Source organism: Streptomyces sp. GL_140 (assembly GCF_057834465.1).
Genome location: NZ_JBYQMJ010000002.1, coordinates 57,672 through 172,684 on the forward strand (window position 1 = coordinate 57,672; position 115,013 = coordinate 172,684).

At 66.8% G+C, this 115,013-nt stretch carries 93 protein-coding genes, 1 tRNA gene and 9 pseudogenes; 47 read left to right on the forward strand and 56 right to left on the reverse strand.

Annotation, left to right across the window (positions count from 1 at the left end):
- The first annotated feature begins 439 nt into the window (after positions 1-439).
- Positions 440-1,546: a winged helix-turn-helix domain-containing protein gene (locus AC3IYJ_RS39925; protein WP_489403119.1), complete on the forward strand. Its 1,107-nt coding sequence runs from the start codon at positions 440-442 to the stop codon at positions 1,544-1,546.
- A 1,257-nt stretch (positions 1,547-2,803) separates the two neighbouring features.
- On the opposite strand, the gene AC3IYJ_RS39930 is transcribed toward AC3IYJ_RS39925, so the two are convergent.
- Positions 2,804-3,253, reverse strand: coding sequence for a hypothetical protein (locus AC3IYJ_RS39930; protein ID WP_489403120.1), 450 nt, complete (start codon positions 3,251-3,253; stop codon positions 2,804-2,806).
- Between the two features lie 299 nt (positions 3,254-3,552).
- Here AC3IYJ_RS39930 and AC3IYJ_RS39935 point away from each other — a divergent pair, with 299 nt between their 5' ends.
- Positions 3,553-4,701, forward strand: a complete 1,149-nt coding sequence (locus AC3IYJ_RS39935; RefSeq protein ID WP_489403121.1) for a glycoside hydrolase family 26 protein — start codon at positions 3,553-3,555, stop codon at positions 4,699-4,701.
- A 443-nt stretch (positions 4,702-5,144) separates the two neighbouring features.
- Here the strand turns inward: AC3IYJ_RS39935 and AC3IYJ_RS39940 are convergent.
- Positions 5,145-6,728: pseudogene (locus AC3IYJ_RS39940) on the reverse strand (ISL3 family transposase).
- A 122-nt stretch (positions 6,729-6,850) separates the two neighbouring features.
- Between AC3IYJ_RS39940 and AC3IYJ_RS39945 the strand changes: the two are divergent.
- The 5 genes and pseudogenes from AC3IYJ_RS39945 to AC3IYJ_RS39965 all read left to right on the forward strand — a co-directional run.
- Positions 6,851-7,060, forward strand: a pseudogene (locus AC3IYJ_RS39945) (IS701 family transposase); the annotation flags it as partial.
- 19 nt (positions 7,061-7,079) lie between these two features.
- A pseudogene (locus tag AC3IYJ_RS39950) lies at positions 7,080-7,229 on the forward strand (IS701 family transposase); the annotation flags it as partial.
- A 16-nt stretch (positions 7,230-7,245) separates the two neighbouring features.
- Entirely contained in the window at positions 7,246-7,386 is a 141-nt protein-coding gene (locus AC3IYJ_RS39955) for a hypothetical protein (RefSeq protein WP_489403359.1), read from the forward strand.
- A gap of 1,066 nt (positions 7,387-8,452) precedes the next feature.
- Positions 8,453-9,173, forward strand: a pseudogene (locus AC3IYJ_RS39960) (IS6 family transposase).
- An 81-nt stretch (positions 9,174-9,254) separates the two neighbouring features.
- Positions 9,255-9,973: pseudogene (locus tag AC3IYJ_RS39965) on the forward strand (IS6 family transposase).
- 74 nt (positions 9,974-10,047) lie between these two features.
- Here the strand turns inward: AC3IYJ_RS39965 and AC3IYJ_RS39970 are convergent.
- Positions 10,048-12,588, reverse strand: coding sequence for a YfhO family protein (locus AC3IYJ_RS39970; RefSeq protein ID WP_489403122.1), 2,541 nt, complete (start codon positions 12,586-12,588; stop codon positions 10,048-10,050).
- A gap of 614 nt (positions 12,589-13,202) precedes the next feature.
- Here AC3IYJ_RS39970 and AC3IYJ_RS39975 point away from each other — a divergent pair.
- The 3 genes and pseudogenes from AC3IYJ_RS39975 (at position 13,203) to AC3IYJ_RS39985 (ending at position 14,373) form a co-directional block, all read left to right on the forward strand.
- Entirely contained in the window at positions 13,203-13,502 is a 300-nt protein-coding gene (locus AC3IYJ_RS39975; protein WP_489403123.1) for a transposase, read from the forward strand.
- 57 nt (positions 13,503-13,559) lie between these two features.
- Positions 13,560-14,087 (forward strand): annotated as a pseudogene (locus AC3IYJ_RS39980) (IS3 family transposase); the annotation flags it as partial.
- Positions 14,088-14,151: 64 nt separating this feature from the next.
- On the forward strand, positions 14,152-14,373 hold the full coding sequence (locus AC3IYJ_RS39985; protein WP_489403349.1) for an integrase core domain-containing protein: 222 nt from the start codon (positions 14,152-14,154) through the stop codon (positions 14,371-14,373).
- 215 nt (positions 14,374-14,588) lie between these two features.
- Here the strand turns inward: AC3IYJ_RS39985 and AC3IYJ_RS39990 are convergent, their stop codons facing one another.
- The 10 genes from AC3IYJ_RS39990 to AC3IYJ_RS40035 all read right to left on the reverse strand — a co-directional run bounded on the left by AC3IYJ_RS39990 (position 14,589) and on the right by AC3IYJ_RS40035 (position 23,791).
- A complete protein-coding gene (locus tag AC3IYJ_RS39990; protein WP_489403124.1) occupies positions 14,589-15,008 on the reverse strand; it encodes an ImmA/IrrE family metallo-endopeptidase in 420 nt (139 codons plus the stop codon).
- A gap of 261 nt (positions 15,009-15,269) precedes the next feature.
- The gene (locus AC3IYJ_RS39995) at positions 15,270-15,671 is read right to left on the reverse strand and encodes a deaminase (protein ID WP_489403125.1); all 402 of its coding nucleotides are present in this window, start codon (positions 15,669-15,671) and stop codon (positions 15,270-15,272) included.
- 20 nt (positions 15,672-15,691) lie between these two features.
- Positions 15,692-16,459, reverse strand: a complete 768-nt coding sequence (locus AC3IYJ_RS40000) for a DUF2637 domain-containing protein (RefSeq protein ID WP_489403126.1) — start codon at positions 16,457-16,459, stop codon at positions 15,692-15,694.
- Positions 16,460-16,648: 189 nt separating this feature from the next.
- Positions 16,649-17,689, reverse strand: a complete 1,041-nt coding sequence (locus AC3IYJ_RS40005) for an LCP family protein (protein ID WP_489403127.1) — start codon at positions 17,687-17,689, stop codon at positions 16,649-16,651.
- 104 nt (positions 17,690-17,793) lie between these two features.
- Positions 17,794-18,975 carry a glycosyltransferase family 4 protein gene (locus tag AC3IYJ_RS40010; protein ID WP_489403128.1) on the reverse strand — a complete coding sequence of 394 codons (1,182 nt, stop codon included), beginning with the start codon at positions 18,973-18,975 and terminating at the stop codon, positions 17,794-17,796.
- Complete coding sequence (locus AC3IYJ_RS40015; protein ID WP_489403129.1) at positions 18,972-20,099, reverse strand: glycosyltransferase family 4 protein; 1,128 nt, start codon at positions 20,097-20,099, stop codon at positions 18,972-18,974. Before AC3IYJ_RS40015 ends, AC3IYJ_RS40010 begins: the two co-directional genes overlap by 4 nt.
- An 11-nt stretch (positions 20,100-20,110) precedes the next feature.
- Positions 20,111-20,887: an FkbM family methyltransferase gene (locus AC3IYJ_RS40020; RefSeq protein ID WP_489403130.1), complete on the reverse strand. Its 777-nt coding sequence runs from the start codon at positions 20,885-20,887 to the stop codon at positions 20,111-20,113.
- Complete coding sequence (locus AC3IYJ_RS40025) at positions 20,884-21,654, reverse strand: WecB/TagA/CpsF family glycosyltransferase (protein WP_489403131.1); 771 nt, start codon at positions 21,652-21,654, stop codon at positions 20,884-20,886. The genes AC3IYJ_RS40020 and AC3IYJ_RS40025 overlap by 4 nt, the downstream gene beginning before the upstream one ends.
- Positions 21,651-22,685, reverse strand: coding sequence for an MraY family glycosyltransferase (locus AC3IYJ_RS40030; RefSeq protein WP_489403132.1), 1,035 nt, complete (start codon positions 22,683-22,685; stop codon positions 21,651-21,653). Before AC3IYJ_RS40030 ends, AC3IYJ_RS40025 begins: the two co-directional genes overlap by 4 nt.
- Before the next feature lie 26 nt (positions 22,686-22,711).
- Positions 22,712-23,791 carry an NAD-dependent epimerase/dehydratase family protein gene (locus tag AC3IYJ_RS40035; protein ID WP_489403133.1) on the reverse strand — a complete coding sequence of 360 codons (1,080 nt, stop codon included), beginning with the start codon at positions 23,789-23,791 and terminating at the stop codon, positions 22,712-22,714.
- 134 nt (positions 23,792-23,925) lie between these two features.
- On the opposite strand from AC3IYJ_RS40035, the gene AC3IYJ_RS40040 reads away from it, so the two are divergent.
- Positions 23,926-25,200, forward strand: a complete 1,275-nt coding sequence (locus tag AC3IYJ_RS40040; RefSeq protein ID WP_489403134.1) for a nucleotide sugar dehydrogenase — start codon at positions 23,926-23,928, stop codon at positions 25,198-25,200.
- A 1,376-nt stretch (positions 25,201-26,576) separates the two neighbouring features.
- On the opposite strand, the gene AC3IYJ_RS40045 is transcribed toward AC3IYJ_RS40040, so the two are convergent.
- Positions 26,577-27,272: a GNAT family N-acetyltransferase gene (locus AC3IYJ_RS40045; protein ID WP_489403135.1), complete on the reverse strand. Its 696-nt coding sequence runs from the start codon at positions 27,270-27,272 to the stop codon at positions 26,577-26,579.
- A 651-nt stretch (positions 27,273-27,923) separates the two neighbouring features.
- On the opposite strand from AC3IYJ_RS40045, the gene AC3IYJ_RS40050 reads away from it, so the two are divergent.
- A complete protein-coding gene (locus AC3IYJ_RS40050; protein WP_489403136.1) occupies positions 27,924-28,397 on the forward strand; it encodes a C40 family peptidase in 474 nt (157 codons plus the stop codon).
- A gap of 203 nt (positions 28,398-28,600) precedes the next feature.
- Positions 28,601-28,684: transfer RNA gene (locus tag AC3IYJ_RS40055), tRNA-Leu, on the forward strand.
- Positions 28,685-28,769: 85 nt separating this feature from the next.
- Here the strand turns inward: AC3IYJ_RS40055 and AC3IYJ_RS40060 are convergent.
- The 5 genes from AC3IYJ_RS40060 to AC3IYJ_RS40080 form a co-directional block, all read right to left on the reverse strand.
- A complete protein-coding gene (locus AC3IYJ_RS40060) occupies positions 28,770-29,600 on the reverse strand; it encodes a VOC family protein (RefSeq protein WP_489403137.1) in 831 nt (276 codons plus the stop codon).
- 237 nt (positions 29,601-29,837) lie between these two features.
- The gene (locus AC3IYJ_RS40065) at positions 29,838-31,283 is read right to left on the reverse strand and encodes an oligosaccharide flippase family protein (RefSeq protein WP_489403138.1); all 1,446 of its coding nucleotides are present in this window, start codon (positions 31,281-31,283) and stop codon (positions 29,838-29,840) included.
- A 93-nt stretch (positions 31,284-31,376) separates the two neighbouring features.
- Positions 31,377-32,438: a GDP-mannose 4,6-dehydratase gene (gene gmd, locus AC3IYJ_RS40070; RefSeq protein WP_489403139.1), complete on the reverse strand. Its 1,062-nt coding sequence runs from the start codon at positions 32,436-32,438 to the stop codon at positions 31,377-31,379.
- Entirely contained in the window at positions 32,431-33,777 is a 1,347-nt protein-coding gene (locus tag AC3IYJ_RS40075; RefSeq protein WP_489403140.1) for an O-antigen ligase family protein, read from the reverse strand. The genes gmd and AC3IYJ_RS40075 overlap by 8 nt, the downstream gene beginning before the upstream one ends.
- On the reverse strand, positions 33,774-34,586 hold the full coding sequence (locus tag AC3IYJ_RS40080) for a glycosyltransferase (protein ID WP_489403350.1): 813 nt from the start codon (positions 34,584-34,586) through the stop codon (positions 33,774-33,776). The genes AC3IYJ_RS40075 and AC3IYJ_RS40080 overlap by 4 nt, the downstream gene beginning before the upstream one ends.
- Positions 34,587-34,727: 141 nt before the next feature.
- Here AC3IYJ_RS40080 and AC3IYJ_RS40085 point away from each other — a divergent pair, with 141 nt between their 5' ends.
- From AC3IYJ_RS40085 to AC3IYJ_RS40115, 7 genes and pseudogenes are all read left to right on the forward strand, one after another.
- Positions 34,728-36,128: a tyrosine-protein kinase domain-containing protein gene (locus AC3IYJ_RS40085; RefSeq protein ID WP_489403141.1), complete on the forward strand. Its 1,401-nt coding sequence runs from the start codon at positions 34,728-34,730 to the stop codon at positions 36,126-36,128.
- The gene (locus AC3IYJ_RS40090; RefSeq protein WP_489403142.1) at positions 36,125-37,063 is read left to right on the forward strand and encodes a GDP-L-fucose synthase family protein; all 939 of its coding nucleotides are present in this window, start codon (positions 36,125-36,127) and stop codon (positions 37,061-37,063) included. The genes AC3IYJ_RS40085 and AC3IYJ_RS40090 overlap by 4 nt, the downstream gene beginning before the upstream one ends.
- Positions 37,042-37,632, forward strand: coding sequence for an arsenate reductase/protein-tyrosine-phosphatase family protein (locus tag AC3IYJ_RS40095; protein ID WP_489403143.1), 591 nt, complete (start codon positions 37,042-37,044; stop codon positions 37,630-37,632). The genes AC3IYJ_RS40090 and AC3IYJ_RS40095 overlap by 22 nt, the downstream gene beginning before the upstream one ends.
- A gap of 55 nt (positions 37,633-37,687) precedes the next feature.
- Positions 37,688-38,770, forward strand: a complete 1,083-nt coding sequence (locus AC3IYJ_RS40100) for a glycosyltransferase (protein WP_489403144.1) — start codon at positions 37,688-37,690, stop codon at positions 38,768-38,770.
- A gap of 108 nt (positions 38,771-38,878) precedes the next feature.
- Entirely contained in the window at positions 38,879-40,036 is a 1,158-nt protein-coding gene (locus tag AC3IYJ_RS40105; protein WP_489403145.1) for a glycosyltransferase family 4 protein, read from the forward strand.
- 131 nt (positions 40,037-40,167) lie between these two features.
- Positions 40,168-40,362, forward strand: coding sequence for a hypothetical protein (locus AC3IYJ_RS40110; protein ID WP_489403146.1), 195 nt, complete (start codon positions 40,168-40,170; stop codon positions 40,360-40,362).
- A 135-nt stretch (positions 40,363-40,497) separates the two neighbouring features.
- Positions 40,498-40,825: pseudogene (locus tag AC3IYJ_RS40115) on the forward strand (IS1182 family transposase); the annotation flags it as partial.
- Here the strand turns inward: AC3IYJ_RS40115 and AC3IYJ_RS40120 are convergent.
- Together AC3IYJ_RS40120 and AC3IYJ_RS40125 are read right to left on the reverse strand one after the other, a co-directional pair.
- A pseudogene (locus AC3IYJ_RS40120) lies at positions 40,823-41,594 on the reverse strand (transposase). The pseudogenes AC3IYJ_RS40115 and AC3IYJ_RS40120 overlap by 3 nt on opposite strands.
- Before the next feature lie 1,297 nt (positions 41,595-42,891).
- Positions 42,892-44,067 carry an IS30 family transposase gene (locus AC3IYJ_RS40125; RefSeq protein WP_489403147.1) on the reverse strand — a complete coding sequence of 392 codons (1,176 nt, stop codon included), beginning with the start codon at positions 44,065-44,067 and terminating at the stop codon, positions 42,892-42,894.
- A gap of 25 nt (positions 44,068-44,092) precedes the next feature.
- On the opposite strand from AC3IYJ_RS40125, the pseudogene AC3IYJ_RS40130 reads away from it, so the two are divergent.
- The 3 genes and pseudogenes from AC3IYJ_RS40130 to AC3IYJ_RS40140 form a co-directional block, all read left to right on the forward strand.
- A pseudogene (locus AC3IYJ_RS40130) lies at positions 44,093-44,431 on the forward strand (winged helix-turn-helix domain-containing protein); the annotation flags it as partial.
- 481 nt (positions 44,432-44,912) lie between these two features.
- A complete protein-coding gene (locus AC3IYJ_RS40135) occupies positions 44,913-45,185 on the forward strand; it encodes a hypothetical protein (protein ID WP_489403148.1) in 273 nt (90 codons plus the stop codon).
- 282 nt (positions 45,186-45,467) lie between these two features.
- A complete protein-coding gene (locus AC3IYJ_RS40140) occupies positions 45,468-46,718 on the forward strand; it encodes a polysaccharide deacetylase family protein (RefSeq protein ID WP_489403149.1) in 1,251 nt (416 codons plus the stop codon).
- A gap of 32 nt (positions 46,719-46,750) precedes the next feature.
- On the opposite strand, the gene AC3IYJ_RS40145 is transcribed toward AC3IYJ_RS40140, so the two are convergent.
- Positions 46,751-47,455, reverse strand: a complete 705-nt coding sequence (locus AC3IYJ_RS40145; RefSeq protein WP_489403150.1) for a peptidoglycan-binding protein — start codon at positions 47,453-47,455, stop codon at positions 46,751-46,753.
- Between the two features lie 1,185 nt (positions 47,456-48,640).
- A complete protein-coding gene (locus AC3IYJ_RS40150; RefSeq protein WP_489403151.1) occupies positions 48,641-49,171 on the reverse strand; it encodes a hypothetical protein in 531 nt (176 codons plus the stop codon).
- Between the two features lie 462 nt (positions 49,172-49,633).
- On the opposite strand from AC3IYJ_RS40150, the gene AC3IYJ_RS40155 reads away from it, so the two are divergent.
- A complete protein-coding gene (locus AC3IYJ_RS40155; protein WP_489403152.1) occupies positions 49,634-50,200 on the forward strand; it encodes a hypothetical protein in 567 nt (188 codons plus the stop codon).
- Positions 50,201-50,312: 112 nt separating this feature from the next.
- Here AC3IYJ_RS40155 and AC3IYJ_RS40160 read toward each other — a convergent pair whose 3' ends face one another.
- From AC3IYJ_RS40160 to AC3IYJ_RS40175, 4 genes are all read right to left on the reverse strand, one after another.
- A complete protein-coding gene (locus tag AC3IYJ_RS40160) occupies positions 50,313-52,124 on the reverse strand; it encodes a S8 family serine peptidase (RefSeq protein WP_489403153.1) in 1,812 nt (603 codons plus the stop codon).
- Between the two features lie 156 nt (positions 52,125-52,280).
- On the reverse strand, positions 52,281-52,778 hold the full coding sequence (locus tag AC3IYJ_RS40165) for a hypothetical protein (RefSeq protein ID WP_489403154.1): 498 nt from the start codon (positions 52,776-52,778) through the stop codon (positions 52,281-52,283).
- A 150-nt stretch (positions 52,779-52,928) separates the two neighbouring features.
- The gene (locus AC3IYJ_RS40170) at positions 52,929-54,860 is read right to left on the reverse strand and encodes an SUKH-4 family immunity protein (protein ID WP_489403155.1); all 1,932 of its coding nucleotides are present in this window, start codon (positions 54,858-54,860) and stop codon (positions 52,929-52,931) included.
- 50 nt (positions 54,861-54,910) lie between these two features.
- Positions 54,911-56,056: a ParA family protein gene (locus AC3IYJ_RS40175; RefSeq protein WP_489403156.1), complete on the reverse strand. Its 1,146-nt coding sequence runs from the start codon at positions 56,054-56,056 to the stop codon at positions 54,911-54,913.
- A gap of 3,185 nt (positions 56,057-59,241) precedes the next feature.
- On the opposite strand from AC3IYJ_RS40175, the gene AC3IYJ_RS40180 reads away from it, so the two are divergent.
- The 5 genes from AC3IYJ_RS40180 to AC3IYJ_RS40200 all read left to right on the forward strand — a co-directional run bounded on the left by AC3IYJ_RS40180 (position 59,242) and on the right by AC3IYJ_RS40200 (position 65,074).
- Positions 59,242-59,475, forward strand: coding sequence for a hypothetical protein (locus AC3IYJ_RS40180; protein ID WP_489403157.1), 234 nt, complete (start codon positions 59,242-59,244; stop codon positions 59,473-59,475).
- 102 nt (positions 59,476-59,577) lie between these two features.
- A complete protein-coding gene (locus AC3IYJ_RS40185) occupies positions 59,578-60,039 on the forward strand; it encodes a hypothetical protein (RefSeq protein ID WP_489403158.1) in 462 nt (153 codons plus the stop codon).
- Positions 60,040-60,325: 286 nt separating this feature from the next.
- On the forward strand, positions 60,326-62,431 hold the full coding sequence (locus AC3IYJ_RS40190) for a hypothetical protein (RefSeq protein ID WP_489403159.1): 2,106 nt from the start codon (positions 60,326-60,328) through the stop codon (positions 62,429-62,431).
- A gap of 1,112 nt (positions 62,432-63,543) precedes the next feature.
- A complete protein-coding gene (locus AC3IYJ_RS40195; protein WP_489403160.1) occupies positions 63,544-64,083 on the forward strand; it encodes a hypothetical protein in 540 nt (179 codons plus the stop codon).
- Positions 64,084-64,105: 22 nt separating this feature from the next.
- Positions 64,106-65,074, forward strand: a complete 969-nt coding sequence (locus AC3IYJ_RS40200) for a COG1361 family protein (protein ID WP_489403161.1) — start codon at positions 64,106-64,108, stop codon at positions 65,072-65,074.
- Positions 65,075-65,203: 129 nt separating this feature from the next.
- Here AC3IYJ_RS40200 and AC3IYJ_RS40205 read toward each other — a convergent pair whose 3' ends face one another.
- Positions 65,204-65,719: an ATP-binding protein gene (locus AC3IYJ_RS40205; RefSeq protein ID WP_489403162.1), complete on the reverse strand. Its 516-nt coding sequence runs from the start codon at positions 65,717-65,719 to the stop codon at positions 65,204-65,206.
- A gap of 345 nt (positions 65,720-66,064) precedes the next feature.
- Positions 66,065-68,008: a molecular chaperone HtpG gene (gene htpG / locus AC3IYJ_RS40210; protein ID WP_489403163.1), complete on the reverse strand. Its 1,944-nt coding sequence runs from the start codon at positions 68,006-68,008 to the stop codon at positions 66,065-66,067.
- Between the two features lie 457 nt (positions 68,009-68,465).
- On the opposite strand from htpG, the gene AC3IYJ_RS40215 reads away from it, so the two are divergent.
- Positions 68,466-68,753 (forward strand): hypothetical protein, encoded by a 288-nt coding sequence (locus AC3IYJ_RS40215; RefSeq protein ID WP_489403164.1) that lies wholly within the window; start codon positions 68,466-68,468, stop codon positions 68,751-68,753.
- A 968-nt stretch (positions 68,754-69,721) separates the two neighbouring features.
- Positions 69,722-70,927 carry an LCP family protein gene (locus AC3IYJ_RS40220; protein WP_489403165.1) on the forward strand — a complete coding sequence of 402 codons (1,206 nt, stop codon included), beginning with the start codon at positions 69,722-69,724 and terminating at the stop codon, positions 70,925-70,927.
- 67 nt (positions 70,928-70,994) lie between these two features.
- Here AC3IYJ_RS40220 and AC3IYJ_RS40225 read toward each other — a convergent pair whose 3' ends face one another.
- On the reverse strand, positions 70,995-72,029 hold the full coding sequence (locus tag AC3IYJ_RS40225; protein WP_489403166.1) for a cysteine synthase family protein: 1,035 nt from the start codon (positions 72,027-72,029) through the stop codon (positions 70,995-70,997).
- A 223-nt stretch (positions 72,030-72,252) separates the two neighbouring features.
- On the opposite strand from AC3IYJ_RS40225, the gene AC3IYJ_RS40230 reads away from it, so the two are divergent.
- The 4 genes from AC3IYJ_RS40230 to AC3IYJ_RS40245 all read left to right on the forward strand — a co-directional run bounded on the left by AC3IYJ_RS40230 (position 72,253) and on the right by AC3IYJ_RS40245 (position 75,788).
- Complete coding sequence (locus tag AC3IYJ_RS40230; protein ID WP_489403167.1) at positions 72,253-73,584, forward strand: NsdA family TPR-like regulatory protein; 1,332 nt, start codon at positions 72,253-72,255, stop codon at positions 73,582-73,584.
- A gap of 442 nt (positions 73,585-74,026) precedes the next feature.
- Positions 74,027-74,350 (forward strand): hypothetical protein, encoded by a 324-nt coding sequence (locus tag AC3IYJ_RS40235; RefSeq protein ID WP_489403168.1) that lies wholly within the window; start codon positions 74,027-74,029, stop codon positions 74,348-74,350.
- Between the two features lie 12 nt (positions 74,351-74,362).
- Positions 74,363-75,163, forward strand: coding sequence for a DUF4097 family beta strand repeat-containing protein (locus AC3IYJ_RS40240; RefSeq protein ID WP_489403169.1), 801 nt, complete (start codon positions 74,363-74,365; stop codon positions 75,161-75,163).
- 238 nt (positions 75,164-75,401) lie between these two features.
- Entirely contained in the window at positions 75,402-75,788 is a 387-nt protein-coding gene (locus AC3IYJ_RS40245) for a response regulator (RefSeq protein ID WP_489403170.1), read from the forward strand.
- 205 nt (positions 75,789-75,993) lie between these two features.
- Here AC3IYJ_RS40245 and AC3IYJ_RS40250 read toward each other — a convergent pair whose 3' ends face one another.
- Positions 75,994-76,248 (reverse strand): hypothetical protein, encoded by a 255-nt coding sequence (locus tag AC3IYJ_RS40250; protein ID WP_489403171.1) that lies wholly within the window; start codon positions 76,246-76,248, stop codon positions 75,994-75,996.
- A 703-nt stretch (positions 76,249-76,951) separates the two neighbouring features.
- Between AC3IYJ_RS40250 and AC3IYJ_RS40255 the strand changes: the two genes are divergently transcribed.
- On the forward strand, positions 76,952-77,572 hold the full coding sequence (locus tag AC3IYJ_RS40255) for a BlaI/MecI/CopY family transcriptional regulator (RefSeq protein ID WP_489403172.1): 621 nt from the start codon (positions 76,952-76,954) through the stop codon (positions 77,570-77,572).
- Positions 77,573-77,599: 27 nt separating this feature from the next.
- Here AC3IYJ_RS40255 and AC3IYJ_RS40260 read toward each other — a convergent pair whose 3' ends face one another.
- Both AC3IYJ_RS40260 and AC3IYJ_RS40265 read right to left on the reverse strand, forming a co-directional pair.
- Positions 77,600-78,961, reverse strand: coding sequence for an NsdA family TPR-like regulatory protein (locus AC3IYJ_RS40260; protein WP_489403173.1), 1,362 nt, complete (start codon positions 78,959-78,961; stop codon positions 77,600-77,602).
- A gap of 127 nt (positions 78,962-79,088) precedes the next feature.
- On the reverse strand, positions 79,089-79,271 hold the full coding sequence (locus AC3IYJ_RS40265) for a hypothetical protein (RefSeq protein ID WP_489403174.1): 183 nt from the start codon (positions 79,269-79,271) through the stop codon (positions 79,089-79,091).
- Positions 79,272-79,909: 638 nt separating this feature from the next.
- Here AC3IYJ_RS40265 and AC3IYJ_RS40270 point away from each other — a divergent pair.
- From AC3IYJ_RS40270 to AC3IYJ_RS40295, 6 genes are all read left to right on the forward strand, one after another.
- On the forward strand, positions 79,910-80,347 hold the full coding sequence (locus AC3IYJ_RS40270) for a 6-pyruvoyl trahydropterin synthase family protein (RefSeq protein ID WP_489403175.1): 438 nt from the start codon (positions 79,910-79,912) through the stop codon (positions 80,345-80,347).
- Positions 80,344-81,069, forward strand: coding sequence for a 7-carboxy-7-deazaguanine synthase QueE (locus tag AC3IYJ_RS40275; RefSeq protein ID WP_489403176.1), 726 nt, complete (start codon positions 80,344-80,346; stop codon positions 81,067-81,069). Before AC3IYJ_RS40270 ends, AC3IYJ_RS40275 begins: the two co-directional genes overlap by 4 nt.
- Positions 81,066-81,674: a GTP cyclohydrolase I gene (gene folE, locus AC3IYJ_RS40280; protein ID WP_489403177.1), complete on the forward strand. Its 609-nt coding sequence runs from the start codon at positions 81,066-81,068 to the stop codon at positions 81,672-81,674. Before AC3IYJ_RS40275 ends, folE begins: the two co-directional genes overlap by 4 nt.
- A 45-nt stretch (positions 81,675-81,719) precedes the next feature.
- Positions 81,720-82,121: a preQ(1) synthase gene (queF, locus tag AC3IYJ_RS40285; protein WP_489403178.1), complete on the forward strand. Its 402-nt coding sequence runs from the start codon at positions 81,720-81,722 to the stop codon at positions 82,119-82,121.
- Complete coding sequence (queC, locus tag AC3IYJ_RS40290; protein WP_489403179.1) at positions 82,118-82,852, forward strand: 7-cyano-7-deazaguanine synthase QueC; 735 nt, start codon at positions 82,118-82,120, stop codon at positions 82,850-82,852. Before queF ends, queC begins: the two co-directional genes overlap by 4 nt.
- 115 nt (positions 82,853-82,967) lie before the next feature.
- A complete protein-coding gene (locus AC3IYJ_RS40295; protein WP_489403180.1) occupies positions 82,968-84,146 on the forward strand; it encodes an MFS transporter in 1,179 nt (392 codons plus the stop codon).
- Positions 84,147-84,162: 16 nt separating this feature from the next.
- Here AC3IYJ_RS40295 and AC3IYJ_RS40300 read toward each other — a convergent pair whose 3' ends face one another.
- Together AC3IYJ_RS40300 and AC3IYJ_RS40305 are read right to left on the reverse strand one after the other, a co-directional pair.
- The gene (locus tag AC3IYJ_RS40300; RefSeq protein ID WP_489403181.1) at positions 84,163-84,483 is read right to left on the reverse strand and encodes a cupin domain-containing protein; all 321 of its coding nucleotides are present in this window, start codon (positions 84,481-84,483) and stop codon (positions 84,163-84,165) included.
- 268 nt (positions 84,484-84,751) lie between these two features.
- Positions 84,752-86,749, reverse strand: a complete 1,998-nt coding sequence (locus AC3IYJ_RS40305) for a glycoside hydrolase (protein ID WP_489403182.1) — start codon at positions 86,747-86,749, stop codon at positions 84,752-84,754.
- A 564-nt stretch (positions 86,750-87,313) separates the two neighbouring features.
- Here AC3IYJ_RS40305 and AC3IYJ_RS40310 point away from each other — a divergent pair.
- Positions 87,314-88,327 (forward strand): CinY protein, encoded by a 1,014-nt coding sequence (locus AC3IYJ_RS40310; RefSeq protein WP_489403183.1) that lies wholly within the window; start codon positions 87,314-87,316, stop codon positions 88,325-88,327.
- A 58-nt stretch (positions 88,328-88,385) separates the two neighbouring features.
- Here the strand turns inward: AC3IYJ_RS40310 and AC3IYJ_RS40315 are convergent, their stop codons facing one another.
- From AC3IYJ_RS40315 to AC3IYJ_RS40345, 7 genes are all read right to left on the reverse strand, one after another.
- Entirely contained in the window at positions 88,386-89,399 is a 1,014-nt protein-coding gene (locus tag AC3IYJ_RS40315) for a hypothetical protein (RefSeq protein ID WP_489403184.1), read from the reverse strand.
- Positions 89,400-89,535: 136 nt separating this feature from the next.
- Positions 89,536-90,219, reverse strand: a complete 684-nt coding sequence (locus AC3IYJ_RS40320) for a response regulator transcription factor (protein WP_489403185.1) — start codon at positions 90,217-90,219, stop codon at positions 89,536-89,538.
- The gene (locus AC3IYJ_RS40325) at positions 90,216-91,433 is read right to left on the reverse strand and encodes a sensor histidine kinase (RefSeq protein WP_489403186.1); all 1,218 of its coding nucleotides are present in this window, start codon (positions 91,431-91,433) and stop codon (positions 90,216-90,218) included. The genes AC3IYJ_RS40320 and AC3IYJ_RS40325 overlap by 4 nt, the downstream gene beginning before the upstream one ends.
- 154 nt (positions 91,434-91,587) lie before the next feature.
- Entirely contained in the window at positions 91,588-92,028 is a 441-nt protein-coding gene (locus AC3IYJ_RS40330; RefSeq protein WP_489403187.1) for a roadblock/LC7 domain-containing protein, read from the reverse strand.
- 13 nt (positions 92,029-92,041) lie between these two features.
- The gene (locus AC3IYJ_RS40335; protein ID WP_489403188.1) at positions 92,042-92,407 is read right to left on the reverse strand and encodes a DUF742 domain-containing protein; all 366 of its coding nucleotides are present in this window, start codon (positions 92,405-92,407) and stop codon (positions 92,042-92,044) included.
- Positions 92,388-92,858 carry a roadblock/LC7 domain-containing protein gene (locus AC3IYJ_RS40340; protein WP_489403189.1) on the reverse strand — a complete coding sequence of 157 codons (471 nt, stop codon included), beginning with the start codon at positions 92,856-92,858 and terminating at the stop codon, positions 92,388-92,390. Before AC3IYJ_RS40340 ends, AC3IYJ_RS40335 begins: the two co-directional genes overlap by 20 nt.
- Entirely contained in the window at positions 92,855-95,104 is a 2,250-nt protein-coding gene (locus AC3IYJ_RS40345; protein WP_489403190.1) for a sensor histidine kinase, read from the reverse strand. The genes AC3IYJ_RS40340 and AC3IYJ_RS40345 overlap by 4 nt, the downstream gene beginning before the upstream one ends.
- 596 nt (positions 95,105-95,700) lie before the next feature.
- Here AC3IYJ_RS40345 and AC3IYJ_RS40350 point away from each other — a divergent pair.
- Positions 95,701-96,438 (forward strand): LuxR C-terminal-related transcriptional regulator, encoded by a 738-nt coding sequence (locus tag AC3IYJ_RS40350; RefSeq protein WP_489403191.1) that lies wholly within the window; start codon positions 95,701-95,703, stop codon positions 96,436-96,438.
- Positions 96,439-96,440: 2 nt separating this feature from the next.
- Here the strand turns inward: AC3IYJ_RS40350 and AC3IYJ_RS40355 are convergent, their stop codons facing one another.
- Positions 96,441-97,103, reverse strand: coding sequence for a response regulator (locus AC3IYJ_RS40355; RefSeq protein ID WP_489403192.1), 663 nt, complete (start codon positions 97,101-97,103; stop codon positions 96,441-96,443).
- A 322-nt stretch (positions 97,104-97,425) separates the two neighbouring features.
- Here AC3IYJ_RS40355 and AC3IYJ_RS40360 point away from each other — a divergent pair, with 322 nt between their 5' ends.
- The 3 genes from AC3IYJ_RS40360 (at position 97,426) to AC3IYJ_RS40370 (ending at position 101,577) form a co-directional block, all read left to right on the forward strand.
- Positions 97,426-99,345: an ATP-binding protein gene (locus AC3IYJ_RS40360; protein ID WP_489403193.1), complete on the forward strand. Its 1,920-nt coding sequence runs from the start codon at positions 97,426-97,428 to the stop codon at positions 99,343-99,345.
- 131 nt (positions 99,346-99,476) lie between these two features.
- Positions 99,477-100,391: a class A beta-lactamase gene (gene bla / locus AC3IYJ_RS40365; protein WP_489403194.1), complete on the forward strand. Its 915-nt coding sequence runs from the start codon at positions 99,477-99,479 to the stop codon at positions 100,389-100,391.
- A gap of 127 nt (positions 100,392-100,518) precedes the next feature.
- Positions 100,519-101,577: a hypothetical protein gene (locus AC3IYJ_RS40370; RefSeq protein ID WP_489403195.1), complete on the forward strand. Its 1,059-nt coding sequence runs from the start codon at positions 100,519-100,521 to the stop codon at positions 101,575-101,577.
- A 47-nt stretch (positions 101,578-101,624) separates the two neighbouring features.
- Here the strand turns inward: AC3IYJ_RS40370 and AC3IYJ_RS40375 are convergent, their stop codons facing one another.
- The 13 genes from AC3IYJ_RS40375 to AC3IYJ_RS40435 form a co-directional block, all read right to left on the reverse strand.
- Positions 101,625-102,293, reverse strand: a complete 669-nt coding sequence (locus AC3IYJ_RS40375) for a DUF4360 domain-containing protein (protein ID WP_489403196.1) — start codon at positions 102,291-102,293, stop codon at positions 101,625-101,627.
- Between the two features lie 58 nt (positions 102,294-102,351).
- Positions 102,352-102,996 (reverse strand): DUF4360 domain-containing protein, encoded by a 645-nt coding sequence (locus AC3IYJ_RS40380; RefSeq protein WP_489403197.1) that lies wholly within the window; start codon positions 102,994-102,996, stop codon positions 102,352-102,354.
- Positions 102,997-103,160: 164 nt separating this feature from the next.
- Entirely contained in the window at positions 103,161-103,808 is a 648-nt protein-coding gene (locus tag AC3IYJ_RS40385) for a Pvc16 family protein (RefSeq protein ID WP_489403198.1), read from the reverse strand.
- The gene (locus AC3IYJ_RS40390) at positions 103,805-105,130 is read right to left on the reverse strand and encodes a COG1470 family protein (protein ID WP_489403199.1); all 1,326 of its coding nucleotides are present in this window, start codon (positions 105,128-105,130) and stop codon (positions 103,805-103,807) included. Before AC3IYJ_RS40390 ends, AC3IYJ_RS40385 begins: the two co-directional genes overlap by 4 nt.
- Entirely contained in the window at positions 105,127-106,356 is a 1,230-nt protein-coding gene (locus AC3IYJ_RS40395) for a discoidin domain-containing protein (protein ID WP_489403200.1), read from the reverse strand. Before AC3IYJ_RS40395 ends, AC3IYJ_RS40390 begins: the two co-directional genes overlap by 4 nt.
- 35 nt (positions 106,357-106,391) lie before the next feature.
- Positions 106,392-107,075, reverse strand: a complete 684-nt coding sequence (locus AC3IYJ_RS40400; protein ID WP_489403201.1) for a hypothetical protein — start codon at positions 107,073-107,075, stop codon at positions 106,392-106,394.
- Positions 107,076-107,157: 82 nt separating this feature from the next.
- A complete protein-coding gene (locus AC3IYJ_RS40405) occupies positions 107,158-109,131 on the reverse strand; it encodes a putative baseplate assembly protein (RefSeq protein WP_489403202.1) in 1,974 nt (657 codons plus the stop codon).
- Complete coding sequence (locus AC3IYJ_RS40410; RefSeq protein WP_489403203.1) at positions 109,118-109,582, reverse strand: GPW/gp25 family protein; 465 nt, start codon at positions 109,580-109,582, stop codon at positions 109,118-109,120. Before AC3IYJ_RS40410 ends, AC3IYJ_RS40405 begins: the two co-directional genes overlap by 14 nt.
- Before the next feature lie 5 nt (positions 109,583-109,587).
- Positions 109,588-109,881 carry a PAAR domain-containing protein gene (locus AC3IYJ_RS40415; RefSeq protein ID WP_489403204.1) on the reverse strand — a complete coding sequence of 98 codons (294 nt, stop codon included), beginning with the start codon at positions 109,879-109,881 and terminating at the stop codon, positions 109,588-109,590.
- A gap of 107 nt (positions 109,882-109,988) precedes the next feature.
- Entirely contained in the window at positions 109,989-111,797 is a 1,809-nt protein-coding gene (locus AC3IYJ_RS40420; protein WP_489403205.1) for a VgrG-related protein, read from the reverse strand.
- Positions 111,798-111,880: 83 nt separating this feature from the next.
- Positions 111,881-112,573, reverse strand: coding sequence for a CIS tube protein (locus AC3IYJ_RS40425; protein WP_489403206.1), 693 nt, complete (start codon positions 112,571-112,573; stop codon positions 111,881-111,883).
- Between the two features lie 119 nt (positions 112,574-112,692).
- Positions 112,693-113,133, reverse strand: a complete 441-nt coding sequence (locus tag AC3IYJ_RS40430; RefSeq protein WP_489403207.1) for a phage tail protein — start codon at positions 113,131-113,133, stop codon at positions 112,693-112,695.
- 2 nt (positions 113,134-113,135) lie between these two features.
- The gene (locus AC3IYJ_RS40435) at positions 113,136-113,492 is read right to left on the reverse strand and encodes a hypothetical protein (protein WP_489403208.1); all 357 of its coding nucleotides are present in this window, start codon (positions 113,490-113,492) and stop codon (positions 113,136-113,138) included.
- Between the last annotated feature and the right edge of the window lie 1,521 nt (positions 113,493-115,013).

Below are 115,013 nucleotides of genomic sequence, written 5' to 3' on the forward strand. Positions count from 1 at the left end.
CGCCCAAGAAGACTGTGCCTATGCCGTCCTCCCCAGAGCCCGATTCCTTTCCATCGATCTTGATGTCGAAGGTGTGAGCCCTGAGGATGTTCAGCGGCGCCGTGCCGCTTTTGAGAGTCTCAGAAATGCAGCGGCAGAGGCCTGCATCGGAACAGTACTGGTGCAATCGGGACGTCCCGGACATAAGCACTTAATCCTGGCACTCGGTACGGCGGCCCCCTCTTTGCGTGAAGGAATCGAGTCGCTCTGCCGGCGGGTAGGACTCGACGTCCGCTCGCGAGGATTGCGCCCTCCCTTCGTACGCCACCGGGCGGGCATGCGCAGCACTGTCGCCGGATGCCCCAAGCGTGCCCTCGAGATCCTGTCAGGGCCCGCCGCCAGCCGCGACCAGGTGCGCCACATGGCTCGACTCCTGGGCGTAGGAGGCCTGTCGTCCCGAATGGAGCGCGTCCTGCGGGAGGGGCACGCAGCCGGCGGGTACGAGTCTCCTTCGCATGCACGGCTGGCCTTTGCCATTGCGGCAGTAGGCGCCGGCAGGGGGCAGGAGTACATTGCCTCCGCCCTCAGCGATCCTGAGAACCTCCTCGGGGAGACCTTTCGACGGCGCAGTTCCCGCTGGCAGTTGGCAGAAGTTGAACGTATTTGGTCGTTTGCGCTTACACGGCAAGGCCATTGGAGAACGCCGAAAATCCGCAACCGTGTGGAGGCTCTCCAACAGGTCGTCGGCTGGATCGCAGCTCTCGACCACGACGTATGGCATCGCACGGCAGGTACGACAGATCGTGCGGTGTGTGAAGCAGTCGGCAGGATCTCCTACGCTCAAGGAGGTGTCGATTTTTCGGCCAGCCTGGCAGTGATCGCCGTCGCAGCAGGTGTTTGCGACTCCACGGCCAGGAATTCGCTGCACCGTCTCATCAAAAAGGGCTGGCTCAAGGTACTTGAAGCGCCTACTGCCACGACCTCGACACGCTACCGGCTGACGCTGCCCGAGCAGCTTGAATTAAGTCATGTCGCCTCGGAAGCGCGCGGAGCCCAAGGTGGCGTTGATCCCCTCACGGGTGCGCCCGTTGGCCTCCAGCTCGGGGACGATCTGGGAATCGACGCTGCTCGGTGGGGTGCCCTGGGCAAGGCGGCCATGTTGGCATGGCGCGAGTTGTCCTCCGGCGCACCCATGTTGACGCAGGAGGTCGCAGACCGGCTGAGGATCTCGCACAACGCAGCCAGGCTCCGCCTCCGCAAGTTGTCCCGCCATGGTCTCGCGCGTTACGCCAACGGGCGCTGGCAGCGTCTGATGCACGATTTTGTCGAGATCGCACGGTGCTTGGGCACCGAAGGCAAGCGTCAGTCCCAGGTGACGGAGCTGCTGCGACGTCGCTCTCAGCGCATGGATCTTCGCGAGAGCTGGCGTAGGGCCTTCCGTGAACTGAAGAACTTGGTGGCCGAAGACGACGCGCAGTGCCCGAGGTGGATTGCTGAGGCAGTCCCTGCAAGGGTTCTGACGAACTGGCTGCAGCGGTTCGGCCGCTCGAAACCACTGAGCTCATAGCCGGCCCTTTCCAAGACTCACCACGTTGTGACCAATCAGCCTGCTCGGATTCCGGGTGGGCTAGAGGCATGCGCGCGATAGGCAACTATGGACCTTCGGCTGACCTGCTGTGTCTCGTCGCTCTCTCCCCATGTGTCCATAGTCGTCATCCGTCGCCGAATACCCGAGGATGCAGCCACCTGACCTGGAGAAAATCTCTGCCAAGTGCCGAGGCCTCGGGTCTGATCGCTACCCCACCAGTAGCCCCGCTCGGCGGGGGGCGTGAAATAGGCCGCAAGTCAGAACTTTGCTGCTTGTCACATAAGCCCGATCTTCATGAGGGATGTCGGCATGTGATTGATAATTGAACGGGATGCGCCCTTGTAGGAGGATCTCAGACACCGTGCCGAGTGGTGCCTGGAGCGACTTGGAGGGCCGTCGGCAGGCGGCCGGTGAGACGGTGTGTGATGGTGTGTGAGCCGCCTGCGGAGCAGTGCTGCTCTGGCGCTGCTCCAAGTCCTGGCGGAGAGCGTCGGCATCGACTCGGGTGCACCCGAACGGACAGCCCCGACGGGCAGGATCGCACCTCTCGTGCCTACCGTGTCCCCATGGCTTACCCAGACGCAGTCGGATCGCGAATAGGAGTGCGACGTCGCGACGAGATTGAATTATGGAACAATCATTGGGTTCATCTCATGAGCGAGGGATTGAGGTGTACATTCTCGCACGGGGTGTTGGTTGGATTTAGATGGATACTGGGATATTCCACGATCGGGCCGGTCACCATGACCGAAAGAATGGGTTCGGATCACCCCTGCGCAGCTCAGCTCAATGCAGAGGAGCAGGCGGCGTCCGTCCAGTTGAGGCGCTGGGATGCGGGGGATCGGCCGGGGTGTTCACTTGTCCATGGCACGCACAGCGTTCTGGCCTGGGTTTGCGGGCGTGTTGACGATCCGCCGTCCGAAACCACGCATCTTCGGCTGGGGGAAGAGATCCATTCCTACGGCAGTCGCGAATGGTAGGGCGGGCGGCCTGCCGGGTATCCGATCGCCGGCGTGAGTGGGGCCGTTCGTCAGCGCCGTTGCGGCCCAGTACTGGAGACCGCCAGCACGGTTCCCGATGTTCCGGTTGTTCCCGGAGCCATGTTCGACGGGCCGAGTCCTCGGCGCTCCGGCAACGCGGGGGCAGCCGGAGGCCCCGACAACCCCACGACTGTCAAGTCGACGAGCTGAACGGGGCCAAGGGGCGATGCCGGATACAAGGTGACTGAGTGGCGACTCAGGCGTCGTAGGACGGAAGGCTGAGCTCGGTCCTGTGTACAGGCAGGCTTCTCTGAAGCCATTCCGGCTTCTCTCGGTGGTGGATCTGGAGCATCCTGGGGGAGAGGGGGATCCGGACTCCCGGTTCGGAAAGCTGCTCTGCAGGGCCACCGACGATGATCAACATCAGGGCGTAGACGACTGTCGCCGCGGCCCCCAACTCCATGAGCGACCGCTTGGCGGGCAAGCGGCTGACAGTGCCGCCTCGTGGCGACTTAGTCGGTGTGGAACCGCTCTCCTGTGGCTGGGAGTGAACGGGGAACTCCTCAAGTCGAGTGGTGTCTTGAGCCTGAACCAGTTGCACACACCACTCGCAGTCATCTCTGTTCAGGAGGGTCGAGTCCAGCCAGTAGGCCCCATCGAGCTGGGCATACGGGACTCCGCCCTTGTCATCGTCAAGAGTCGTCATGCCCAACCCAACGATGCTGGTTGACGGCGGCAACGCAGGCTCAAGCGTCAAAGCCCCTTCGTCATCCAGTTGTTACTGGCCTACTTGTGCAGTAATCGGCTCATATGAATAGCTGTGCGACGGTACTGTCTTACGCGTATATCCGTAAAATGGTGTCGAAATCCAGAGTCGGGCTCTCCGGCGGCGAAGAGCAGGCCAATAGAGGGATTGGATACCGGCGGAGTGTTTCCCTGCGGATCAGTCCAACACGAGTCATCTCTAATGGTGAGGGGGTGATACGCGACTGTGATGAGGAGACCATGCGTCAGAGAATCCGTCGAGCGAACGTCGTCTTAAGCGCGATCGTTGCCGCAGTTGCCACGGCCTCCTGTCTTGCCGTCCCGGCCAGTGGCCATCCAGGGGCGCTTGAAAGCGGTCCTGCCGTCGGGCCGCCTCCAACCACGAAGTCGGCATTCGGCGCCTTTCTCGAGTCCGATGGGCGGGGAGTCCGTCAGATCCTGTCGCTGGAGAAATGGCTCGGTGGCGCAGAAGTGCGTGTGGGGCACACGTATTTGCCGGGCGGAAGCTGGGAAGACATTGAGGGCAAGGTCGACTTCATCCAGGACTGGGCTGAATGGCGGCAGGCACGTGCAGACCGCATCCTGGTCCTGAACGTGCCCATGCAGGAAGACAACGAAGCGGACGTGTCGGACGAGCAAGTCCGCAAACTGTTGAAGCGTGGCGCCGCCGGATCCTTTGATGGACATTTCAAGGCTTTGGCCGAACGGCTGGTCAGACTTCGAATCCCGGACACAGTGATCGTTCTGGGCTGGGAGATGAACGGCACCACCTATACGCACCGCTGTGGGCCGGACCCGACGAGCTGGATGGCCTACTGGAGAAGTGCTGTCTCCGCCATGCGTTCCGTGCCGGGCCAGCGGCTTCGCTTCGACTTCGCCCCCAGCCGAGGACGGGATGCGGTGGCATGGACCAGCTGCTATCCCGGAAACGACTTCGTGGACATCATTGGCATGGACTCCTACGACCAGCCTTCCGGGGTGAGTTTCGATGAGCAAGTCAACGAGCCATTGGGACTTCAGGATCACGTCGAATTCGCTGCCGCTCACCAAAAACCCATCTCCTACCCCGAGTGGGGCCTGTTCAGGAATGGTGACAATGCCGACTACATGAGGCGCATGCTCAAATGGATCGACCTCCACAAACCGATCTACAATACTATTACCGACTACTGCCCGCATGGGGTGTGGCGGTGCACTGAGAATCCCACTGCATCCAAGGTGTACCGGTCTGCGATCGCAGCCTGTACAGGGTCCACGTCCAAGCCTGTTGGTTGGCCGGCGGCTGTGGAGAGTTCATCGTTGTGGGAAGATGTGATTCTGAACCCGGATTGGAACCGCTTCCTGCTCACGGATCCGCAGCCGGCTCTGGAGCCAAATTGCCACCCCTAGAGGCGTTCAGGTGGTGACCAATTCAGAATCCCCTCAGTGCCTTGTGTGAATTGTAGGGTCAAAATGTGTGACACCCCAATGAAGGCTGCCTGCTCGGGAGTTCTGCGCGTCGAGGTATGGCCGGCCCTCAGCTCCGATTCTCCACTCGTTCCAAATTTACGTGCAGCCACGTGTGTGATCTGTGGTTCCCGGATGGCCGCCAGAGCAGGATGGGTGCTGCGGGAGCTTGCTGCATGGGATGCCTACTGTGCTCGGCACTTCACAGCTGCCTCGGTTCCTTAGAATCCGATCGAAGCTGTGGGGGGCCAGGCCTCTGTCCCTGACCCCCCACTCGCGTCTCCGAAGGGGATTCGGACAGGCATGACGCGATGCTTGATCTAACGACGTGCCCGGCTGGAGGGTTACGGTGTGGCAGCCGTGGTGGGTGACATCCCCGATGAAGGCTATCCATGGGGGATGTGGCCGAACCTCAGCTTCATGGCCGCGACCGTGCCGGGTGTCAAGCGTCCGGATGGCTGGGCTTTGACCCACGTGCGTAAATGGTCAACCGGGGACGAAATCGTTTCAGGAGTAGACCCATGAAGATCGTGAATCGTGCGTCTGCGCGTGACCGCGGCGGTTACGGCATCGTGGTCTCGTTCGAGGCCGCGGGTGAAGGCGTGTAGGTGTGGCAGGTCGGCTTCGCGGGCCTGGGTGATCCAGTGGTCGAGCGTGTCGACGTTCTCGGGCCGGGGCTTCAGGAGCTGGGCGAAGGTCCGGACGGCGCTGGCCAGGTCGGTCATCTCGGGGCAGGCGGTGGTCAGCTGGTCCAGGAGATCGCGGTGTCCGGTCTTGAGGTTCTCGGGCCTGGTCAGGAGCATCCGGGCGAGCCTGCGCGGGGAGATGTGGCTGCGGTCGGCGTCCGCGCGGCCTTGGTTGATGTACTTGTGCAGGAGGTTGAGGCAGCCGGTGAACCCGAGAGCCTTGATCTCTTCGAAGAGGTGCTGGACGGGAACAGCAGGGTCCTCGAACCGACGTCTGCGCAGGTGGTCGCGGTAGGGATCGACGAGGCTGGCTCGGTACTTGGGGACGCGGAGCATGCGCTCGGGTCGGTCGGCGCGGGCATAGCGTTTGACGGTGTTCAGGGACAGCTGGAGTCGGCGGGCGCATTCGAGCAGGCTCACATGCTGCCGGAGAAGGCCATGGACCTGATGCCAACGCTCGAGCGTCGTCTCGGCTCGTGGTCCTTCATGGATTGGGGTGTCCAGCACGGCGGCCCAGCAGGTGCTGTGTGCCTTGACCTCGCTCAGGGCGGTTTCGCAGAGGTTGTGCCACAAGTGTCATCGGTCGCTGACCTGCACCGCGTCGGGCAGGGCACGGCGGATGGCCTCGGCGTAGGTCGTGGAGCCGTCCCGGCACACGACCTCGACGCCCGGATGCTCGCGCAGCCATGCTTCCAGCGTGTCGGCCGTACGGTCGGGCAGCACGTCGATCCGCTCATGAGTTTCCGCGTCGATCACCACGGTCGCATATCGGTGCCGCCGGCGCAGGGCGAAATCGTCGACACCGATCACGCGGGGCACTCGCCCGGTGGGCAGCGCAATGCGAAGCAGGGAGCGCAGGGCTGTGTGACGCGACAGGCCCATCGTGAGTATCACCAGCAGACGCGATCCCGCACGCCGCTAACTCTTTGACGACGGCCTTGATCTGCCTGGTCAGACGGGTTGTGCGCCGCTGGTATCGCTCCAGTACCCCCGGCAACTGCTCGCGAAAGGTGTGGCGGCAGCCGCGGGTCGGACACACCAGACGTCGAACCCGGACACGGACCACGACCCGCCGGCCGTCGATCGGCAGGTCAGCAACCGTCCGCCAGTGATAGCCGTGCACCCGCCCCGACAAGGCCCCGCACACCGGGCAGACCGCGGTCGAACCCGGAGTCCGTGCCCTCACGACACGCGCTCGCCCTCGTCGACCACATCCTCGATGACCAGCGGGGATATCCCCGAAAACACCGTCGCCACCAGCTTGTTGAGACTCTTCACGCTCAGATCAACGACCCGTGCCACTCTGTGTCACCACCGAATGTGAGACAGGGCCGTTCATTGAACACTCCCCCAAGACCCGCACCGGGCACAGCCGTGAGTGACTGTTGGGTGGGTGTCGCGTTGTTCTGTTCGTGGAAACAGAGCGTGCGGTGCGGGTGTGGTCGGACTGGTTCGAGGAGTTCTTCGGTTCGCTGGCCGGGGTGTTCGGCAGGGTGGACCGGAGCCGGTTGGCGATGGTGTATCTGAGGGCGTTGATCGCGCCGGTGGAGCGGAAGAACGGATGGCAGATCGCGGAGTATGCCGGGCATGCGTCGCCGGACCGGGTGCAGTGGCTGCAGGCGGGCCGGGGTGCCCTTTGGCTGGGTCGCAGCCGACAGCCTCTACGGCCACGACCGCAAGCTCCGCGCCGCGCTGGAGCGCCGCCGTATCCCTTACGTCATGGCGGTGCCAGTGAACGAGAGCGTGGTCACGCCCGGCACCGGACCACTCCGCGTGGAGGCACCGCCACATCACCCTCGCCATGGCCGCCCTCGCCTTCCTGACCGTCACCGCCACCCGCACCGACACCACCGAGGAGCCACCGCTACCGGCCCCGGCCGGACAGGACAAGGAGCCCCAGACGCCCGAAAAGGGGGCGGTGACCCGCTCACCGGCGAGCTGATCCGCTACAGCGCCGAAGAAATCCGCCGCCTCCTCAACCGCCTCGCCTGGCCCCCGCCACCAGTCTCCGCCGCCCTCGTCACCGCCCAGTCACTCTGGCGCCGAACACATCAAACCCGCGCCCGCCGAAGCCACCACGCCACCCACGACCGAAGAGACCGCCAACACGACGCACGGCTGTAGTACAGGGAACACCCAAATCGAACATAATTATTTATAATACCGATTCGAGAATGCGACCTTTCTAGCGCTCTGGAATTACACATGACGCCACCATGTCGATTCCCAGGAAGGCGATGAGGGTGATCGCCATTATGTTCGCTTTGACTATATCCGGCTCCACTGCTCTGAGAAAATGTGATCAAGGGCTGGCGAGTTCCCACGATAGTGCGATTAACTCACTTTGCCGGGCGAAGGTAAATCGCCTCGAAAAGGTAGCGCACTTGCATCTGGGCAGGTTCTAGACTAGAAGTTTCTGGATGACGGGCATATTGGTGCGCTCAATGTGCTGAGCAAAATCACAGAGCGACGCGCCGCTGCCGCGAGTGAAGCCGTCGCGCGCACGATCGAAATTACCATCCCATGGAACAAGCCGACGCGGCAGAGATCGCCACGTACGGACAGGTCTTTGAGGAGCTGGGGGAGTTCGCGTCAACCCGCCGCCAGATAATTGCTTCTCGCCAGCATGAAATCCATTGTGCGCCAGATGTAGGCTCGAGCGTCTCCCGGATCGGTTCAAATACCTCGTATGTCGGGCGGATCTAAATTTGTGCACTCTGCGGCATCGGCACGGGTAAATGCGTGTCACGGTTGGAGGTTGTGAATGGATAGTGTGGCACTGATCGTTGCGGCGGGAGCGCTCGCCGTTTTAATCGTCGCGTTTATTTGCGATCGCCTGATCGCATGGATTCAAAAGGAATAATGGACCCTTCCAGGCTGACTTGTGGGGCTCGGAAAGGGCATTGTCACGTTGTCGGGGCGGGGGTGGGATGATCTTCGGGTTGTCCGTCTGGGAGGGAAGCCCGTCGTGGGCCTTGTCAGGTTGATCGGGGCTGGTGAGAGGCGGGATCGTGGACTTGGTGCAGGCGCCTTCCTATCGGGGTTACCGCTTTCCTCCGGAGGTCATCGGTCACTGTGTGGCTGTACCACCGCTTCTCCCTGTCGTTGCGGGACGTCCAGGAGCTGATGCTGGAGCGCGGGATCGACGTCACCTACGAGACCATCCACCAGTGGTCGAGGACGTTCGGCCCCACGTACGCGGCCGCGCTGCGGCACCGCCGCCCCAAACCAGGTGATAAGTGGCACCTGGACGAGGTCTTCGTCAAGATCCGCGGCGTCCGGAAGTACCTGTGGCGGGCCGTCGACGGGGACGGCAACGTCCTGGACATCCTGGTCCAGCCCCGGCGGGACACCGCCGCGGCCAGGCGTTTCTTCAAGAAACTCCGCAAGAAGACCGCGTCCGTGCCCCGGGTGGTGATCACCGACAAGCTGCGCTCCTACGGGGCCGCACTGCGGACCCTGAGCATGCCCTCCATCGACCACCGCTCTCATAAAGGGCTCAACAACCGGGCGGAGAACTCACATCAGCCGACCCGGGAGCGAGAACGGGCGATGAAGGGCTTCCGCTCGGCCGGCACGGCCCAACGGTTCCTGGGAGCCTTCAGCCTCATCTCCCCGCACTTCAGGCCACGCCGCCACCTACTCACCGCCAGCGACTACCGAAGCAAGATGATGACCGAGCGCTTCGCCGTATGGAACGAGGCCACCGGTGTGCCCGCGCCGGCCTGAACCACCGCGAACACCACACCCCGCCACACCCCAATCCGGAACCCACTTTCCAACGACTCCCCAACCTGACAACGCCCCGTCGTGTCGTCTGTGGTGCCGTCGTACGCGAATCACCGCTACCCGGTGGAGATCATTTCGCACTGTGTGTGGCTGTACTTCCGCTTACCCCTCAGCTTCCGTGAAGTGGAGGAGCTGATGCTGGAGCGCGGCGTCGTTGTCTCCTACGAGACTGTCCGCTGCTGGTGTCTGAAGTTCGGTCAGGCTTATGCCAGCGCTTTGCGCCGGCGGCGCCCGCAGCCCGGCGGCAAATGGCATCTCGACGAGGTCTTCATCAAGATCAACGGGGTGCAGAAGTACTTGTGGCGGGCCGTCGACACCGACGGCAACGTCCTGGACATCCTCGTCACCAACCGGCGTGACAAGGCTGCGGCCAGGCATTTCTTCCGCCGGCTCCTCACCACCACCGGCCAGGTGCCGACGGTGATCGTCACGGACAAGCTCCGTTCCTATGGGGCTGCGCACCGTGAGGTGATGCCCTCGGTCGAGCACCGTTCCCACAAGGGACTGAACAACCGGGCGGAGAACTCGCACCAGCCCACCCGGCAACGCGAACGCGCGATGAAAGGCTTCCGCAGCCCAGGCTCGCGCAGCGGTTCCTGTCCGCGTTCACCGGGATCTCACCCCACTTCCGGCCCCACCGGCACCTCATGACCGCCCGCCGCCACCGCTTCGAAATGACCCTCCGCTTCACCATCTGGAACCAGATCACCGGAGCCACCGTCATGCCCGCCACAGCCTGAACCAGGCCGACCCCGGGCCCTCACACGCCCTCAGCCGTCCACACCCCCGACAACGTGACAGCGCCCTCATAACGTCACACACGTCTCATTTGACTTGACACGCTCCGCAGGCCCGTGACCGTTGCCGAGGTCAGGGCCAGGAGGGCGAGGGTGGCGGTGGCCAGGCCCGGGGTGAAGCCTTCGGGGGTGAAGGTGCAGGACAGGCGGGTGGTGCCGGCGGGGATGTCCATGGAGACGAGGCCGTGGAAGCTCTTCACCGGGGCCGTGCACCGCCAGCCGGGCACGTTGGTCATCGCGAAGACGGCGGTGCCGGCGGTGCCCTTCGGGAGGGTGGCCGCGATGGTGTGGCCGCCCGCGGTGACCTCGGTGGCCCCGGTGGCGGTGAGCCGGGCGACCACCCGGTCGAGCTCGGCGCGGTCGAGGCAGCCGATGGGGTGCCGGCCGGCGTCGGCGCGCAGGTTACGGGTCTTCACGGTGACCTCGCCCCGGCCGTTCGCGGGGATCCGGCCGAGCGGCAGGACCCCGGCCGTGTGGCCTCCCAGGCGCCACCGGACGCGGCCGGATGCGACGGTGCCGTAGAGCGCGGGGGAGTACCAGAAGGCCTCGGAGCCGGGGGCGCACCGGGCGGCGTACGTCCGCTCGGTGGCGGTGCCGCCGCGGGTGACGGGCGGGACCCGGTAGACGGTGGCTCCGAGCAGGTTCTCCTGGCGGGCGTAGACGCTGCCCGCCGGGTTGGGGGAGGAGTAGGCGGCGCTGCGGACGGTGACCAGGGGCGGGGCGGGGAACCTGGAGCCGGTCCAGGTGTCCGGAGCGGCGGCGGGGCGGACCCGGGCGCCGATCGAGAAGATGGCGTCGAGGACGGGGTTGTCGGCGCCGAAGAAGGTCCGGCCGTCGTTCTTGTAGCCGAAGCCGAGGGGTTCGAGGGCCTTGTACGTGGCTTCGGGCAGGTAGCTGCTGTAGTACTGCGGGCCCTCCCCGCGCAGCGCGAGGGCGTCGTTGTACGAGCTCTGCGGGGAGCCCGAGTCGGTCCGGTAGGCGGGCCACCCGTGCACGCCCCGGGCGGCTTCGAGACGCCGGGCGATCGAGGGGCCCGAGGTGACCGCGGGCGCCGCCCAGCGCTCGCGGCCCCGGCGCACGTCGGCGTTGGCCGCGGCGGCCGCCGACTCGGCGAAGACCACCCCGATCATCAGGGCGGCGGCCACGGGGATCAGCACCGGGCGCTCGTCGCCCAGCGCCAGCAGGAGCAGGGCCAGCAGGGAGAGCGCCCCGCCGCCCAGGACCGCCGGCCAGGTGGTGCCGCCGAAGTCGGCGGTGCGGCTGAGGACGAGGGTGGCGGCGACCAGGACGCCGAAGCTCAGTACCAGCTGCCGGGGGAGCGGGCGGGCGGCCAGCGACAGCCAGCCGAGGATCACGAGCATCCCGCTGAAGACGAAGGCCTCGCGGTAGGGGTTGCCGTTGGGCACCGCCAGCCCGTGCCAGGCGTACTGGGTCGGCGGGAACTGGAAGGAGGCCGCCACCAGCACCGTGGCCACCGCCCACACCAGGCGGGTCCTCTTCGCGACGGCCCTGTTGAGGAGGAAGGACCCGGCGAGGATCAGGCCGAGCGAGGCCACGTACAGCCTGGGCCGGCCGCCCCACAGGTGGGTGGCGGGGAGCATGCCCGTCAGGAACACGTCGATCCGCACTGGATGGAACGCGCCCGCCCCGGTCGGCTGCGCGGCCCCGCTGGAGAGGAACGCGGGCAGCAGCAGCGGCAGGGTGAGCAGGATCCCCGTCGCGGTGGCGGTCGCGGCCCGACCCACGGCGCGCAGCCGCTGCGCGCCGGTCAGGTCGAGGACGATCAGGCGGATGGCGAGCAGCACACAGGCGGCCATCGTGGCCATCATCGCGGTGTAGAAGTTCCCGAACCAGGCGAGCGCCACCAGCAGGGCCGCGCCGGGCCAGCGGCGCCGCTCCAGGCACCACTCGACGGCGATGCCGAGGAGGGGGAGGGCGACCAGGCCCCACAGCCACATGGGGATGTACGAAGCGTCGCTGAGCGCCCAGCCGCACAGCCCGTACACGGCTCCGAGGACGCCCCGCTGCCACCAGGGGCCGGAGTGCAGCTTGCCGAGGTAGCCGGCCATCATCGCGGCGGCGGCGCCCATGGTGAGGGGGGTGACCGCGAAGACGGCGAGGTCGACGTGGGCGCGGGGGACCAGGACGGTCAGCCAGGAGAAGGGGTTGCAGAGGTAGGTGTAGTAGTCGGAGAGGAACGGTTCGCCGAAGCCGCCGCGCCAGGTGAAGAGGAGGTCGCCGGCCGCCTGGCCGTGCACCAGGTCCCACAGGGCCCGGTGGAAGGGCACGTACTGGTTGGCCTGGTCGTTGATGGCGCGGCCGGTGGCGCCGAAGGGGTACGTGCCCCGGGCCACCCAGGAGGCGCATAAGGCGCCGGAGGTGATGAGGAAGGCCAGCAGGGGGGCGCCGGCCCGCCGCAGGGCCCGGCGGCCGCGGACGGCCCGGGCGCGGACCGGGGCTCCGGGCGGGGCTCCTGGTGGGCCGCCGGGCGGGCCGCCCGGGCGCTCTGGTGGACCGTCGGCGTCGGTCGTCGTCGGCTGAGTGTTGGCCGTCCCCAATGTCCCGCTCCCTGCTGCGATGGGGTCCCGTCGTGTGCTTTGGGACGAATCGGAGCGCAGCCTAGTTCGCCGGGAGGGCCGGACCCGTCCGGCCCGGCGCGCTGGGGAGCACCCGCGCCGGGGGTGCGCGCCCCTCGCGCCGGGGGGTGCGGGGAGAGTGTTCGAAGCCCCCGACGGCTGTCGTCGGCGTCGGCCTGGATGGAGTCACCGCGTGGCGGAACTGTGATGAGTCACGCCGCAAGGCGGACAAGCTGCTGATCAAGCCAACGGGTGGGCCAGGTCGGCGCCGATGTCCGGCAGACATCTCGGGGGAACGGCAGCCCCTGACGGGGCGCCAGTTATGTTTCGAGTCATGCCGGATCATCGACGTCGAGCCTGGCAGCAACCCATCCCGGGCCGCAGAAGAACTCTCACAGTTATGTTTTTCGCGGTCCTGCAACGGGACCGCTGGCCTCCGGGTCCGGTATGACTGTGTCCGGTGTTGTCACGTTATCGGGGGTGTGATCGGCTGAGGGCGCGGCGAGGTGCTGGCCATCTGTGGGCTTGATCCGCTTTGACGGACATCGGAGATCAGGGGCTTGGGCCCCGGAAGGATGATGTTCATCATGGAGAGCATGGGGAAGAAGAGGGCGCGACCTCGGCGCTCGTTCACGGCGGAGTTCAAGGCCGAGATCGTTGAGCTGTGCCGGCGTGGTGACCGGTCGGTCGGTCAGGTCGCCCAGGACTTCGACCTGACCGAGACCGCGGTCCGTTCCTGGGTCCGCCAGGCCCAGGTCGATGCCGGTGAGAAGGACGGCCTGACCAGCGGCGAACGTGAGGAGCTGGCCGCGCTGCGGCGGGAGAATCGCAGGCTGCGGGAGCACGTGGAGGTCCTCAAGCGTGCGACGGCCTTCTTCGCGACGGAGACCCGGTGACGGTGCACCCGTTCATCGAGGCGGAGAAAATCGCAGGTCACAACGTCAAGCGGGCGTGTGAACTGCTCCAGGTCTCCCGGACCGCCTACTACGCTCGCCGCACCGGCGTCCCCGGGCCCCCGCGAGGTGCGGGACGCCGAGCTGACCGAGAAGATCACCATCGTGCACCAGCGCTCTCTCGGCACCTACGGTGCCCCGCGCGTCCATGCCGTCCTGAAGCGCGAGGGCACCGATTGCGGACGCCGCCGGGTCGCCCGTCTGATGCGCCAGGCCGGACTCGAAGGCCGAACCCGAAGGCGACCACACCGCACCACGATCCCGGATCCACGCGCAAGCACTCGCCCTGACCTGGTCCTTCGCAATTTCCAGCCCGACCCCGCCGCCATCGACACCCGCTGGTGCGGTGACATCACCTACATCGCCACCGAAGAGGGCTGGCTCTACCTGGCGACCGTCATCGACATCGCCTCCCGCCGCGTGGTCGGCTGGGCCACGGCCGACCATCTGCGAACCGAACTCGTCGCCGATGCCCTCACGGCCGCCTGCCGAACCCGCCGCCCTGCCGGCCCGGTGATCTTCCATTCCGACCGCGGATGCCCAGTACACCAGCCGCTAACTCGCCCTACTGGCAACACAGTTCAAAATCAAGCTGTCGGTAGGTCGCACCGGCCAGTGCTGGGACAACGCTCTCGCGGAGTCGTTCTTCTCCACGCTGAAGAACGAGCTGGGCGACGCCCATCCCTGGCCTACCCGGGCCGCCGCCCACACCGCGATATTCGAGTGGATCGAGAGCTGGTACAACTTGCACCGGCTCCACAGCAGCCTCGGCTACCGCAGTCCCGCCGAATACGAAACCGGCTTGGCGGCCTGACCAACACACCAAAGGTGTCCGTTAAAGCGGAGCAAGCTCAACCCCGTGGAAGGCGGAATGACGAACGTGCTGAACTCGGAGCGACCCGGGCGAGCGGACGAACGGCTGCACCGCGCTGCGATGCAGCCGTTCGTCCCTGACTCCGAGTGCGGGTGCCGACTACTCGGGCCGGCATGACACCCTGTGCCGCACGGGTGACGGGCATGATCGGTCGATCACGCCATGTTTCCCAGCCAGTGATCTTCGTCGTCCTTCTCTGCCAGGAGCCGCGCCCGGTACATGCGTTCAGTAACTCCCAACGCCCGCGCGATGGCGTGCACGGGGAGCCCTGATTCCTTGGCGATCGTGACCTCAACAACGCTGATGAGCTTTCTGGCCGCCCATAACTCAGCTGAGCGTTCCTGAGAGAGTGTTGACAGGACTGGTGCAGTGCCGTAGTTGCAGCGATGATGCCCCAATTTGATATGCGCAAGCTCGTGTCCGAGGCTGCATCTCGCCTGGGTCGGACTCAAGCCGGTCGCGCAATACACCTTGCGGTGTTCAGCGTCCCAGGCTGCAAGTACGTCACGCAAGGGGAGGTATTCGATGGGGATGTCGAGCTTCTCGATCTCAGCCTCCGGGTCGTAGTCGCTCACGCGATGTACGGCCTCCCTCACGTCGTAAACGTTGGTTGACCGTCATACCTTGCGAGTGCCGGGAGCGAAAAGAGTTTTGACTCGCCTACACAACCGTGCTTGATCGCTCAAATTGCCTAACCGCGTACCCCGAGAAGGGACAGTTCAGATGGCCTTATGCCCAGGAGCGATGTGGCGCTGTTCCCCATGTTCCGCTTGTTCCACCCGGTTCGGGATCGGCACCGGGTGGAACAGACGAAGGCTTGCAGGGTTCGTCGAGGGTTAGATGCGTGTCGTGAGATTGCCTGATCGCTCCAGCGCCTCGCGCATGCTGCTTCCCAGACGTAGAGTGCCCAGCTGTCCGTCCGAAGTGGTGTACACCGCCTTGCGTACTCCTGCAGAGATGAGCGCGCGGACACAACGGGGACACGGCGCCGCAAGCATGGGGGTTCCCGCCGAGTTCACCCTGGCGATGTAGATCACGGCCCCCTTGGTGCGCCGTGAGCGCCGCAGGACATTTTCTTCCGCATGATACGTCGAGTGACGGAAGTCGATGGTCGGACTGTTTCGGAAGATATTGGGGCCGAATGTCAGTACGCGATTTCCGGTTGCGAGGACGGCGCCCATGCGGTAGCGGCACTTCGATCTCATAGCTTGGCGAATTGCGTGATCAAGGAGGGGCAAGGCGGTCTCTCTCCTCGTGTCTAGCCGTGCTGGCGGTGACGGGGCTCGATCCTGCGAGGGGGCCTGGTCAAGGAGATCTGGTGAATGAATTGCTGCAGGCAGGTCAATGCCGCCACGGAGGGCAGTACAGCGATCACTACGCTGATTGCCGAGTCGCTGGCCTGCAGGACGCACAGACCGGAGGTCATGGCTGAGAACACCAGGGCAACGGACCATGATTGCATTGCACGGCGCTGATGCATCGTGGCATGCAGGATGGACAGCGATGCGGCCAGCCAGGGGAAGTAGATCATCAGCGGCCACCAGCTGAACAGGCTGAGGTCGGATCGATGCGCGTTCGTGAACCCGGACAGGAACCTGTAGGAGATGAAACAGCCGAGGGTACTGACCAGCGCGAGAATAATCGCGGTCATGATCACCGTGCTGTGGCTCAACTTCCGGATCAACGGATGCTTTGATGCTGAGGTCGAAGCGCGTCGGTGCCTGGGCATGCCGGCAACCGGAGAACGTTCCGTGCGTGGTGAGGGAAAGGGGATGTCCTGGGGACTGGGCTCTTCGTGCCGGCCGTGAGAGTCGTGGTCTTCCATCGAGCGGTGCTCGTGCAGTAGTTGCGAAAGCTCAACTCCGGGATCCCAGGCGAATCCGGGGGTATCCTGAACTTCGTAATTGCCGTCGACTCGGTAGCCTGACTGGGCACCTAATAGTGACTGCTCTGATGCATGCAGGCGTAGGTTACCCGTCTCGGAGTGGTGAGAGTCCGGCGAGTTCCAAAAATCCCTGTGCAGCATCAGGCGCCTCCTGGGCAGAGCTTGGAGCGAGGGAGTTCGATTCCTACGTCTCTCGGTCGGAAGAGGGGAGTCGAACGAGAGAGAGGTGTGCCGATTCGGCTGGCAAATTTTCCCACTCCCTTGCATACAACGACCGACACAGAGCGTGAGAGTCCGCCCATCTGGGTGACATATAAGGCATATGTATAACTAAGTGAGCTCCTCGTCATTGCGCAGCTGCCGGAAGAGTTCGTCTGCCTGCGGCTGCACCAACTCATCCAGGTCGGGGTCCACTTCGGCCGGACGGCGGGGCGGAATGACAAAGCTGGTCGTTCCACTGGAGAGTCCCTTGGTGTCCCGGAGCAGCCCGTACAGTTTGCTCAGGGAGTCGAGGCCGGGATCACAGACCAGTGCGGACGTCGCACCGTCCAGAAGCGGATAGATCCAGTCCAGGCGCCCTCCTGAGGCACCCTCCGTGACCTTGTCCATGAGTGCTCTCGTGAACCGCTGCTGGCGCCCCATGCGCTGGGCGTCGCTGCCGTCACCCGCACCCAGCCGAGTGCGTACATAGACGAGCGCACGAGAGCCGTCGAGTCTCTGCCGGCCCGGCTCCAGAGTGATGTCGGTTTCCGAATCATGGATCGACTGATCGATCCGCAGCGAGACTCCACCGACCGCGTCGACCACCTTCTTGAGCCCGGAGAACTCCGCGATCACATAGTGGTCCACTCGCACACCGGTGAGCTGTTCGAATGTGCGGATGGTGCAGGCTGTGCCGCCGAGCCGGAAGGACGAGTTGAACTGTGCGCGCTGGGCTTCGCTCAGTGTCCCGGAGCCGGAGCGGCAGATCGGGATGTCGACCAGTAGGTCTCGAGGCACGCTCAGAAATACCGCACGGCTTCGATCGGCGGAGAGATGCAGCAGCATCGTGGTGTCAGCCCGTTCACCGCCCACGCCGGCCTCCTGGTCCGAGCCGAGGAGAAGGACGTTTTGCCCACGAGAGCCGGTGGGGCTGGGGCGCTCCGAGCGGAACTCCTCCAGGATACGAGGGGTCTGATGGTCGGTACGGATGTTGCTGTCGAGCCCGACGACCAACAGCCAACCGCCGCCCGCGGCCGCGAGGATCAGCCCAGCAGTGGCTGCGGCGAAGAGCCGCAGCATCCGGTACGGCCCGGCGTCGGTGCGGGTCTTCGCGTCGGCTTCCTCGTTGGGCTGTGGGCCAGGGTCCTCAGGGCATAGCTGGTCCGACATTGACTGGTCCTTACCTGATGGTGGGTTGGTTCCGGCCCGGCACGGGTGGGCGCCCGCGGCCAGGAGGGCATTTCACGATGCTCCCCGCCCTGCTCCCGGTGGCCTCATCGTGACTCCCCGTGGCTGCGACCATGGCCCGACGTGCAGGATGAGGCCTTCTGATGCCTGATCGCATCGTGGTACAGCTTGACCATTCGGCCGCTCCACACCCCCTCGCTGTAGCGCTGGAGGTAAGCGGTCCTGCAGTTCTGACGTAGGCCGGGAAAGACGGTCGCGCAGTCACGAAGTACGTCTTCCAGGGACTCGTCCCACCCGGTGATCCGCCCCGTGCCCTGTGCGTCGACTGCCTCGGACACCGCCGAGCCCTTGAAGGCCAGCACGGGGAGACCCGCCGCAAGGGCCTCCAGGTACACCAGTGGGGTTGCCCCCTCGATGCAGCGACTGGGGAACACCAGCCCTGCGTAGCCCGGGAGGAGAGCTCGGACTTCATCACCGCGGAGCGTACCCAGGAACCGCACTCCGGCCGGGGCGGCCATCCGGCTTTCGGCGAGCAACGGCCCGTCGCCGACAACGTCCAGGGGCTCGCCTTCGGGCCAACGGCGGAGCATCTCCACGATTCCCTTTTCGGCGGACAGCCGGCCCACGAACACCCAGCCCCGGCCGGGCTCCTGGGACCATGGCGCGTCCGGCACGAAGTTGGGGACAAGGCCGATGCGATCGGGTGGGATGCCGGCGCGGACGTACGTGTCGCGGCTCAGTGTCGACAGCACCGCCAGTCGGTCTGCCCGGTTCAGCAGAGGGTCCGCGGCCGGGCCGTGCCGCCCTGCCCAGCTGAGCGGTGCGGTGGCGAGGCGACTGCCCCGGTAACAGCCGTGACGCAGCCCTGCCCAGCGGTCGCCGTCCGGGCAACGTGTGCACGACTCCCCGTCCCGGTACAGCGTCGCCGCAGCGCACAGAGGCCGGAAATTGTGCAGCGTGGCCACGACCGGTCCGGGCCATCGTGGTACCCAGGCCCGGCCGAAGTTGGGGAAGAGGTTGTGCACATGGATCAAGTCCGGAGCGATGTCGAACAGCCGGCGCGTCGGATTCGAGCCGCGACCGGTGGCGACGGAGACGGCGCGGCCTACCGCGTACCGCCGATTCTTCAATAGGTCGTCCGTGCGTGCGGCAACGATCTCGACCGTGTGGCCGGCTCTCTCCAGAGCCTCCGCCTGGATGTAAACCGCCTCGTTCTCGCCGCTCGGGACGCCGCTACCGTAGAAGCTGTGGACGAGTGCAATCCTCATCGTGATGTGCCTTTCGCCGTGCGGAGCAACCCTTCCACCCCGTCGGCGAACCGCCGGGCCATCTCTTCGATGGAGTACTTCTCAGCCTCGGCACGGCACGCCCCGCGCAGAGCGGCCAGCCGGTCCGGATCCGACAGCAGGCCGACGACGGCCGCGACGTACCCGTCAAGGCCACTGTCAGCAGTGACCACAGCGGTGCGGCCGTCCCGGAGGTAGTCGAATTCGGGTCCGTGCGCCGCGTCCCTCGTCGTTACTACAGGCACGCCCAACGCCATGGAGTCGACGGCGACCAGGCCCACCGCGCCGGGCACCATCAGGACATCGGCGGCGGCTCCGAGAAGCGCTTTGCCTTCCTCGTCCGCCACCCGGCCGACATACCGTACGGCGCCACTCGACTGAGCCGCCTTTTCGACGAGTTCTCGTTGAGCGCCGTCCCCGGCGATGACGAGCCGGAAGCCGGGAAGCACCTGTGCTGCGGCTTCGGCGGCGCTGAGCAGGAAGGGGGTGCGTTTCGCGGAGTCGAGAGCCCCGATGTACAGCGCGGTCCGCCCGGGCAGGAGCCGCAACTCCTTGCGCAACGAGTCCACCTGGCTGGTCCGCACATCCGCGCGGCAGGCCTCGAGTCGTCTTGTGTCGACGGTGTTCCGGACGGCGGTGACCCGCTGTGAGGGGAAGCCGCTGTCGATGACGTGCTGGGCTCCGAGCTCCGTATAGGCGAAGAACCATTGGGCTCGATTCGTCAGCAGACGCTTCGCTGCCCGCAGTGGTCCGGATTGCCTGCTGCTGTACGTGGCACCGTGGCCCCAGAGCCCGACCGGCGGACCGGAACGGCGCATCATCTGCGGGTAGTTGTCGAGGGTGTGGAGAGCCTGGGTGAGGATCAGGGCGTCGCTCCGCACGTCAAGGGCGCTGAGCCTGCGGTAGACCGCATGACGGCCGGCGAACCCGAAGGTTCGTTGCGGGAGCTGGACCGCACCCTGCAGCTTCTGCGCGTCGGCACGCAGGGCGTCCTTGCCCCAAGGGACGCCGTGCGCGACGGTCAGGTGGATCCCACGATCAGCCAGCTCACCTGTGAGCCGCTCGAAGAAGGGCACTCGGTAGGCCGCGATGTACGGCTGGACCACGACAACACGCTTCACTGCGCGACCCGCTCTGTCGTCGGTGTCGAAGCCCCTTCGGCGTCGGTCGTGCCGTCCTCTTGGAACAGCACCAGGTCGCACTGCAGCAAGCGGCCGTCCCGGGGGTCGGAAAAGCGCGGGGTCAAGGACATGAGCGTCATTCCGAGGACGTCGCGGGCCGTGGTGAGCACCTCGTCGAAGAGCGGTGCCCCTTCGTACAACGGCAGCAGCGAGGCCTGGACCTGCAGACCGTGGCAGTTGCCCGTGTACTGGCCGATGCCGCGCAGCACATGGGCCTCATATCCCCGGACGGTCAGATTGAGGAAGACCCGTTCATCGGGGCCCGCGAGGCAGCCCCACAGTTCGTCGAGCCGCCTCGTCTCGACGGTCACCTCGCCTGTACAGGCGGTGCCCGGAGCAGCTGCCCAGTGCTGCGGCAGCATCGGAAGGAGCGAGCTGTGGGCGCCCGAACCCCCCGCGATGTGGAGTGTGGCCGTCCCCCTGAGGTCCCCGAGGGCGTATGGCAGAACGATCCAGGATTTGTCGTAGGAGGCTCTGCGACGCAGCTCGTTGCGGGATGCGCGCAGTGGTTCGAAGGAAACGATGCGGCCCTGGTATCCGGCTTCTCGGAGCATCGCCCCGTAGTCGCCTCGGTGCGCTCCTACGTCGACCACCACATCGATCGCGTACCTCTGCAGGAGACGAGCCAGCTCGCCTCCTGCCGGCCGGTGACGAGCCAGGCCGGAGCCGAGGCGGCGGACCGCGTGGCGGGTACGGTGAAGGAGGGTGGTCACGGTCGGGATGCTCCCTTGCAGACTGCCCACACGAATCGGAGATGGCCCCAGAGGACCCGGCGCCACAAACGGCCCGGCTCGCTGCAGAGTCTGAACAGCCATTCCAGGCCGTGGAGCTGCATCCAGAGGGGTGCCTGGGGCTTGTTGCCGGACACGAAGTCGAAGGCGGCGCCCACCGCTACGTACACGGCGGGGCATACCGCTGCCAGGCGCGAGGCCTCGTAGTCCTGCTTCGGTGTGCCGAGTCCCACCCAGACGATCTGGGCTCCGCTGAGCGCGATGCGATCACTCTGCGCGATCTGCTCGTCGGCGCTGAGTGCGCGGAACGGTGGGGACTCCCTGCCCACGATGACCGCACGGGGGAACCGGGTGCGCAGTTCGGTGGTGAGACGGTCGACCACCTCGGGGGTCGAGCCCAGCAGATAGTGCCGCAACCCGATCGGCTCGCCGGCACGGAAGACGTTGAGGAAGAGGTCTGGCCCGTAGACCCGCATGCGGGGGAGATCCCGGCGGTTCGGGTGGACGAGTCGGCTGGCCCACACCACGCCCTGGCCGTCGGGAAGGTTGAGCGCGGATTCGCGCAGCAGCGCGTGGAAGGCGGGGGTGGAGTCCGCCAGGGCGAGGGTGTAGGCGTTGCACAAGTGGACATCGGCTGCGCGCCCTTCGACCGCCATGCGGACGATCGACTCCGCGGCGTGGTCAGGAGTGATCGCGGCCAAAGGCACTCCCGCACAGACGACGCGCGTGTGCGGAGCGGGGGTGGTCACGGACGCCCGCCCCTCACATCTGTCAGGGAAGCGGTCACACGGCGCATGGGTGCCAGAAGTGTTCCGGTCGGCCCGTATACGGAGACTCGGAGCAGGAGCACGATCACCACCGGCACGGTGAGGGCCAGTGGTACCACCGTGATGGGAGCCAGCCGACCGGCGTGTACGAGCAGGGCCAGGACGGTGCCGACCCCGGCCGCCAGCCCCATCACTGCCGCCGCCGCAGGAGGATTCAGGCCGATGCGGCGGAGTCTGTGGGCGATGTGGTCGGCACCGCCTTGGAGAAGAGGACGACGGGCACGGTACCGGGAGACCAGAACCAGGAGCGTGTCGGTGATCACGACGAAGGTCAGCGCGAAGAGCTCTGCCGTGAGCCGCGGGCCGTTCGTCCGGGAGTGAAGCGTCACTGCCGACGAGGCGATCAGGAATCCCGTGAAGAGCGAACCGCAGTCACCCAGGAAGATCTTCGCCGGGTGCCAGTTGTGGGGGAGGAAGCCGAGCAGGGCTGCGGCCAGAACGTTGAGGAGCAGTGCGAAGCCCGGCCGTCCGTCGGCGGTCGCACAGCCCATGAGGCCCAAGGCGATGACTGCAGCAACTGTGCTCAGTGCGCCGTCGGAGTTGTCGAAGAGGTTGAAGGCATTGGTGGTGAAGACGATCCAGACCACTGCGAGCATGCCTGCCAGGAGTGACAGCCCGGCAGCCATGACGACCGCGGTGGCGGCAACGGTCTCCACGACCAGCCGCGTGCGAGCGCCCAACGGTCGCAGATCGTCGACCAGGCCGAGCAGTGAGACGAGGCCGGCGGCGCCGATCAGCGCTCCCATCCCATCGAAGCGTTCGGCGAATCCGAACAGAATGCCTGCGAAGGCCCCCCCGGCCGTGGCGACGGCGACGGCGATGCCTCCCAGGTTCGGGGTGGGCAGGACGTGTACCTTGCGGTCGCCCGGATGGTCGAACAGGGCGAGTCTCTTCGCAACGGCCCGCACCAGGCCGGTCAGCACTAGGGCGAGGCTCAGTACCGCCGCAGCCATGGCGAATTGGCGCTCCACGGTGCCCCTCAGCCGTGGTCAGGACTGGTGGGTTGTGCGGAGACGGGCCTCTTCCTGCCAGGCGTTGGAACCGACCGGTGGTTCTCGCTGCCGGGACGAGGCGTCCCCATCGCCGCCCGGGTGTGTGCGATCGTCTCGTCCAGGATGTTGTCGAGGGTGCGGATGGCCCGCCAACCAGTCAGCTCGTTGAGGCGAGTGGTGTCCGGCAGCCGCCGCTCCATGTCCTCGAAGTCGGCGAATCCGGCTCCGTACGCCTGCTCGTACGGGATGTAGGAGAGCGGGGACGCACTGCCGCTCCGCTCCACGATCCGGTGGGCCAGCGCCGTGATCGTGGTTTCCTCACTGGCGCCGACGTTGAACACCTTCCCTACGGCGCCGGGATCCTGAAGCAGCCCGAGTAACGCGTCGACCGCGTCCGCGACGTGGGTGAAGCAGCGCCGCTGGGTTCCGTCGCCGTACAGGGTGAGGGGCTCGCCCAGAACAGCCTGCCTGACCAGACGGGGCACGACCATTCCGTACGCAGGCGACTGGCGTGGTCCGACGGTGTTGAAGAAACGCACGACAGTGGAGGCAAGTCCGTGATTGCGGTGGTAGCCGAGTGCGAGGATCTCATCCACGGCCTTGGCGGTGGAGTACCACCAACGGGCCACAGTTGTCGAGCCGAGCACTCGATCAGCGCTTTCACCCAGGGGCCCCGAAGCGTTCTTGCCGTAGATCTCCGAGGTCGAGGCAACCACGATCCGCCGCCCATGACGATGGGCGGCCTCGATGACGTTCTCAGCTCCGCGCACGTTGGTTCGGAAGGACTCGAGCGGTCGTTCCACGATGAGTTGGACACCTACAGCCGCTGCGAGATGGATCACCGCGTCGCATTGCGAGGTGAGGTTGTCCACCAGCTCTCCGTCGAGGACGGAGCCTCGGATGAAGCGGAGCCGTCGGCTGGGAGGGCTGGGAAGGTTGTGCTGACTGCCAGTGGACAGGTCGTCGAGGACGACCACGGAGTGGTTCTGGCCGAGCAGCGCATCAGTGAGATGTGAGCCGATGAATCCGGCGCCGCCGGTGACGAGGTACGTAGCGGGAGCTGTCATGACGCCCATTCAGTTCGATCGGGATTTCGAGTGACACACGGGGTGCATCAGCCCGAGTTCTCATCAATTTAGTTCCCATAAGCGCCAATATGGTGGCATAACACGATCTCTAGCTTCTTGAATGAGGTTTTCCTATGGGCACAGCCCCTTCGGTCCGCCCGCCATCGCGCCTCACGGTCGTAGGACTCGGCTACGTGGGCCTGCCTTTGGCCGTGCGGGCAGCGGAGGTAGGGTTCGCGGTGACGGGCCTGGATACCGATGAGCAGAAGATCAAACAACTTGGCGCGGGACTCTCCCACGTCGAGGACATCTCCGACGCGCGCCTCCTCGCCGTCATGGTTTCGGACCGGCTGCGAGCCTCCTCCAGCTACCAGGAAGCTGCCGGATTCGACGTCTGTGTCATTACCGTTCCCACGCCGCTGCACAACGGTGCTCCGGATCTGGCGTACGTGGAGGACGCTGCCCGCTCCATCGCTCCCTGGATCACCCCCGGCGCCCTGGTCGTCCTGGAATCGACGACGTACCCCAGCACGACCGAGGACGTCCTGGTGCCGATTCTCAACGCGGGGAGCGGGCTGATTGCAGGGAAGGACTTCCACGTCGGTTACAGTCCGGAACGGATCGATCCGGGCAATGCGCGCTGGACTCTGGAGACCACTCCCAAGGTGGTCTCAGGCATCGACGACGCATCCTTGCAGGTGGTGGAGGCGTTCTACCGCCGGATCGTCACGGAAGTCGTCGCCGTCTCATCGACTCGCACGGCCGAGCTGACGAAACTCCTCGAGAACACCTTCCGACAGGTCAACATCGCGCTGGTCAACGAGTTGGCGATGTGCGCGCGGCCGTTGGGCGTCGACATCTGGGAGGCGATTGACGCAGCAGCGACCAAGCCGTTTGGATTCATGCCTTTTTGGCCGGGCCCCGGTGTCGGAGGCCACTGCCTTCCCATCGACCCGTCGTACCTTTCGTGGGAGGTGCAACGTCGGCTTCAGTACGACGTCAGGTTCGTGTCGCTCGCAAACGAGATCAACGAGCACATGCCCGAGTACGTGGTGCGAAGGGTCGAGCACGGGATGGGGCGGAGGCTGGCCGGGACGACCGTTCTGTTGCTCGGGCTTGCCTACAAGAAGAACACCGGCGATGTCCGCGAGTCGCCGGCCGTGGCGATCGCACGATTACTGGTTCGTCGCGGTGCCCGAGTGCACGCGATCGAGCCGTACTCGCCCCCGTCGCTGCTCCCCGACGAAGTCCTGTGCGTCGAGCTCACGGAGAGCGAGGTGCAATCGGCGGATGCGGTGATCGTGGCGACGGATCACGACGTCTTCGATTACGAGATGGTGGAGAAGCACGCCAGCTATCTGTTCGACGCCCGCAACCGATGCCGGGGCGCGTCCGCCGATCGGCTGTGAAGACAGGTTCAACCGATCCATCGAGCCGCTCGAACGGGTAGATGTTGCCGTCGTCGAACATCGCAGGAGACCCAAGGGCCACTGAAGGACAGTGATGGCAGGTGGGGGGTCGGCGTCGACTCGGCCACCTGCCGGATCCGCGAACAGGGCTGCCTCAGGCGTCGAATCGTCGGAGTGGCGCGGAGTGGCCGTGACTGACGGGGGTTCTGGTCACCGTCTTCTGTTCATCGGCCGACACCGCAAGTGGTATTTCGGTTGGCTGTGGGAGACCGTTTCAACGGCCGCTATTGAGCCACTCGAACAGGTGGTGGAAAAGAAAAGTCAAGCAGTAAATGACTGGCGGGAATTGGGCATACTGCACTGCCTGATGTGTTGACAGTTCACGGTCATGCCCATCAAGGTGGCGAACGCCGGCACCTCGATGGGCATCCGGCTCCGTCATGCACAGGGATGAGGAAGATATGGCAGCGTTTTTCCCGGGACGGTCTTTGGCGAGGCGAATGGCAATTGCCGCCGGAGCGGGCGGCATCCTTCTGGCCGTCATCGCGCCGACGTCGGCGCAGGCCGCAGAGCAGGGGGCCTGGACGTACCGCGGTGCGCAGGAGTGCACGTACAACAGTGCCACGACAGACCGATCCCAGAGTAACCCGGAAGCGGCGTTCGGGAAAACGCAGGTGCAAGCTTGGCAGAGCACCTCACAAGGGGCGTGCCGCGAACCGAAGCGAGAAGGACCGGGGCGCCTGACGGCGAAAGCCGATCTCTTCAAGTGGAACGCGCTGTGGCATCAATGGCAGTTATGCCGAACCTCGGGATGGGTCGTCAACACGACGGCTGCCACCCGGCTTGATGCGACTATCCCTGGCGGGACATCCACCATGCCCTGCGGCGATGGCTGGTACGGCACCATGGGAAGTGGCTGGGCGTACAGCGACAGCTCTCATTCCTGGAAGGGTGGAACTGTATATTCCGGAGCATATTACTTTGCGACGGGAGTGGCTGCACCAACTCCCGAGCCCGAGGTTGCTCCGATTGAACCGTAGTTGAAACGGTTGCCGAATCCAAATGCCTCCGGCGCGGGAATTATCCTGCGTCGGAGGCGCGGCTGCGCGTCGAAGTCAGGTCGCGCTATGGCCTCACGGTCATGACCACATCTGCCAGCCAGAGAAGTAATGTAATGACTGATCCCATCACCACGAACAGATATCCGGTTAATGCCCCGAGTGCTGCCGTGATCTGAAAGAGCGACGGACGTGATTTCGTTGCTGCAGGAACCGGGGGCTTTGGAGTGATTCTTGGGAGCTCTGGAGTGCGCATTTTGTTTGAAAGCATGTGGATAGGTCCCATCACCGGTGGACATCTTGGTCGGTCGATCGAGCTCAGCTAATGCTGCGATAGCTCACCAGCGTGTCATGCTGCATGAATCCGCTGGTGAAGAGCAGTGAAGCTCCCTCTTGATTGTCGACGTCAAGATAGGTGATCACGCTGCGAGCGCCGCGGTTGGCCGCGTAGTTCAAGCAGTGGATCAGCAGGTGAGATGCCATGCGTCGACCGCGTCGATTACTGTCGAATTCGAGATGCCGCAGGAGAATGTGATATGGGTCGGCTGCGTGCAGGAGGGCGGAAGCCAAAATCGTTCCACTGTCATCGGTCACCTGCATGCGCTTCCAGGAGGGATCCTCGAGCGTGAAGATCTCGGCACCGGGGGGTGGTGGTGGACCGGGCGGATATCTGAGGGCGTGCTGGAAGAACCGATACGAGGAGCCCGGGACAAACCGGGCTGTTTGTAAGGCATGGGCGGTCACTTCGCGGCGGTGGGCGGGTACGCCCGGCAGCTGAGGATCTGCAGGATGGTGACCGGTGGTGCCGGCGAAAAGCGGACGCCGCGGCCCCAGGTCCGCGCGGGCCAGAGCGATCAATGCCGCCAAGATGCCGAAATCCTCACCGCCGTGCAACCAGCAGATAATTCCCGCGTCGTCGCTCGTGCGGACGGCGCAACACACCGCACCGACCACTCGGCCGTCGTGCTCTGTCACCACCTGTACCGACATGTAGTCCAGGTCGGCGCTGGCCAAGCGGAGAAGGGAACGTGGATGGGGCGGTGGCTGGCCCGGTAAGCGGTCGTTCGCCATGAGGGCGAGGACGGCTGAGTGGTCCTGGGGGGCCATGGGTCGAGAGGTTAAGCGCTCGCAGGTGTCGCGCAGCGTCGGCTCCATCGTCCGAGACTCCTTCCGTCGACGTGACGCCGACGGTGACGCCCCGCGAATGGCTCCGTAAGTGGTAACCCGCAGATTACTGTCCGCCGGTGCGCTGGAGACTTCGCGGCGCGCTGGGATACCCGTTGGGTGTCGGTACGGGAGTGACCTGGGACGGCCGGGCAGTACGGGGTTAATCCATGTGGAGTAATCGCGCCCATCGTTCCATTTGCACACCCGGCAGCTGTGGTTACGGGCGCGGCCCCCTGAAGCGGCTGATCCGACCCCTGCCGGGGAAACAACTGACCACCCGTCGCCGATTGTGAGGGTAATTCTATACCCAAATGGAGGGGGTGTGACGCACGTCACAGCCTTCCGTTCCTCGCTCAGTGGTGAGAGGGTGAGGCGGTAAATGCCGTCGGAATTGGTCGGGTGTTGCCGTGACGCGAGATCCCGCCTATATCCGATTCCTGCCGCATATTCCGGGTGAGGACTCTCCTTGGCCTGATGCGGCCTAGCATGGGAGTGTTTATGTCGGTTCCGTTGCGTGTCGGGCGTCCGTTGATTCGGGTTGGTAGCGTCCTGTTCATTGCCCTGGCTGCGATAACGGGGCAGATTGCGGCGCCAGGTTTCACGTCCGAGGCGGAAGCCAGCACGCTCTCGGCCAAGGCGTTGGGTGTGGCCGCTTCGAAAAAGGGATCATCGTATCAGTACGGCGCCGTCGGTCCTTATCGCTTCGACTGCTCCGGCCTGACATTCTATTCCTTCAAGCGTGCTGGTAAGCGATTACCGAGAACGGCGCAGCGACAGTATGAAAGCGCTCGCCGGGTATCTGCCTCGGACCGCCGCCGCGGCGATCTGGTGTTCTTTCACTCCGGAAGCAATGTCTACCATGTCGGAATTTATGCAGGGGGCGGGAGAATTTGGCACGCCCCTAAGACCGGCGCCGTGGTGCGGCTGGAGAGAATTTGGACCAGGAGCGTGTGGTACGGGCGTTTCGTGTGATGCCGCAGCCCTCGTTGCTTCCTTCACAGTGTGCGCATCGCGTAGCTCGCCGACGAGGGTTCGATAAAACTTCCTGATTTCGAACCATTTTGCGGAACCGGGAAGGGCGGCTGCTGCCAGTTTCGCTGGACGAGTCTTCTTGGCGGTGTGACTACGTGTCGTTTGGCACAGCCAGGGTTCGCAGCGTATTGTCACGCCTGTCGGGGAGTGTGGCGGAATTGGCAGACGCGCCGGATTCAAGTCCCGGTGTCCGTGAGGGCGTGAGGGTTCGAGTCCCTCCACTCCTACCTGATGATCCAGATCATGCTGAAAGCAAGAGATCCGGTGCCTGTGCGGCATCGGATCTCTTGCTTTTGTCGCTCTGGGGAACTGTCACCCTGCGGCGTAGGTCTCCTCGATGGTGAGTCCGTTGGTGGCTGACGGGACGAAATCCGGAAAATGAGGAGCAGGGGTAATGATGCCGAAGCGGTTCCCGCGGTGGTCGGCGAGCAGCGCGCAGGTGTGACCCTCGGGAGTGCGGACGGGCGCCCGCTCGACGGTCCCCCCGAGTTTCCGCGCCGCGACGGCCGCGATGGTGGTGTCCTTGACCATGACGCAGAAGGAGGCGTAGTCGAATCCCGTGGGTCCGCTCTCGTAAAGGTGCCCGCTGGGGAGGTCGGCTCCGGCTGCGGTGATGACGGAGTACGGCCCGGTGCCGGCGCTCCGGCTGCTGCTGAAGTTCCAGCCGAAGACGGTGTTGTAGAAGTCCCTGGTGGCTCGGGGGGCAGTGCTGCCGATTTCCAACATGCAGATGGAGCCGGGGGCGAAGACGGGCTCCACCGGTTGCGTCGGCGGGTAGTCGGTTTCGAACACACCGAGAACATTGCCGCGCGTGTCCCGCAGACGGGCGAAGCGCATGAACGGGTTGCCGACGGGCGGTGCCTCGACACTGCCACCCACGGTCTGGGCGATGGCGATCGTCCTGTCTAAGTCCTCGACCATGATGGAGAAGACCGCGTACTCGGCCACGTGCCCTGGCTGGCCGACGACCGTGCCCTGCGGAACGCTCAGATCCGGTGGGAGGATCGGGAAGGGAGCGGCGCTGTCCTTGGTGCTGGGGCGGTGCTTGTTCCAGCCGAAGAGGGTGGTGTAGAAGGCGTGCGTGGCATCGATGTCGTGCGTGCCGATCTCATGCCAGGCGACGCGGTTGAAGACCGTACTCATACAGGCAGGCTCCTTGGTGTCGTGCCCCCGCTGAAGTAGTGAGGGCGTGCCGGGTGCATGTCCGGGGCGCATGAGGGTGCGCCGGTTCTGAGGCTAAGCACGAACCACGGGACATGCGCGTGCTGATGGTGCATTAGAGGGGCCATCGGGTGGTGGTCGTCCTGGTTTCGGACGCTTCGCCGACAGGCCGCGGATGAGAGGGCGGGACGGTCGGCGGACCGTGTCGCCCGGCAAGTCTCAGGAGCTTCCCCGGAGCAGACCGTGGCGGCGCGCCACGACATAGACGGGGAGGCGGCTGCGCAGCGCAGCACAGACGAGCACGACGGGCAGGAGGGCCATGCAGCCGGTGACGACACCACGTGCCGGGGGTACTCCCCGGCTGCCAAGCCATCCGGCCAGGGCGAGCGCCGCCGCGACCGTCGCGTGTACAGCATGAGCGGTCATCAGCGGCCTTATCGGCAGGACACGGGTGTGTCGCCAGTGGAGGTGCTGAACGATCAGTCCGGCGGTTGGTCCCGCCGGACAGGCCACGGCGCAGAGCAGCAGACTGCGCTCTGCCCAGGCGGCGCCAAGGCACCCGGCCGTTGCGGCGATCACGGCGAGCTGGGCAATGATGCAGGCGCGCGGGTCCCGGCGGGTTTCGTTGAGGGTGGTGCCAGCGGAGAGGACGAGCGCGAGCGCAGCTCCTGCGGTGAGCAAGGGCATGAGGGGTGCGGCCGAGGCCCACCCGGGGCCGAGCAGGAGGAGAAAAAGGGCAGGACCGACCCCTGCGAACGCACCGAGTGTGATCAACCCGGCTGCCGACGCCGCGCACAGGACGTCCTGTGCGGCTGATGCCATCCTTGCCGGCGTATCCACGCTTGTCCCAGCGGCTTTCACCCGGGCGATCTCTGGCATCGCGGCCTGGTTGAGGCCCTGTCCGAGTACGGTCAGAGGGACACCACCGAGGAGGGCCGCACGGGAGAACTGTCCGGCGGCCGCGGGGCCCAGGCAGGTGCTGACCACCCACAGCGGCGCATTGCTCGTGAGGTACTGGACCAGGCCGTATCCGGTGAAGAAGCCGCCCGCGCCCCAGGTTTCGGCGATGCGGACCGGCGCGCCCGAAGGGATTGGAATCCGGTACAGCGGAACGAGTGCCGCTCCCAGCGTAAGAGCGCTCGTCAGAGGCGCATTGAGGGCAAGGGCGTAGGGGCTGGACGTCGCAAGGAGCCACGCCAGGGATCCGGCCGATCCGCCCAACTGCCCGACCAGCTCGGCTCGCACGGCCGCGTTCGTGTGCTCCAGCCGGCGCAGCGCCGCGGTGGCCGCGAGGGCTCCGGGCTGCACCAGGAACTGCAGTGCGAGGAGCCGCAGCATGCCCTCCGCCTGCGGCATCTCCCAGGCATGTGCGACGAGCGGCGCGATCAGCATCCCCCCTGCGGCGCAGACGACACCTGTCACGCCGGCCAGCGTGGCAGCGGCGCGCAGGAAGCTGCGTGTGATCTTCTCCGCGCGCAGGAGACAGGTGGCGACGCCTGCGCCCGCGAAGCGTCCGAGCAGGCCGATGACCGTTGTCGCGATGGCGTATGCCCCGAACGCCTCCGGGGCAACGAACCGCGCGGTCACTGCCGTGTAGCCGAGTTGGAAGACGAACTGCGCTGCGGAACCCGAGTAATTCCAGAGCAGGTTACGGGCGACGCTCACCTGGAATCCTCGTCCCGTGCGGCCAAAGGAGCGAACAGGTCGGGCCGGTTCGGCAGGAGCTGCCGGTGACGTGGCCGCCGCGGTCCGGTGAGGTCATGGCGCTACCTGGTCCGGTGCCGAAAATGCGCCGCTCTCAGCCGGGGCGGAGATGGTCCGGCGGGGCTGCGGCGTGCCGGCCAGCTCGGCCTCGGTCATGATCCGGGCGAGTTCCGGGGTGAGGACGGTGGGGGTCCAGCCGAGGTCACGCTGGGCCTTCGAGGCGTCGCCGATCAGATCGGGTACCTCTGACGGCCGCAGGTAGCGCTCGTCGAACCGGACGTACTTCTCCCATTCGAGGCCCACGTGCTCGAAGCACAGCGCCAGGAAGTCCCGGACGCTGTAACTGGTGCCAGTGGCCACGACATAGTCGTCGGGGTCGTCATGCTGCAGCATCCGCCACATGGCGTCCACGTACTCAGGTGCGTATCCCCAGTCCCGCCGTGCCTCCAGATTGCCGAGGTGCAGGAATTGCTGCTCGCCGCGTGCGATCTTGGCCGCGGCCCGTGCGATCTTCCGGGTGACGAAGGTTTCGCCGCGCCGGGGCGATTCGTGGTTGAACAGGATTCCGTTGACTGCGTGGATCCCGTATGCCTCGCGGTAGTTGCGAGTGATCCAGTACGCGTAGATCTTTGCCGCGGCGTACGGGGAGCGGGGGTGGAACGGCGTCGCCTCGTGCTGTGGGGGAGCGGAGATCCCGAACATCTCGGAGCTCGACGCCTGGTAGAAGCGGCACGGGAGGCCGGTCATCCGGATGGCCTCGAGCAGGCGCGTGGTGCCGAGGCCGGTGGTGGATCCCGTGAACTCGGGCTCGTCGAAGGAAACCCGGACATGGGACTGAGCGGCCAGGTGGTAAACCTCGTCCGGCTGCACCGCTTCGAGCAGGGTGGTGATGCGCGAGCCGTCGGCGAGGTCACCGTAGTGCAGACGGAGCCCGACGCCCTCTTCGTGCGGATCCTGGTAGAGGTGCTCGATCCGGGCGGTGGAGAAGGACGAGGAACGGCGCATCAGGCCATGGACCGCATAGCCCTTCTCCAGTAAGAGTTCGGCAAGGTACGAACCGTCCTGACCGGTGATTCCGGTGATCAGGGCGACACGGTCACGGGTGTGGCTACGCATGGGAGATTCCTTTGGAGCTCGAACGAACGGGGGGCCTTCCGTGCAGGAGCACGCACCACACCACAGCGAGCAGGAGTGTGGTGGGGGAGAGGGCGCTGAGACCGGTCAGGGGTGTTTCGGTGGTGCACATGAGGGCGAGGAGCGCGAGCAACGCCGTTGACAGGCCCGCGGTGTCGCCCGAGACCCGCCGGGCCCGCACCACCAGGGTGGCGAGCAGCACGGTAAGGCCGACGGCCCCGAACAGACCGGTCTCGGCCAGGGTCTGGATGGCCTGGTTGTGTGCCTGGCCGACCCAGCTGGCGGTGTTGCCGAAGAGCTCCATGCGGTGTTCGGGACTGAAGAGTCCCGGCCCGTATCCGAAGAGCGGGTTGCGCCTGAATTCCTCGTACGCCAGTTGCCATGCATGCGTGCGTCCGTTGAGGTCCTGGCTCTGCGGATCGGAGAGGAGGCCGGTGAGTGCTGCCTGTACCGATGGGGCCATGAGCGCGAAGAGGACGGTGGCGCCCGTGAGGAGCCAGAGGACGTACTTGCGTACATGGGTGTGGTTCCGTGCGCCTCGCAGGAGGAGCAGGGCTGCTGCACCGAGCAGCGCGGTGCGGCACTCGGTGAGCACGAGCGCGCACAGGGCGGCAGAGGCGTGGACCGGCCAGCCGCGCTTCCTGGCCACGGGGACGACCTCGAGAAGAAGAGCGGCGGTCATGAGGGGACCGAGTTGGTTCGGGTTCGATGCGAGGCCGCTGAGCTGACCCCAACCGAGCCCCAGCATGTCCCTTCCCACCCCGGCTCCGGCATCGGCCGGCATGAGAAACGCCCAGCCGGGTGCGATGAGCGCGGCGGCCAGACTGCCCCATGTGCAGCAGCGCATCACCATGCGCAATTGGCCCAGCACTTTTGGGAAGGGACGACGACGGGCGAAATACAGTCCCGCGAACAGGAGCGGCGCATACGCCCCCGACACCTCCAGGCCGCCACGCCCCCCGCTGAGTACGGAGATCAGCGGTCCCGTGGCGAACCCGACAGCGGCCAGGGCGACCGCGACTTCACCCACTGGACGGCGGGTGCCCAGACTTCGCACGACGGTCGCCGCGCCGAGCGCCATGACAACCGCGAGCACGGCTCGCGAGTACATGAGCGCGGTCCCGGTCAGCGGCGGAGTGGAGACGACTCTGTCCAGGTCCAATGCGGAGTGGGGGATGACGGGCGCCACGGCCGTGACCCCGAGTCCCAGTCCCCAGAGCAGGATGACGCCGATGTCCTTCGAGCGCCTGTCGGTGAGGTCCGCGTGCAGGTTCTTTGCCGCGGGGCCTGCGAAGCCGGCGTGGACCACCGCACCGCTCACTGTTTCACCAGCGCTCGCAACGTCGTCTTGATGTAGGGCGACACCATGAGCACCGGGGTCCACGGCCAGCTGTGGCGCAGGCAGTACACCCACCACTGGCGGGGCGGCAGTTCTCGCTGGGAGGTACGGCGACGCAGGGCCTCGCGTACGCTGATGCCGGGCTCGCGGGAGCCGGTCAGTGGCGGATTGCGGTCGCAGCGGCCGACGTGCCGGCGGGCCACGTATGCACGGATGCCGGCCCGTCGGGCACGGAAGCCATGGTCGTAGTCGCCCATTCCATGGCAGAAGACCGCGTCGATGTCCCCCACCCGTTCGTGTACCGCGCGGGAGATCAGTACGACATTGCCGTTGTACGTGGTGCAGGGTTCCGGTCGGCCGGTGGGTTCGACGATCACGAGTCGACGGCCACGGCGCCCGGAGTAGGTGGTGCTGGAGCCGTCGTGTGAGGTGACAGCGCCGACGACGACAGCGGATTCGCCGACGTCGACAGCCGTGGCGAGCAGCACTGCCAACGCGTGCTCGTCCAGGGTCACGTCCTCGTTGAGCCAGAGCTGGTAGTCCCAGGGATCACAGTCGGCGGACAGAGAATCCTGGCTGGCGAGCCGCATCCCGGCCCCCCAGTAGATGTCGTCGGTCACCGGGGTCAACCGGACCTCGGGATGAGCAGCCCTTACGGCCTCCGGGGTGCCATCGGTGGAACCTGCGTCGACGAGATGGACACTCAGTGCTGTGCCGGGAGGCAGGCAACGCTGCGCTTTCAGCGCGTCGATCGCGGAAAGGGCCTTCTCGCGCCGGTTGTGACTGGTCATCAGAACGGCGATGCGGAGAGCGTGATCAAGACTGGGCAAATGTTCTCCTTAGCTCAGAACTATCATCATTGCCGGATAAATGCCGTGATTCGGAATACCCTGGCCGCGCGCTTCCCGTGATCAACCCCAAGAGGTGAAAGCTTGGAACTCCGACACATCGCCAGCGTGCTCGCCCGAACCTGGTCCGTGGTCGCCATGTGCGCCATGCTCGGCCTCGGTACGGGCTGGCTGGTGACCACACTGTCCACGCCCATCTTCCAGGCCCACACTCAGCTCTTCGTCTCCGTGCAGGCCGGAGGCGCGACGACGGAGCTCAATCAAGGCAGCTCCTTCACCCTGGCCAGGGTTCAGTCGTACGTAGCGATCGCGACGAGCCGCCAGATCACCGAGTCAGTCCGCGACGAGCTCCACTTACCCGGTAGCGCCGAACAGTTGGCGACCCGGATCAGTGCGCAGGCGCCGTTGGGGACGGTTCTGGTCAACATCACCGTCAGCGATACGGACCGCGAGCGGGCGGCCCTCACCGCCGACGCCGTGGCAAGGCGTTTCCGTGACGTCGTGCAGAGTCTGGAGACCCCGGACGGCTCGGCCAAGCCGCCGGTCAAATTGAACATCACCCAACCGGCCTCAGTCCCCGCTCAACCCATGTCGCCCCGCCCTGCCCTCAACCTCGCGGCAGGGCTGCTTGCCGGGCTTCTGCTCGGTGCCGCGCTGGTCGTGGTGCGCGAAGCCCTGGACAACACGATCGCCACGACGGAGTTGCTCACCGAACTCACCACCCTGCCGGTGCTCGGAGCCATTCCGTACGATCGAGAGGGCAAGGGCCATCTGACCAGCGTGTTGGGGGAGCAGTCCCACTCCCCGCTCGGGGAGTCCATCAAGCTGCTGCGGACAAACCTTCGCTACGCCGCGATCGGCGATCGCCCCAGAGTCCTTGTCATCACCAGCGCGCTGCCGCTGGAGGGCAAGAGCAGTACCGCACTCAGTCTGGCCCTGTCGATGGCCGAGGCAGGCACTCGCACCGTTCTCGTCGACGCGGATCTGCGAAGGCCTTGCGTGGCGGAAGCCTGCGGCCTCGTACAAGACGCGGGTCTCACCAATGTGCTCATCGGCAATGCCGAGCTGGCTGACGTGATGCAGCAGACCGGGGGCCAGCTCGCCGTTCTCACCAGCGGCCCGGTCCCGCCGAACCCGGCCGAATTGCTGGCGTCGGCCCGTATGGGCCAGGTCCTTGCCGAGCTCGCGGAGCACTATGAGGCAGTGATCGTCGACTCGGCGCCCCTGCTGCCCGTGGCCGACACGGTCGGGCTCGCCCCGCACGCCCAGGCCGTGCTGCTCGTAGTGCGCGCCGGAAAGACGCCGCGCGACCGGGTCGCCGCAGCCGCGGACGCTCTGCGAACAGTTGGCGTACGCACGCTCGGCACGGTCCTGACCATGGTTCCGCTGTCACGCAACAACTACGGTGATCTGTCCGCCGCGCGCTCCGCGGTGCCTCCACAGCAGCGTGTCATGCAGCAGTCCATCGGAGGCGAGGCGCAGTGACCACCCCGCTCGATCGGCAGGCGCGCGTGCACATCGCCGGCCATCGCGGACTGGTCGGTTCGGCGTTGGTGCGGCAGTTCACTGCCGAAGGGTTCACGGACCTCCTGCTGCGCACCAGCACGGAAGTGGACCTGCGGGTCCGGGACGAGGTCCACGCCTTGTACGCCGCCGAGCGCCCGGACGTCGTCGTGCTCGCCGCGGCCCGGGTCGGCGGGATCGCCGCGAACGCGGCCAGGCCGGTCGAATTCCTCTCCGATAACCTGCGCATTCAGCTCAATGTGCTCGAAGCGGCACATGAGTACGGTGTCGGCCGTCTGCTGCTGCTGGGATCCAGCTGCATCTACCCCAAGCACGCTCCGCAGCCCATCTCCGAGTCGGCCTTGCTGAGCGGCCCACTGGAGCCGACCAACGAGGCCTACGCCATCGCGAAGATCGCAGGTATCGCCCACGTACAGGGCCTGAGACGTCAGTACGGCCTGCGGTACATCTCGGCGATGCCGACCAATCTCTACGGCCCCAACGACAACCTGGACGAGTCCACCTCGCATGTACTGCCCGCGATGCTGCGACGCACGCACGAGGCCCGCCTCCAAGGTGCCGACGAGCTGACGCACTGGGGGACCGGCATGCCGCGCCGCGAGTTCCTGCACGTGGACGACCTGGCACGGGCTTGTCTGTTCCTGCTCGAGCGGTACGACAACGACCTTCCCATCAATGTGGGCACCGGAGAGGACCTGCCACTGAGGGACATCGCCGACATGATCGCCGAGACCGTCGGATACGCGGGGCGGATCCACTGGGACACCACGCGACCGGACGGGACGCCGCGAAAGATGCTAGACACCGAACGGATCAGGGGACTCGGGTGGAAGCATGAGATCTCGCTCCGAGATGGCATCCAGGAGACCTACGAGTGGCTGAAGACCTGTGTATGAACGTGCTGTTCGTCTGTACCGGCAACGTGCACCGCTCGGTCCTCGCGGAACGGCTCCTGGCGGCCCGCTTGTCCGATACCACCGCAGTGAGGGTTGCCAGCGCCGGTACGAGAGCAAGGCCCGTCGCCAACATGGATCCGGCCACGCGAACCCTGCTGCGCCAGTTCGGGGCGGAGGGTGCGGGCTTCGCCGCACGTCAGCTCACGGAAGACCTCGTGGACAGGGCGGATCTGGTGCTCGGCATGGAGCGTGAGCACCGAGATGCCGCGGTGCGGCTGCGCCCGGGGGCGCTGCACCGCTGCTTCACGCTGAGAGAGTTCCTGCGTCTGCAGGAGCAGCGGACGCAGCGTGGTTCGGGACTCCCGGTGTCAGCGGCGGAAGACGCCATTCCCGACCCGTGGCATCAGCCCGGTCGCGTGCTCCTGGAGACCGCGCGGACCATCGATGCGGCAGTGACCGCACTCGCCGAAGTGCTGTTGCGCACCCATGGCGACGCCCTCCGCGGCGCGGTGGCCCTGCAGGAAAGCCATGGCCGCTCATACTCCATCGAAGGGGACAGGAATGAGTGAAGTCTCCAAGGCAGCCCCTCGACATGCAAGAAGAAGATCGGGAGAAGGGACTTCCATGCGCGTGTTGCACGTCCTGAACGAGCTGCGTCCCTCCGGCGCGGAGACCATGCTCCACAGCGCCGCCAAGGAGTGGCAGACCCACGGGGTGGAGGCCGAGATCCTGGCGGTCGCGTCCGGTCCGGGACCGTTCGCGGACTCGCTGCGTGCGGTGGGCTACCAGGTCGGCCACGTGCCCGACGACCCGCTCCACCGGGTGCCGTTACGGCTGCTGAGAAAAGTGCGCAACGGCGGGTACGACATCGTCCATCTGCACGCGGAGCGCGGCAACTTCTGGTTGGGCCTCGCGGCGCGTGCCGCCGGCGCGGCAGTGGTGCGCACGGTGCACAACAACTTCGCCTTCCGTGGCCGCCTCGGCCTGGAACGCACCCTGCAGCGCGGCCTGCTGCGGCTCACCGGGAGCGTCACGCAGATCGCCGTCGCTCCCGGAGTGGCCGACAACGAGCGGCGGCGCTTTCGAAACAGGGTCGGAGTGGTCGACAACTGGTGCGACCCGCAGTTCGTGCCGCCGCGACCGTCCGACAGAGAGGCTGCTCGGGCCGCGCTCGGGATCGACGGCACTCGCCCCGTTCTGGTCAGCGTCGGCAATTGCTCTCCGGCGAAGCGCCATGAGGCCGTCTTCGCCGCGCTTGCCCACCCTCTCTGCCCCTCGGACGCCGTCTACCTGCATGTCGGGGCGGAAACCGCGGGCCGAGAGGAACATGCGCTCGCGGTCCGCCTCGGGGTCGCGGACCGGGTCCGCTTCCTCGGGTGCGTACCGCCGCTGTCGGCACTGCACGCCGCAGACGTCTTCGTCATGCCGTCCGTACACGAGGGGCTGCCGATCTCCGGTGCGGAGGCGCTGGCCACTGGCCTTCCGGCCGTGCTCGCCGATGCGCCGGGCCTGCGGGACTTCGCCTGGGCGGCCCCGGCCGTCACCTTCGCGGGTACCGAGCCGGCTGAACTCGCTTCCGCGATCGCGGCCGCCGTGCAGGGCCGGGGAAGGGAAGGGACCGACCTTTCGGCCCAGGTGCGGGAACGCTACGGGGTGCGCCGAGGAGTAGCTCAGTATGCTGCTGTCTATCGCACCCTGGTGAGATGAACGGCCGCTTCCGCCGATGGTCGCACCGGCGCCGCCGCGCTACCCCCGACTCCCTCGACACCCTCGAAAGCCAGCTGCTCTGCATGCAAGACGGAGGAGGTCGATGAGATGAGGGTGGTGATCGCGTCGCCGGTCGATCTGCCGCGGTTGGGGCAGCTGCTCGATCCGGGCGGGGCCGACCGCCTGTCGCCCGGACTCGGCGGCTCCTGGTCAGCGGCCCTGGTCGCAGCGATTGCGGCGGCAGGCCACGAGGTGACCCTGGTGACGCTCTGTCCGCTGACCCGGCAGGTGGAGCGCAGGAGAATCGGCCCCGTCGATGTGCTCGTCGGTCCGTACCGCACCCGGCACCGGGCCCGGGACGCCTTTCGGCAGGAGCGCCGGGTGGTGCGGGAAATGGTGGACTCGGTGGACGCGGACGTGGTCCATGCGCATTGGACGTACGAGTTCGGTCTCGGTGCGCTCGCGGCCCGCCATCCGGTGCTGGTGACCGTGCACGACTGGGCGCCGGCGATTCTGAGGCACAAGCCCGATGCCTATCGCACCGTACGAATGCTGATGCAGGTCCGGTGCCTGGCGCGCAGCCGCCATCTGACGGTCGTCTCACCAACCATGGGCGAACGATTGCGACGGATGGGGCTTCGGGCGACGCTGGTCCCCAACGGGTTGCCGACTGCGGATCTGGCCGCACCGCGGCAATGGGCTGCCGAGGCGCGAAGAGTGCTCTGTGTGACTTCCAGCTTCTCTCCGCTGAAGAACACGGCCTCACTGCTGCGGGCTTTCCCCGAGGTGCGGCGGGAGTGCAGGGGCGTGACCTTGCACCTCGTCGGGCCGGAGCACGGTCCTGGCGGTCCTGCCGAGTCGTGGGCCCGCAGACATGGGCTGGACCGGGCAGTGGTGTTCGCGGGGCCGCTGCCCACTGAGGGCGTGCGGGCTGCCATGGATGCGGCGGACGTGTTCGTCTCCCCCAGTCTGGAAGAGTCCTTCGGTCTTGCCGTACTTGAGGCGATGGGGCGGGGACTGCCGGTCGTGGGCGGTCGCGGGGCGGGCGCCGTGCCGTGGCTGCTCGGGCACGGGGGTTCCGGCGAGCTTGTCGACGTGCGCCGCCCGTCGTTGCTTGCAGCAGCGGTGTCGGGGCTTGTGCGGGACCCCGAACGGCGGGAGCGTCTGGGACGGGCGGCCTTGGCGCGAGCCAGGCAGGAGTTCGGACTCGGGGGCGTTGTCGCCCGGTATGAGGCGGAGTACCGGCGTGTGTCCGGCACCGCGTGAGCTTGACCGGAACGACTCATGTGGCGAAAGACATTGTGCTGTCGTAGCGTAACTTTCGGTTGTACCCAGCGGACATACGTCGCGGCTGGGCACCTACTTCTCTCGGGCTTGCGGAATGTGAGGTGAGTGCTGTGCCTTCCGTGCAGTTCCCCGTGGTGTTAGCACTGGCAGTGGGTGCGTACTTCCTGTGCCGGAAGTGCGGCATGAAGGTTTCTCATGTACTTATTTGTGCCGGGCTGGGCTTCTACCTGGCCGATACCTCGTTTGCGCCGACGCTGCACACCACGGTCGATGCGGTGTCCGGACTTTTCGGAAGACTCGGGTGATGGCCCCGTTGGGGCACTCAGCGGCGCGCAGCTGATCTTTGCGTCAGGCTCGTCCTGAGGCCGGTCCCTTTCTGTCCCTGGTCGTGGGTGGGAGTGGCCGTGTCGATGGAGTCGCAGCCGTGGCCGGAGCCGGTTCGGCAGGCGGCTGAGGCGTTACGGGACCGGCTGTCGTGGGCGTATGCGCTCGGGCCGGGACTGGAGGACCCAGGGTTCGACTTCACCGTGCTCTCGCAGGAGGAGAGGGTCCTGGATCTGCTGCTTTCCCGGCTGGTGGAAGAGGGCCTGCCGGCGGCCGGGGCAAGCAGCGCACCGATTTCACGCACGTGGTCAGCGCGGTGCGGAACCTGAACGGGCTGGAACTGGCGGGCGCCTGGCGGGCGAGTCAGTACGGGCCGCGGTCGAAGCCCTGACGGTGGCCGCGCCGCACTGGGGTGCGGCGGTGCTGGACGTGCCCGGCTGGTCACCTGGAAATACCAGCAGGCCACCTGCCCGATGGGCCGGCCCAGCTCCTCCTGAGTCCGGTTCCGGTGAGGCATCCGTCGATGAGGTGGCTGCGGTATTGGATCTTGCGGAGGCCGTAGCGGAGTCGGGGCATGAGGTGGCTCGGGTCGGTGAAGGCGGTGTTGGCCTGGATGGTCCGGCGGAGGATTGACCAGACGCCTTCCACGGGGTTGAGGTCAGGCGCGTAAGACGGCAGGGGGTAGGCGGTGAGGCAGTCCTGCGCGTCGATGAAGGCCCTCATCCGGCGGTCTTTGTGGAGGTTCGACTTGTCCCAAATGAGGACGATGGGTGCGCCGAGTCGCCGGTGGGCGGCGATGAGGAGGTCGCGGTACTCGGTGCAGGCGAGGCTCTTGCGGCCTCCGCTCTTGTGAGCGGCTGTTGTCTGGGCCGGTGGACGAGGCGGGAGCGTTCACCGGGTTTGTAGCAGCACAGGGCTGCGATGGAGAAGCGCCGCTGGGAACGGTCGCGGCCCCGGGAGGTCGGCGGCCGTGTCTCCGCAGCATCTGCGAGATCCCCGACAGCGTTGTCGACTTGTGGAACCGTCTGCCGATCAGGGTCTTGATCCTGGCCAGCGTCCATCTCTCGCTGGACCGACCGGACGCTGACCCCTAACTCCTCGCGATGTCCGTACCACCCCGCCCGGCGGCGAACATTGCCGCTGCTTCCATCCGGATCCGCTCACGGAAGGCTTGCCTCTCCGCGGTCAGACCTCCACCCTGCGGATACCTCATACACCCGGCATACCGCGACGATCACTGATCGTCAGCCCCTACGACAACCCACCTTCAAGGTCAGTAACGGGCAACAGGGTCCACGGCATTGCCAAACGATCAGCCGGGGCCGCACATCACCCGGATGCCGTTGGCGCCGTTCAATGACTTTCGGGGTCCATTGTTAGAGACTTACGCCACAATCGCTACCAATATGCAAAGTATGTAGGTCACAGGAGGGCATCCAAGCCCCTGTTATCCCTGGATTTCAGCGGCCGCACTGGGCCAGCTTTTGAAAGGTCCTTCGCATGAACTTCCGCACCAGCGGAAATAGACTCACGCTGATCACCGGCATCTTGGATCAGGGCGGCTCACACCTCGCCGGACTGTTGCTGGAGAACGTCTACTTGATCCACGGCCCGAGGCGTCACCCGCCATCAATCTCGACTGGAGAGGCTCCTGCATGACCAGCCCCGTGGTGCTGCAACTCAGCAACGAGAGAACGCCCGGACCCGGGGTCGGCTTCACCCCCGCCTTCCGTGCCTTTGCCGCGCGTGGCGAGTTGCAGCACACAGTGGTGTTACCGCTCGCCCTGCTCCAGGAACCCGGGCAGACCGCCTCGGCTGCCGTAGAGGCGGTCCGTCGGGCCGCCGCCGAGGTACGGCCCGACGTGGTATTCGTGCAGTCACCGGGCGGCTTCCCCTGGGACAAGGAATCGGTGGCCACCGTTCTGCGCGCGGCGGGCGGTCCACAGGTGATCCTGTGGGAAGGCGATGTCTGGGGCGGCCGGAAGCGGCTGCCGCAGGCAACCACCGTCTGGGCGAATGCCTCTGACGCTGTGTACAGCGTGGCCATGGGAAAGCAGGAAGACCTCTTCGCCCGCTTCACACGCAGCCCTATCCGCTACGTACCACATACCGTCCCGGACCATCTGCGCACCGACGACCCCGTACCTCCGTTGGATTCGACGAGGTACGACGCGGTACACATCGGCGGGCGGTACGTGCGCTTCGGCCGCCTGGAGCGGATCGAGGGGGCGCTCAGCAGACAGCGCGCAGTGACGGGGGTGCGGCGGCTGCGCGGGGTGCGCACCGCCGTGCACGGGCCGGGCTGGCGGGGCCGCGGCGCGCACGGCCCGCTGCCGTTCGGTGAACAGGTGCGGACCTTGCGCACGGCTCGGCTGAGCTTCGGCTGGGACCACTTCAACCGCTACCCCGGGGTCTGCTCCAACCGGGTGCCGATCAGCCTGTACTCGGGGAGGGTGCACGTAACGTCAAAGGTCGTCGGTGCTCGTTGGCTGCCGGGTCCGCGCCAGGGGCTACACCAGGCTGAAACGGTGGACGACCTGGTCCACACGGTACGAACGTTGCTGGCTGCCGATCCCGCCGAACTCCACCTGGCGGGCCTCGCGGGCCACTGCTGGGTGCACGACCGGCTCACCGACGAAAACGCCCTGCGCTACATGCTGGGCGGTCCGCTGGGCATCGCGCCGCCACCGGACGACCCTTGGGCACAGCTCGACATGGTGCTCTAGGCAGTGTCTGATACCGCGTTGCCAGGGGCTGCCGCGGTGGGCGACGAAGACGCCGTCGCGGAACAGCGGGGCGAGGCGGTCGTGGCAGGCCGTCTCGGCGCCCTGGTCCCAGGTCAGCGTCATGCGTGCGGTGACGGGGAGGTCCCGCAGGGCCTCGGTGAGACGCGCGTGGAACTGGTCCGCGCCGTGGCCGTCGGGCAGCGCGACGAGCCGGACGAAACGGGTGCGGCGGTCCACGAGCGTGGCGATGGCGGTGCGGTTCCTCCGCCCGGTGATCAGGTCGCCTTCCCAGTCGCCGGTGCGCTCCCGGTGCTCGACGACGCAAGGCCGTTCGTCGATGAGTGTCGCCGGCACGGCGAATCGCGGAGCGCGCTGGTCGGCCTTGCGGCGCTGCTTGCGCAGAGGCCGACCGGTGCGGAGCTTCTTCGTGAGTGTCCTGCTCAGGATGCCTTTCGCGCCCTGGTAGAGGGCACGGTGGATGGTCTCGTGGCACAGGTGTCGTTCGGGTCGGTCAGGCCACGGAGCGCGCAGGTGGGCGGCGATCTGCTCAGGGCTCCACTCAAGGTCGAGCCTGTCCTGGACCTCAGCGCCGAGCTCGGCGTCGAGCCGCAGCTTCGGTCTTCGCGGCCGGTCGCCCCGCTGTCTGGAGCGGTGGTGGGCGAGGTCGGCGTCGTAGAGGCCCTTGTCGTGTTCGAGCATGTTGCGGCGTAGTTCGCGGCTGACGGTCGAGGGTGAGCGGTCGTGCCGTGCGGCGATCTCGCGTATGACCAGACCGTGTTCGCGCGGGGTGGCGATGCGCTTGCGTTCCAGCAGCGACAGGTAGCGGCCTGAGTGCAGGCTCTCGGATACCTGCTCCGGCGGCAGGCCGCCGTTCTCCGACCGCCACCGGTAGCCGGTCTTCCGCCCGATCCCGAGCTGCCTGCACGCCTCGACCGTGCCGCGACAAGCGTTAGAACCCAAGGAGCAGAGCGTGCTCAATTCTGCGGGAGCATTGACAGCGGTGATCGCGAAAGAGCTGCGGGTGAGCGTGAGGTCGGTGGAACGCTGGCGCCGTGCCTGGCGCGAGGGCGGGCTTGAGGGCCTGCGATCGGTGGGTCCGGCCAACGAGCCGACCGTCGGTGGCGACGGTGTGGCGACTGCTGAAGCGGCACGGCTGGTCCTGGCAGGCACCCGCCCGCAGAGCACTTGAACGCGACGAGCATGCTGTCGAGTTGTGGAAGCGGGAGGTGTGGCCGCGGGTAAAAGCCCCGCGGCGGCCCACGGGGGCTGGATCGTCTTCGAGGACGAGGCCGGATTCTCCATGACGCCGCCCCGCAATCCAACTCCGCCCCCACCTCGTAGACGGCTGCCTCACCGCCGCCGGCCTCACCCAACCGACCCCACCCTGAAAAGCTCAGTAATGGGCAACAGGGGCGTTTGCCAGTGCCGCTCGGTGAACTCCTGATTTCCCGGCCCGAGATGTCTTCGCATCTCCTTGATGCATGATTCCGAGGCTCGACGAGGACGCGTTCACCCGTATGGCCGATCGCAGTAGAATGCGTTTCAGAGACGGCCTTTTATATTATTCGATCAACCTTTTGCCTGACACGTGTGTGCCGCAGCCGGCATCCCGAGACCCCGTGTTTCTCCCACTGGGTCGGGCATGGCAATATCTGATCCGACACAGTGGGAGCGGCCTTTCCCAATGGCTCGCCCACTCGCGGGCGTTCCGCGCTCGGGCTGCTCGCCGGGCCGATGCTTCCGCGACCGTGGTGACCTGGCTCGGAGCTGTGACACCATCCCCTCACGGAGAAGGTCGGCCATCCATGAACCGTTTAGAAGTGGACATCCTGCGAAGGGTCCAAACCAGTCGAGAACGTCGGGGCATGCGGCAGGCGAAAGCCTTCGCCGCATGCGCCGGGGCCACGTTCGTGGCGATGATGTGGTTCATCGCCTCGAATACCGGTGATGTGCGCCTGACGCTCTGGTGGAGGCAGGCCGATGCCCCCATGTGGATCGTCGTCGGAGTGGCAGGGCTCATCGGAGGTGCGATCGCCTCGGCCTTGACCGTCCTCAGGGAGCGTCACCGCAGGCGATGACGGATCGGCGAGGCGGAGCAGAGGCGAAATGGCCGGGGCATCGCAGAACCGTTTCGTCGGCTGCTCGTTGAACCAGGTTGACGCAGGGTGCGGTGCGGCCTCCCCCACCTCCGTTGGCAATGCAGCTGATCGTACTGCGGAATTACGGGGTTGTCCCCTTGATGGCTGTGCGCCCGTGCCCTTCTCGCTCGCGAGCGGCCCTGTATCGATGATTATCGGATTACTTGAGTGCTGTCTGGTCTACACATCAGAGGTCCGCTGGATCATTCGACGGGAGCAAGTATGGAACCCATCAGCCGAAGGCGATTACTGGGGACGGGGCTTGGAGTCGCTGCCGCGACCGGATTGAGCGGATGTCTCGGGGGTGATGGGGGAGCGGCGCGCCGCGGGCGCGCAGCCGGGACCTCGTCCCCGGCTCCGAAGGCCACGGCAAGACTCATCGGTGACGGCTCAACGGCCGACACCGGACAGCAGCCGAACCAGCCGGCCAAACCCGTCCCGCTCGAACCAGGACAAGCGCCGCCCCAGTTCGTGGTCTTCTCCTGGGACGGCGCCGGAGAGGTCGGCAACGGCCTCTTCGCGCGCTTTCTGGAGCTCGCCCGCAACCACGGCACCACGATGACCTTCTTCCTCTCAGGGATCTACTTACTCCCCGAATCCAAGAAGAGTCGCTACCGGCCACCGAACAACCCCGTCGGCGCCTCCGACATCGGCTACCTGACCGATGAGCACGTCAGGGCCACGCTGCAGTGCGTCCGGCAGGCCTGGAACGACGGGCACGAGATCGGCACTCACTTCAACGGTCATTTCTGCAGTGGCGCCGGATCCGTGGCCAACTGGTCGCCCGAGGAGTGGCGCAGTGAGATCGATCAGGCGATGTCCTTCGTATCCGAGTGGCGGACCAACACCGGGTGGCAGGATCTGGACCCGCTTCCTTTCGACTACCGGAAGGAGCTGATCGGTGGCCGTACTCCGTGCCTGCTCGGTCAGAAGAATCTGCTGCCCACGGCCAGTGGGCTCGGCTGGCGGTACGACGCGTCGTCACCCGGCGGTCGGCAGGTCTGGCCGGTCAAACGCCAGCGGGTATGGGATCTGCCGCTCCAGGGCATGCCGTTCCCCGGGCACTCCTTCGAAGTCCTCTCGATGGACTACAACATCCTCGCCAACCAGTCGAAGAACACGACTCGCGGGGCGCCGTCGAACTACCCTGGCTGGCGCGATGCGGCGACGCAGGTGTATCTCGGCGGCTTCCAGCGTGCGTACGAGACGAATCGTGCCCCCCTCTTCATCGGCAACCACTTCGAGGAGTGGAACGGCGGCATCTACATGGATGCCGTCGAGGAGGCGTTGAAGGCGATGGCCGGGAAGAAGGACGTACGCATGGTGTCCTTCCGTCAGCTCGTGGACTGGCTCGACGCCCAGGACCCCGGAGTCCTCGACAAGCTGCGCTCGCTCGACGTGGGCCAGTCCCCGGCCGGCGGCTGGAATGCCTACTTCAAGACTCCGTCGCCCGGGGCCTCCCTGACGACGTGACGTCCCGCGGTTGTCCCGCGACCTGGCCGGGCTCACCGCTTCCAGAGCAGCTTCCACATGGCCTCGCTGGGGTGACCATCGGCCTGTGCGCCTCGGAACCCGTTGTCGACCTGGAACCGGAGGCACGCCGTTCTCAAGGACTCGTCCCAGGTGCACGCTGACCTCATGTCATCGTCACTTTCGAGAGTGGGGCACAGTTCAGGGGTCCACCCCTGGCTGATGAGCCGTAGCCGCAGCACGAGGATCCAAAAATTGGTCAGGTCCGGTCCGAACTGATCAGTGCCCGGAAAATCCGGTGGTTCGAGCGGTAATAGGTTTCCGAGGCTCGGGTGGCGGATGATCGGTCGCTCAAGTTCTTCCTCGTCAGCAGTGGTGACCTCTTCGCCGACTATGTCTTTGCCCTGGCCATTCACGAGATATTCCCAAGTCGTCGCGTCGGGGATTCCTGAAGTGCGGTCGCGGCTCCATCCCTGCGCTCGCTGAAATGCCGCACATGCCTGCAGGTCGGGAATGGACCAACGTGCGGGCAGGGACTCCGGGTAGTAAGGTTTTGCGCCGCGCTCGATGAGCATCTCGCGCAGAATGGAAATGTAGATGTTCTTGGCATCCGGGCGGAAATATCGATCGCCGGGGAATGTCGTGAGGGAAGGGGAGGCGGAGATTCTGGGTGAGGCCGGGCGGTGGGTGGTGCGGTTTTTCGTGAGATGCATCCAGATTTCACCGAGATAGGACGGCATTGTTCGTACTCCTGAAGTGGGTTTGATTGATCTGTGACAGTGGCCGCCTCGGCGGTCAGGAATGCAGAGAAGTGCGGTGCCGATGCCGCCTCATGATCATTTCAACCCCCTTCGGAGTGGTTCCGATGCGAGTGGCGATGTCTCGCTGGGAGTAACCGGCTGCGGTGTGGGCGAGTACCAGTCGGGTGCGGGAGGACGCAGCGGACAGGATGCTGAGCGCTTCCATGTGCAGGATTATCTGGTGCGCCGGGTCGGACTCGGGCGATGGTGAATCTACTGGAGCCGGAAGATTGTCCAGGGAAGCGCCCGCCCGATGCTCTCGAAGCCACCGACGGTATTCGTTGGGGAACTTGGTGAGGCAATGCCCGATGAAAAATGTCTGCAGGGAGGCGCCGAGGGTCGGATTCCATCCGTTCTTTCCTTCGGCTGTGGCTCGGAATGTCTTGAGGGCGACCGCCACAATCATTCCGGCGATCTCTGAAGCGGAATCCGGGTCGCAGTGCAGGTCGGATGAGCGCCCTAATCTGATCGTGGTGAGTTGGTATACGCGTGAAAAAACTGTTCCATTCGCGATCCAGGACCGCAGGACGGAGTGCCCGTAGCGGGCTAAATTCTCGTTGAGTTGGTTCCAGTCTCGATCGGTCGGAGGTAGTTGCGGATTTGGATTCGATCCAATTTCCGCCCGCGTGGAGAGCGCTGTGCAGACCATGAGTAATCGCTCCTGCAGTATTTCGCCTAGGTCCAGTGGAAGGCGTAGCCGATGCATGTCGATCTGATCGGTTGAAGCGGGGAAGAGGGAGCGGCCCGGCGCGCGAAGCGGGTCCGATGGCCCAGGTGTCGCCGGGGCTGCACGCCTGTAGCAGGCTTAGGGGGGCGATCCCGGCCTGGTGCCCTCCTGTGTGAGTGCAACGAGGTGGATACTGTCTCATGTAACGTAAGACACGTGTTTGGGCTTGGCAACCTGAGAGGCTGCCGAGGCAGCGACCGCCCTAAAGGCGCAGGTCCTGGCGCCGCCGCGGGCCCGTAGATGCACTGGGGTCGGGCGGTGCGTGACACGGCATCTGAGGGGCACATGCAGAAGTGGGGCGCCGAGGCGCCCCACTTCTGCATGTGTCACGTGTTCAGAAACCGATCCGGCCATGGGCTCCCGAGTGAGCCTTCAATGGCCGACGGTCCTGCGAAGCGTCAGTTCTGTGTGCGCTTCTTCTCCTCGTGGCGGCGGATGGTCTCCATGTCCGCGTCGGAAAGGGCGCCACTGCCGTCGGGGGCGTAGGCCACGAGGTCGTAGTCGGCACTGGCCGGCACCTGGGTCTCGGCCGTTCGGCCGTCGAACGTGGGGTTGGAGACATGGGCGGGTTCACGGCCCTGCTCCGAGGCTGCGATGAGAGCGTCAATCATGCTGAGGACGACCGCACGCTCTCGGCGCGTGAGCCGATTGGCACGCGGAGGCAGGACAAAGGGCTCGACCGGCTGGTCCCGGTAGATCCCGGCAGCCAGTTCGATCCGGGCGCGGGGCACGTCCAGGGCCAGAGCGAGGCCCGACAGCGTCGCCTCTTCCAGTACTCCGGGATGGCCGCCTCGCGCGATGCGGCCGATGGTGCCGTGGCTCACGCGTCCCTGGCTGCGGGCAGCTGCGGCCCGGTAGCTCAGGGGCCGCTGTGGGGAACCGAGCTCGGACAGTCGTTCGATGACAAGTTCCTGCAGGCCGTTGACCACTCTCGTCTCCCGATGGTTCTCTCGCCCAACCGGAATGGGTGGGAAGGTCACTGCTGCCGCACTTGTCGACTCGGATGTTCTTATCGTATGCCATATGCATCGGAATCTGCTGTTCGGTTCTCACCGTTTGTGCGCGCTGGAGGTCCGTGCGTGACGGTTCGGGAATCCATTTCGAATCGCGTGAGGGCGGACTCGAATCGGCTCGGCCTGCGGGATGGTCCCGTGGACGTGGTCTAGATTGAAATCCGGCCCGGTATCTCCCCTTGAGCCGGGTGAGGTCCCGCTGTTGGAGCGATCTCGCAGTGAGACACATTCCTTAGTCCTGTAGTGAAATACGAGGCTGCGATGACTACCTCCGCGTCCCAGCGTCCGCTCCGGGTTCCCGCTCCAACTGCTGCCCCTATGGGGCCGGTTGACTGGGCCAAGGTCGGCCGTAGCACGGTGCGCCGCTATGCTCGCGGCATGACATACCCCGAGATCCTCTCCGCTCTTGCGGAGGCTCGGAACGACGCCCGCCTCGGCTCCAGCCGCGACGACAGCACAGGCGATGGCGGTGAGCGTGGCGAGGCCGAGCTCGCGGAGTGGGAGCGGATCGCGCAGCTGTTGGCCGGAAGTGGCGCTCCGTACGATCCGGGCTGCGATGCGCTCGTCCAGTACGAACTCGCCGAGTGGGAGCGCATCGAGCAGCTGCGTGCGGGCAGCAGTAGCCCGTCCGAGTCGGGTTCTGACACACTGGTCCTGAACGAACGGGCTCGCAGCGCCGCCACACGAGTGCAACCGGACGAGCAGGCTGCCGACTGGCGCCAGGCTGAGAAGGCCGAAGCTGCCCCGCAGTCACCCGAGGCCGCGCGCCGCGCCCTGCTGCATGCTCTCACCAGCACGCGACTTCTGGAGAGTCTGGCCGCGGACGAGAGGAGGGCGCTCGAACGTCTCTCCCACACGGATCCGGAAGCCGCGCTGACCTTGAGTACTCTGGTTGGCCGGGCCTTCGTAGTGGGCCAGACGCACCGGGAATCCCACACGACGTGAAATTCGGCTGCTCATCCCGCTGACGGAGACGGCCCAGGGGCCAGGAGCACGCGGCCGGGCGCCGCGTGCTGTCCGTGGCGGGCGGGAGCCGGCCGAAGTCGGCGTCGCCGCCTCAACTCAGGCATTCCCGCAGGTCATCCGGTGCCGCATCCGACTCGAGGAGCCGCTGTTGGCCGGGCACTCCATCCGTCGGGGCGGGATGCACGGGCTCGGGGAGGCGGAGCGCCGTGGGCGCATCGGGAAGTCCCGCGCCGGTGCGCGCCGGATCCAACGCCGGAACGCGGCGGCAGGCGGCGTGGAGCAGTGCGTGAAGGTAGTGGACACGGGTGGCGGTACGGGGGTGCGGCGCCGGGAAGTTGTGGCTGAGGAGGAGGGCGGCGAGGCCGGTGATATGAGCAGCCGCGATGGCAGTGCCGTCGGCGGGGACGTAGGGGTTGTCGCACGTGCCGTCGTGGGCGGCGGTGGTGATCACGGCCACGCCCGGGGCGACGAGGTCGACACCAGGACCCATGGGAGTGAAGGCCGGTGCGTAGGGACCGGACCGTGAAGGCCGGCCGGTTTGCGGGGAAACGGTGGCCGGCCAGGCGTCGGTGGTGGCGACGGCTCCGACGGCGAGCACGGTGGGGAGGGCTGCGGGGAGCGTGACGGCGCCGCCGGTGTCGCCCGCCGGGACGATGACGGCGATTCCGGCAGAGGCGGCATCCTGCAACTTCCAGGCGGTCAGCAGCGAAGGCCGGCGGAAGGCAAGGTTGAGCTGGGCGAGATCCAAGTCGTGACTGATGCAGTAGTCCAGGGCTTGCAGCAGGTTGCTGAGCCGGCCGTTCGGGAACAGCTTCAGGGAGTGGAGCTGTGCGGCGGGCGCGATCCCCGTGATGCCGATGTGGTTGTCGGCCGCGGCGATGACGCCCGCACAACGGGTCCCGTGCCCGGTGGCATCGTTCTGCCAGGTGCTCTGGCCCGGTGCCGTGAAGTCGTATCCGGCGCGGACGCTGTCCTTCAGGTCCAGATGGGTGGTGTCGACTCCTGAGTCGATCAGGGCGATCTTGACACCGCTGCCCCGGTAGGCGGCCGGAACATGGTGGAGGCGCATGGCCTGCGTCCCCCAGCCGGTCAACGGCAGGTCGGGGAAGTGCTCGAACGTGTCGGACAGTGCCTGCACCTCGATGACGGCCTCTGCGCCGGGTGTCTCCGGTAAGCGGGGATGCTCGATCCGGGTCGGCCAGTACCCACTTGACGGTCGCACCTGGAGGGCCTGGATCGTGGCGGGGGTGTCGCCGGGAAGGACCAGGCTCACTCTGCCTTCGGCGTCGCTGACCGCATGGGAGGTGGTGACGGTCCCGATGGCCCACACGTGCGCGCCCGGCACCGGGTTCCCTTGACGGTCCATGACGCGCGCCTTGACCCGCGCGGCTTCCTCCAGCGTGACAGCCCAGGCCGGGTCCACCATGGGCCAGACGCTCGTACTCGTGGAGGGCGCCGTGCTCGGGGTGTAGGTCAGGGGCTGGTCGGGTTCCACCGTCAAACGGGGGTCGGAGGCCATGGCCTGGGCCCGGATGTCGGGCATGGCCACGACGGCCACCGGCGGGCACATCAGGTGTGGCGCAGCGTTCGTCCCGGAGCGGGCGGATCTCGGTGGTCGGATGTAGGCCAGCGAATCGACTGCCGGATCCCCTTCCAGCATGGTCAGCAGCGTACTTGCCGCGATCGGGGTCACCCCGGCCGGCAGGAATCCGGCAGGGCACGGTGCGACGAGGTACCGTCCCCACCCGGCCTGCGTCGCATCTTCCTCGCCGTAGCCCGCGCGCGGTCCGCAGCCGTCCGCACCTGGCTGCCCGACGTGCCCTTCGCCCGGGTTCATGTCACTCATGCCCGCCTTCACCTCCCAACGGTTCTGGCCGCCGGTGTTCCAACCCTGCTCACTCATGGCCACAGCCGCCTTCGTGTGTCGTACCGCCGTCATCGAACCCACCGCCGGACGGCTCGTCTCTTGGCCCTCCCGCGCGACGGGCATCTCCGAAGCGGGTCAGCGCTTCGGCCGGGAGGATGGGCCGGGGCCCGTCCACCCGGCCGGACCCGTAGGTCACATGCTCAAGCCTGCCGGCTGCCCGTAATGGTTCTGGGGCTGGCCGATGGCCGGTCCGTACTGACCGGGCTGGCCGAAGCCCTGTTGCCCGATGGGGTTCTGCTGGATGAACGGGGCAAGGGTGGAGTGCAGTACGGGCGCGATCCGGCGGGAGCACTCCGCCATGACGCTGCTCCAAGCCTGCGCAGGAATCTGTCCCTGCATCTGGATCCCCATCATGATCTGAGGATCCATGCGCAACTGTTCAACCACTGCTGTCGCTGCCGTCGCCGCACACCGTAATGCCAGCTCGGTGATCAGCACAGGGATCTGTGTCTGACCCGCGTGGCCCGTCGGCTGCTGTGCGTAGTGCTGCTGTCCCGGGCCACCGGAGAACCAGGGTTGCTGACCGATGCCCTGCTGCCCGTACGCCTGCTGCCCAAGACACGGAACCTGTTCCGGCTGCGGGTCATAGGCCTGCTGTGACTGCTGCTGCGGGGAGGTGTAGACGGACATGTAACTCCTTTTTGGTCTATTGAAGTTAAGGGCACCCTTGAGAAAACGGAGAGCCAGGGGAAGGGGTCCTCCGCTGCACCGAAGCCAATCAGTACGGGATGCAAAGCACTCTTCGTGACATACCGCCATCAGGGTTCACGCGAGGCGAAGTCAGAGCAGGCAGTCCCACACCTGCTCGATGTGCACCGGCCACCAGCAGTCCGGCGAGGCGATGGCGGCGGGATCCCGCTGGGCCAGCTTGGTCCGGAAGTCGATTTTCCAGCGGAACTTGTGTTCCTGCGCCAGACCGAGTCGCAGTTGCCACATCTGGCCCAGCAGGGCAAGACATCGGACGAATTCGGGCAGGCTCGAGTTCGCGAACTGTGGTGGCACGGCAGCCCCGACGGGTCCGGCCTCCAAAGGCACGGCGACGATGTGCCCAGTGCCGTACTGCACACACAGCTGACGACCCAGACCCCTGCCCAGCACCAGGTAGGAACCGGCGCTCGGGGCTGGTTGCACACCATGCTCGGCGGCCAGTTCGGCCAGTGTCGGCAACGGCCGGCCCGGCTGGAGGTGGGCCTGGAAGAAAGGTCCGCCGTTGAGGGGCAACCCGGCCCACATCAGCGTCTGGGCGACGACGTAGGGCACCCCTTGGCGTGACACGGCCCGCTGGTCGAAGCGGACGACTGCATCTGCACCGAATGCCCGCGCCAGCTCCTGACCGACTCCCTCGAACGGGAACGGTGCCGCCCTCAGAATCTGCTGGGCTGCTTGCCGCGGCGCGGCGTGGTCGCTGCGGCCGCGGTTCGGCGCGTGGCGGCCGCTGGGGAACTGTGCCCAGGTCGAGCCGGTCGTACGGGTGCAGTGACAGCCTTGCTGCGCACAGGACCCAGGCTCGGGAACGTGTGAAGCCCTGGCAGTTCGGGGGACGTCGGTGGGGTCCGGGCCGGGGGCGCTCGGACTGGGCACGCTGACCATTTGGTTCGGGATGTAGCCGGTGGCCGCGTCCGTCGGTGCCTGCACGGGATGCACTGGGCCCATGGGCGGAACGCCCTTGCGCGCCGATGCGGTGCCGATCGTGTGCCGGGTGGCTTGCTGGGCGCGCGCAACATCGTGGACGTCGGGGGCTGGAGCCGGTGCTGCTGGTACGTCCGCATCCGTGTCCATGTCCGTGTCCGTGTCCGCATTCACATCAGAGTGCAGGTGCAGGGACATGGGCGGGTTGACCGCGGACAAGGAGGGCAACGGGTCACCGTCCGGCGGCGTGGCGGTCGCCGGGTGCGGGGTCTTGCTCGGCATCAGACCGGTCAGCGCGGCCAGTTGTGCGGGCGTCAGATGGCGGACGAGCTCGTCGACGATCTGAGCGGGCTCACGCAGAGAGATCTCCGGTGCCGGTGCCAGTACCGGCGCTGGTGCCGGGGAGCCGGCGGGGGTCGCGTGGCCCCCTGAGCGCGGGGGCTGAGTACGGCCGGCTGCTGACGGCTGCGCCGTCAGCTGTTCCTCATCGCCGAGTCCCACGGACTTGAGCGCGGAGAGGGCGTGGTGGAGCTGTAAGCCGTCGGCCTCTGTACGTGGCGTCGGCAGGGGTTCCTGGGCCTGTTCTCTGCCCGGGTGCTGCTCCGAGCGGGGGAACATGGCCGATGTGAGGGATCGGCCGACCGCCAACTCGCTGCTGATGATCTCGTCCAGCAGTTCGGGTGTCAGCTTCGGCGCTCCCGCCCACCGGGCGGGAAGTTCGGAGTGGGTCTCGCCGAGGAAGGCGGTCCGGTGCTCGGATTCTGCCGCGTGCCCGGGCCGGGTGCCAAGGGATTCCTTGACCGCCAGGTGTCCGGGCGCGAGAGCATGTGCGTGCTGCGACTGCTCCGGAAATGCATCACGTGTGCGAGTGTCCTCCGTGCCGTCCCCTCCGTGGGACCCGCTCAGGTGGGGGTTGTCGGCGCGAGGTGACTCCACCGGGGCAAGCAGCCGGGGGGCACCCCTGTGGCTGTCGTCGCCGTCGCTCGCGGGAGGAGCCTGTGGTTCATCCGCTTCATTGACTTCCAGTTGCCTCCGTCGGTCGAATTCGGCAATTCGTTCGGCCCGTGTCTTGACCTTGGGCATCGGCTCCAGATCCTTGGGGAACTCTGCGGGCCTTCTGCGCCGGGGTGAAGTCATGCCGCCATCTCCATCGCCAAATCCCGCATCCCTCGTGAAAGTTCACAATCCGGTGCGTACTCGAGGAGGGGGATGCGGTAGTCCGCGGATTCGCGGCCCTCTTTCAAATCTCTGAACACTGCCACGATCGAAGGGTTGGCGCGTGCTGTCCACAGCCCAAAGTTCTGAACCACGCTCGACCCTCGGCGCGGGTCGTAGGCGTTCACGACGAACCCGAGCTGGTCGATGGTCACACGCGTGAGGTTCACGGCCTGCTGGATCTGGCTGTTGAGCATCCGGTAGGCCTTGTGGCTCGCCTGATCGGCCCATACCGGAATGAGGACTCCGGACCGGTCGATGCGCTCGCCGTCGCGTCGCTGTACGTAGTTGAGGGCAGTGTCCAGACCGAGACCCAGGCTGGGCGGACCGTCCATGACGATGCAGTCGTAGTCTCCCTCGATCGGCTGCAGGGCTCGCTCCAGAGCCGTTCCGCGACCGTGGCGGACGACGGCCATCTCGGCCTCCAGCAGGAAGGCGTCGTCGCAGGCGGGCAGCACGTGCAGCCGTTGACCGAAGCGTTCCTCGTCCAAAGCGGTGAGCAGGTTGCGGATGCTCCGCTTGGCCTTCCCGAGCATGTGCGTCAGAAGACTCTCGTCGCCGTCCTCGATGCCCTCCAGGTTGAGGCGAGTCGTCAAGTGCCCCTGGGGGTCGTAGTCGATGAGGAGGACTCGGCGGCCGAGCTCGGCCAAAGCCTGCGCAACCCCAGCAGCGAGGAACGACTTGCCCACGCCGCCCTTCTGATTGGCGATGAGGATGCGTTGCACGGGCTGTGCGACAAGAGGCGTTGTGGGCGAAGGGTGCGCCGCGAGCCACAGCTCGACCGCCTGGGCGAATCCTTGAACCTTGGTCACATTGCGGACGGTGCATTGCATGGCGAAACGCTCGGGGCTGCCGCCGGGCAGAAAAACACCCCAGCTCTTGGCCCCAGAGGTGTCTGTCATTTCCGTCGCGGGAGATTCGTACCAGAGATTCACCGCGTATTCTGCGACGTCTTGAACGTTCATACCGCACTCGGCGGCACGGATCTTTAATCTGCGGCGCAGCTCCGGCGTAATGTTGACGAGCAATTTTTCGCGATGGTCTCTGGGATTGGAGATCGTCATGCAGAGCAAATTACCGGCTCTTCCGGTGGCTTAGACGGAACAAGGCCGCGTGTCGTTGCAGGCGCTGCCGCAAACCGCAGGTCTTGCCCATGATCTTATCGCCGAGGCCGTGGTGATCTTTTCGTCTGCGGGAACTTCTGTTCCAATATGGAATAGGTGAGCGATTCTTGCCTCGGAGTGAATGTCGGCAAGGAGGTCATTTTCTGCATGCTGCGCACAATCGGACAACTGGGCATTCTTGCCCGGATATGGCTTTTACTTGGAAGTTCAAGGCGCTGTGGCGGAAGTACTCATTCGATGGAGGCGATGCGCATTCTGTTGACCGCGCCGCAAGCGGAGATGCCGAGTTTTTCGCTCGTGCCGCGTGCGCCCCTCCGGCGGTGGGGGGTGTTGTGTCGCGGCGTCGGGGTCGGCTCTGGTGCTGTCGAGCCGGCCAGTCCGACGGACCACTCCGGGACATTTCCAGTCGGCAAACCGGATAAATCTACCTATTGTGCCGGATCGGGGCAGGTCGATGCGGCATGCATTAAATCCGTCCGCGGAGACCGAGGACAGGGGGAAAATGTTTAGAGATAAACTGGATTGTAAGGTGATGGCCGGAGAATGGTCCTGAGTGCGCCTGCGGTCGAGGCGATTCTGTTTGAATAGTTCCCGCGGGGCCGATAGTATGTAGACCTGTTCGGTCCGGTTGGCGAAGCGGGATGTCGCTCTCCATGGAATTTACTCCAGAGATATGCCGCTTTCATGCCGCCTGATTTGATTTCATCACCGTGCGGCCTTGAGGTCGATGCAGCCGGATGGCGGCGCATCCAGATGCCACTCGTCTGGGCTGTAGCTCCCACCGAGCGCCATGCCCCTCCATCTGCGGGTTGTCGCAGGGGCAGGGCGAAAGCGGCAAGCCGGTCTGAAGCGTGGGCTCGCCAGGACTTGAAGGTTTAGCGTGACTCGATAGAGGCCCGGCACCTCCGCCAAGACGTATCCGGGCCTCTATCGCGCAGCCGCAGCAGGCAACCAGCCAACTGTCGAAGGGAAGCGTACCTATCGTTTCTGCAGTCGGCGTCCTGATTGACGCATACCCGGCCCCGTACTGCCGATTGGAGCCGTCGGCGGTGGTTGGACCTGGACCCGGACTTGGGTTGCCGCAAGGGTGGACAGGGCGTCGGGGTTGACGGTGCTCCGGGCTCTTGAGGCCAGTACCTCAGTCGGTCCCGGACCGCGCCGCCGCAGGTGGCGACGGTGATCGTGGTGTCATGTCGGCCGGCTTGAGGCACGTGTCCGGGGAGGCCGGCCGCAGTGGGCGCCGGAGCCACCGCCCTCCTCGGTCGTGAGTGACGGGGGTGGGTACTAGAACGTGCAGGCGGCTTGAATGGCTGTAATCCGCTGATGTGTTGGTGGGTGAACAGCATTGACCTCGCCGATGTCGCGCACCTGTCTCCAGGAGGCCGGGAGATGGTGACTCCGGGCGAGTGGAGCCGCGCGGCAAGTGATCTCTTCCCTCGGAGCGCCATGTATGGCAGATCCACCGCGCATAAGCGGAATAAAGACTTCCGATTATGGATCTTTGGTGCTCCGACAGGACTTCGGCATTTCTGCCGGGCAGTTGACCGTGACCTGCGTGTCACTGGCTCGTTTGGCGGATCGTGGGGCACGGGTACCCTGGCGTGCTTTTCCTGGACGAACTGTGGGAGAGTGCGCACCGCACCTGATCCCCGTGTGCCAACTGTTGTCAGCCTTTGATCCCTATCCGTGGCGCTGTACTACGCCCAGGTTCGCTCAAAGTGGGGTGTCTTTATGTCTGCGTCGGGCATGCGATGGGCATGTGGCGTTTGGTCCGGGACGCTGATGGACATCGTCGGCACGGATGCCGGTATTGCAGCTCACCTCAGTGCCAGGGCGCCGATCGGTACTGGCTGGATCGGGTATCCGGACATCGCGGTGAGAGCCCGGAGTTCCGCCTTGATGCGAGGACCGGCTCGCCGTGGTCGGTGCTGCCCGTAGTTGCGGGACGATGACGGTCGTGGGCGTGCTTGCTGAGGTACCGGCAAAGGGAACGAGTTTCTTGGCGGCCGCTGTCAGGGGGCCGGCGTCCGTGACGTTGGTCGACCGGCCATGGTCGGTACGACACCGATCCGCTCGTCACGTGTCGTTTCCGCAGTTGAGGATGTCGTAGGCCTTGTCGGAGTGCAGGCATTCGGGCTCGTAGTGGTGTCCGCGGCCTCGCCGAGCTGGTGGAGGACTTCTTCGTGCAGGCAGCCCCGGACTCCGGCCCCGGACCGGATGGGGATCCGCCGAGCGGCTGCTGACTTCGATCTCTCGCAGCACGACCCGGCCGTATTCGACCCGGCGTAGCACGCCCCCCAGTGGCGATGGCCAAGCCAGGGTGTCGGCTCCACTTGTCGCCCGACCAGGAGTGTGGACGTGCTCGGGTGTCGCGGCGAGGCGGGGTGCCGGAGGGCGCGGCGGCAAGATCCGAAAGAGACGGCCCGGGTGAGAGGCGCGTCGCGCCTCACTGCTCGGGTCGGAGCTCGTGTCCCGGGCCCTCTACACCCTGCACCCCTTCTCGCCGCGTGATTCGAGACTGCGATCGGCTCGTGGACGAGCCGTCAAAACTGTCCGGTTGGGGTTGCGCGGGGCTCCCTGGGTGCGGCCATCTCGGGTTGGAGGCTCAGGCACTGCTCACAGCATTGCGCTCCGTGAGACGCGCAGCTGCTCGGCGACCTCGGAACAATGGCCGCAAAGCGACGTTCGCCAAGAACAAGGGCGATACGGTCCCACACCATGTGGTGGGCCATCAATCCAGCCGTCCACTTTGCGTTATTGAGACATGAGTGCGAGATGTCGCGCGATCTCGCGATCCTCTGGATTTTGTTTGCCGTTGGATCGTGCGTGGCGTATCCCCTTTGGCAAGGATTGAAGGGCTTCCCGCCTCGTTGTGAAGACGAAAGCGAAAGTGTGAACGAATAAGGGCGGCCCTGCCGCCACCGCTGTCATATATCACAACAGCGAGTCAGGGTCGCTCAGTGCGCCAAGAAGGCGCTACGTTGATGTCTAGTAGATTTCCAACCTACGAGACGAGGGAGAGCATGGAGAGGCCTGGCCACCGGGGTCCTGACCAACGCCCGGGTATGACCGTTACGGAGATTGCTCAGCTGTCAGGTGTTGTTACTCGACCGACGGTTGCTTCCGTGTCGGCCACCGCGGGTGTACCCGGGCATCAGGTACGCCGGGGGATTTCGCAGGAAGACGGGCGGCGAATGGCCGCCGCACTGTCGGCAGGTCTACTCACTGAGCGTTCCGCGCGTGCCATCGCCAAGGATCCACAGGCTGTCATCAGAGCCGCGCAGGAGTTGCAGGCCTTGATTTGGGAGATCATGCGCAGCAAGCATGAGAAGAGCAGGCAAGGAAAAGAAGTCGCATAGGAACGACAGATAGAGACCCGGCACCTCCGCCAAGACGTATCCGGGCCTCTATCTCGCAGTCGCTGTAGGCAAACCATCAACTGGTCAAGGAGCAGAATACCCATGTCTTCCGTGCTACCCAAGGTAGTCAGCGCCGATGTTCCTTTGCCTTCGGGTGGGGTCATCTGTGCGAAGGCTTCGCAGGCGGCCAATCCCATGCCGCTGCGTCGGATTGCTTCGCAGCCTGCCTGGCGGTACCAGCTGCCGGCTGCAGGCCATCCAGGCAGCGTGTGGCACCATCGGTATGGAACTCCCAAGCAGGTCCTCGAGTGGTGCCCAGAAGTACTCACGTGGCTGGTGTCGCGTAACAAGTTCGGTGATGTGGCTGCCCACTACTACACGGTACGTGTGTGCAACACCCTGGTGACCTTCGCGGACAGCCGGCTGGAACACGGAAGTGCCTGGGCGGCGTTCCCCGACATTGACCTCTGGGATTGCCTGAATCTGCAGGATCAGCTGCATGAAATCGTGCGTGCCCAGGCGCGCCGGCTCCCCTTTATCGAGTTCCCGGAAATCGCCGAATAGCCTATCGCGTTCGTCAGCGCGAGGCAAGGCGATCATTCAAGGTCTTCTCGGCTGTCCGCTCGACGGGCCGAGGTGTGTTGTCTTCGTCTTCGTGGGCTCCGTGTCGTTCATCCGGATACCCCGATGCAATTGGTACATGCGCCCTTTCTGGGCCGCATGTGCCCATACGCCCTTGACCGTGCACTCATTTGAGAGTCGTCGCAGCCTCGACGGTTTTTGAAATTGGGTTTGGCTGTGTGCCGCCCAGACAGCGAATCCACCTCACCACCCCAGGGAGTGCCCACTCATGTCCACGACCGAGCAGACCATCCTTGCCGCAGCGCACGCCCCCGTCGACAAGCGGACGCGCAACTCAGGTGCTTCGTCCCGGGGCGCGGCAGCGGGACGTTTCGACGCGCGCTCGGCCGAACACCTCAGCATGCCGTTCATTCAGCCGGATGTGCCCACCACTCCCATGGGCAGTCCGCCGGCACCGGCAGAGCCGCACCTTCAACAGCAAAGGCAGAGGGCGAGCGTGCCGGTGGCCGCTTCGATGGAGAGTGAACTGGCCCCGCCCGGCACTGCCGTGCTCGGGTCGCCGGGATGGCGCTACGAGGCAGCTGAAGACGGGGGCGCCGTCTGGAAGATGCGGCGGGGTCGCACGGAGGAGTGGGACGAGGTGTTGGACTGGGCACCCTACGTCTCCGAGCGACTCGTGGTGCTGAGCGAGGACGGCAAGCCGGCCGGCCGTTACTACACGATCACCATCGGGTCGGACACGCTCACCAAGAGCCTTTCCGACCTGCGCACCGCAGACGGGTGGAACGACTTCAGCGACGACAACGGCGCAGCCTCCCGATCCATCCGGGAAGTGCTGATCAACATCGTCACGGACCAGGGCAAGCGCCTCCCGCGTACACCCGTGGTCGCTCATACGGGCTGGCACAGGCTCCCGGACGCGGGCCTCACCTATGTCTACGCCGATGGGCGCACGTATCCGGCCGACCGTTTCGTCCGCGTCATCGGTGCTCCCGAGCCGCTGCGGCGCGCGGCCGAGCCGGTCGGGCGGGTCGCAAGCGATGAGGAATGCCGACAGGCGGTCCTCGACATCGCTGCCCACGGCTGGGCGGGTCTCATGGGTCTGGCCGTGGGCGCACGGTCATTGGCCTACAGTTTTCGACCGGTTTCAGCCGCGTTCATCTTCGACGCCGCCCCGAACACAGGGAAGACGTCGGCTGCGAACGTCGGTCGCAGCCTCCTGCTCACTCCCAGGCCGAACTCATGGCCCCCTGTCCCCACCAAGGGAATGAACAGCACGGTCACCGACATCGAGTGCGCGGTTGACTTCGAAGGGGACATGCCGACGCTGTTGGACGACATCCCGCTCACGCGTGTTTCATCCGCAGCCGAGATGCGGGAAATGGAGAAGAAGCTCGAGTACATTATTCGAGCGGCCGGAAATTCAACAGAGATCAAGGGGCGTCGTAACCGCGACCTGACCCCCAAGCCGGGATATCGAATCCGGTCGATCCCGACCATCGCAGCCCAGATGCTTCCTCCGTCCATGCAGGAGTCGTTGTACCGTCGCTCGGTTGTTGCCTATCTGGCGCATGGTGGAGGCGACGTCGATTGGCGGTGGTACAAGGAGTGCGGCGGGAAATCCCTTTCGGTACCGCTGCGTACGATCGGTGATCGTATCATTGCCCACTTGCACGCCCTGGAGTCCGTCGACGGATATCTTGATGGGATCGAGTACAAGGCGCTCATGGAATTGAGTGAATGTCTCGACAGGATCATGCCGCATCGCAACGATTTTGGTTCCCTGGATGGGGTGATCACGGCGGCTGCCGGTATGCTGTCCGGCCTTGGGCTGGTGGCGGATGTGACCGGTCTCGAAGTGTCCCGGCTGTTCAAGGTGGTTGCCGCCCCACTCGCTGAATCGCTTGCCAGGCAATCCACTTTGATGAACGAGCAGCATACAGCCCATAATGATGTGGCAGCTGCGGTGGGTGAGGCGCTGCGCAAGGCCTTCTCCAAAAGGCGTGCTCACATCCGTAACGACAAGGGTGTCATCGGAGCCTTTGTTCCAGGGCAGAGCGAACAAGACCAAGGGGTGGCCGAAAAGCGGGACGGGACAGGTTGGGAAGGCAAGGGGACGGCTGTCTACTGGCTGCCGGACCGGGGGCCAGCGCTCGCCATCACCACGAGCAATCTGAACATGTTGCTCAAGGAAAGCGGTGATCCCAGGGTCAACGTCTACACGGATCGCACCATCCCCGATCTCCTGCTCCAATCGGACGTTGTGTTCCGCAACATGACGCAGAAGGAACGCGCCGCGTCCCATCGGGTTCGGATCGGGGCCAACAACCTCCGTGTCCTTCTCATCAAAGCGGACGTCATCTGGGAGCCGTAACAGCTGACGGAGGCCTGGGCGGCGGTCCGGGAAGAGCACGGCCTCATGGTGAACTCTTCTTCGACCGCCTACCCGCACGCGTCACACATTCATCCCGCAGGTGCACCACGGGTAACGGGCGACGAATACCTGGCGACGGGCATTGGGCGAGCCGCCGGCGCGGCTCTCGGTCTGTGGTGACGCGACGGAGAGGTTCTTGGCGCCGGGGCGGCCAACCATCGACTCTCGAGGTGGTACCTCCTCCGGACGCATGGGGGTGAGGGGGCCGGTCGACTGTGACTCGAGGCGAAGATCTCGCAGGGTTCGTTCGATTTGCTGGGTGAAGGACTGGTAGGAGGAGAGTTCCTGCCAGGTGGAGTCGGGCTCGCCGGGAACGGTGGCACCACGCCGGGCCCATTCGGCTGCCAACTGGGTGAAGAGCGGGCCATCCGACTCGTCTGTCCGGCGCGAGCGATGGGCAGGCAGGGGGATCCGGTCGGCGGATTGCTGTCGCGGCGGGCTCTGCCTGAGGGGAGGCTGATCCCGCTGGGAGACGGCAATGGCGGCCGGGCAGGGCTGCAGTCGGCCAGGCCCTTCACGGGTGAACGACTGGACTTCGCCAAGCGGATGTGTCGTCATGGCTGTCAAAACGATTCTGCAGTCCGAGGGGACACGCCTTGTGTATATCGCCGAGGTGTCCTCTCGCAAGCCGGGCGGCGGATCGTGCCCGCCTGGCGGTTCCGGATATACGGTCGGCCGGTTCGGGTACAGGGCCATACCTCGAATGGTCGATAATCGCACCTATCGTCATATCGTGTCGAATCATGGAAGTTCTTGACAGCGACTGTAGCGTCGGTCGGTCCGGCCTGTCTGCATCCACCGCTCAGGCACCTCAGGGGGCTTCTGTAGGCGCGTGACACATTCGGGCGCTTAGTCGATTCGGCGTGGCAGCGCACTTTGGTGCAGGAGCCACGTTATTTTGTGCGCCGAACGGGATCTGCGAGTTCGGGGCTGTCCGGAACAGTGGCCGAATCCGGTCCGCTGGGTATCCCAGGCAAGGCGCAAGCGGATCCTTTTACGGAACACGGTTGAATGCATCACCGGATTCCTCATCCGAATGAAAGAAGATGCCCATGCGTTCAAGATTATTGTTAACCGGAGCAGTTGCCGCGGTGCTCGCGGGTCTCGCCTCACCGGCCGGCGCGGCTACCACCGGGGATACCACGGTCACGTTCTCCGTGACGGGTGGCGCACTGTCGATCACGGTGCCTGCCTCCTCCACCCTTCCTTCCGGTGCACCGGGAACCACCGTCAGCGGGCAGCTCGGGACTGTGGCCGTGACCGATGCCCGTGCGCTGCTCAACGCCGCATGGAGCGCGTCGGTGGCGTCAACGGACTTCACGACCGGTGGGGAGACGGCAGCGGAGACCATCACCAAGAACAAGGCATCGTACTGGTCCGGTGCTGGAGCTTCCCAAGGAATTGGCACCTTCACGGCGGGACAGCCGACTGCCGCTCAAAAACAGTCGCTGGCCCTGTCCGTACCCGCATTCAGTTTGGCCTCCGGCACCGGCGGTAACTCAGTGGTGTGGGCACCTACCGTTGAAGTTGTTGTGCCTGATGCGGCCGTCGCCGGAACGTACAGCGGGACGGTGACACATTCGGTCGCATAAGGCAGCGGTCATTGTGGCGCTCTTGTCGGCGCTACTGCTGTCCTCACCGTACGTCGGTGAAGCCGATGCGGCCCCGGTGCCGGACCAGTCCGCTGGTCCGGCACCGGACGGAAGCCTTGGGGTCCGACTCCTCGAAGCCCCGGTCAGTCGGCGTGATGACACCCGAGCGCTGACCTTCATCGTCGACCATTTGTCTCCCGGCACCACCATCACACGACGTTTCGAGGTCTCCAACTCGTCGTCCGAGCCCATGCACGTGGAGGTCTACAGCGCAGCCGCGACCATCGGGAACGGCGCGCTCCAGTTTGCCGCCGATCGGACGCCGAACGAATTGAGCGGCTGGATCTCGGTGGATGAGCCGAGCCTCGACCTGCTTCCCCACGAAAGCCGTGCCCTCCGGGCAACCATCGAGGTTCCCAAGATGGCTTCCGCCGGAGAAAGATACGCCGTTGTCTGGGCACAGGTGGCTTCAAAGCCCGACTCCGACCACACCGTGGCCACCATCAACCGGGTGGGTGTCCGCGTCTACCTCGATGTCGGGCCGGGCGGCGAAGCGCCGTCCGATTTCAGCATCGGAAGACTGGTTCCGGGGCGTATGAAGGACGGACGGCCTCAGGTGGAGGCGGTGGTCCACAACACGGGGAAGCGCGCGCTCGATCTGACCGGCACGTTGTCCCTGTCGGACGGACCGGGCACCATGAGCGCCGGCCCGTTTACCCTGCTCAATGGAATCACCCTGGCACCGGATGAATCCGGCACGGTGGTCGTCCCGTTGGACCGTCATCTCCCCGCAGGAGTCTGGACGGCGCGACTGAAACTTGCCAGCGGTCCCATCGAGCGGAGCGCCACTGGCAGGATCAGTTTCTCGGGAGACATCGACAAGGGAGGCTTGCCCCTGAGTTGGTGGCTCCTGCTCACCATGGCGGGGATCCTCGCTGTCATCGGTATCTGGTGGCTGTTCATCAAGCGCCGCAGGAAGAGAGAGGTATGAGGTCGGTTCAGACCTCGGCGCACCACGCCTCTGCAGGGAACGGAAGCCGGCTGTGCCTCGTGGAGGACAGCCGGCATTGCCCGGCGATCCGGCAGGGCCGTGGACATTCAGGGTCGGGCCGGGCCCACATCAGAAGGGCTGCGAGGGTGCGGGCATTTCACCGGGAACCAGCCGTGAGCACGTCGGACACGAGTGCTTTGCCGAGAGCCTCGGCCTGAAACGCCCTCGCAGTACGACGGGTCGGACTTTCCGCGCAGCCTTCGGTAACTCCAACTCTGCCCATACCCGCTTCCCCTGCTCAGTTCGCTCCCACCCGTTTCTGAAGGCGAGCAGGTCGATCAGCTGAGTGCCGCGCCCGGACTCGTCGTCCTCGGCGGCTGCGCGTGGGACCGGCTCTCGGGCACTGGAGTCGAAGACGGCGATGAGAAGGCGGCCGGGTCGGTAACGCAGCGACACCGTCACTCTCCCCGCGGCGTGCACCACGGCATTCGCGACCAGTTCCGAAGTCAGCACGGCGATGGACTGGGCGGTCTCGCCGTCCAACACGACGCCCCAGGACCGGACCTGTTCGACAACCGCATGGCGAACAGGAGGAATCTCCTCCACCTCCCCGTGGAGAACGAAGCGGGTGACGAGTGTGGGCATGGGGGAGCCTCCGATACGGGGCCACACCTTCGCCGAAGACGGAGCCCCGAAGTCGTGCGGCTCTTCTCATTCTGCGGGAAATTGTCGGGTCGCGCAGACCTGGCGGTCACGGGGCCCGGACGGTGAGGGACGGCGTTTACCGATCAACGATCCTCCTCGGCGGCAACCAACGGTCGGGCCGAAGGTCCTCCATCGAAGAGGCCATGGTCCTCGGTGAGGCGGCACATCACGGCTTTCCCATGACCGTGATGTGTCGGCAGCTGCCGGATGCGCGACCACATCGGCCGCGCATCCGGATCACTGAGGTCCGATCACATCACCCCAGGAGGGGTGGATCAGCGGCGTTCATGCCGCGTCACCGACCGGCAACGTGCGTTCCAGGCGATCGGCCAGCAGCAGGCTGAACCGTGAAGGGGCACTCACCGTGCCGCCTTCCGCGAGGAGCGTCATGCCGTAGAGCAGTTCCACGGTCTCCTCGAGGTCCGGGGCGGATCCGCGCTCGGAGTGGGCCTTGCTCAGGCCGCGGACAAGGGAATGGACGGGGTTGAGTTCAAGGATGCGCTTGACGTGGGGCACCTCTTGGCCCATGGCGCGGTACAGGTTCATGAAAGCCGGAGTGGCGTCGTGCGAGTCCGTGACGAGGCAGGCGGGGGAGATGGTGAGGCGGGTGGAGAGCCGTACCTCCTTCACTTCCTTGTCGAGCACCGTCGCCATCCAGGCGAGCAGGCCCGCGTGTTCCTGCTGCTGCTGCTCGCGCTGGGCCTTGGCCTCCTCCTTCTCCTCCTGCGTGCCGATCTCGGCTTCTCCTCTCGCGACGGACCGCAGCAGCATGCCGTCGAACCCGGGAACGACCTCGGACCACATCCCGTCCACGGCATCGGTGAGGATCAGCACCTCGATGCCTCTGGCCCGTAAAGCCTCCATGTGGGGCGAGTGCTCGACAGCCTCCCGGGATTCACCTGTCATGAAGAAGATGTGATGCTGTCCCGGTTTCATGCGCTCGACGTACTCGGGGAGAGTCGTGAGCCTGTCCTCGCTGTGAGTGGAGGCGAAGGAGCAGAGACTGAGGATCGCCTCGCGGTTCTCGCCCTCGAGGAGTCCTTCCTTGAGTACCTGTCCGAACTGTTCCCACAACGCTGCGTAGCGCTCCGGGTGATTGGACATCATGTCCTTGATGGTGGACAGCACCTTCTTCGTCAGCCGCCGGTGGATCAGCTGGATCTGGTGATCCTGCTGGAGGATCTCGCGCGACACGTTGAGTGAGAGGTCCTGGGCGTCGACGACGCCGTTGACGAAGCGGAGGTACCGGGGCAGCAGCGACGAGCAGTCGTCCATGATGAAGACGCGCTTCACATAGAGGTGCATCCCGCGTCGGTGCGTCGGTGTGAACAGATCCCGGGAAGCATGTGACGGGATGAAGAGCAGGGCCTGGTATTCGAACGTGCCCTCTGCCTGCATGCAGATCGTCTCGAGCGGGTCGGCCCAGTCGTGACTGATGCGCTTGTACAGCTCGTGGTAATCGTCATCGGACACTTCGTCCCTGGTCCGTGACCACAGGGCCTTCATGGAGTTGATCGTCTCGGGTGCCGGCGGAGGTCCGTCAGTGCCTCCCTGCCCCTCTCCGGCGTGGTCCGCGGCATCCGGGATCAAACGGATCGGCCAGGTGATGAAGTCCGAGTACCGCTTGACGATCTCTTTGATCTTCCGGTGCGCCGTGTAGTCGTAGAGCCGGTCTTCGGTGTCCACCGGCTTGAGGCGCAGTGTGATCTCCGTGCCCTGGGGGACTGCGTCGGCCGACTCGATGGTGTACGTGCATTCGCCCGTGGAAGTCCATCGGGTGCCCTGGCTCTCGCCCGCGCGTCGTGTCAGCAGCGTGACCTCGTCGGCCACCATGAAACTGGCGTAGAAGCCCACGCCGAACCGGCCGATGAGCCCCTCCGTGGCGACCGTGTCCGGGGCCTCCCTCAGGTCCTGGAGGAAGCTCGCGGTGCCGGAGTTCGCGATGGTTCCGATGAGTTCGACCACCTCGTCGTGCGACATCCCGATTCCGTTGTCGCGCACGGTGAGCGTGCGGGCCGCGCTGTCGGTCTCGATTTCGATGTGCAGGTCGGACGGATCCGCAGCGATGCTGTTGTTGCGAAGGACTTCGAGTCTGAGCTTGTCCAGTGCATCCGAGGCATTGGAAATGAGCTCGCGCAGAAATACATCCTTGTTCGAATAGACCGAATGAATCATCAACTGCAGGAGCTGACGGGCTTCTACCTGGAATTCTAATGTCTCGGCCGACATGTTCGCGCCTTCCTCCTCGGTTTTTCGTGCGCAGAAACTTCACAGGAACCTTAGATCAGGCAATGCTCTGATCTGTGCAATGAATTGACCCGGCGGCTGTGATCGTTGCGGCGTGCAGAGTGTCCTGAACGCACTGGTCGATGGGGTGGCCGGTTCCGGGGCATGCCAATTGACAGGGGCGGAGGCGTAGTCGAATGATTACTCGGAGTGGCTGTCGGCGCTTCCGGATGCCTTCCGCAGCCTCATCATCCAGATCGGAGGAGTTTTGCCACCTCGTACGGTGTTGCGCGTCATGGCGGCGAGCCTGGCCACCGCGGCCTTGAGTGCCACCCTTGTCTCGGGTGCCTCTGCATCAACGCTTCAGGGCGATCCGCCGCGGGAACCGGGGTGTCCCAGCAGCCCTGCTGAGTCCCCGTTCAAGGATCTGAAGCTGAACGGGCTGAAGGCCGAGAAGCGGATGAACTGGCCGGGCCCGCCCTGCACGGTCAAGGTTTGGGGCCTGGCGCTCGACGGAGAAGGCATCGGCCGCCAGTACTCGGGCGGGGAGTTCTTCCTCTTTGTGAGGGGTGTGGGCCAGGTCGGCGGGTTCCTCAATGGCGACATCCTGACCCGGACCGTCTCCCGAGCGGAGCTGGTCTTCTTCACGGACGTGCGGTCGTACCCCCGCACCGAGGTCCGCTACGGGGACACCGCGTACCCGGAGCAGGCCCAGGTCGTAGCCTCGGTCGAAGTGTGCGGCCCATGAGCCGTCCGGCATTGCCTCTGCCCTGACCCGCTCGCTCATGGTGGTTGCCGCATCCTCCGAAGGGGTGACACGCGGTGCCGGAGCGAGGGCGGGCGCCCGGGGTGGCCACTAGAAGGCGGGCAGGGCCGCCTCTTTGGCGGACTCCTTCCACCTGGGCGGTCGCGAGAGGGCGGTGCGCGAGATGTCGGCTACGAAAACCGTGGACCTGCCGCCGGGGGCGGAGGCCGAGGCGAGTGGGGACGTCGCGGCCCCGGCAGCGGAAAGGGTTGCAGGCTCCATCGGGGCTCAACCTCCTGCTCCCGCCGTCATGAATGCCCGGGGCCTGGGCATTCCTGGAGCGCATGGCGCATCCGGGGGAGGCGGGACCAGGCGACAACCACGCCGGTGGCCGAGGGGTGGACGGGGCGCCGGTCTCACGCCCTACTTCACGGGTACCGTTCGTACCCCCGTTCTGCCGGGCACCGTCATCCGAGCCACTGCAGACGGCACGGTCATCGCCGACAATGTCCGCGTCACGTCGGCCGGGACCTGGGGCTTCGCCCGTAGTCCCGCCGCCGGCCCTTGGACGCCGGGCACTCATACCGTCTCGGTGACCGCCTGTCAGGGCGGGAAGCCCTCCACCCCGGCCACCATCACCTTCGACGTCGCATCCTGAAACCCGCGATACGCCCACGGCGGGGAAACCGTCGCGGATACCGCAACTGGTGCGTGCAGAAAGCCGATCCGGTGGTACGGGGGATGAACCACCGGACCGGTTCGGCATCACTTTAGACGATCAAAGCCGATGCATTCACCGGCCACGTAAGTGTGGAGGCCCGAACCCTGCGTCAGCCCGCGGAGAATGGCCAAAATGCAGCCCTGGGGATCCGGATCGAGCGCCCCGGCCAGATGCGGCGAGGCTGTGGCGAGGGGGAATCGACGACCGGTGACATATACCGGGTTCGATTTCCTCTACGGGCGAGGCGGACATGACTCATTCGACAGGCAAGAACCATGGTGTGGTGCATCGGGCGCGACGGGAGAACCTGCGCGTCGGCAGGATGGCCGTGGCCGTGCTGGCGCAGATCCTGCTGATGGTGGGCGGGTTTGGCGTGTATCTCTTAAGCCAGCTGAACGGCAGTATCGACACGGTGGACATTTCGCGGGTGGGCGGCGTGGCGAAGCCGGACTCCTCCAGCCGCAAGCCCATCAACATCCTGGCCATCGGCACCGACGCGAGGACCACGGCGGAAGACTGCAAGGCCGTCGGGGACTGCACCGAAGTCGGCAGCAACGCCGATGTGGAACTGGTGATCCATGTGTCCGCCGACCGCTCCCGCACCATCGTGATGAGCGTGCCCCGCGATACCGTCACCGACCTGCCCGCCTGCACCGACCCGGCCACGGGCGAGACCGTCTCCGAACGGCGCGGAATGATCAACAGCGCCCTGGCGTACGGGCCTGCCTGCCAGGTCGCCGCTGTCAACCGGCTCACCGGCATCCCCATCGACCACTTCATGCTGATCGGCTTCACAGGTGTGGCGAAGATGTCCGACGCGATCGGTGGAGTACCCGTCTGCGTCAGTGACGACGTGTACGACCCGTACTCGCACCTGAAGCTCTCCAAGGGTTCCCACATGCTCAAGGGAGCCTCCGCACTGCAGTTCCTGCGTACCCGGCACGGCTTCGGTGACGGCGGCGATCTGGTCCGCACCGCCACCCAGCACTTGTACATGGGCTCGATGATCCGCACGCTCAAGAGCGCCGGCGCCGGTACCAACCCAGTCACCCTGTACACCCTCGCGGACACCGCCGCCAAGGCTCTGACGGTCGACACCGGGCTCGGCAGCGCGGCAAAGCTGCTGAGCCTGGCCAGGGAACTCGACAAGGTGCCCGCCGAGAACACCACCTTCACGACGATGCCCACCGAGCCGGATCCGGACAGCAACTACCACGTGCTGATCTCGCCTGCTGCGGACAGCCTCCTCTCGGCCATCGTCAACGACCGGCCACTGGCCGAGCGCGGCCGGACCAACCCCGAGGACACCGGCTCGGACGCCGATGCCGGAGTGACGGCCACGGTGAAGGGCTGCGCACGGGTCAGCACCCTCAAGACCGTTCGGGTTCAAGGGAGGTGGATGAACCCGACAGCGGCCTACGCGCAGAGCCCTGCCATCGCGGACTCCTCGCCCTGACCCGGCGCAGCGATGCCGTGTGCTCCGTTGGCCGAATCCATCGAGGGCGTCGTGGGCCGACGTCGGATCAGTGTCCGCGGAGCCTGGTCAGCAATTTGTCGATCTCTCGCTCCGCCGCAGTGGAGAGGAGGCCGTGATGGTGCATCCACGCGTCGTTGAAGACCGTGTCCAGGTATCCCTCGCCCCCGTCATTGACGAGGGCGACCATGGTGGTGCCGGGCGGTACCAGAGGCATGCGCTTCATGGCCTCGTAGACGACACCGCCGGCGGAACCGCCGATGAGAAGGCCGGTACGGGCGACGACCCGGCAGGTCGCGAAGGCTTCGACGTCGCCGACCTTGACCCCCGCGTCGATGAGGTCGAAGTCGATCAGGGTACTGATCGCGGCCCCTTCGGGGACGCCGGTCCGGGGCTGGTGGTAGTCGTAGGCGGGGCCGCCGAACGCGGTCGACCCCTTGGGCTCCACCCCGATGACGACGAAGTCGGACAGGAGGGTGCGCAGTTCGCGGGCGGTCCCGCACAGGGACCCGCCGCTGCCGACGGCGCCGATGAGGAGGTCGAGTTCTCCGCCAAGGGCTTCGTGGAGTTCGTGTGCGACGGGGAAGTAGCCGACGCCGCTGCCGGGATTGTCGCGCTGCCCGGTGAAAACCGTGTCGTCCCGGCTTCGGGCCATGCGTTCGCAGTACGCCTCGGCGGTGGCGGCAGCGCATGACCCGCCACCATCATCGGACAGGTGGACGAGCTCGGCGCCCATGGCCTGCATGCCGCGAAGCTTGGCTGTGGGGGCACGCTGGTCGACGACCGCGGTGAAGTGGTAGCCGCGTTCGGCCGCGACGGCGGCGATGCCGAGACAGATGTCGGCCGACGCGCATTCGATGATTCGACCACCGGGCCGCAGCCGACCCTGCTCCTCGGCGTCGTCGAGCATCTGGCGGGCGATGCGGACGTCCGTGTTGCCGGTGGGGTTGAACATCTCCAGCTTCAGCAGCAGACGGGTGCCGTTGTCGGTACGGGCGAATTCCAGCAAGGGCGTGTGCCCGACGAGGTCGGATACGCGGGCGATCACGGTGGGACGCGGCAGGCGCTGCAGTGCTCCGGGCATCGAAGGCTCCTGGTGGGTGGCGTTCCATTGGAGCGCTCGGCCGCGGGCTCGGGAAGAGGACGTCGGCCGGAAGTGTGTTGTGCATGCGGGAATATTGTGAACTTGTGAATGGGGGCGGTATGTTGGGCGGAGTGCGTTCTGCCCCGGTTCCGCTGGGCATTTTCACGCCACCGCGGTGGTTCGGGAAGCAGGCCGGCGCGGGTAGGAGGGAGTCGTGCACCGAATGCCGAATACCGCTCTCCAGCTGCTGCTGGTGCAGGCGGGCTGGAATCAGAGCCAGCTCGCCGCCGCGATACGTGTGGTGGCCGCAGAGAACGGGCATGTTGTTGCATGCGACCGCTCCACCGTGTCCCGGTGGCTTGCGGGAACCCATCCCCGGCCACCCGCCTCCACGGACCTTCTCGAAGCGTTGTCACGCAGGCTTTCGCGGCCGGTTGCCGCCCGCGAGGCAGGTCTGACCCGAGCGCCCGTCGTGGTGGTCAACACGTCGTGGGACGTCGACCCCATACGCAAGATCGCTTCCCTGGCGCACGGTCAACTCGAGCGGGGCGGCCGGACTTTGCTCAGCGCGGGGGCGTACAACCGGTCGGCCCTCACCGTCCCTCTCCCGGCGGAACTCGTCGCGGGTACCAGTAGGTATCCGGTGCCCCTGTCGTCCGAACGACGGGTGGGCCGCGTAGAAGTGGAAACGCTGCGCGCCATGACGGACTTCGTCGCGGGATTGGCCGCGGCGCACGGGGGGCGGCCCCCTCTTACCGTGCTGACGGCCTATCTGGCCCGCGATGTGACCGCCTATCTCTGCGCGCCCGCCACTGAATCCGTGCACCGGCAGATCCTGTCGGCGGCCGCCCAACTCTCCATCCTGTTGGGCAACATGTGCATCGACGGGCAGGAGGAATCCCTTGCTCAGCAGTACCACCGCACAGCCGCCCACCTCGCCGCCGATGCCGATGACCTGACCACCTACGCCATCGCGCTACGAGCCATGGCCACCCATGCCCACGACCTGGGCCACCACCGCCCCGCCCTCACCCTCGCAAGACAGGCCGCCGACATCGCGGATGCCCATGCGCCCGCCATCACCAGGGCCTATGCCCAAGCTCAGCTCGCCATAGGCGAAGCCCATGCCGGGAACCGCAGTGACGCCTTGACCGCTCTGCAAGCGGCCGAACGCCTCCATGCCGAAGCCGACCAGGCGCCCGGCCCGTTCACCAGCTACCCCGCCGCCGGCCTGCACTATCAACGCTCGCGCGCTCTCAGTGCCCTTGGGGACCATGCGGGCGCCGGCACAGCCCTGGCCGCGTCGCTGCGCACTCGCGGAGACGCGGCTCGGCGCAATCGGGCCCTGACTCGCGCCCGGCTTGCTGAAACGCTACTTCAGCAAGGACTCAGGGAGGCGGCTCTCCATCACTGGCACGCCTTTCTCGATGACTACCTGGTATTGCACTCAGTGTCTGCGGCTCGTCACCTGGCCACCATGCGTCAATTGCTGCAGCCCCACCGCACCCACCCACAGGCCGCAAGGCTCCTCATGCGAGCAGCGCCCTTGTCCTAGTTGCGGCTCATGACTACCGAGCGGTCTCCGAGCTCCCCGGCCGGTTAATAACCCTTCGCAATCCAGCGGGCCCGGGTCCCCCGTGTCCAGGGGCGTGTCCCGTGACGCCATGGCCGCTGCGCGATTCCCGCCGGGGTTCGTCCCCGTCGGCCCTGACCAGTTTTGTGCCACCAACGCGTAAGCAAGCGGATCATCCATGGCCAAATGAATGCGCAGCGTTCGGCGCGGAGCGTGTCAACACGCCCTGCATATATGTATAAATCTGGACAAATAATCACAATGAAGAGGGAAGGGGTCCAGTGTGCCCGGAGCGGAAGGCGGATAGACGGCTTGTCCTGTATAGGGTGTATGCGATCTACGTCTTGCATGACCTCAGCTGTCATCCGGGCCGGGCCTGAACGTAGGGCCGGTCCTTTTCCGACTTTCCGTAGGGACGTGCACCATGCGACGCGCAACCGCTGTTCTCGCCGCTCTGACTGCTGCCACCGGCTTTGCCCTGGGCATGCCTGTCGCCGCTCACGCGGCCTCTGGATCCTTCAGTTACACCACGACGACGGACGGGGTCCGTCACAGCCTCGGCAACCCTGAAAGCGGTCAGTGCTACACCGTCGAGATAGGCGGATGGGCAGAAGGCCGGACCCGCAACGACACCGACCGCACCGCTGAGCTGTTCGACCAGCCTCACTGTCAGGGTGCGGCGAGCTCCGCGATTCCGGCAGACGACCAGACCCGGGCCCGCTTCAGGAGCGTCCGGTTCGCGAGCTGACGGAATTATCTGATGGAGAAGCAGAGCTGGACAGTGTGCAAGCCGCAAGAGATCTGCATCGACGATCCCGTTGTCGAGCTGAGGGTGGATCTCTACGGGGGGCAGTTGCTCGTTTCGGGAACGAAGGGACCTTCCAGCAAGCTGGAGTTCTTCACGTCCTTAGGTGAGCCGGTTTATGTCAGGAAAAAGCACGGCATCCTGACTGTTTCCCACTCTCGATGGCGGCGGCTGGTGGGGGTCACGAAGCGGGCGAGAGGGCGAAAGGCCGCCATGTCGCTCTCTGTCCCAGAGGGTGTCCGCGTGAAGGTCAACGCATTCAGCGCGACGACTGCTGTTGCCGGGATTTCCGGCGGAGCCCGCTTGCGGGGTATGCACGGGAGCTTCGCCGTCAGTGATGTCACCGGTGGCCTCGATGCTTTTACGAAGAACGGCGACCTCAATGTATCTGCGGTCGACGGACCCCAAGTTCGCGTCTGGACGGCGCAGGGGGATGTGAAGTTGAGGGTGGGGCACGTTACGCCTCGGGCTCGAATCATTGTGAGTTCGGAATCCGGGGACGTCTGCATAGAAGCGATGGAGGATGCAGACCTCGAAGTGAGCGCGGTCACGACTTCTGGGAACGTCTACAACGGATTCACCCATTTGAAGAAGGCCACGGGGTGCGGGCGCCGAGGCGAGGCGGTATTCGTCATGGGACGCCTCGGTGGCGGCAGCAGTACCTTGAAGGCAATGACCACCGATGGGAACATCATTCTGTCCAACATCGGCAGCTCAACCGGACCATCGGCCGGTCTGGTCCGCCCCGGCGACTGAGGCGGCCGGCCGGCATTCGCGGGCCCCCGCCCCGGCGGGGGTCCGAGGGCTCCTCGTGGTCTCCCTCACCCAATGGTGTGAGGACTCTGCGTACGAACCGGTCTGTGGCTAGAGTCAAGTGCCTGGTGAGGCACCTGGGCGCCATCCCTTCTACGGAGCGAGCATGCCGATATCGCTGTCCCCGTCCGGAAGACGAGAGTCCTCGTCCTCGTGCTCAGCCGAGGAGTACGGCGTCCTGGTGGTCGACGACCGTGCGGACAACCTTCTCGCCCTGGAACGCGTTCTGCAGCCACTGGGCCGCCGCATGCTGCGGGCCACAAGCGCTGATCAGGTACTGGGGCTCGTGGTGCGCGAGCCTGTCGCGGCGGTCGTGATGGATGTACTGACACCGCGTATCAACGGACTGGAACTGCTGGCCAAGCTTTCGCAGTTCGACCAGACCCGTCACCTGCCCGTCATCTTCCTGAGGGACGGCAGTCGAGAGGATCGCATGGCCGCGCGCGCCTACAACTTGGGTGCTGCCGGTTTCCTGACCCGCCCGGTGGACCCGTGGGCGCTGCGGGCCCAGGTACGGGCACTGGCCGACCTCTACGTGCTGCACAGGCTTGTCGCTCCGACGAGTTGAGAGCATGCCGGTCCGGGCGCGCCGGAATGCTGCGGCCGGGGGCGTTAGGGGTGATTCCACCGGCCATGGAGGTGAGGCGCCCGACGACGGCATGGCCGAACGCCCCACAAATGCGCTGCGGACCGCGCTAACACAGCCGTGATCGCCCCCGGTCGAACCTGTCAGGACTCCGGGACGCCCGTGTCGTGCTCGCGGTCAGTTGGTCTCAATTGCGCGCGGAGGCCTGGGGGTCGCTCTTCTCGCCCTGCGGCCGGCAGACGGGGCCGTGTCCCCAGAGCGGGTTCCAGTCGGTCGGGCACGGCATCAGCGTGGTGTCGGGCTCCTGCGGCCGGCAGACGGGGCCGTGTCCCCAGAGCGGGTTCCAGTGGGTCGGGCACGGCATCAGCGTGGTGTCGGGCTCCTGCGGCCGGCAGACGGGGCCGTGTCCCCAGAGCGGGTTCCAGTGGGTCGGACACGGCATCAGCGCGGTGTCGGGCACAGTGGAAACGACGAGAGGCTTGCTCGTGGCGACGTGCCCACTCGGTGCCGCCATGGCGGTGGTGGCGGCGGCGAGTGTGAAAACTCCCGCGGCGATCGCAGGAACGGCATAGCGCAGCATCATTATTGTTCTCTTTTCATGGGGAACGGAGTGGCGTTCAAGGAATGTGCCCCTGTATCGAAACCCATGGAGAGGGCTCCCGTGGATCTCCGATCACATAAGACGGAGAAACTATAAAGCCCGACCGGCGCACCCGGACCGTGAACTGCACCATCAGGCAAGGGGGGTGGCGTGAATCAATCCGTATCGGCCACAAATTCGGACTCCTGCTTCCGCCCGCCTCCCGCCATTGAATACGGCGGGGACTTCATGTCAACACCGCGCGTGCGACCGCACTTTGGCCGACCGGGGGAGAGCGGCGCAGTGCTCGGATTCCCCTCGGCGCCTCTTCATGGGATCTCATACCGGCCGAACCCCGAGTGGCCGGATGCGGCGGGGACACCACCATTGATGGGTGCACCACAACGGGACGAACGCCCGGTGCTCCCTTCGTGGCCAGAAGGTGAGATTGAGTCGTCGGCGCGGGGGTACGGATGGCAGGATTGGTCCGTACCTTGCTTCCCACCCTCGCGACGTACGCCAGTTGCACTCATGACAACGACTTCATGAAAGAGAGGCAATCCACATGTCGGGATCCCTGCACGTGACGACCGGACTCAAGGCTCAGTACGCGGCCCAGGTGGCTGCCGACTTGGACCGCAGCAGCAGGGAACAGGAACGCGTCGTCGCGGAGCTGGCCAGGCTCCAGGAGGAGCTGGTCGTGCTGCAGCACGACCACGCCCTGCTCATGAGCATGCATCAGACACTCGCCGACGGCATCCCAACGGCCGCCGGAACGGGGCGGAAGCCGGATGTCACGGCGGTGGGTCGCGTGCCGCACCAGCCTCAGGCCGAACCGAAGCCGACCGGGAGGAAGCCGGCCCCCGCGCAGGCGGCCGCCCAACCCACTGCGTCTGCCGCTGTGGTCTCCGAGGAGGCGAAGGCGCACCGGACGACCCTTGTCGGTCTTGTACACGACCACCTCCGTGCGCAGAGCGCACCCTCCTCCGCGGCTGAAGTCACCGCCGCGCTCGTGGAGGCCCATCCCGATCGTCGCATCAAGGCCACGGTGGTGCGCACCACGGTGGAAGGACTGGTCGCCAAGGGCCTGATCGACCGCATCAAGCAGGGCAAGTCCGTCTTCTACACGGCAGTCGGCAGCCACGACACCGCCGATCAGTCCCACAGCGAGCCCGCCCCGAACTGACGCCCTGCCCTGGCGGCGACGGAGGGCTCAGGCCCGGGCAGGCCCTTCGGCGCCCAAGGTGGCGTCCAGCAGGCGGTCGTCGAAGTCTGCGACGAATTGCTCATGTCGCCAGGGAGAGAGCGCCTTGCGTGCCCAATGCAGTCTCACCGCCGGAATTCGGCCTCCGACGGGGGACATGTCGATGCACTCGTGCAGCAGCTCGGCCGCCGCCCGTGGATCTCCCAAGTGCAGCCTGGCGAGAGCCTGATCACTGATGAGAATGGCGCGTTCGGCGAGCAGCAGGTGACGGGACTGCAGTGCCTGGCCGAGGTACGCATCAGCTGAGGAGACCTGCCCCACGAACAGCTCGCACACGCCTTCGAAAGCGCGCAGTCGCCAGGGCTCGAATTTCAGCGGGGAGGCACCGTCGCCCTGGGCACGGTCGACACCCAGGGCGGCCAGTCCCAATGCACCATGTGCCAACCGCTGTTCTCCCGATCGGGCTGCCATGGCCGCCTGCCATGCGTATGACCAGGCCCGGACGGTGGTGTTCTGGCCCCTGTTCGCGTCACGAACGGCAGCGTCCGTCAGAACTCGTGCCCTGCTGTGGCCGTCTTCGGAATGCAGGGCCACCATGGCGTGGGCCAGATGCACATTGGCCCGGCGCCACGGCTCCGCCAGGAGACCGGCTTCACGAGTGGCGGCGGCGTACCAGGCGCTCGAAGCGGTTTCGTCACGCAGTTCGAAGGCCAGTCTCCCCGCCAGCGTGTAGGCCGACGTGGTCGCCCTCCGCACGCTCGACTGGATGGGCTCCGGTAAGGGCAACGCCAGCACCTGCCGGCATGCCTCGACGACCGGAGTCAGCATCAGCTGCTGGCGCACGAACGGAAGGTTGTCGATCTGGGCCCCGACACTTGCCACCGCGGACTGCAAATCGGCGGCCAGCTGCTCATCCACCCGCTCGGGGCGGTCCAGGACGGTGGCCAGCATCGAGGACATCTTGGGCGAGAGGAGCGAGATGAGGCCCGTGCCCTTGTCGGAAAGGACGCGCGTCGCTGTGGATCGCAAGGCGCTGAGCGCCGCTTGGCCTATGCCCAGGTCCTCGAGCGCGTGGAGGACTTCGGCGAAGTCGGAGCCCGGCCCGAGCGCGACGTCGCCGACAGGGGTGTGGGCGTACAGGCAGCAAAGGAGCAGCTGGTACCTCTCGTCGGGCAGTGTCGGCGAGGCCGCGTTCTCCCACCGGGCAACGGATCGTTGCAGCCCCGCGACACTGGGTGTGGTGAGCGACGGGTGCCCCAAGATCCTCGCCTGCTCCCGCAGGGCGCGTGAGCAGTGGGACATGGACATGCCCCGCCTGTGCCGCAAAGCCTTGAGGGCCGCGGCCCCTCGTGCCCTGGTGTCAGAAGTCATCCCGGTCAATATGGCATGAACGAGCGGACCGGTGCGGCTGGAGTATGCCCGGGGAACAGTCTGGAGAGGCCGGAGCGGCCGATACCCGACGGTTCGTCACGGCATCAGCCGGGGGAAGTCGCGCCGGTCAGGCGAGGCGCTGTTCGTCCTCTGCGCTCTCGCATCTGGCACGCATGATCTCCCATACCAGGGCCTGGAGCTCCTGCGCCGCGGCGAGCACAGCCTGCGGATCCTTCGCGATGGCTCGCGCGGACCTCTCGTTCAGCAGGCCCACGGAGAGCGCCGTGGCCATCCGGCTGCCGTTCTCCATGGAGATGCCCCGCCGGACATCGTGGCCCGGAACGCCAGCTGTTGCGGCGACGGATGCGACAGTCGGCCGTTTGACAGTGACGGAGAGCCGGGCAATTTCCGCCGCTGTCACCCCGGGACGTCGATCAGGGCCACGATGCCCTGTGGTGTCCGCCACGTTCCGGCTCCTCCCCAGCTTTCCGCCGCAGATCTTCTGGGCCGATGCCCGCGGTACAGCTGCTTCCTGCCCGGTCACGCACCGCACCTATCGGACGGGTCGAGCCCCAGTGCGATTCGGGGTGAGGCGCATTGCCCGCTCCGGTTATCGCTGTTGGCGCACAACTTCAGCAGGATTATCCGGTGAGGGCAATATGACAACCTATGACAGGGTGTTGATCATTCGTCGCGCCGAGCCCGCTCCCGTATTTCGGCCGCGCACTTAGTAGAGGTTCGAGTGCACCACGCGCCCCCCGAGTGAGCCCTCACCATTTTCAGTTGTAAGCAGGAAACATGTAGGTCCGCCACCTGCCGCGATCGCGGCCCGAGTGTCACGCCTCCCAAGGGCTCGACACGGACGGACACGGGCCGGCCGAGCGCACCGGAGGGCCGGCGGTGGCGTATTCCGTGAGATTCATCGATTCGCATCACATCTCAGGAGGAATGTCTGTGGCCACTACATATTTAGAGGTTTTGCACCATTTTGACGCAGCGCACAGACTGCCCGCCATGGGAGGAAAATGCGCTTCTCTGCACGGGCACACCTGGCGAGTCGCGGCCCGGGTGACAGGCCTGGTGCACGAGGACGGAACTGTGATCGATTTTGGAGATATCAAAAGCAGACTACGCATATGGATCGATTCGGAGTTGGACCACGGAACCATGCTGGGCATCGAGGATCCTCTCGTTCCGCTGTTGCGCGACAACGGGACGAAGGTCTACACGCACGGCGGCCTGGTCGGCTGGTGGCCCACGGTGGAGAACGTGGCTGCTCTGATCGGGTCCGAGCTCGGCGACATGTTGAAATTCTCGAAAGTGGACGTGGCGGAAGTCCGTATAACCGAGACCGTCTCCAATGTTGCCGTCTGGTCGCCGCGATGAGCGCCCTGGAATCCCGGCGTCTGAGACTGCCGGTGAACGAAATCTTCGGACCGGTGATCCAAGGCGAGGGCCCCTATGCAGGCAGAAGGTGCTGCTTCGTCCGGCTCGGACACTGCAACCTGCATTGCCCGCCATGCGACACCAAGCAGACGTGGGATCGGACTCGATTCGACCTGTCGGTCACCTGCCCCGAAATATCGGCTGAGGAAATAGTGCACACTGCGGTGGCGCATGGGGCAGGCGACTGCATGACGGTGCTCTCCGGTGGCGAACCCCTCATGTGGCAGAAGACCGGTGCGTGGGCCACGCTGCTGGAAGGTCTACCAGGAGCCATACATGTCGAGACGAATGGGACGATCGTGCCGACTGAAACCACAGCCGCGCGCGTCGCACATTTCTCCGTCTCACCAAAAATAGACTCAAGGATGGGGGCAGCGGATCCGTACAAAATGCGGATCCGACCCGGGGTGCTTGCAGGATTCGCTGCACTGGCCTCCTGGGGCCAGGCGTGTTTCAAGTTCGTGTGCGGCACGATGGAGGACGTCGACGAGGTCGCCGCCCTTGTGTCGACCCATGAACTCGATCCGGATTCAGTGTGGATCATGCCGTTGGGGGAGACGGACGAAGAGTGGCGTCGAACAGCCCGCTCGATCACCGAGCGGGCGATTGGTCACCATTTCAATGTATCCGGTCGTCTGCACTTGACGATGGGGGTCCGATGACAGTCACCCCTGTTCGCCGCCCTTTTGGGGACGTGGACGCTGGATTGCGAGTCGAGGCGGAGGCCGGAGTCGCTGCCTTGATCCAGTTGATCGGTGACGACCCCGCCCGGGACGGCCTCGGCCGTACACCGGCCCGTGTCGTTCAGGCCGTTCTCGATATGTGCACCCCGGCCGGCCCCGATCCGGCCGCATTGTTGGCGGTTCAGTTCGATGCAAATAATGTGGATGAAATGGTCACAGTCGGGCCGATTGATTTCACCTCGGTGTGTGAACACCATCTGATGCCGTTCACCGGGAAGGCCTGGATCGGCTACCTCCCGACAGGAGGGAAGATCGTAGGACTGTCGAAACTTCCGAGGCTGCTCGACTGGTATGCGTCACGATTGCAGGTACAGGAGCGTCTCGTACAGCAGGTGACCGGTGCCATTTCAGAGCATCTCAAGGCAGACGCCGCATGCGTGATCGACGCGGCGCATGGCTGTATGACGAATCGTGGAGCGAAGAAGAGCGGTGCGCTGATGCGTACCACGTCGCTGACGGGTCGGTTCCGTGACCAGCCGGCGACCCGAGCCGAATTCATGTCGATGATCGGCCCAATCGGCTGAACAGGAATTCTTCGCTCTGTGCAAGTTTCATCTGAAAGGCTACCAGTGGACAAACATGGACTCACCCTGCTCGGACGGCAGCAAAGCGGGCCGATCGACAGCGGTGAATTGGAAACGTTTCCCAAGCCGGATGGGATTGGCGAAGTAGAGTTCACCACCCGGGAACTGACTGCGCTGTGCCCTGTTACCGGCCAACCCGACCTCTACAGTCTCACCGTCGGATACGTTCCGTCGGACAGGTGCCTGGAGGCCAAGTCGGTGAAGCTCTACCTCCAGAGATTCCGCAATATGGGTATTTTTGTCGAAGAACTGGCATCAGTGATTGCCAAGGAGCTCCTGGATGCCTGCGGGGCGGTCTCCATCAGCGTGGAAGCCGTGCAACAGGTGCGTGGGGGCCTCTCGTTCACCGCACGGGCCGGTGCGGGACACGTGGGGAGCTGCTCGTGAAGATCTTCGTGCTGCTCTCCGGAGGTATCGATTCGACCGTCCTGGCCGCGCATCTGAAGTCCGAAGGCCACGGAGTGTCCTGCCTGTCGGCGAACTACGGACAGCGGCACGTCAAAGAAGTGGAGGCTGCCATCGCGGTGGCGGGTGTGCTGGGCGTCTTTCACGAACTCATCGATTTACGAGGCGTGACAGCCGCGATGGATCGGGCTTCCTCGGTGCTGCTCGGCCCGGCGCCCATGCCACATGGTCACTACAGTGACGAATCGATGACCGCGACCGTGGTTCCGGGCCGGAATCTGCTCTTCATCGCGGCGGCAGCGGCGGTCGCCGCCTCACGCGGGGCGGACGCGGTAGCCCTGGCAGCCCATGCCGGCGACCACCCCGTCTATGCCGACTGCCGGCCCGACTTCCTGGAGGCGGCGGCAAGCGCGGTTGAGTACGGCACGGGCGTGAAGCTCATGTTCCCCTTCGCCGGACTGCACAAATCCGACATCGTGGCGGTCGGCTCCCGTGTCAAGGCTCCCCTGGAACTGTCCTGGTCCTGCTACGAGGGTCAGGAGGTGCACTGCGGGCGCTGCGGTACCTGCGTGGAAAGGGCCGAGGCGTTCGTGCTGGCCGATGTTCCCGACCCGACCCGCTATGCCGACCGTGAATTCGCCCTGCGGATCCGGCAGTGCGGGAAGACCTCGGACGAGGAACCTGCAGGAGAGCGGACAGGCCGGTTGTTGTAGGCACTCCAGGTCCGTTGGGGCAGCCCGGACCGAACTCTGGTCACAGAGGTCTCTGCCGGGTTGAGAGGAAAACCTTCCCAACCCGGCAGAGATACGATTCTCCATGGAGCGACCCGTGCCCATCGCCTACCGAGCCATCCTGGTTGCACCGAGCGCAAGAGGCTTCTCGGCGGCAGGGTTCATCGGCCGACTGCCAATCTCCATGCTGGGCGTCGGAATTCTGACGATGATGTCGCAGTCGACCGGGCGCATCGGGATGGCCGGCGCGGTTTCGGCGACGTTCGCCCTGTCCGGAGCGGTGCTCGGCCCGCAAATTTCCCGCCTGGTCGATCGCCATGGCCAGTTCAGTGTTCTGCGTCCGGCAGCTGGGATCGCAGGCCTCGGAGTCATCGGACTGTCGTTGTGTGCGATGGGGGAACTACCGAGTTGGACATTTTTCGCCGCCGCCGTTCTGGCAGGGTTCGCACCCGATGTGGGTGCTGCGGTGCGTTCCCGCTGGGCGGAGATGTATCACGGCGCCCCTGAGCTGCACACGGCCTATTCCTTCGAGGCCGTGTTGGACGAGGTCTGCTTCATCATCGGTCCGCTGCTGTCCGTCGGACTCTGCACCGGATGGTTTCCGGAAGCGGGACTCATGGCGTCTGCCTTCTTGCTCGTGGCCGGCACCTACGCATTCACGGCCCAGCGCCGGACGGAGCCCTCGGTACGACCGGGAGCCTGCCGGGTGAAGGGGACGGCGATGCGCTCACCCGGGCTGCGCATGGTGACCGTCACCTTTGTTGCCGTGGGCGCGATCCTGGGGTCGATGGACGTCGCTGTAGTGGCTTTCACCAGTGCGCAGGGATCCGACCACCTGATCGGCCCGATGCTTGCCGCATATCCCCTCGGGTCGTGCTGCGCAGGTGCCTTCATCGGCATGATCCGTACGAGTGCACCAGCGCCTCGCGGCTTTCCGCTGAGGGTTTTCCTCCTGGGAATGGGGACGTTGCCCTTCCTGCTGGTCAACAGCCTGACCTTCTTGGCAGTGGCGTTGTTCGTAGCGGGTTTGTCCCTGGCGCCGACGATGATTGCGGCCATGGCTCTGGTCGAACGCCTGGTGCCGCAGGAGAAGCGGACCGAAGGCATGAGCTGGGTGGGCACCGGCCTCACCCTTGGCCTCGCCGTCGGGTTCTCGTGGGGCGGAATCGCGGTCGCCCGGTTCGGACCGGACCACGGATTCGTCGCACCGGTCGTCGCGGGCGCGTCAGTCATCGCCCTTGCGTTCCTGGGATGCGGCCGGATCCGGGGTCACTGATCCGAGGGTTGCCGCACTATCGCTGCGGCTCGCACTTGCTCAGGTCCGTCTCGGCGAGCGGCTTCCCCTGAGGCGTCACATAGGTCACCAGGAGTACGACGTTCTGCGTTCCCTCGTTGCGGCCTTCGTGCACATATTTCGGTCCTTCGACGATCGACTCGCCGGCCTTGTAGATATGGACACCACCGGGATACACCGGCGCGTAGTGGGTCAGCACTCCTGACTTCACTACGGCGACCAACTGGCCGTAGTGGCAGTGTTTTCCGGTAGTCGCACCGGGGGGAAGGGTGATCTCACGAAAGTTGACCTGCGCCGGCCCGTCGACGTCGACCTTCACCGGGCCGTCCTGTGTGCCTTCCGCCAGCTCCGTCACCGTCGGGGAGGGGGCGTGCGTCGTGGCCGGTGCCGCGAGGGCGGCGGATCCAGTGACGGACAAGGTCACTAAGGACGCTGCGGTGGCAGCTATCAGGCCCTGAAGGATTCTGTGCATTTGATTCACCCTTGGATATTGGTTCCGATGTCGGAGATCGTGGTACGCCGCACCCCACGGCCGATAGGGGCGAAAGACCCTTTTCGGCCACAGGGTCCGTGTTGGGCATGCCGAGCTAGCGCGGATCCTTGCCCGGGCACAGCAGTCGGGGCTGTGTCTCGTCGGAGAACTGGGCACCGACGCAGCCTGCGGGCAGGTTGCCGTGGGCCGCGGTACCGAAGTTCGCGGTGACGGTCAGTACCCCGTCACCGAACACGGTGCGCTGGACACTGCGGTCGTCGGTCAGCCAGGAGTAGGAGGTGAGCCTCTCGGTGCCCGCCCTCTCGTGGAGCGGCGCGAAGTAATTCTGCAGGGCGGCGAGTTCGGGCCCGTGCTGAGCGAGAGACGGCCCGTCGAGGACGTAGTTGAGCGGGATGTTGTAGAGCATGGCCAGCATGGCGCGGGTGTTCTTCTGCTCGGGCAGCTTCTCGTACGAGACCTCCCAGCGTTCGGTGCTGACGAGCGAGCCGTGCAGGGCCGTCTGGTACAGCGGAACGCGGTACCTCGGGTCGTACATCTCCTTGGCCAGGTCGGCGGGGAGAACGACCGGCTGGAAGAGGAACCTCGGCGCGCTCTCCGGGTAGTAGCCGCCCCAGGAGCTGCTGTGCTCCAGCTGCCACAGGCCGTCCGTCACGGGAGTGACCGAGCCGTGGTTGAAGTCGAGGGCCTTGTTGGCCCAGGACTGCGCCGTCTCGGAGCCCAGCACGAGCCTGCCGTCCCGGATTCGCTGCAGGCGGGCGATGCGGTTCGCCCGGTCCTGGGCCTTGGTCATGCTGTGAGCAGGGCTGTGGTCGCGGAACATCTCACCGGCCGTGTCCACGTCGAGGAAGTAGCTGTCGGAGCCGTTGCCGACCATGTCGCGGGTCCGGTCCGCGAGGTAGTGCTTGGTGGGTTCGGACTGTTCGAACGCCTGTGAGCTGAGATAGCAGCCGCGGTTTCCGAAGCCGGTGACCGGACCGCCCTCCGCATCGGTCACGCAGTAGTCCGGGTACACGCTGCCGGGCCATATGGAGGTGGGGGTGTCGGCGCTCGCGGGATCCTGACCGTTGGCGAAGCTGTCGTACGGTCCGACGAGATAGCCGTTCCTCTTCGCCGTGCTCACGGCTTCGGCGCCCATCGGGTCAGGTCCGGCGTCGTACCCGAGCCACATCCTGCTCACGCCGAGCTTGCGCAGCTGCTCGATGCCCTTCTGCTTACGGGCGTCGCCCCACACATAGGCGTGGAAGGCGCCGAGCAGTTTGCCTGCGGCCGGATTCGCCTCGATCTTGTCGCGCAGACTGCCGAGCCGGCCGTGTTCGGAGAGCCAGTCGCGGTAGTCGACCGCCGACGCCACCGGATTGCCGTCGGTGAGGCTGAAAGTGACGGTGTAGGAGCGGGTGTCTTCGCCCCTGTCGAACTCGTGTACAGCCGTCGTACGCAGGCGGCCCTGGTCGGAGTCGAACCGTAGGGATGTACCGATATCGGTGGGTATGAGATGGCTGACCCCTTGATCGCCGTACGTGTAACCCCACAACGGCATGGTCAAGCTGCCCGAACCCATATCGACCGGATCGCCGGTGAGACCGTGCTCGGGTGCGTTCCAGAAGGGGTCCCGCACGGGAATGCTGAGGCCTTCGCCCCGGGGGAGCTGAAGGTCGGACGCCGACGGATCGGTGCCGGTCACCGGCCACTGCAGGGACTGGTCGTTGTTCGCTTCCATGCTGACGCGGAGCCGGCCGTGGTCCGAGGCGGCCGTAACGGTCAGTCTCTTGTCGGGGTATGTCCAGCGGGCGCCCTCAGGGGTCTGTGTCACGGGACCCGGGTGGCCGAGATCGGTGGCGGACGGGCCGGACACTTCGAGTGAGCCGCCCGATGCCGGCATGGCCCGGATGTCGAGCGAGGCGGTGTCCACGACAGCCGCGCCCCCCTGGATCGGGATGCTCACCTTGTTCGGGTCCGGGACCGGCTCAGGGCTTGCCGCAGCGCTGGTGGCCTGGGCGCCGCCGGCAGTCGCCGTGAGGACGATCGTGACGGCTAATGCGGTGAGGAGACGATTTCGAGGAGAGCGAGGATTGGATATAGGAGGAAAGATCATGGATGTGCATGTTAATACCTGCGAAGAAAACCCAAAGTCTGGCGTTTGCCCCTGGAGGGTGCCAGTCCGACGCCGCGCGTGGTTGCCGGCGGAATGCAGCAGGTCAGCAGTATCGCGCTGTACTCGGACGCCCGGTCGGCCGCGGTGGGCACCGGAATCAGGGGCGAGGTAAACAGAATTGACCTGCAGACGGGTTACGCGGGACCACGTATCCCTGTAGGTGTGGAGATCAATGACCTGGCCGTCGGGGATGGGCAGGGGTCGGGCCGGGGCCGGGGCCAGAGGCTTGGCGGCCGCGGTCGCGGTCGCGAGGATCGCGAGGGTGCGGGCGCAAGCATGGCCATGCGTGGGTACTGCCGGATCTGCGATCCGGTCACCTGGCAGCCGGGCCTCGACCCGAACGAACAGCGGGCGCCGCTGACGAATCGAAGCCGGCCCAGGTCGGGACCAAAGTCTCTATGCGCGCCTCGGGGGCAGCGATCTACTGATGGCCAATGATCTTGAAGACGGCTCCGGTCGGGGCGTGATCCCCACGCTTGATCAATCTGACGAAGGTTCTGAGGGATGTCGCGTAGGTCTTTCCATCGGATCGCGGCCGGCTCCGTGCTGGCCATGCTTGAAATCACGCTCTTACTGAGCGGCCCGTCATCGAAATCAGCTCACGCGTTCGGCACGTACCGCATCGCGGGTCAGAATGCCGAGCACGAGCGCATCACGCGAATAGCGCTCGAATGCGACGGAAGCGAACCGGATACGGACTACTCCTGCTTCCAGGAGAAATCAATCAAGCAGCTGGCGGGCTGGGACGGTGGATTCGGGGCGGTGGGCATCCCGGATCTGGACAAGATATCGAACGGGTCCGCGCATTGTGACAACGCCGACTATATGGACATCGACGGGTACCCCCAGTCGCGGGAGTCGGCCACTCGAGAACTCGTCGCCTGCGTAGAGCATTTGAAGGGGCACTTCCACTACGGCCTCGACGCCGCGCCCGGCATGCTGGGTGTCAATTTCATCGACCCTGAACACGTCGATCTGAACAGTAACTGCAACTTCGTCGGGGGCTTCAAGGGGCGGGCCAAGTGCAATGCGATCGAGGGTCTGGGTCGTGCGCTGCACGGTGTGCAGGACTTTTATGCGCACAGTAATTGGGCGGGGGAAAGTGACATTCTCCAGCCGGTCGGCCTGGAGAATCCTCCAGGGTTGCAGAGGCGATATCCCGCGCCTTTTATGGAATTGGCGAGTCCTGGTCCGTTCCCTGTCGAATCGGTGCCGGTCGAGCTCACCACAGGGTGCTTCGGCACACCGGTCGGATGCTCCGGGAGGATTTCTCACGGAGCCCTCAACAAGGACACCGGAACCATCGGCTTCGATTGGGGGAACCTGACGTATGCAAACGCCACTACCTCCCGCGGGAAGGTTGAGGCCAATTTCTGGCATGCGGTCAACCTGGCCATCATTGACACGCGCCGTCAATGGGATGGATTCAGGAAAGCGCTCATAGTGCTCCACGGAGACAGCCAGGGGAAAAGGATCGCCTGCGCCATGACCCGTGACGATCCGGTACGCGACTGCTGAGGACGCCGGCGGCGCGGGGAGGCGCGTGGCGCCCCTGAGCGGATGGGATGCCTGGCGGTCAGACCTCCCAGACCTCTTCGGTGTCCGTGCTCGAGCTCGATTCCGCGGTCGTGGGCGGGGTCGGCAGGTGGGCCAGCGCAGCAGGAACGGAATAGATGATGGGGATGTCGCTGAAGACGGCCTTGTAGTCGGGCATGGGCCTCTCCGGGCCGTCACTGCTTCGAATGCCGACCCAGTCGAGGAGCTTCCGCTTATCCGTCTGTCCCCATGCCGCTGGATGGCGGGCCTTCTTGGTGTACCGGATGCCGATCGCCATCCTGGCCCGGCTGGTGAAGATGACTGATCCCGCCTCGTACTTCACGTTGTTGGTCCGCTCGAATCCCTGGGTCGAAGTCAGGTCCTTCGTGGTTTCGTCCTTGTACGAGGCACCTGCCGTTGCCGTGCCGCCGACCGGGAGGATCGTGGCGGCCCGGCCGACGTTGGCGTTGAGCGAGTACGTGCCCCCGGAGGTGACGGCCCGTTTGTCCGCCAGGCCGCCGGTCATCTTGCTGGAACTGTCCATGGCGGCCTTGGTGACGGTCACCGTCGGCTCGGAGGCGGACAGCGACAGCGACAGCCCGATCTGGCAGTCGTAGACCCAGCTGGAGGTCTTCCCCTTCACGGAGAAGAGGTACTCGCCGTTTCCGACGAAAGTGCGTGCCTGTTCGGCGATCCGGTCCGGTTGCAGGTGGTAGCGCACGGACCTCTGTACGTCGTCCTGTGTACGCAGGGCCTCGGGAAGCTCGGCGAGGACGATTTCGTCCAGGTTCTGTATCAGGCTGACGGCGAGCACCTGACTGATGTCCGGCAGCCTGCCGGTCGTCGTCGCCGAAATCTGCGCCAGCTTCTGACGGGCCAACGTGTCCTGCGCCTTCTGCCGCTTGGCCCGCGCCGCATCCTGGCGGCCGTGGAGCCAGTTCGTCAGAGGGTTCGACGAAACGGGAGGCGGTGCGACGAACTCCAGAGGAGGCCGCTCACGACTCGGTTTGCGCGACGGGGTGGGGGTGCTGCTCTGGGGGGCCACGTTGGTCATGGACACAGAATCACCGCCTGGGGCTGGTCACTCGACTGCTTCGTGCACGTCTGCCGAGCAGCATGCACGCACGGATCGGTGACGGGCAGGTCCGAAAGGATCGGATCTCTTGCCAACCGGCTCTTTTCTCTCCAGGTCAGGACGTCCCGGTGGGGTCCGAGTCGGCATGGTCCAGCAGGCCCGTCGCGTAGGCGACCACGGCTGCCTGGGTGCGGTTGCCCAGGCCGAGTTTGACCAAGGTGCGGGAGACGTAGGTCTTCACGCTCGCGCCGGACAGGTGCAGTTCGCCGGCGATCCGCTCGTTCGTCATTCCCATGCCGACGAGCCGCAGCACCTTGAGCTCGCTCTCGCTGAGGGCGGCGATCTTCGCGTCGACCCCGGAGACCTGCACCGGCATCCGCCGCATCGCGTTGCGGACCATGTTGCGCAGGAGTTCAGGGGCGAAGACGTGACCGCCGGAGGCGACGACGCGCAGGGCCGAGAAGAGCTCCTCGCAGCGCAGGTCCTTCAAGAGGAAGCCGCTCGCCCCCGCATCGAGGGCCTCGAGCACCTGGCCGTCGTCGCTGTAGGTGCTCAGCACGAGAACCTTCGGGGGGTTGGACAGTTCGATCAGCTTTCGAGTCGCGGAAGGCCCGTCGAGATGGGGCATCCGCAGGTCCATGAGGGCGATGTCGGGCTGATGCAGCTTGGCCTGGATGATGGCGTCCGCGCCGTCGACGGCCTCGCCGACCACCTCGATGCCGTCCGACGAATCGATCATCATCCGTAGGCCCGACCGTATGATTGCCTGATCATCGACGATGATCACTCGTATCGTCATCGTGCCGGTCCCTTCGTCTCGTGCAGCGGTAGGGGGATGAAGGCCCGGACCTCGTAGCCTCCGTCCGGCAGAGGCCCGGCGTGGAAGCTGCCGCCGGCCGCCCCGACGGTCTTGCGCAGGCCCGCCAGCCCCAAGCCCCCGGAGTCGACGGCGAACGGCCGCTGCAGGGGCCGGCCGTTTCGGACGACAAGATCCACCGCAGTGCGCCCGAAGGACAGGCCGATGCCGACGGCCGCGCCGGGGGCGTACTTGGCGGCATTGGTGAGCGACTCACGGCCGACCCGGTACAGCAGGGCTTCGCATTGGGGCCCCAGGCCGCGCACAGTGCCGCTGACGCGGTACGAGGTGTCCATGCCGACGGCGCGCATGTTGCGGGTCAGCCCCTCCAGGAACTCATGGCAACTCAGGTGCGGGCCCACCGGCTCCTGCACGTCCTCGGACTCCTGCAGCACCGCGATGACCCCCCGCAACTCCTGCATGACGGTGATCGCGCCTTCCCGGATCTCCTCGAAGTCCTTGACGGCCTCGGGCATCAGGTCCTTGCGGCGTGCCGCGGCGCCGGCGCGCATCACCAGGTACGTGGTGTGGTGGCCGACCGTGTCGTGGATCTCGAAGGCGAGCCGGGTCCGCTTCTCCAGGAGGGTGAACCGGGCCGCGTGCTCGGTGGTGGCCTCCGCCCGCTCCAGGCGCTCGCGCAGCTGCTCGCCCAGCAGCCGCTGCCGCCGCACGAACTGCCCGTAGAAGGCGGGGACGATGAAGTTGAGGACGGCGATGTACACCCGCCACTCGGGGCTCTCTACGAGTGCGCCGGTCATCGAGCGCGTGCCCAGGTACGCCAGCACCGCACCACCGACGATCAGTGCGCGGTGGCGGCCACCGTACCGGCCCATCGCGTAGGTCGCGGCGATCAGCGCCGTGCCCTCGTCCGAGGCCAGGGTGGTGCTGAAGGCGACGGCCACGCAGATCTCCGGACGGGTGCGCCGGAACATCAGGGACGCGGCCGCGGTCAGAGCACAGAGGCAGCTGACGGGGTAGCTGTGGAAGAGCCCGGTGCGGTAGACGGTCGACAGCGCGAGCAGGCTCGCGGCCGCCACCAGCAGGGCGAGGACGGCGTCGTGGGCCCGCAGCCGACGCGGCGTGGGCGCCTCGCAGACCAGCAGGCTGCTCAGCCGTCGGCGGACGAGCCCGAAGACGTGGGTCAGCACGGTGACCACCGGCCCCTTGCGGCCAGGACGGGTGGGGCGACGGGCCAGGTCCGGACGGTGGGCCGGGTCCGGACGGTGGGCCGCCGGGTCGCGAGAGGGGTGTGGAACTGCGTGCGGAGCAGCCGATCGATACTCATTGGTCCCTGTTTCATGCCTGGTTGCCTCAGCCCGGCTGGAGGAAGAACCGCCCCAGACGCGTGCGGGTGTCCCCGTCGAGCAACGGGAAGATCTCCGAGGCCATCACCGCGGCCACGTAACTGATCTGGCTGGTGTCCGTACCCGAGTCCGCCAGGATTGCCACGCTGGTCTGGGGGTCCACCGGCACCATGCACAGGTGGTGTTGCTCCATGGTGACGACCGTCGCCCCCACCCAGCCGCTGCCGTAGGCCCGCGCGGCGGCCCTGGCCAGCGACATCAGACTCGATGACAGCGCGGCGAGCCGTTCGGTGTCCGCCCTGGCGGTGGTCGCGTCCGCGCACAGCACCAGGCCGCCGACCGAGAACAGGACGGCTCCCTCGATGCCGGGGGTGGCGGCGCAGTGCCGATGGATGACGCCGGCGACGTCGGAAGCCCGGTCGTCCGGCGTCGGAGCGAGGGAAGGCATGGCGTCCCACCGTTCAGAGGCTGTGCAGTCCACTGAGGACCCTTTCCATCAATGTGGTGGTCGGTTGTTCGCTGCCGGGGTCGCTGACCGAGATCAGGCCCATGTCGGACAGGTCCGAGACGAGGATGCGGGTGACCCCCACCGGCACGCCCAGCCGGGCCGACACCTCGGCCACCGAGGTCGGCTCGGCGCACAGCGCGAGGATCTGGTCGTGCTCGGGCTGTCCGCCCCGCGGCGCGATGCGGTGGGTGGTATGGAGCAGAGCCTCCAGAGGCAGCGAGAGTCCGGTCTGCGTCCGTCCCGCCGTGATGGTGTACGGGCGGGGGGCGAGCGGTGGGGGCGCGGCGGGTCGCGGGGGGTCAGCCGCACGCCACTGCATGGTCCCTCAGAGCGGATCGAAGTTCAGGTGTCAGCACGTGGCCCACCCGGGCCACGAGCCGGGTCATCCGGTAGCCGAGCACCGACCGGTCGGTGCCGGAGTCGGCGGCGACGGCCAGCAGCGAGCCGTCGGAGACGGCGACGACGACCAGGATGCCGTGCTCCATCTCCAGGACGGTGCGCTGTACCGGGCCGGACTCGTGCAGTCCGGCGGCCGCGGCGCCCAGGGACGCGATGCCGCTGGTGATGGGTGAGATGAGCTCGGGGACGGGAGCCTGCGGGGCGGAGGCCCGGGCCAGCAGCATCCCGTCGGCCGATACGACGGCGACGTCGAAGACGCCGGGCAGGTCGGACCGGAACTTCTGCAGCACCCAGCGGAACTCGCCCACCCTGCCGGGCACCTGACCGATGGCGTGCGGTGGGCTCATCGAAGCGGTCGCGTGCGTATTCATGACTGCTGCTCCTCCTTCTGAGGCGCGGACGGCGGTTCCGCACCGGCGATGCCGTTGTTGAGTCCGGCCATCCGGCGGCGGATCTCGGCCGGGTCGGGGAAGGGACGGGTGGTCCGGCCCTGCTCGGGGACCCTGGGTGCCTCGAGGCTCCCGGGAAGGCCCCGGCGCTGCCGGATGGGCAGCCCGGCTCTGGTCGCCTGCACGTCCGGCGCGGCCTGGGGACGGTTGCTGTACGGCGCAAGCTGTTCGGCCGAGCGGGTCGCGGCCCCGCCGATCGGCCGCAGCGAGAGCGTCGGCCCTTCCCTGTCCTGCTCGTCCTGCTCGTGCTGGTCGGTCGGACTGTGCAGCGCCTGGCCGCGCGCGATGCCGGCCCGCGTCGCCGGGTCGGCGGTGACGGGGCTGCGCTCGATCACGAGTGACGGCGGCAGGACCACCGAGGCCACCACGCCGGACGGGGAGTTGGCGTACAGCCGCACGGTCACCCCGTGCTTGCGCGCCAGCGTGCCGACCACGTACAGGCCCAGCGACTGGCCGAGGTCCGTACGGTTGCCGGCCTCCTGCTGCTGCAGCAGCCGCTCGCTCGCCGCCAGCTGTTCGGAGCTCATGCCGATGCCCGAGTCCCGGATCTGCAGCATCAGTCGGCCGTTGGGCATCCGCCCGCCGCTGACGACGACCCAGGTATCGGGGCTGGAGAACGACGCGGCGTTGTCCAGCAGCTCGGCGATCAGGTGGACGAGGTCGTCGGCGGCATAGCCGACGAGGTCCACCGGCGGCAGCGCCCGGCACATCACCCGCTGGTACTCCTCGATCTCGGAGACGGCGGTCCGTACCAGGGCCATGAGCCCGGTCGCCTCATGCCGCTCGGCGGTGATCTCCGCGCCCGCCAGGACCAGCAGGTTCTCGCTGTTGCGCCGGATCTGCGTGGCCAGGTGGTCGAGGTGGAACAGGCGCGAGAGCTCTTCGGGTGAGTGCTCGGCGTCCTCCAGTTCGGTGATGACCGCCAACTGCCGCTGCACCAGAACCTGGTTGCGCCGGGAAAGGTTCTGGAAGAGCTGCTTGACCTCCTCGCGCATGGCGGCCTGCTGCCGGGCCAGGCCTACGGCCTCCAGGTAGACCCGGTCGAAGGCGCGCGCCACGTCGCCGATCTCGTCGCGGGTGCGCGGGGCGAGGATGTTGCCCTCGAGCGCGGCCGGCAGCGCGCTGCCCTTGTTCAGGCGCCGGGTGACGTCGGGGAGATGGACCTCGGCGACTATCGATGCCGAGCGCCGCAGCCAGTTCAGCCTGCGCACCAGGTGCCGGGAGGTGGCGACCACCAGAGTGGTGGCCAGCAGCAGCACCAGCGTGGCGATCAATGCGCCGGTGATGACGTGCTCCTGAGCCGTCTCCTTCTGGCGCTGTGCGTCGGCCAGCACCCGGTTCTCCACCTCCTCCTGCAGCTGGGCCAGCTTCCCGCTGATCCGGGTCAGGTCCTCGTACCAGGTCGTGGGCAGCGTCTGGGCCAGGCTGATCTGCCCGGTGGAGGCATTGAGCTTCTGCATGGCGGCGGTGAGGTTCTTCGCCGGTTCCTCGTTCGTGATCCGCTGGAAGGCGGCGGCCTCCTGAGGATCGGCGTAGAGGCCGAACTCCATGCCGGTGATGTCGCGGGCGACCTGTGCGGAGAGGATGTTGCCCTGCTGGCCCGCGGTGAGGCTGCCGGACTGCGCGGCATTTGCGAGGAGCGAGCGCTGGCTGGTGACCATGACGTTGTTCAGGGCGATCGTGTACAGCGTCCACCCCGCGCCCCAGGCCTTGTGGCCGACCCCGCCGACGTGGTTGTAGAGGCTGGCGACCGAGACGATGACGCCGGCGTAGTCGTGCTCCACTTCGGCCGAGGAGCCCCCGGAGCTCGCGAGTTTGCGGACCTTGGCCAGGGCCTCGAGCGCGGCGGCGGTGACCTGGCGCTGGCGCTCCAGCCCCGCTTCGGCGGGCAGGGCTGCCAGTTCCCGCTGGAACCGCTCGGCCTGGGCGTCGGTGTCGCCGTGCCCCTTGTCCTCGGCGCCCTTGCCCTTCAGACGGTCCTTGGCCTTCGGGTCGACGGCCAGGTCCCGTTCCTTGGCCAGTGCCGTGATGAGTGAGGTTCCCGTGCGGCTCGTCATCGCGATCTGCTCGGTGCTGCGGTACTGGTCGGCCTTGTCGAGGGCTCCCGTGAGGTTCACGCCGGCGAAGCCGAGCGCGGCCAGCAGCGGGACCAGTACCACGATGAGCATGCGGGTCGGTACGCGAAGGTTGCCGAGTATGCGTTTTCGCCATGGCAGGGGTGGTCGGGCTGCGGCCTGTAACACGAGAGACCTGATTTCCGGGGAGTGGACTCGGGCGGGTGTCAGCGTACGTACGGGCCGTGGTCCCTTTGCTGCCCAAAGGGAAACCGCTGTCGGCCAAAGGTTGACTCCGTACGGAGAGGAAGTTTCCCCGGATCCATTTTATGGACCTTCGGCCCGGCTTTCGGGACTAAAGCCCCTAACGCGGAAGGTGCTCGAGATGCTGTCCCCAGATGAACACCAGATCACCGGGTGCGGGCCAGTCCGTCAATGGATTTCCGAGATCGGCGACGACCGCGTCGTACAGTGGCGTATCACTCGGCGGCCAGAGGGAACGTAACCCCGTGCGGTGGGCCAGTAGTCTGTGGAAGTCGTGCATGGTTCAGGCCTTCTGCGGGGGAGGGTGTGAGGTGGGTTCCTTGTGGATCTCGGCTCACTATACAGACGGGTTGGGGCGCCAATTTGGGGCCAGGAAGATCATTTTCATGGGCTTCTGAAGGCCTTTAGGAATTCATGACTCAGTGAACTGTCCGAAGTGCGCCACAATGGCGATCGTGAACTCGACGGCGAAAATTCATCAGGTACCTGCGGGCGAAAGGAAGGACTCGTCGCGGAGTACCGTTCTCCTTGCGGACCGTGATGTTGCATTCCGCATGCAACTGCGCGGTGTGCTTGAGGACCTGGGCCGCTACGAGGTGGTCGCGGAAGCCTCGACCGCCCCCGACGTGGCGCGCCAGCTGCGCAGCACGGAGCCCGAACTCATCGTCATGGACCTGTCGCTGGCCCACGAACTGGGCCTGCGTGCCGAACAGCTGGGTGGACTGCTGCCCCGGCCGCCCAAGGTCGTCATGGTCTCCGAGGGCGGCGGACACGGCGGGCTGGACGAGGCGTTGGACGCCGGGGTGCGCGGATTCGTCACCAAGCCCCTGGACGCCGGGCTGCTGGACGCCGTACTGGGCCACGTGCTGGCCGACGGGTGTGCGATCGCGCCGGAGGTCTTCGGCGGACTCATGGACAGGCCGGCCGGTTCCGGTGCGCAGTTCTCCCGGGCGCACCACCGGATCGGTCTGCTCAACGAGAGCGAGCGCGATGTCCTGCAACTCCTCGGATACGGCTTCGAGAACGAGAGGATAGCCCGCGAACTGCACCTGTCCCGGGCGAGCGTGAAGACGTACGTGTCCCGGCTGCTGGCCAAACTGCATCTCGACAACCGTACGCAGGCCGCGCTGGTGGCGAACGAGACCGGAATGACGGGACGTCACCGCGGCCCCGGAGCTCCGTGAGGTCAGGCCGCCTCGTCCAGCAGGCCGAGTTCGAAGGCCAGGACCGCGGCCTGGGTGCGGTTGTCCAGGTCCAGCTTCTGCAGCATGCGCGAGACGTGAGCCTTGACGCTGGAGAGGGACAGGTAGAGCCGCTCGGCGATGCAGGTGTTGCTGAGCCCTGCACCCACCATCCGCAGCACCTCGCGCTCCGAATCGGTCAGGGGCGCCAGCCGCTCGGTGTCCCGTACGGCGGCCTTGCCCCTCGACGCCTTCGCCATCATCAGGCCGAGCATCTCCGGCGAGACGAGGGAACCGCCGTTCACGACGCAGTCCATGGCGTCGCGCAGATCCTCCGCGCGGATGTCCTTGACCAGGAACCCGCGGGCGCCGGCCTCCAGGGCCCGCAACGCGCATGCGTCGACCGCGAAGCCCGTCAGCACGATGACGGGCGGTGGGTTCTCGATGCGCATCAGCCGCCGCGTCGCCTCCACCCCGTCGACCCGCGGCATCCGCAGATCCATCAGGACCAGGTCCACGTCGTGCTCGCGCGCCTTTGCCACGGCCTGCGTGCCGTCCTCGGCCGAGGCTGCGACCGCGTACCCGGGCATGGAGTCGACGAGACGGGTCAGGCCGTACCGGCTGATGGCCTCGTCGTCGACGACGAGGACGCGTACGGGTATGGGCACAGGGAGCTGTTCCTTCCGGGTTGATCGAACGGGTTGATCGAACGGGTTGGATGAACGGGCTGGATGAATGGGGGCGAAGCGTCGGCATCCGGGTCAACTGTTATCAGGTCGAGGCTCCTTCGGCGAGGAGCAGCGGCAAGCGGCCGGAGGGCTGCCCCCCTCATGTGCTGCCGTCAGCCACCCGTGTGAAGCCCCGCCATCCCGCTTGTCCACCTTCGGTGCGCCTTTGCGACGGAAGATGACAGTAACCAGTGATTTCATCCTGTTGACTTCGGCCGGTGAACCCCGCCCCGACAGCCGCCGCCGAGGGAGCCGCCGCCCCATGACCACCCGAAGCCTGTTCGACGAACGGCTGGAGGCGGTCGAGGACCGGCTGCGCCGCCTGTACGCGCCCCACACCGAGGACGGCGGCGCGACGGAGCCCGCGGACCCGTTGCCCGAGGCAGGGCCGTGGCCCGGTGCCGCACAGCTCGCGGGCCTTGCCGCCGAGGGGGACCGGCTCGCGCACCTCGCGGCGGAGTTCGGTCTCACCGGGACCGAGTGCGACCTGCTGCTCACCTGCCTGCTGCCCGAGATCATCCCCGTCTGCGGCACCGCCTTCCGGTACCTGAGCGGTCTGCCCACCTCCCGGCCGACCGTCTCCGTGGCACTGGCCGCCCACGGCCTCAGCGCCGCGGACGCCCTCGCGCGCGGCCTGCTGCGGGAGGGGTTCCCGCTGCTGCGGTCCGGCCTGGTGGCGTACGAGAACCCCGAAGCGGCCTTCCCCGACCGGGTGCTGAGCGTCCCCGACCGGCTCCTGGACTTCCTCGGCGGCAGCGGCAGCGGCAGCGGAACCGGGCCGCAGGCCGGCCCCCGCTGGCTCCGGGCCCTGCCGCCGCACCCCGACGACCCGGACTCCCGGGCCGTGAGCGTCCTGGACGCGGAACTGGCCACCGACCCGCACCGGACCCGCTACCTGCGCCAGGGCATCGGCGGCGAGGCCCTGCCCGCCGCTCGCTCAGCCCTCGCCGCCGTCGGCCGCGTCGCGCTCCTGCTGGACCCCGACTCCCTCGCCACCGCCCAGGAGCCCCCCGCCCAACTGGCCGCGCAGGCCGCCCTGGAGGCCCGCCTGCGCGGCGCCGCGATCCTCGTTCCCCTGCAGCCACCCGGCACCGCGCCGGCCGACCGCACCGACCTGCTGCGGCAGCTGGTCACCCGCCTGAACGAGGAGCCGCTGCCCCTGCTGCTCTACGGCGCCCAGGAATGGGCCGCGTACGAGTGGGACGCACTCGCACCCGCCGGGACGGACCTGCGCGGCGCCGATGCCGGCTCCCGGCGCGCAGGCGACCGGCTCGGGGCGGCGGCGTCGGCCGCCGTCGAGCGCCTGCACCGCAGCCGCGCCCTGCACGCTGCCCGACCCACCCCACAGGAGGTACGGGCCGTGGCCCGGCAGCGCTCCGCCTCCGAACTGGGGTCCCTGGCCCGGCACATCGTCCCCGAGGTCGGCTGGCCCGATCTGGTGCTGCCCGCCGCGGTCCGCACCCGGCTCGACATGCTCGTCGCCCGGGCCCGCCACCGCGACGCCGTCTTCGAGGACTGGGGCCTGCGCCGCGGCGGGGGACGGGGCCGGGGCGTCACGAGCCTGTTCGCGGGCGAGTCCGGGACCGGCAAGACCATGGCCGCGGAGGTGGTGGCGGGGGAACTGGGCCTCGACCTCTACGTGATCAGCCTCCCGTCCGTCGTCTCGAAGTACATCGGCGAGACCGAGAAGAACCTCGAACGGATCTTCTCCGCCGCCGACACCCTCGACGCGGTGGTCCTCTTCGACGAGGCCGACTCGATGTTCGCCAAGCGCGGCGAGGTCAAGGGCTCCAACGACCGGCACGCCAACATGCAGAGCGGCTACCTGCTCCAGCGCCTGGAGGCCTTCAACGGTCTGGCGGTCCTCACGACCAACCTGCGCTCCAACATCGACAGCGCGTTCACCCGCCGCTTCGACGAGGTGGTCCACTTCGAGAGTCCCGGCCCCGAGGTCCGTGCCCGGCTGTGGCGCTCCCTGCTGGGCGGGGCGGCCCCCGCCGGACTTCCCGTCGACAGCCTCGCCCAGGCCTATGACTTGGCGGGCGGCAGCATCCGCGCCTGCGTGGAGAGCGCCGTCTTCGCGGCGGTCGCGCGCGGCGGCCCGTTGACGGGCGAGGACCTGATGCAGGGCATAGAGGCCGAATACGCCAAGTTGGGACGGCTCTTCTCCCGGGTGGTCTGAGGCGGCCGGGCGGCGCCGAATCGAGGTAAGCAGTGCCGGATCGCGACGAATGGGAATGTATGAGCGATTCATGGCGTCTTGATGGGTATCGGGGTGAACGCTGTCACCCCAGGAGTGGAGAGAAGTCGACCTTGGAAATCACAGGATCCGGTCCCGGCCGCCGTGCGGTGCTGGCCCTCGGAGCAGGAGCTGCACTGGCTGCGGCCACGTCCACCGCGGCCTACGCCTCACCTCAGTCCGCAGGGACGGTGTCCAGGCGGCTGTGTGAACTCGAGGAGGAGTTTTCCGCAAGGCTCGGGGTGTACGCCCGCAATACGGCCACGGGCCGGACCGTGAGGTATCGCGGGGACGAGCGCTTTCCGATGTGCTCGGTTTTCAAGGCACTCGCTGCCGCGGCCGTCCTGCGGGACCTCGATCACGACGGCACGTTCCTCGCCAAGCGGATCCGGTACACAGAGCAGTACGTGACGGACTCGGGTTACGCACCGATCACGGGCAGGCCGGAGAATGTGGCCGATGGCATGACCGTCGAGGACCTGTGTGCCGCCAGCGTCTCCCACAGTGACAATGGGGCGGCGAATCTCCTTCTGCGCGAGCTCGGCGGACCTGCGGCGATCACCCGTTTCTGCCGCTCGATCGGGGACCGGGTAACCCGGCTCGACCGGTGGGAGCCCGAGCTGAATTCGGCGGAACCGTGGCGGACGACCGACGTCACCAGCCCTCGTGCCATCGGGCAGACGCTTGCGGGGCTCACCATCGGCAGCGTTCTCGCACCGGAGGACCGGGAACGGTTGACGGGTTGGCTGGTGGCCAACACGACCAATGGCGAGCGTTTTCGCGCCGGTCTTCCCGCCGACTGGACCCTGGCGGACAAGACCGGCGGGGGCAGGCAGTACGGGGTCGCCAACGACGTGGGTATCGTCTGGCCTCCTGGACAGCCGCCTCTTGTCCTGGCCGTCCTTTCGACGAAACGTGCTCCCGAAGGCCCGACGGACAACTTGCTGGTCGCCAAGGCCGCCGCACTGGTGGCAGCGGAGCTGACCTGACATGTATGCGCACAGCGAACGCCGGCAGAAGACATCCCCGCCCCCCTCGCCGGTGCAGCAACGGCGCCCTGCTCCGCCACCGCCACTGCCACCGCCGTCGGCCCTCACGGCTCCACCGCTGCCCGCCTTGTTCCGCCCCGCCGCTCCACCTTCGCCGCTGCCCGGCCGGACCCCGGAGTCCGCGGAGCCCACGGGCCTGCCCCCGGGGCTCGAACCCGGGACGGCGCTCGTACGGATCTCTGCCAAGAGCACGGGGGAGCTCACGCCCGAGGAGGCGGACGAGTACGTCCGCGGAATGTCCCACCCGAAGGCCGAGACGGGATACCTGATCAAGGAGTCCCGCCCGAACCGCTTCACCCGCAAGGTGAATTACTCCATCGGCTCGTCCGACGGCAGCGGCACCACCCGCAGCGCCGCACCGGGCGATTTCGGATGGGCGGTCGGGGACGGCTCGGCGGGCCTGAGGATGTGGAGCGAGCGGAACAACAAGCCGGAGGCGAGGCGCGCCCGGCGGGTCGACACGGGAGAGAACTACCTCAGCGCCGACTACCGCAGGATCAATCCCCTGCTGGCCGCGCTCGCCGAACGGTATCCGCAAGGGGAGTACACGCGGGAGGGCTTCCGGCTGCCGACCGAGCCGGAGGAGCGGCAATTGCTGGTGCGGTCCTGGAGCGCGATCGCCCTCCAGCGGCGCTACGCCTGCACCGCGGACGTCGGGGGATGGGACTGGGCCCATCTGTTCGGCACGTTCCTGCTGTTCCAGCGTCTGCACCAGGCATGGCGGGAGTTCGACGCGGCGGATGTGGCCGAAGGCGTCGTCTGGCGGGGCGACAGCGAAGCGCTGTACTCCGCCTTCGGCGGCCTCCTCGATCCCGGACGCCACCTTGCCGGGGCATCCGGGATCCCCGTGGACACTCCTGTGGTGTGGCCCGGGATCCTCTCCACCACCTTCGGCGACCCGAAGACGCACAACTTCATCAACGGCAAGAAGGTCGTCTGGCGGATCCGGATCCCGGTGGGCCACCCCGGCCGGTCGCTGGGTGCGAACAACAAGTCGGAGCAGGAGGTGACCTTCCCGGCGGGCACGGTGCTCCACGTCGAGGAGCTGATTCCCCGCGGCTCGGCCCGGTTCCCGCAGGAGGCCGGAGACAGGGCCGACGTCGTGATCCTGGCTCACATCGACTGACGACCCCGGCCCGCTCGGAGAGCGATCACTTGATGAGGAGCGACCTGTCAGCCGTGATGACTGCCGGGGCATCGCTTCCACGAGAAGTGGTAGAGCGTATTGACGCTCCCGTCCGTCGAGTCCATGGAGATGAAGCTGGTGGACCTTGAGTCGGAGCTGCCGGCCTTCACGCGCAGCTCGGTGTTGACATTGAGGAGTCGCTCCGCGCCGCACGGGGCGTAGACGAGGGACTCGACAGCCGTGACGTCGGAGTGCTGCCAGTTGTCGTCCGTCGAGCCGGTGAAGGGATGGTCGACGTAAGCCGTCTGTGACATGCCCTGGAAGTAGTAGCCGGCGCGCTGGAGCCCGGACGCTCCCTTTTCGAGGTGCGCGAAGCCGCGGTAGTCGGCCTGGGCGATGGCGTACGTGTACCCCTGGGGGACGTGCACGTTCAGGCTGAGCTGGCAGTTCTTGCGCACGTCGGTGGGCCCGGCGCCACGTCCCACCTGCGCCGTGTAGTCGCTGTAGGCGACAGTGAAGGCCGTGTTGTCCGGAGCGGCGGACACCGCGGCGGTCCCGGCCGGGCAGCCCGAACCGTTGACGTTCACCACCTCTATGGACACCTTGTCAGGCGGTGTGACGTCGTGCGTGGCCGCGCTGGCCGCGGTGGCCGAAGGAGAGAGCGAAGCGGCCAGAAAAGCCAATACGGCGCCGCCGGTCATCGTCGATCTGCGCATGAATATCCCCTACTCTGTGCATTCGGTCGATGGTGGGCCCTGCAAAAATGCCAAAATTTCAGGAGCACTTTTTCCAGGCGAAGTGGTACAGGGTGTTGAAGCTTCCGTCCGTCGAGTCCATCGACATGAAACTCATCGGAGTGGGATTCGGCGTTCCGGTGGTCACGCGGAGTTCCGTATTGATGTTGAAGTTTCGCTCCGCGCCGCACGGGGCGTAGACGAGGGACTCGACGGCCGTGACGTCGGAGTTCTGCCAGTTGTCGTCCTTCGGGCCGGTCAGGGAGTGGTTCGTGTATGCCGTCTGTGACATGCCCTGGAAGTAGTAGCTGGTGCGTTGGAGCCCGGTCGCTCCCTTTTCGAGGTGCGCGAAGCCGCGGTAGTCGGCCTGGGCGACGGCGTACGTGAACCCCTGGGGGACGTGCACGTTCAGGCCGATCTGGCAGTTCTTGCGGAAATCGAGGGGAGCGGCGCCGCCGCCGGCCTTCGCCGTGTACTGGCTGTAGGTGACGGTGAAGGCGGTGTTGTCGGGAGAGACGGCCACCTGTGCGGTCCCGGGCGGGCAGCCCGATCCGATGACGTTCACCAGGTCGATCACGATCTTGTCGGGCGGCGGTGTGTCGCCCCTGGTGGCAGCGGAAGAGGGCGAGAATGAAGCGGCCACCAGTGCAACCGCCGCGCAGCCAATGAATATCGGTTTGGGCATGAAAATCCGATCCATATTTCACGGGTGCTGGGTGCAGCGATATCCTGGCGCCGATGAACTCCGATGTATAGGGCATGTTGAGCCGTCATTTCGTACGGCAGGGCGCGCAAGATTGGCCCGAATTTGCTCGAAGAGCCTTTTTCGGCCTCATGCCGACCTCGACTTCAGGCGATCTCCTCCACATTGCGGCGCAGGCGGGCCCCGCCGCTGGGGCGGGCGGGGCGGTTCTCCGGGACCAGCGGTAGGTCCAGGCGCTCGGCCCGCAGGGTCATGCCCTTGACCGGCTCGGTCTCGACCGCGGTGGCCGGGCGGGTGACCGGCACCATCACCAGGAGGTCCAGGACCGGCCGGGCCGGGGTGCCCAGGCCCGACCAGAGCTTCGCGGCGGGGGATTCGCCACCCTCGGTGGTCTCGCGCAGCTTCAGCGACAGCGCGCCCCTCGCCGTCCGGCCCGGCAACGGGACCAGGTGCTCGGTGGCGACGCACCACTCGAGCAGGGTGCCCAGCATCCGGTGCTCGTCGCGGGGGCTGTGGCCCCAGACCGTGAGGGCGTAGCCGAGGTGGAAGAAGCGGGTCGGTCTGTTGTAGCCGACGACGACGCCGTGTTCGTCGATGATGCTCGTGTCGCCGGACTGCCGCTGCTTCATGTCCTCCTCGATGCTGTGGAGGAAGAGGTTCACGCACAGCCCCGAGCGCCGTGCGGCCCAGTCGGAGTTCGGGGTGTCGAAGACGACCTGCGCCTGCACACCGTGCAGTGGGCCCTGCCGCAACTCCCTCTCGAGGGTGTCGTCGACATGCTGGACGATGCTCACGGCGCGGATCCTTCCTTCTCGGCGTTCGGTCCCTTGAGCGGGATCAGGTCGCCGACGACCGTGGCGGTGGCGACGCAGGCGGTCGGCGCCGCGGGAGAGGGGGGCGCCCCCGGAGAGGGCGGAGCGCCGGGGCTCGACGGCACGGGGACGGGAAGCCCCGACGGCGGGGGAGCGCACTCCAGCTCGAGGGTGAACTTCTCGCCCTCCGCCACCGACAGCGGGGCGGGCGGCTCGTAGTCCTTGACGTTGTTCACCGCGGTGGTCTGCAACTGCCGGCTCGCGGCCTTGAGCACCAGTATTCCGGTCGGCGGCCCCGTGGCGCTCAGCTGCACCTTTTTGACGACCAGCCGGTAGCCCTTGCGCACCGTGTAGCTGTCGGCCGGTTTGCCGCTCCTGGTGTCGGCGGTCAGGGACATCTGGAACGGCTCCTTCTTCGCAGCGCCCGCCGCTTCCTGGTCCTTCTTCTCCTTCTCCTGCTCCGCCTTCGTCCGGTCGGCTTCCTTTTTCTCCGCCTCCGCCACCGAATCGAGTTGCGAAGGCCCCGTGGCGGACTCGGTTCCGGCCTTCGGCCGTTTGCCGCCTACCGGGGAGATCCACAGGGCGGCGAAGGCGGTCAGCACGACGGTCGTCGCGATCAGCGCCTTCACCGCGGGCTTGGGCAGTATCGGCCGCTGCCGGTGGACGAATGCAGTGCCGCGCTCTTCCCCGTGACCCCAGCAGGCCCGCACGGAGATCCGCCAGTTGGCCGCGGTCCCCATGAACACCGGGTTGAGCACGCGCACCATGAGGCTGACCCGTGCCCGCTCGCCGGGCTTGAGGGGCAGCCGGGTGCGCCGCAGGTGGGGCCGTACGGTCGCGTCCTCGGCCTCGGGCGCCGCTTGCAGCCGTACGGTCGTCGTCGCGTTCCCGGTGTTCTCCACCACGATCAGGTTGCTCGCCCGCAGGGCCCCGCCCGTGCGCGGGCGGACCGGTGCCAGCGCGATGTCGTGGAACTCGCCCACGTTGATGGCGGCTTCGGGGACGGCCACCGCGCCCTGGTCCTCCACCGAGGCGACGAGGACGGCGAAGGTCAGCATTCCGGGTGCGAGGCTGCTCTCGCGCGGCAGCGTGATCGGGATGTTGATCTTCTCGTGGTTGCCCGGGTAGACGGCTAGCCGGCCGAGATCCGCCTCGGTGTCGGGCCACTCGGCCGGTGGTCCGATGAGCCGGAGCCGGTAGGCGTCGACGACCCGGCTCTCGTTCCACACGTTCAGGTGCGCCGTCAGAGAACCGCCCGGCGTGATCACGCCCTCGGGAACGGTCAGTTCGGCCCGTACGCTCATGACCCCTGCCTGCTGAAGAACTGGATCTCGGCCATGGCCACGGGCATGCCGGGCTTGAGCCCAGGGTGGACGGCGTCGATCTGCACCTGTACGGCGACGACGTTGTCGATGCCCAGGTCGAAGCGTTGCGGGCCGGGCTGGCCGCCGAGCGTGATCTCCTTCCGCACGATCCCCTGGTCCGTGGTCGCCGAGACGGTGATGCGCGTGGGCCGGCCGGTCTCGAAGAACTGCCCGGGCGTTGCGGACGCGCCGTTGATGAGAACCAGGGAGGTCAGGCGGAAGGGCGTCTGGAACTTGGCCGTCCAGTACTGGCCGACGGCGTCCTGGCCGGTGCCCTTGGGGGCCCAGGCCTTGTTGTCGATGCCGTCGGAGGCGAGGTTGGCCTCGAATCCCTTGGCCGAGCTGGACGCGGAGACGGAGTCCGGCGCGACCGCGTACTGGGACAGGAAGCGGTCCTTGACCAGGGGTACGGCGCGCTCCACCGCCGCGGCCGCGCTGCCCAGCGACATCCCGGCCACCATGCACACCGGCAACGCGGCGGCGATGACGGCCAGGCGGCGGTCCCAGTGCCAGATGTCGGGCCTCTCCAGGTACTTCTCGCGCAGCTGTTGCCAGCGCGTGAGGTCCGGGGGTCCGGGGTCCGGGCGCAGCAGGGTGCCGCAGGGCCGGCAGTACGTGCGGTTCTCGGCGTTGTGGGATCGGCAGGCCGGGCACAGCAGGAGGGGCGGCATCGCGTCGGCGGAAGTGGCATCCCGCGGCAGGTGCCCTGGTACGCCCGGCTCCTCGGGCAGAGTGGTCCAGAGCACCACCTCGCCCCTGATCACTTGGGTCTGCGCCGCCAGGGGTTCGGGGGCGACGGACCGGGCGGCGGCCGGTGCCACGGGGTGCGGGGACCGGGGCGCGGCATGTCGTCCCCGTCGTCCTGTTGCCTCGGGCCGGTCGGGCGGAGCCCACGGTCCCGTTTCTGCCGGGGTGTTGAACTCCGGCTGGGGCACGTACCCCGGGAGTCCGTGGCCGCGTCCGTACCCCGCGGGCCCGTCGCCGCGTCCGTACTCCGGGCCCCACGGGCCGGGAGGTGCCGCCTCCGTGCGGACCGGCTCCGGCACGACCGTCGGGCTGCCTCCGGTCGTGTCCCATCCCATGTACGCGCCGCACGAGACGCAGAACATCTCCCCGGGGTAGGTCGCCGCCCCGCAGCTGCGGCAGATGCCCTGGTCCCCGGGCATGCGTCGGTCCCCGTGCCCGGACGAGTTCGTCCCCATCAGTGCGTACCCCCCACCATGCCCCGCGCCAGCAGCGGGTCCTCGTCGTCCTCGACCGTCACTTCGGCCCCGACATGCGCCGGGATCCATTCGCGGACCAGCTCCTCCACGTCCTCCACCACCCCCGGGCGCCCCGCCGACATCCCGTACGGCAGCAGTACCCGTACGTGCGCGCGTGCCCCGGCGGGCACCGGCACTCCGGGGTCGTCGGGCCCGGTCGTGCAGTGCGTCCCACCCGACTCGGTGAGCTCCAACCGCCCGCCCAGCACGGTGCGCACCAGGAGTTCCAGTCCCGCGGCCGTGCCGCGCAGCCCGTGCAGCCGGTGTCCGAGCAGCAGCGCGTTGCGCCGTCCCGTGGAGCCCACGCACGGGGGCAGGGAGGTGTCGGACCAGCTCAGCATCCAGGTGACGAAGTGGTCCGGGGCGGTGCGCGGGCTGAAGTACCCGTCCAGGCAGTCCAGCGCCGTGATCAGCGGTGCCAGGGTGTCGTCGAACCCGGTGATGAACCGGTCGGCGAAGTCGCCCTGCCGGTAGCCCTCCGGCAGGATCGCGCGGAGCGAGCGGCTCCCGGGAACCAGCGGGGGCAGGTCCGACGGCTGCCCGGGCGCCGGAACGGGCGTACCGGCCCGCGCTCCCGCGACCGCCCGGGATGCCGCGCTCGCAGGTGACGACAGCTTCTCCATGGATCTGTTCCCGTCCGTCTCTCATTCGTCGGCCGGCCGCCCTCGTGGTCACGGCTGTCCTCGTTCCAACAGGTCCGCATGCTCAGCGCGCGTTCTTCACGGCAACCTGGTGGCGGAAGGACAGGAACAGCGTTGCCGGGCCCACGTCGATGCGATCGGCCGCGGGCTGCCGCTCGCCGCTGCCGATGTCCGCCGCGTACATCTCCAGCTTGATCACCGATTCGACCTCCTCGCAGCGTGCGGCGACCGCGTACAGGTCGCTCAGCCGCAGCGCCCGCCCCAGTGGCCAGCCCGAACGGGCGGTGGCGGATGCGCCGGCGGAGGCGGTCGCGGACGGCAGCGGGCTCAGGCACTCGTACAGCGCGCGCAGTACCCGTTCCTTGACCCCGGCCCGGTCCGCGCCCTTCACCGCCTCGACCTCGGCGACTACGGTCACGCCCTGGTACGCGGGGCCGCTCACCGACACCGTCGTGCCGAGCGGACGCGCCGCTTCGACTGCACGCGCGGCCGAGAGCAGCATCTCCTCGGAGGGCACCAGCTCCCGCCAGCTGTTCTCCTCGCGCACATCCCGTACCTGAGGGACGATCAGTATCCGCACCAGTCCTGCCCGGTCGGAGCCCGCCGGCTCGGCCACGCAGTCGATCCGGCCCGCGTTCCGGCAGGCCGCGGCCGCGATCGACTCGTAGTCCCTGGCCGTGACGGCCCGGTCCTGGGTCCGCAGCCACTGGCCGGCCCGTCGCCGTACGTGGTCCACCGACTCGGCGTCGACCCCGCCGGTCGCGGGCTTGCGGTTCTCCACCCATGAGACCAGTGCGAGGGGGGTGCGCAGCACGGTCAGCGCCGATGCGGCCACGTTGCCCTCGCGGCCACCACCGCGTCGGTAGGCGCCGGCGGTGATCCTGGTGCCGATCTCGGGTACGGCGCCGTACTGGCGCATTTCGCCGTCCGGCTGTCGGACGGACGGGCCGAACCGGACGGTGCCGCCCGCCTCGTCGACGGTCACGTGACGGTCGGTGGGTGTGGAGTCCGCGAAGGAGGGGACCACCTTCCACAGCTGGCGGCCGGCCTTGGTGTCCACGGCGACCTCGCGAAGCGATCCGGCGACCACCGGGGTGCGGTGGACCGTGAAGGACTGGCCCGCCGTGCCGTCGGAGACGCCGAGCTCATCGTGCGGAATCGTTTCGCCTTCCTGTGCGCTCGTGGTCCCGCCCACGGTGTACGCCTCCAGGGAGCTGATCCTGGGGGAGGAGGAGTACGGGGACTGCCCCGGTCGGCCCTCGGTGATCCGGCAGCGCAGCCAGCCGGCCCGGCGGCGGCCGATCAGCGAGGCGGTGTGCCAGTCGGGCACGTGCAGCACGATCTCGCCGGGCCGGTTCAGGCCGCCCGTGCCGTCGCTCTCCACCTCGCACGGCATCCAGCCGTCGCCGCACCACGCCTCCCAGATCCTCGGAGGGCGCCGCGGGTCCACTCCCACTCCGTCCGTCGCGCATTCCACGCGCAAGGCGACCGCGCAGCGCGGTGCGGGTTGGGACAGGCCCACCAGCAGCGCGTCTCCGGGTACCGGCGGCTGGGCGAAGCAGGTGACAGGCTCTCCGGCGGCGAACCGTTCGGTGACCAGCTCGGGCGGTTGTCCCGCGGGCGCCGAGCCGATGTGGCGCAGCTCGGTCGCCACGATGTCCAGCTGCCGGTCGACGGTGAACACCCGTGCCGCGGCGCTGCCCGAACGGGGGGTGGCCACCTCCGCCCCGGCCGGGACGGCCACATCCGCCCGCTGGGGGGCGGAGAGGTGGAACGTGAGCTCCGTTCGCGCCGCCTGAGGGGCGGTCGGCTGCACGCCCAGCAGTTCGAGGAACTCCAGGTGGATCTTTTCGGGGACCCGGTTCAGCCGGTACGAGAGCTGGTCGACCATCTGCGCGAACGCCTCGATCAACGCGACACCGGGGTCGGAGACGTTGTGGTCGGTCCACTCGGGGCAGCGGCGCTGGATGAAGCGCTTGGCGTCGTCGACGAGATCCTGGAACCGGCGGTCGTCCAGGTGGGGGCTAGGCAGAGACATCGTCTTCCCTCCGGGGTTCGCCGCCGGGGTGCTCGGGGCGTGCGGCCCCGCCGCCGTCGTGGGCGGGGATCACGTAGAACGGATGGACCAGATTGCGGCGGCTGTTGGTGCCGGCCAGCTGGTAGTCGACCTGGATGTCGAGCACCTCCTGGTGTCCGGCTGCCTGGACCACGCTGACGTCGCGCACGACGATCCGCGGCTCCCAGCGCTCCAGCGCCCGGCGTACCTCGTGGGCGATGGCCCCGCTGCTGGAGGCGTCGAACGAGCCGAAGACCCGGTCGCGGATCGCGCAGCCGAACTCCGGCCGCATGGGCCGTTCTCCGGGCTCGGTCCCCAGGATCAGGCGGATGGCCTGCTCGACGTCGGCGGAGCCGCCGGCCATCGCCACCCCGCCGGAGGGGCTCACACCCAGCGGGAAGGCCCAGCCGCGACCGATGAAGAAGTCGGACACGCGGCTCAGCTTCCGATCATGACGGTCGGGCAGCCGACGGCGATGATGCCGCCGCCGCAGGCGATGGTGTCGCCCATCGCCGCGGCCGGCATGCCGCCGATGAGCACCTTCCGTACGGCGACCACCGGAACCGGCGGGATCGGCGGGATGTGCAGGGGGCCGATGCAGGTGGCCAGCGATCCGGCCACGGCGGCCGGCTGGCCTCCGATCAGGACGTTGACCGCCATCGGCGGGCCGGTCACCACTCCGGCGGCGGCGCCGTGGAGGGTGGGGTCGCCTATGCGTGCTGCGGGAGGCATGGTCGCGTTCTCCTTCCGGTGGAGGGGGGTCGGTCGATGGGTCGATGGGGCGATGGGGCGATTGGTCGGGTCCTCGGGTCGTCGGCTTCGGTGAGAGTGGCGGGGCGTCAGTTGATCTTGACGAGGGCGGCGGAGATCTCCGCGAGAGCGCTGCCCGAGACCTTCACGGTTGCTCCGGTGGCCTCCAGGCGGGCCGAGGCATCGAGATTGATCTTCGCGCCGGACACCGCGAAGCTCTCCGTGGCGTTCACCGTGACCTTCCGGCCCTTGAGGTCCAGGTCCGAGGTGCCGGCGTCGACGGTGATCCCCTTGGCGGAGGTGATCTCGACCTTGCCGTCGCTCTTGATCGAGACCACGGTGTCGTGCTGGTCGAGCCGGATCTGGAGTTTGCCGTCACCGGTGATCAGCGTGGCGCCCATGCCCGGACCGCCCGCGTCCAGCAGCTCCAGCCGGTGGCCCTCCTTCGAGGCGAAGGACCGCCGGTTGGTGGCGCCCTTGCCTCCGTCGACAAGGTCCAGGTGGTGCGGGGCGAGCTTGTCCACGCCGTTGTACAGCCCGCCCAGGACGTACGGCCGGTCGAGGCAGCCGTGCTCGAAGCCGACGAGCACCTCGTCGCCCACCTCCGGCAGCACCACGCCGTGGCCGCGGCTGCCGCCCAGCTGCGCGGTCCGCGCCCAGTTGCTCTCGTACTCCGCGGACAGCCACGGCAGCTGGACCTTGACGCGGCCCTGCTCCTGCTCGTCCTTGATGTTGACGACCGTGCCCGGCAGCAGCCCGTAGAAGCGGCGCAACCCGGCCTCGCCGTCACCGGGACGCCCGGCGGCCGCGGAGTCCGCGCCCTCGTCGACGGTCAGTTCCGTCAGATAGCCCGATTCCGGGTGGTACTCGTGCCGTACGGAGGTGACGGTGTACCGGCCCTCGAACTTCTTGCCCAGACCGGTCAGGGACACCGCCGAGCGCAGCCGCAACCGCGGCTCCCCGCGCACCACCGCCCGCAGCCGGGTCAGCCCCGCGGCAACCTCCTGGGACATCGTCCCGGCGAGCTGCTCGGCCTCGTCCTGCGTACCGCGCGGCAGCCCCGCCAGCACCAGCGGCTCCCCGCGCACCGCGGAGGCGTCCGCCTTCCACGCGCCGCTGTGCCGCGCCGTTTGCCCCGGGGCGTGCTCGGCCGCGAACGGCTGTTTGCGGCCGGGGTCCCAGCCGCGCACCGCCACCTTCTTCACCTGGCCGTCGAGGGAGGCCGCCGAACTGACCTTGACCAGGTTCTCGCCGAACTGGAGGGCGAACGGGCTCTGCCGGGCCGGCGTCCCCGTCGCGGGTGCGTCGGAGGCCCGCGCGGGCTTGAGGAACTGGAGCTCGCCGTCACGGAAGAAGAGATCCCGGCCGTTCTCGCGGGCGAGGTGGGCCAGGAAGTCCCAGTCGGACATGGCGGGCTGGGTGAGGAACGGGTACACCAACCGCGTGCCGTCGACCGTTCCCGTCCGCACCCCGGCCAGGTCGGCCACCTTCTGGACGATCTGGGCGGCAGACATCTCGTGGTAGGCCAGCGTCCTGGTACCGCGCCGCAGCCGGTGCGCATGGTCCTGGGCCCGGATCACCGTGAGCACACCACTGCCGCCGCCCGCCCGCCCGCCGACGTCCGCGGTGGCCCGGGCCTCGCACTCGGTGACCTCGCCCTCGAACAGATCGTGCTTGCCGTCGGACGCGAAAGCGGTCAGCTCGATCCTGCTGCCGAACCCGATTCCGGTCTCGGCGAGCAGGGACGCCTCGCGCGGGTCCCGGAAGCCGAACTCGGCGGCGGCCGAGTCCTTTCCGTTCTCCTCCACGGACGCCCAGGCGAGAGCGAGGTCGAAGGCCGGCGGCAGACGGCGGCCGTCGACCCGGATGCCCAGTCCAGCGGTGTGACGGCCGGTCATGTGCGTGGTCCTTACGTGTGCGGGCGGCGGAGGTACAGGGGGTGCTGCTCGGAGCTTCGGCGCCGGGCGGCGGCCGGCCCCGATCAGTAGTCGGCGGATCCCGGCAGCAACAGCACCTGCCCGGGGTTGACCTTTGACGGGTCGTCGATCCCGTTGAGCTCGGCGATCGCCCGCCAGTCACCGGCGCGCCCGGTGCTGCGCACGGCCACGGACTGCAGGGAGTCCCCGCGTACGAGCACGCAGGACTGCCGGGAGCCGGGCGAACCGGACGTCGGGTTCTGCCCCTTCGTGGTGCTGCCGATTTCCTCCAGGGTGATCTCGCACATCGCGCGCAGCGGATCCCCCTCGGCGGAGAACCGGGTGTACGTGGCCCGGACGCTGCTGAGGAAGGCCATGAAGGACACCGAATCGAAGCTCCCCCAGCGGAACTTGACCCAGGGCGGCGAAGGCTGGTCGTCCGAACGGCTGCTCTCGGTGGGCGTGCAGCAGGCCAGCAGCTTGGACACCCGCTGATCGACGGACTGGCCCTGCTTGTCCTTCTCGTCGAGGACGACGGACATCGTCAGCACCCGAGGTCGGCTGCCGGTGAACTCCGGCACCGAGGTGTGCTGCGCGAGCCGCGCGTTGTGCCGCACCCAGGACACCTCTTTGACCAGGGAGAGCTCTGCCGGATTGAACTGGAGCGCGATCTCCTCGCGCCGCGTGGCATCCGTCCCTCCGCCCGTCGGCGGGGCGTAGATCTCCAAGGTGGCCTTGACCATCTTCTTCTCCGGCACGTCGCCTCCTCTTCTAGGTCGTCTCTTCCGGATCTTGCCGGTCAGGTCCGCGTCGTCCGGTGCCGTGCCTCGGTGCGCTGCCGGGCGGCGCGGGCCCGGCAAGATCCGGAAGAGACGGCCTAGGTCTGCCCGGCTGGGAAGAACCCGCTGTGGATGAACTCGATCTCCTCCATCGCGACCCCGCCGCCCGCGGCGTCCAGGCTCGGACCCCGCCACGCCACGGGCATCACGTCGAGCAGGTCCCACTTGGCCACGGTCTTGCCGTCCTCGCCGATGCAGGAGATCTGTCCCGTCCGACGGTCCGCCTTGCGCACCGAGTCCTGGACCCACTGGCACGCCTCCATCGACTTGCCCGTGATGGGGCGGGTCAGGACGAGGGGTGAGTACGTGATGCGGTTGTTGAGGTAGGTCGGCGAGTCGTTGATGCCGCCCTCTGTCACCTTGTCAACCTCGACCGACAGGGCCAGCCCGGTGCACCGGGAGAAGAAGCCCAGATTCTTGCCGTCGATCGACAGGGCGAACCGGTGGACGGAGATGGCCTGCGCTGATGGGTCGGCCATGGCTAGGCCCCCTTTTCCTTGTCGAGGAGGACCGGCGGGATGCCCCAGACCACCGAGGCGGCGACGTCCGCACGGGCCGGCTCGCCCGATGGCGCCGGAGCGCGGACGGCGGGCGAACGCGTACCGAAGGCGCGGAACACGGGGTACGCGCCGGTGCCGGTGCTGATGTCGTCGCCGACGGGCGCAGGATCGGGCCGGGTGAACGGTGCGCTGCCGCCGGGCAACTCCGTGCCGAGGGCGCCGTACGAACCGCTCGGGTCATCGGGGCGGCGACCGGGTCGCGGGGTGGGCGCGAGTCTGCCGACGGAGGGGCGTCGCGCGGCTGCGCCCCGAAGCCCCGTGGCGGGCGCGCGCACCATGCCCGCCTCCGGGCGCTGCGTGCCCCGGCCCCTGCCCGCGCCGGAGGCCGGGCGAGGCTGTTCCGGCTCGGCATCGCGCGTCGCGGCACCGGTGGCCCGGTCTGCCGGACTGGAGAGTGGTGGGTCCGGTGCGACGGCGTCGGTGTCCTCCGACGTCCCGGGGCGCGTGAGGTCCGGGCGACGCGACCGGACGCGTGTGTCCGCGTAGGACGGGCCGGTGACGTTCACGGGCGCAGGCGCAGCCGGGTACGGGGCGTGGGGCTCCCGTAGCGCTTCGGCCGTGTCGCCGTAGGCTGCCGCGGGCGAGCGTGTGCCGGACGGCGTGGGCAGTGCGTTGTCATCTGCAGCGTGTGGGCGGCGGGCATCCGCCTTCGCGGCGCGGTGCACAACTCCTTCCACGGCCGTCGTCGCGGGCTGCGGCTGGTCGGGGCCCGTCCGTTCCGCTGGGGCATCCGGCCTCTCGAAGGCCGGTGCATTCGCAGGCACCGCCTCGTCTGCGGCGGCAGCGGCCCGCGGGGCGAGGGGGAGGTCCGGTACGACGGGGTGCCCGGGGTTCCGGGCACGAAGGGGAGCCGAGGGACCTGGACTCGGCGCGTCCGTCCCCTGCACCGCATGGGCTTCGACGGTGGTTCGAGTGTTCGGCTGGGCGCGGGGGTCGAGAGTGCCGCCGGGGTGGGCCGTCTTGACCCCGGCCGTCCGACCACGTTCGTGGGTGGTGGGCCGGTCATCGACGGCTCGGGCATGGGTTCCGGCGGACTGAGGGGCTGGGCTCGAGCCGGTGTTCGCCCCGTTCGTCGGGGCCGATGCCATGTCCGGAGTCCGGGTCGAAGCCCGGGTCGAATTCTGGGTCGAAGTCTGGGTCGGGGCGGCCGCCTCAGGCCCTCCGGCAGGACGATTGCCTCCGTCGGCGGGCCGGGCCGATCGAGTGTCCGGTCGCATGCTGGGGGCCCGCTCGGCGAGCGGAAGGCCGTCCAGGGAGGGGCGATAGGGGGTCTGGACGTGCAGCGGAGCGGCGGGGCCGGGGGCCTGTGCGTCCGCCTCCCGCCCTGGCCCGGCCGTGATCGCGTCGGAGTGCTCTTCGACGGGGGTCTGCCGGTCGGCCGTAGCGGTACCGACAGCTCCCCAGCCCTGGGTAGTGGCCGGTTGACGGGCGAGGGGGAGGCTGTGGCCTTCGGAGTCCGGATTCGGTGCGGTCGTCCGCGCTGCCGCGGGCGCGGCCGAAGAAGGGTTCGCTTTCGCGCCGGCGGCGTTGGCTTCGGTCGGCCGGTTACGGCGGCGTACGGGGCTCCGGGTATCGGCACCGGTCGGCGTGCCCGCCTGCGCAGACTCGGGCTCCGACACCGGGCGGGCGTCGGGCGAAGGACCGACGGCCGATGCGGCGGTGTTCTGCCGGTGGAGTGCGGCACGGTCCGGGGTACGGACCGGGACGTCCGTACCCGTCGCCCGTACCGCCTTGGTCGTGGTCACACCGGCGTTCCCGGAGCCGGAGGCCTTCTCCTCTGCTGCGGCGGTGCGCGCGCC

Excerpts from the sequence above, each read along its gene's own strand:
- AC3IYJ_RS40400 (WP_489403201.1), bottom strand. The coding sequence starts at position 107,075 with ATGGAGAAGCTGTCGTCACCTGCGAGCGCGGCATCCCGGGCGGTCGCG.
- AC3IYJ_RS40395 (WP_489403200.1), bottom strand. The coding sequence starts at position 106,356 with ATGCCCGGGGACCAGGGCATCTGCCGCAGCTGCGGGGCGGCGACCTAC.
- AC3IYJ_RS40215 (WP_489403164.1), top strand. The coding sequence starts at position 68,466 with ATGAACTGGCCGGGCCCGCCCTGCACGGTCAAGGTTTGGGGCCTGGCG.
- AC3IYJ_RS40100 (WP_489403144.1), top strand. The coding sequence starts at position 37,688 with ATGCGCGTGTTGCACGTCCTGAACGAGCTGCGTCCCTCCGGCGCGGAG.
- AC3IYJ_RS40380 (WP_489403197.1), bottom strand. The coding sequence starts at position 102,996 with ATGCCCAAACCGATATTCATTGGCTGCGCGGCGGTTGCACTGGTGGCC.
- AC3IYJ_RS40270 (WP_489403175.1), top strand. The coding sequence starts at position 79,910 with ATGTCTGTGGCCACTACATATTTAGAGGTTTTGCACCATTTTGACGCA.
- AC3IYJ_RS40255 (WP_489403172.1), top strand. The coding sequence starts at position 76,952 with ATGTCGGGATCCCTGCACGTGACGACCGGACTCAAGGCTCAGTACGCG.
- AC3IYJ_RS40250 (WP_489403171.1), bottom strand. The coding sequence starts at position 76,248 with ATGCCGTGTCCGACCCACTGGAACCCGCTCTGGGGACACGGCCCCGTC.
- folE (WP_489403177.1), top strand. The coding sequence starts at position 81,066 with ATGACAGTCACCCCTGTTCGCCGCCCTTTTGGGGACGTGGACGCTGGA.
- AC3IYJ_RS40005 (WP_489403127.1), bottom strand. The coding sequence starts at position 17,689 with ATGTCGGACCAGCTATGCCCTGAGGACCCTGGCCCACAGCCCAACGAG.
- AC3IYJ_RS40105 (WP_489403145.1), top strand. The coding sequence starts at position 38,879 with ATGAGGGTGGTGATCGCGTCGCCGGTCGATCTGCCGCGGTTGGGGCAG.
- AC3IYJ_RS40220 (WP_489403165.1), top strand. The coding sequence starts at position 69,722 with ATGACTCATTCGACAGGCAAGAACCATGGTGTGGTGCATCGGGCGCGA.
- AC3IYJ_RS40430 (WP_489403207.1), bottom strand. The coding sequence starts at position 113,133 with ATGGCCGACCCATCAGCGCAGGCCATCTCCGTCCACCGGTTCGCCCTG.
- AC3IYJ_RS40035 (WP_489403133.1), bottom strand. The coding sequence starts at position 23,791 with ATGACAGCTCCCGCTACGTACCTCGTCACCGGCGGCGCCGGATTCATC.
- AC3IYJ_RS40435 (WP_489403208.1), bottom strand. The coding sequence starts at position 113,492 with ATGGTGCGCGCGCCCGCCACGGGGCTTCGGGGCGCAGCCGCGCGACGC.
- AC3IYJ_RS40275 (WP_489403176.1), top strand. The coding sequence starts at position 80,344 with ATGAGCGCCCTGGAATCCCGGCGTCTGAGACTGCCGGTGAACGAAATC.
- AC3IYJ_RS40050 (WP_489403136.1), top strand. The coding sequence starts at position 27,924 with ATGTCGGTTCCGTTGCGTGTCGGGCGTCCGTTGATTCGGGTTGGTAGC.
- AC3IYJ_RS40320 (WP_489403185.1), bottom strand. The coding sequence starts at position 90,219 with ATGACGATACGAGTGATCATCGTCGATGATCAGGCAATCATACGGTCG.
- AC3IYJ_RS40345 (WP_489403190.1), bottom strand. The coding sequence starts at position 95,104 with ATGCTCATCGTGGTACTGGTCCCGCTGCTGGCCGCGCTCGGCTTCGCC.
- AC3IYJ_RS39925 (WP_489403119.1), top strand. The coding sequence starts at position 440 with ATGGAGCGCGTCCTGCGGGAGGGGCACGCAGCCGGCGGGTACGAGTCT.
- AC3IYJ_RS39930 (WP_489403120.1), bottom strand. The coding sequence starts at position 3,253 with ATGACGACTCTTGACGATGACAAGGGCGGAGTCCCGTATGCCCAGCTC.
- AC3IYJ_RS40350 (WP_489403191.1), top strand. The coding sequence starts at position 95,701 with ATGGCGATCGTGAACTCGACGGCGAAAATTCATCAGGTACCTGCGGGC.
- AC3IYJ_RS40235 (WP_489403168.1), top strand. The coding sequence starts at position 74,027 with ATGCGACGCGCAACCGCTGTTCTCGCCGCTCTGACTGCTGCCACCGGC.
- AC3IYJ_RS40405 (WP_489403202.1), bottom strand. The coding sequence starts at position 109,131 with ATGTCTCTGCCTAGCCCCCACCTGGACGACCGCCGGTTCCAGGATCTC.
- AC3IYJ_RS40225 (WP_489403166.1), bottom strand. The coding sequence starts at position 72,029 with ATGCCCGGAGCACTGCAGCGCCTGCCGCGTCCCACCGTGATCGCCCGC.
- AC3IYJ_RS40390 (WP_489403199.1), bottom strand. The coding sequence starts at position 105,130 with ATGAGCGTACGGGCCGAACTGACCGTTCCCGAGGGCGTGATCACGCCG.
- AC3IYJ_RS40315 (WP_489403184.1), bottom strand. The coding sequence starts at position 89,399 with ATGACCAACGTGGCCCCCCAGAGCAGCACCCCCACCCCGTCGCGCAAA.
- AC3IYJ_RS39975 (WP_489403123.1), top strand. The coding sequence starts at position 13,203 with ATGGGGAAGAAGAGGGCGCGACCTCGGCGCTCGTTCACGGCGGAGTTC.
- AC3IYJ_RS40135 (WP_489403148.1), top strand. The coding sequence starts at position 44,913 with ATGAACCGTTTAGAAGTGGACATCCTGCGAAGGGTCCAAACCAGTCGA.
- AC3IYJ_RS40260 (WP_489403173.1), bottom strand. The coding sequence starts at position 78,961 with ATGACTTCTGACACCAGGGCACGAGGGGCCGCGGCCCTCAAGGCTTTG.
- AC3IYJ_RS40160 (WP_489403153.1), bottom strand. The coding sequence starts at position 52,124 with ATGAGTGAGCAGGGTTGGAACACCGGCGGCCAGAACCGTTGGGAGGTG.
- gmd (WP_489403139.1), bottom strand. The coding sequence starts at position 32,438 with ATGCGTAGCCACACCCGTGACCGTGTCGCCCTGATCACCGGAATCACC.
- AC3IYJ_RS40335 (WP_489403188.1), bottom strand. The coding sequence starts at position 92,407 with ATGCAGTGGCGTGCGGCTGACCCCCCGCGACCCGCCGCGCCCCCACCG.
- AC3IYJ_RS40030 (WP_489403132.1), bottom strand. The coding sequence starts at position 22,685 with ATGGCTGCGGCGGTACTGAGCCTCGCCCTAGTGCTGACCGGCCTGGTG.
- AC3IYJ_RS40040 (WP_489403134.1), top strand. The coding sequence starts at position 23,926 with ATGGGCACAGCCCCTTCGGTCCGCCCGCCATCGCGCCTCACGGTCGTA.
- AC3IYJ_RS39955 (WP_489403359.1), top strand. The coding sequence starts at position 7,246 with ATGGCCGCCCTCGCCTTCCTGACCGTCACCGCCACCCGCACCGACACC.
- AC3IYJ_RS40230 (WP_489403167.1), top strand. The coding sequence starts at position 72,253 with ATGCCGAATACCGCTCTCCAGCTGCTGCTGGTGCAGGCGGGCTGGAAT.
- AC3IYJ_RS40205 (WP_489403162.1), bottom strand. The coding sequence starts at position 65,719 with ATGCCCACACTCGTCACCCGCTTCGTTCTCCACGGGGAGGTGGAGGAG.
- AC3IYJ_RS40080 (WP_489403350.1), bottom strand. The coding sequence starts at position 34,586 with ATGACCAGTCACAACCGGCGCGAGAAGGCCCTTTCCGCGATCGACGCG.
- AC3IYJ_RS40190 (WP_489403159.1), top strand. The coding sequence starts at position 60,326 with ATGTCCACGACCGAGCAGACCATCCTTGCCGCAGCGCACGCCCCCGTC.
- AC3IYJ_RS40240 (WP_489403169.1), top strand. The coding sequence starts at position 74,363 with ATGGAGAAGCAGAGCTGGACAGTGTGCAAGCCGCAAGAGATCTGCATC.
- AC3IYJ_RS40310 (WP_489403183.1), top strand. The coding sequence starts at position 87,314 with ATGTCGCGTAGGTCTTTCCATCGGATCGCGGCCGGCTCCGTGCTGGCC.
- AC3IYJ_RS40165 (WP_489403154.1), bottom strand. The coding sequence starts at position 52,778 with ATGTCCGTCTACACCTCCCCGCAGCAGCAGTCACAGCAGGCCTATGAC.
- AC3IYJ_RS40010 (WP_489403128.1), bottom strand. The coding sequence starts at position 18,975 with ATGAGGATTGCACTCGTCCACAGCTTCTACGGTAGCGGCGTCCCGAGC.
- AC3IYJ_RS40420 (WP_489403205.1), bottom strand. The coding sequence starts at position 111,797 with ATGACCGGCCGTCACACCGCTGGACTGGGCATCCGGGTCGACGGCCGC.
- AC3IYJ_RS40305 (WP_489403182.1), bottom strand. The coding sequence starts at position 86,749 with ATGATCTTTCCTCCTATATCCAATCCTCGCTCTCCTCGAAATCGTCTC.
- AC3IYJ_RS40360 (WP_489403193.1), top strand. The coding sequence starts at position 97,426 with ATGACCACCCGAAGCCTGTTCGACGAACGGCTGGAGGCGGTCGAGGAC.
- htpG (WP_489403163.1), bottom strand. The coding sequence starts at position 68,008 with ATGTCGGCCGAGACATTAGAATTCCAGGTAGAAGCCCGTCAGCTCCTG.
- AC3IYJ_RS39935 (WP_489403121.1), top strand. The coding sequence starts at position 3,553 with ATGCGTCAGAGAATCCGTCGAGCGAACGTCGTCTTAAGCGCGATCGTT.
- AC3IYJ_RS40155 (WP_489403152.1), top strand. The coding sequence starts at position 49,634 with ATGACATACCCCGAGATCCTCTCCGCTCTTGCGGAGGCTCGGAACGAC.
- AC3IYJ_RS40195 (WP_489403160.1), top strand. The coding sequence starts at position 63,544 with ATGCGTTCAAGATTATTGTTAACCGGAGCAGTTGCCGCGGTGCTCGCG.
- AC3IYJ_RS40145 (WP_489403150.1), bottom strand. The coding sequence starts at position 47,455 with ATGCCGTCCTATCTCGGTGAAATCTGGATGCATCTCACGAAAAACCGC.
- AC3IYJ_RS40185 (WP_489403158.1), top strand. The coding sequence starts at position 59,578 with ATGTCTTCCGTGCTACCCAAGGTAGTCAGCGCCGATGTTCCTTTGCCT.
- AC3IYJ_RS40170 (WP_489403155.1), bottom strand. The coding sequence starts at position 54,860 with ATGCCCAAGGTCAAGACACGGGCCGAACGAATTGCCGAATTCGACCGA.
- AC3IYJ_RS40265 (WP_489403174.1), bottom strand. The coding sequence starts at position 79,271 with ATGGAGAACGGCAGCCGGATGGCCACGGCGCTCTCCGTGGGCCTGCTG.
- AC3IYJ_RS40140 (WP_489403149.1), top strand. The coding sequence starts at position 45,468 with ATGGAACCCATCAGCCGAAGGCGATTACTGGGGACGGGGCTTGGAGTC.
- AC3IYJ_RS40415 (WP_489403204.1), bottom strand. The coding sequence starts at position 109,881 with ATGCCTCCCGCAGCACGCATAGGCGACCCCACCCTCCACGGCGCCGCC.
- AC3IYJ_RS40330 (WP_489403187.1), bottom strand. The coding sequence starts at position 92,028 with ATGCCTTCCCTCGCTCCGACGCCGGACGACCGGGCTTCCGACGTCGCC.
- AC3IYJ_RS40375 (WP_489403196.1), bottom strand. The coding sequence starts at position 102,293 with ATGCGCAGATCGACGATGACCGGCGGCGCCGTATTGGCTTTTCTGGCC.
- AC3IYJ_RS40000 (WP_489403126.1), bottom strand. The coding sequence starts at position 16,459 with ATGCTGCACAGGGATTTTTGGAACTCGCCGGACTCTCACCACTCCGAG.
- AC3IYJ_RS40060 (WP_489403137.1), bottom strand. The coding sequence starts at position 29,600 with ATGAGTACGGTCTTCAACCGCGTCGCCTGGCATGAGATCGGCACGCAC.
- AC3IYJ_RS40340 (WP_489403189.1), bottom strand. The coding sequence starts at position 92,858 with ATGAATACGCACGCGACCGCTTCGATGAGCCCACCGCACGCCATCGGT.
- AC3IYJ_RS40175 (WP_489403156.1), bottom strand. The coding sequence starts at position 56,056 with ATGACGATCTCCAATCCCAGAGACCATCGCGAAAAATTGCTCGTCAAC.